General features: G+C 63.8%; 111 protein-coding genes and 1 tRNA gene (2 of these 112 only partly in view). 54 read left to right on the forward strand and 58 right to left on the reverse strand.

The annotated features are described in order from the left end of the window. The 3 genes in view from EOC83_RS09550 to EOC83_RS09560 are tightly spaced (at most 28 nt apart) and all read right to left on the reverse strand, a layout consistent with a single transcriptional unit that may run on beyond the window. Positions 1 to 145, reverse strand: the 5' portion of a protein-coding gene (locus tag EOC83_RS09550; protein WP_027161066.1) for a DUF1272 domain-containing protein. 110 nt of this gene lie to the left of the window's left edge; the window shows 145 of its 255 coding nt (coding positions 1-145); it begins with the start codon at positions 143 to 145; its stop codon lies beyond the left edge, outside the window. 10 nt (positions 146 to 155) lie between these two features. Then, a complete protein-coding gene (locus tag EOC83_RS09555) occupies positions 156 to 458 on the reverse strand; it encodes an urease subunit gamma (protein ID WP_013528395.1) in 303 nt (100 codons plus the stop codon). Between the two features lie 28 nt (positions 459 to 486). Then, positions 487 to 1,314: an urease accessory protein UreD gene (locus EOC83_RS09560; RefSeq protein WP_082826622.1), complete on the reverse strand. Its 828-nt coding sequence runs from the start codon at positions 1,312 to 1,314 to the stop codon at positions 487 to 489. Between the two features lie 221 nt (positions 1,315 to 1,535). Here EOC83_RS09560 and EOC83_RS09565 point away from each other — a divergent pair, with 221 nt between their 5' ends. The 3 genes from EOC83_RS09565 (at position 1,536) to EOC83_RS09575 (ending at position 3,872) form a co-directional block, all read left to right on the forward strand. Then, on the forward strand, positions 1,536 to 1,790 hold the full coding sequence (locus EOC83_RS09565) for an acyl carrier protein (RefSeq protein ID WP_013528393.1): 255 nt from the start codon (positions 1,536 to 1,538) through the stop codon (positions 1,788 to 1,790). A gap of 5 nt (positions 1,791 to 1,795) precedes the next feature. After that, entirely contained in the window at positions 1,796 to 3,004 is a 1,209-nt protein-coding gene (locus EOC83_RS09570; protein ID WP_063169759.1) for a beta-ketoacyl-[acyl-carrier-protein] synthase family protein, read from the forward strand. Positions 3,005 to 3,167: 163 nt separating this feature from the next. Next, positions 3,168 to 3,872: a glutathione S-transferase N-terminal domain-containing protein gene (locus EOC83_RS09575; RefSeq protein ID WP_063169760.1), complete on the forward strand. Its 705-nt coding sequence runs from the start codon at positions 3,168 to 3,170 to the stop codon at positions 3,870 to 3,872. A 23-nt stretch (positions 3,873 to 3,895) separates the two neighbouring features. Here EOC83_RS09575 and EOC83_RS09580 read toward each other — a convergent pair whose 3' ends face one another. The 4 genes from EOC83_RS09580 to EOC83_RS09595 form a co-directional block, all read right to left on the reverse strand. Further along, positions 3,896 to 4,243 carry a hypothetical protein gene (locus tag EOC83_RS09580; protein WP_013528390.1) on the reverse strand — a complete coding sequence of 116 codons (348 nt, stop codon included), beginning with the start codon at positions 4,241 to 4,243 and terminating at the stop codon, positions 3,896 to 3,898. An 85-nt stretch (positions 4,244 to 4,328) separates the two neighbouring features. After that, positions 4,329 to 4,949 (reverse strand): nucleoside triphosphate hydrolase, encoded by a 621-nt coding sequence (locus EOC83_RS09585; RefSeq protein ID WP_063169761.1) that lies wholly within the window; start codon positions 4,947 to 4,949, stop codon positions 4,329 to 4,331. 110 nt (positions 4,950 to 5,059) lie between these two features. Further along, positions 5,060 to 6,160: a hypothetical protein gene (locus EOC83_RS09590; protein WP_063170433.1), complete on the reverse strand. Its 1,101-nt coding sequence runs from the start codon at positions 6,158 to 6,160 to the stop codon at positions 5,060 to 5,062. Between the two features lie 115 nt (positions 6,161 to 6,275). Further along, positions 6,276 to 8,090, reverse strand: coding sequence for a hypothetical protein (locus tag EOC83_RS09595; RefSeq protein WP_063169762.1), 1,815 nt, complete (start codon positions 8,088 to 8,090; stop codon positions 6,276 to 6,278). Positions 8,091 to 8,306: 216 nt separating this feature from the next. Between EOC83_RS09595 and EOC83_RS09600 the strand changes: the two genes are divergently transcribed. The 3 genes from EOC83_RS09600 (at position 8,307) to EOC83_RS09615 (ending at position 11,022) form a co-directional block, all read left to right on the forward strand. Continuing rightward, entirely contained in the window at positions 8,307 to 9,194 is an 888-nt protein-coding gene (locus EOC83_RS09600; protein WP_063169763.1) for a D-alanyl-D-alanine carboxypeptidase family protein, read from the forward strand. Between the two features lie 692 nt (positions 9,195 to 9,886). Continuing rightward, positions 9,887 to 10,813, forward strand: coding sequence for a DUF1003 domain-containing protein (locus tag EOC83_RS09610; protein ID WP_063169764.1), 927 nt, complete (start codon positions 9,887 to 9,889; stop codon positions 10,811 to 10,813). 132 nt (positions 10,814 to 10,945) lie between these two features. Continuing rightward, positions 10,946 to 11,022, forward strand: a tRNA-Arg gene (locus tag EOC83_RS09615). Positions 11,023 to 11,386: 364 nt separating this feature from the next. Here EOC83_RS09615 and EOC83_RS09625 read toward each other — a convergent pair. Then, a complete protein-coding gene (locus EOC83_RS09625) occupies positions 11,387 to 11,779 on the reverse strand; it encodes an MAPEG family protein (RefSeq protein WP_013528384.1) in 393 nt (130 codons plus the stop codon). Positions 11,780 to 12,749: 970 nt separating this feature from the next. Beyond that, positions 12,750 to 13,868 (reverse strand): LacI family DNA-binding transcriptional regulator, encoded by a 1,119-nt coding sequence (locus EOC83_RS09635; protein WP_063169765.1) that lies wholly within the window; start codon positions 13,866 to 13,868, stop codon positions 12,750 to 12,752. Positions 13,869 to 14,426: 558 nt separating this feature from the next. On the opposite strand from EOC83_RS09635, the gene EOC83_RS09645 reads away from it, so the two are divergent. The 3 genes from EOC83_RS09645 (at position 14,427) to EOC83_RS09655 (ending at position 18,155) form a co-directional block, all read left to right on the forward strand. Next, on the forward strand, positions 14,427 to 15,389 hold the full coding sequence (locus EOC83_RS09645; RefSeq protein WP_013528381.1) for a sugar-binding protein: 963 nt from the start codon (positions 14,427 to 14,429) through the stop codon (positions 15,387 to 15,389). Between the two features lie 172 nt (positions 15,390 to 15,561). Continuing rightward, a complete protein-coding gene (locus EOC83_RS09650; RefSeq protein WP_082826719.1) occupies positions 15,562 to 17,106 on the forward strand; it encodes a sugar ABC transporter ATP-binding protein in 1,545 nt (514 codons plus the stop codon). A 53-nt stretch (positions 17,107 to 17,159) separates the two neighbouring features. Then, positions 17,160 to 18,155 (forward strand): ABC transporter permease, encoded by a 996-nt coding sequence (locus EOC83_RS09655; RefSeq protein WP_027161057.1) that lies wholly within the window; start codon positions 17,160 to 17,162, stop codon positions 18,153 to 18,155. 5 nt (positions 18,156 to 18,160) lie between these two features. On the opposite strand, the gene phnN is transcribed toward EOC83_RS09655, so the two are convergent. From phnN to EOC83_RS09700, 9 genes are all read right to left on the reverse strand, one after another. Beyond that, entirely contained in the window at positions 18,161 to 18,790 is a 630-nt protein-coding gene (phnN, locus tag EOC83_RS09660; RefSeq protein WP_024502021.1) for a phosphonate metabolism protein/1,5-bisphosphokinase (PRPP-forming) PhnN, read from the reverse strand. Then, positions 18,787 to 19,938 carry an alpha-D-ribose 1-methylphosphonate 5-triphosphate diphosphatase gene (locus EOC83_RS09665; protein ID WP_063169766.1) on the reverse strand — a complete coding sequence of 384 codons (1,152 nt, stop codon included), beginning with the start codon at positions 19,936 to 19,938 and terminating at the stop codon, positions 18,787 to 18,789. The genes phnN and EOC83_RS09665 overlap by 4 nt, the downstream gene beginning before the upstream one ends. Positions 19,939 to 19,951: 13 nt before the next feature. Continuing rightward, positions 19,952 to 20,659: a DUF1045 domain-containing protein gene (locus EOC83_RS09670; RefSeq protein ID WP_027161055.1), complete on the reverse strand. Its 708-nt coding sequence runs from the start codon at positions 20,657 to 20,659 to the stop codon at positions 19,952 to 19,954. 153 nt (positions 20,660 to 20,812) lie between these two features. Beyond that, positions 20,813 to 21,625, reverse strand: coding sequence for a 5-deoxy-glucuronate isomerase (gene iolB, locus EOC83_RS09675; RefSeq protein ID WP_063169767.1), 813 nt, complete (start codon positions 21,623 to 21,625; stop codon positions 20,813 to 20,815). 150 nt (positions 21,626 to 21,775) lie between these two features. After that, on the reverse strand, positions 21,776 to 21,994 hold the full coding sequence (locus tag EOC83_RS09680; protein WP_027161053.1) for a hypothetical protein: 219 nt from the start codon (positions 21,992 to 21,994) through the stop codon (positions 21,776 to 21,778). A 58-nt stretch (positions 21,995 to 22,052) separates the two neighbouring features. Continuing rightward, the gene (gene iolE, locus EOC83_RS09685) at positions 22,053 to 22,970 is read right to left on the reverse strand and encodes a myo-inosose-2 dehydratase (RefSeq protein ID WP_063169768.1); all 918 of its coding nucleotides are present in this window, start codon (positions 22,968 to 22,970) and stop codon (positions 22,053 to 22,055) included. 114 nt (positions 22,971 to 23,084) lie between these two features. Further along, positions 23,085 to 24,935: a 3D-(3,5/4)-trihydroxycyclohexane-1,2-dione acylhydrolase (decyclizing) gene (gene iolD / locus EOC83_RS09690; protein ID WP_063169769.1), complete on the reverse strand. Its 1,851-nt coding sequence runs from the start codon at positions 24,933 to 24,935 to the stop codon at positions 23,085 to 23,087. A 34-nt stretch (positions 24,936 to 24,969) separates the two neighbouring features. Further along, positions 24,970 to 26,904 (reverse strand): 5-dehydro-2-deoxygluconokinase, encoded by a 1,935-nt coding sequence (gene iolC / locus EOC83_RS09695; protein WP_063169770.1) that lies wholly within the window; start codon positions 26,902 to 26,904, stop codon positions 24,970 to 24,972. Between the two features lie 141 nt (positions 26,905 to 27,045). Continuing rightward, positions 27,046 to 27,891 carry a MurR/RpiR family transcriptional regulator gene (locus EOC83_RS09700; RefSeq protein WP_024502014.1) on the reverse strand — a complete coding sequence of 282 codons (846 nt, stop codon included), beginning with the start codon at positions 27,889 to 27,891 and terminating at the stop codon, positions 27,046 to 27,048. Between the two features lie 155 nt (positions 27,892 to 28,046). Between EOC83_RS09700 and EOC83_RS09705 the strand changes: the two genes are divergently transcribed. Further along, entirely contained in the window at positions 28,047 to 29,156 is a 1,110-nt protein-coding gene (locus tag EOC83_RS09705; RefSeq protein ID WP_013528369.1) for a Gfo/Idh/MocA family oxidoreductase, read from the forward strand. Between the two features lie 11 nt (positions 29,157 to 29,167). Here EOC83_RS09705 and EOC83_RS09710 read toward each other — a convergent pair whose 3' ends face one another. Then, entirely contained in the window at positions 29,168 to 29,869 is a 702-nt protein-coding gene (locus EOC83_RS09710) for a YafY family protein (RefSeq protein WP_063169771.1), read from the reverse strand. Between the two features lie 129 nt (positions 29,870 to 29,998). Between EOC83_RS09710 and EOC83_RS09715 the strand changes: the two genes are divergently transcribed. After that, the gene (locus EOC83_RS09715; protein WP_027161048.1) at positions 29,999 to 30,634 is read left to right on the forward strand and encodes a LysE family translocator; all 636 of its coding nucleotides are present in this window, start codon (positions 29,999 to 30,001) and stop codon (positions 30,632 to 30,634) included. Positions 30,635 to 30,668: 34 nt separating this feature from the next. Here EOC83_RS09715 and EOC83_RS09720 read toward each other — a convergent pair whose 3' ends face one another. The 7 genes from EOC83_RS09720 to EOC83_RS09750 all read right to left on the reverse strand — a co-directional run bounded on the left by EOC83_RS09720 (position 30,669) and on the right by EOC83_RS09750 (position 38,443). Further along, complete coding sequence (locus tag EOC83_RS09720; RefSeq protein WP_063169772.1) at positions 30,669 to 31,760, reverse strand: 3-deoxy-7-phosphoheptulonate synthase; 1,092 nt, start codon at positions 31,758 to 31,760, stop codon at positions 30,669 to 30,671. A 517-nt stretch (positions 31,761 to 32,277) separates the two neighbouring features. Further along, the gene (locus EOC83_RS09725) at positions 32,278 to 33,072 is read right to left on the reverse strand and encodes an SDR family oxidoreductase (protein WP_013528365.1); all 795 of its coding nucleotides are present in this window, start codon (positions 33,070 to 33,072) and stop codon (positions 32,278 to 32,280) included. Positions 33,073 to 33,101: 29 nt separating this feature from the next. Further along, positions 33,102 to 34,097: an inositol 2-dehydrogenase gene (iolG, locus tag EOC83_RS09730; RefSeq protein ID WP_063169773.1), complete on the reverse strand. Its 996-nt coding sequence runs from the start codon at positions 34,095 to 34,097 to the stop codon at positions 33,102 to 33,104. A 112-nt stretch (positions 34,098 to 34,209) separates the two neighbouring features. Further along, positions 34,210 to 34,977 carry an ATP-binding cassette domain-containing protein gene (locus EOC83_RS09735; protein WP_023810655.1) on the reverse strand — a complete coding sequence of 256 codons (768 nt, stop codon included), beginning with the start codon at positions 34,975 to 34,977 and terminating at the stop codon, positions 34,210 to 34,212. A gap of 2 nt (positions 34,978 to 34,979) precedes the next feature. Continuing rightward, on the reverse strand, positions 34,980 to 36,056 hold the full coding sequence (locus EOC83_RS09740) for an ABC transporter permease (RefSeq protein ID WP_013528362.1): 1,077 nt from the start codon (positions 36,054 to 36,056) through the stop codon (positions 34,980 to 34,982). 113 nt (positions 36,057 to 36,169) lie between these two features. Beyond that, positions 36,170 to 37,111 carry a sugar ABC transporter substrate-binding protein gene (locus EOC83_RS09745; protein ID WP_024502009.1) on the reverse strand — a complete coding sequence of 314 codons (942 nt, stop codon included), beginning with the start codon at positions 37,109 to 37,111 and terminating at the stop codon, positions 36,170 to 36,172. 300 nt (positions 37,112 to 37,411) lie between these two features. Continuing rightward, on the reverse strand, positions 37,412 to 38,443 hold the full coding sequence (locus EOC83_RS09750; RefSeq protein WP_027161043.1) for a LacI family DNA-binding transcriptional regulator: 1,032 nt from the start codon (positions 38,441 to 38,443) through the stop codon (positions 37,412 to 37,414). Between the two features lie 170 nt (positions 38,444 to 38,613). Here EOC83_RS09750 and EOC83_RS09755 point away from each other — a divergent pair, with 170 nt between their 5' ends. From EOC83_RS09755 to EOC83_RS09765, 3 genes are all read left to right on the forward strand, one after another. Beyond that, on the forward strand, positions 38,614 to 39,705 hold the full coding sequence (locus EOC83_RS09755) for a fatty acid desaturase family protein (protein WP_063169774.1): 1,092 nt from the start codon (positions 38,614 to 38,616) through the stop codon (positions 39,703 to 39,705). A gap of 88 nt (positions 39,706 to 39,793) precedes the next feature. Next, complete coding sequence (locus EOC83_RS09760) at positions 39,794 to 40,108, forward strand: MocE family 2Fe-2S type ferredoxin (protein ID WP_027161041.1); 315 nt, start codon at positions 39,794 to 39,796, stop codon at positions 40,106 to 40,108. Further along, positions 40,105 to 41,343, forward strand: a complete 1,239-nt coding sequence (locus EOC83_RS09765; RefSeq protein WP_063169775.1) for an FAD-dependent oxidoreductase — start codon at positions 40,105 to 40,107, stop codon at positions 41,341 to 41,343. The genes EOC83_RS09760 and EOC83_RS09765 overlap by 4 nt, the downstream gene beginning before the upstream one ends. Before the next feature lie 119 nt (positions 41,344 to 41,462). Here EOC83_RS09765 and EOC83_RS09770 read toward each other — a convergent pair whose 3' ends face one another. From EOC83_RS09770 to hslV, 6 genes are all read right to left on the reverse strand, one after another. Next, the gene (locus tag EOC83_RS09770) at positions 41,463 to 42,422 is read right to left on the reverse strand and encodes a DUF1402 family protein (RefSeq protein ID WP_127325931.1); all 960 of its coding nucleotides are present in this window, start codon (positions 42,420 to 42,422) and stop codon (positions 41,463 to 41,465) included. A gap of 231 nt (positions 42,423 to 42,653) precedes the next feature. Beyond that, entirely contained in the window at positions 42,654 to 43,964 is a 1,311-nt protein-coding gene (gene hslU / locus EOC83_RS09775; RefSeq protein WP_013528355.1) for an ATP-dependent protease ATPase subunit HslU, read from the reverse strand. Positions 43,965 to 43,968: 4 nt separating this feature from the next. Further along, positions 43,969 to 44,514, reverse strand: a complete 546-nt coding sequence (locus EOC83_RS09780; RefSeq protein ID WP_224618702.1) for a DUF2585 domain-containing protein — start codon at positions 44,512 to 44,514, stop codon at positions 43,969 to 43,971. A 106-nt stretch (positions 44,515 to 44,620) separates the two neighbouring features. Continuing rightward, on the reverse strand, positions 44,621 to 45,790 hold the full coding sequence (locus EOC83_RS09785; protein ID WP_063169776.1) for a hypothetical protein: 1,170 nt from the start codon (positions 45,788 to 45,790) through the stop codon (positions 44,621 to 44,623). Next, the gene (locus tag EOC83_RS09790; RefSeq protein WP_024502003.1) at positions 45,787 to 46,302 is read right to left on the reverse strand and encodes a GNAT family N-acetyltransferase; all 516 of its coding nucleotides are present in this window, start codon (positions 46,300 to 46,302) and stop codon (positions 45,787 to 45,789) included. Before EOC83_RS09790 ends, EOC83_RS09785 begins: the two co-directional genes overlap by 4 nt. After that, positions 46,292 to 46,843 carry an ATP-dependent protease subunit HslV gene (gene hslV / locus EOC83_RS09795; protein ID WP_013528351.1) on the reverse strand — a complete coding sequence of 184 codons (552 nt, stop codon included), beginning with the start codon at positions 46,841 to 46,843 and terminating at the stop codon, positions 46,292 to 46,294. The genes EOC83_RS09790 and hslV overlap by 11 nt, the downstream gene beginning before the upstream one ends. A 242-nt stretch (positions 46,844 to 47,085) precedes the next feature. On the opposite strand from hslV, the gene hisB reads away from it, so the two are divergent. The 9 genes from hisB (at position 47,086) to coaA (ending at position 52,967) form a co-directional block, all read left to right on the forward strand. Further along, positions 47,086 to 47,685 carry an imidazoleglycerol-phosphate dehydratase HisB gene (gene hisB, locus EOC83_RS09800; RefSeq protein WP_063169777.1) on the forward strand — a complete coding sequence of 200 codons (600 nt, stop codon included), beginning with the start codon at positions 47,086 to 47,088 and terminating at the stop codon, positions 47,683 to 47,685. 4 nt (positions 47,686 to 47,689) lie between these two features. Continuing rightward, entirely contained in the window at positions 47,690 to 48,166 is a 477-nt protein-coding gene (locus tag EOC83_RS09805) for a DUF2628 domain-containing protein (protein WP_063169778.1), read from the forward strand. A 23-nt stretch (positions 48,167 to 48,189) separates the two neighbouring features. Next, on the forward strand, positions 48,190 to 48,840 hold the full coding sequence (gene hisH / locus EOC83_RS09810) for an imidazole glycerol phosphate synthase subunit HisH (protein ID WP_063169779.1): 651 nt from the start codon (positions 48,190 to 48,192) through the stop codon (positions 48,838 to 48,840). Between the two features lie 86 nt (positions 48,841 to 48,926). Beyond that, complete coding sequence (locus tag EOC83_RS09815; protein WP_013528347.1) at positions 48,927 to 49,217, forward strand: DUF1330 domain-containing protein; 291 nt, start codon at positions 48,927 to 48,929, stop codon at positions 49,215 to 49,217. Positions 49,218 to 49,221: 4 nt separating this feature from the next. Next, positions 49,222 to 49,965 (forward strand): 1-(5-phosphoribosyl)-5-[(5-phosphoribosylamino)methylideneamino]imidazole-4-carboxamide isomerase, encoded by a 744-nt coding sequence (hisA, locus tag EOC83_RS09820; protein WP_063169780.1) that lies wholly within the window; start codon positions 49,222 to 49,224, stop codon positions 49,963 to 49,965. Next, positions 49,962 to 50,798, forward strand: a complete 837-nt coding sequence (locus EOC83_RS09825; RefSeq protein WP_063169781.1) for an arginase family protein — start codon at positions 49,962 to 49,964, stop codon at positions 50,796 to 50,798. The genes hisA and EOC83_RS09825 overlap by 4 nt, the downstream gene beginning before the upstream one ends. Further along, positions 50,795 to 51,589, forward strand: a complete 795-nt coding sequence (gene hisF / locus EOC83_RS09830) for an imidazole glycerol phosphate synthase subunit HisF (protein ID WP_024501998.1) — start codon at positions 50,795 to 50,797, stop codon at positions 51,587 to 51,589. The genes EOC83_RS09825 and hisF overlap by 4 nt, the downstream gene beginning before the upstream one ends. A 70-nt stretch (positions 51,590 to 51,659) precedes the next feature. Next, positions 51,660 to 51,983 (forward strand): phosphoribosyl-ATP diphosphatase, encoded by a 324-nt coding sequence (locus tag EOC83_RS09835; protein WP_013528343.1) that lies wholly within the window; start codon positions 51,660 to 51,662, stop codon positions 51,981 to 51,983. Between the two features lie 24 nt (positions 51,984 to 52,007). Next, positions 52,008 to 52,967 (forward strand): type I pantothenate kinase, encoded by a 960-nt coding sequence (gene coaA, locus EOC83_RS09840; protein ID WP_013528342.1) that lies wholly within the window; start codon positions 52,008 to 52,010, stop codon positions 52,965 to 52,967. On the opposite strand, the gene EOC83_RS09845 is transcribed toward coaA, so the two are convergent. The 4 genes from EOC83_RS09845 to EOC83_RS09860 all read right to left on the reverse strand — a co-directional run bounded on the left by EOC83_RS09845 (position 52,954) and on the right by EOC83_RS09860 (position 56,381). Then, positions 52,954 to 53,583: an alpha-ketoglutarate-dependent dioxygenase AlkB gene (locus EOC83_RS09845; RefSeq protein ID WP_013528341.1), complete on the reverse strand. Its 630-nt coding sequence runs from the start codon at positions 53,581 to 53,583 to the stop codon at positions 52,954 to 52,956. The two genes, coaA and EOC83_RS09845, sit on opposite strands and share 14 nt — an antisense overlap. A 102-nt stretch (positions 53,584 to 53,685) precedes the next feature. Continuing rightward, on the reverse strand, positions 53,686 to 54,159 hold the full coding sequence (lysM, locus tag EOC83_RS09850) for a peptidoglycan-binding protein LysM (protein ID WP_013528340.1): 474 nt from the start codon (positions 54,157 to 54,159) through the stop codon (positions 53,686 to 53,688). A gap of 90 nt (positions 54,160 to 54,249) precedes the next feature. Beyond that, the gene (gene arfB, locus EOC83_RS09855) at positions 54,250 to 54,687 is read right to left on the reverse strand and encodes an alternative ribosome rescue aminoacyl-tRNA hydrolase ArfB (RefSeq protein ID WP_063170436.1); all 438 of its coding nucleotides are present in this window, start codon (positions 54,685 to 54,687) and stop codon (positions 54,250 to 54,252) included. 83 nt (positions 54,688 to 54,770) lie between these two features. Next, positions 54,771 to 56,381 (reverse strand): phosphoenolpyruvate carboxykinase, encoded by a 1,611-nt coding sequence (locus EOC83_RS09860; RefSeq protein WP_063169782.1) that lies wholly within the window; start codon positions 56,379 to 56,381, stop codon positions 54,771 to 54,773. Positions 56,382 to 56,724: 343 nt separating this feature from the next. Here EOC83_RS09860 and EOC83_RS09865 point away from each other — a divergent pair, with 343 nt between their 5' ends. The 15 genes from EOC83_RS09865 to EOC83_RS09940 all read left to right on the forward strand — a co-directional run bounded on the left by EOC83_RS09865 (position 56,725) and on the right by EOC83_RS09940 (position 75,373). Next, positions 56,725 to 57,426: a response regulator transcription factor gene (locus tag EOC83_RS09865; RefSeq protein ID WP_013528337.1), complete on the forward strand. Its 702-nt coding sequence runs from the start codon at positions 56,725 to 56,727 to the stop codon at positions 57,424 to 57,426. Between the two features lie 20 nt (positions 57,427 to 57,446). Further along, the gene (locus EOC83_RS09870; RefSeq protein ID WP_013528336.1) at positions 57,447 to 59,231 is read left to right on the forward strand and encodes a sensor histidine kinase; all 1,785 of its coding nucleotides are present in this window, start codon (positions 57,447 to 57,449) and stop codon (positions 59,229 to 59,231) included. 17 nt (positions 59,232 to 59,248) lie between these two features. Further along, complete coding sequence (locus EOC83_RS09875; RefSeq protein WP_013528335.1) at positions 59,249 to 59,710, forward strand: hypothetical protein; 462 nt, start codon at positions 59,249 to 59,251, stop codon at positions 59,708 to 59,710. Positions 59,711 to 59,874: 164 nt separating this feature from the next. Continuing rightward, positions 59,875 to 60,276, forward strand: a complete 402-nt coding sequence (locus tag EOC83_RS09885) for a PTS sugar transporter subunit IIA (RefSeq protein ID WP_010912939.1) — start codon at positions 59,875 to 59,877, stop codon at positions 60,274 to 60,276. Continuing rightward, positions 60,273 to 60,569 carry an HPr family phosphocarrier protein gene (locus EOC83_RS09890; RefSeq protein WP_013528333.1) on the forward strand — a complete coding sequence of 99 codons (297 nt, stop codon included), beginning with the start codon at positions 60,273 to 60,275 and terminating at the stop codon, positions 60,567 to 60,569. Before EOC83_RS09885 ends, EOC83_RS09890 begins: the two co-directional genes overlap by 4 nt. Positions 60,570 to 60,749: 180 nt before the next feature. Next, positions 60,750 to 62,150 carry an adenosylhomocysteinase gene (gene ahcY, locus EOC83_RS09895; RefSeq protein ID WP_013528332.1) on the forward strand — a complete coding sequence of 467 codons (1,401 nt, stop codon included), beginning with the start codon at positions 60,750 to 60,752 and terminating at the stop codon, positions 62,148 to 62,150. A 199-nt stretch (positions 62,151 to 62,349) separates the two neighbouring features. Further along, positions 62,350 to 64,905 carry a PAS domain-containing sensor histidine kinase gene (locus EOC83_RS09900; RefSeq protein WP_013528331.1) on the forward strand — a complete coding sequence of 852 codons (2,556 nt, stop codon included), beginning with the start codon at positions 62,350 to 62,352 and terminating at the stop codon, positions 64,903 to 64,905. An 8-nt stretch (positions 64,906 to 64,913) separates the two neighbouring features. Continuing rightward, on the forward strand, positions 64,914 to 66,425 hold the full coding sequence (locus tag EOC83_RS09905; protein WP_013528330.1) for a bifunctional tRNA (adenosine(37)-N6)-threonylcarbamoyltransferase complex ATPase subunit type 1 TsaE/phosphotransferase: 1,512 nt from the start codon (positions 64,914 to 64,916) through the stop codon (positions 66,423 to 66,425). After that, positions 66,422 to 67,150 carry a nucleotidyltransferase family protein gene (locus EOC83_RS09910; protein WP_013528329.1) on the forward strand — a complete coding sequence of 243 codons (729 nt, stop codon included), beginning with the start codon at positions 66,422 to 66,424 and terminating at the stop codon, positions 67,148 to 67,150. The genes EOC83_RS09905 and EOC83_RS09910 overlap by 4 nt, the downstream gene beginning before the upstream one ends. Beyond that, positions 67,147 to 70,281: a double-strand break repair protein AddB gene (addB, locus tag EOC83_RS09915; RefSeq protein WP_013528328.1), complete on the forward strand. Its 3,135-nt coding sequence runs from the start codon at positions 67,147 to 67,149 to the stop codon at positions 70,279 to 70,281. The genes EOC83_RS09910 and addB overlap by 4 nt, the downstream gene beginning before the upstream one ends. Beyond that, positions 70,278 to 73,796, forward strand: coding sequence for a double-strand break repair helicase AddA (gene addA / locus EOC83_RS09920; protein ID WP_063169783.1), 3,519 nt, complete (start codon positions 70,278 to 70,280; stop codon positions 73,794 to 73,796). Before addB ends, addA begins: the two co-directional genes overlap by 4 nt. Positions 73,797 to 73,872: 76 nt before the next feature. Next, on the forward strand, positions 73,873 to 74,196 hold the full coding sequence (gene trxA, locus EOC83_RS09925; RefSeq protein ID WP_013528326.1) for a thioredoxin: 324 nt from the start codon (positions 73,873 to 73,875) through the stop codon (positions 74,194 to 74,196). A 128-nt stretch (positions 74,197 to 74,324) separates the two neighbouring features. Further along, positions 74,325 to 74,606: a cupin domain-containing protein gene (locus EOC83_RS09930; RefSeq protein WP_013528325.1), complete on the forward strand. Its 282-nt coding sequence runs from the start codon at positions 74,325 to 74,327 to the stop codon at positions 74,604 to 74,606. Between the two features lie 108 nt (positions 74,607 to 74,714). Next, positions 74,715 to 74,963, forward strand: coding sequence for a type II toxin-antitoxin system VapB family antitoxin (locus EOC83_RS09935; protein ID WP_013528324.1), 249 nt, complete (start codon positions 74,715 to 74,717; stop codon positions 74,961 to 74,963). After that, the gene (locus EOC83_RS09940; RefSeq protein WP_063169784.1) at positions 74,960 to 75,373 is read left to right on the forward strand and encodes a type II toxin-antitoxin system VapC family toxin; all 414 of its coding nucleotides are present in this window, start codon (positions 74,960 to 74,962) and stop codon (positions 75,371 to 75,373) included. The genes EOC83_RS09935 and EOC83_RS09940 overlap by 4 nt, the downstream gene beginning before the upstream one ends. Before the next feature lie 64 nt (positions 75,374 to 75,437). On the opposite strand, the gene EOC83_RS09945 is transcribed toward EOC83_RS09940, so the two are convergent. The 5 genes from EOC83_RS09945 to EOC83_RS09965 all read right to left on the reverse strand — a co-directional run bounded on the left by EOC83_RS09945 (position 75,438) and on the right by EOC83_RS09965 (position 80,753). Beyond that, a complete protein-coding gene (locus tag EOC83_RS09945; protein WP_063169785.1) occupies positions 75,438 to 76,763 on the reverse strand; it encodes a folylpolyglutamate synthase/dihydrofolate synthase family protein in 1,326 nt (441 codons plus the stop codon). Positions 76,764 to 76,881: 118 nt separating this feature from the next. Further along, positions 76,882 to 77,808 carry an acetyl-CoA carboxylase, carboxyltransferase subunit beta gene (accD, locus tag EOC83_RS09950; protein ID WP_013528321.1) on the reverse strand — a complete coding sequence of 309 codons (927 nt, stop codon included), beginning with the start codon at positions 77,806 to 77,808 and terminating at the stop codon, positions 76,882 to 76,884. Positions 77,809 to 77,909: 101 nt separating this feature from the next. Then, entirely contained in the window at positions 77,910 to 78,749 is an 840-nt protein-coding gene (trpA, locus tag EOC83_RS09955; RefSeq protein WP_027161022.1) for a tryptophan synthase subunit alpha, read from the reverse strand. A 2-nt stretch (positions 78,750 to 78,751) separates the two neighbouring features. Then, on the reverse strand, positions 78,752 to 80,002 hold the full coding sequence (gene trpB, locus EOC83_RS09960) for a tryptophan synthase subunit beta (protein WP_013528319.1): 1,251 nt from the start codon (positions 80,000 to 80,002) through the stop codon (positions 78,752 to 78,754). 91 nt (positions 80,003 to 80,093) lie between these two features. Beyond that, positions 80,094 to 80,753, reverse strand: a complete 660-nt coding sequence (locus tag EOC83_RS09965; RefSeq protein ID WP_024501981.1) for a phosphoribosylanthranilate isomerase — start codon at positions 80,751 to 80,753, stop codon at positions 80,094 to 80,096. Between the two features lie 112 nt (positions 80,754 to 80,865). Here EOC83_RS09965 and EOC83_RS09970 point away from each other — a divergent pair, with 112 nt between their 5' ends. Further along, positions 80,866 to 81,084, forward strand: coding sequence for a hypothetical protein (locus tag EOC83_RS09970; protein WP_013528317.1), 219 nt, complete (start codon positions 80,866 to 80,868; stop codon positions 81,082 to 81,084). Between the two features lie 5 nt (positions 81,085 to 81,089). Here the strand turns inward: EOC83_RS09970 and EOC83_RS09975 are convergent, their stop codons facing one another. The 4 genes from EOC83_RS09975 to EOC83_RS09990 all read right to left on the reverse strand — a co-directional run bounded on the left by EOC83_RS09975 (position 81,090) and on the right by EOC83_RS09990 (position 84,461). Then, on the reverse strand, positions 81,090 to 81,848 hold the full coding sequence (locus EOC83_RS09975; RefSeq protein ID WP_063169786.1) for a M48 family metallopeptidase: 759 nt from the start codon (positions 81,846 to 81,848) through the stop codon (positions 81,090 to 81,092). A 100-nt stretch (positions 81,849 to 81,948) separates the two neighbouring features. Further along, on the reverse strand, positions 81,949 to 82,431 hold the full coding sequence (locus EOC83_RS09980; protein WP_063169787.1) for a DUF2852 domain-containing protein: 483 nt from the start codon (positions 82,429 to 82,431) through the stop codon (positions 81,949 to 81,951). A 117-nt stretch (positions 82,432 to 82,548) separates the two neighbouring features. Next, the gene (locus EOC83_RS09985) at positions 82,549 to 83,691 is read right to left on the reverse strand and encodes a benzoate/H(+) symporter BenE family transporter (protein WP_013528314.1); all 1,143 of its coding nucleotides are present in this window, start codon (positions 83,689 to 83,691) and stop codon (positions 82,549 to 82,551) included. Further along, a complete protein-coding gene (locus EOC83_RS09990) occupies positions 83,691 to 84,461 on the reverse strand; it encodes an alpha/beta hydrolase (protein ID WP_063169788.1) in 771 nt (256 codons plus the stop codon). Before EOC83_RS09990 ends, EOC83_RS09985 begins: the two co-directional genes overlap by 1 nt. 220 nt (positions 84,462 to 84,681) lie before the next feature. Between EOC83_RS09990 and infC the strand changes: the two genes are divergently transcribed. From infC to EOC83_RS10030, 8 genes are all read left to right on the forward strand, one after another. Then, positions 84,682 to 85,218, forward strand: a complete 537-nt coding sequence (gene infC, locus EOC83_RS09995) for a translation initiation factor IF-3 (RefSeq protein WP_013528312.1) — start codon at positions 84,682 to 84,684, stop codon at positions 85,216 to 85,218. A 163-nt stretch (positions 85,219 to 85,381) separates the two neighbouring features. Beyond that, positions 85,382 to 86,029, forward strand: coding sequence for an isoprenylcysteine carboxylmethyltransferase family protein (locus tag EOC83_RS10000; protein WP_063169789.1), 648 nt, complete (start codon positions 85,382 to 85,384; stop codon positions 86,027 to 86,029). Between the two features lie 181 nt (positions 86,030 to 86,210). Next, positions 86,211 to 86,414, forward strand: a complete 204-nt coding sequence (gene rpmI / locus EOC83_RS10005; RefSeq protein ID WP_006201248.1) for a 50S ribosomal protein L35 — start codon at positions 86,211 to 86,213, stop codon at positions 86,412 to 86,414. Between the two features lie 93 nt (positions 86,415 to 86,507). Then, positions 86,508 to 86,909 carry a 50S ribosomal protein L20 gene (gene rplT / locus EOC83_RS10010; RefSeq protein ID WP_013528310.1) on the forward strand — a complete coding sequence of 134 codons (402 nt, stop codon included), beginning with the start codon at positions 86,508 to 86,510 and terminating at the stop codon, positions 86,907 to 86,909. Positions 86,910 to 87,062: 153 nt separating this feature from the next. Next, on the forward strand, positions 87,063 to 88,160 hold the full coding sequence (gene pheS / locus EOC83_RS10015; protein WP_013528309.1) for a phenylalanine--tRNA ligase subunit alpha: 1,098 nt from the start codon (positions 87,063 to 87,065) through the stop codon (positions 88,158 to 88,160). Further along, on the forward strand, positions 88,157 to 88,579 hold the full coding sequence (locus EOC83_RS10020; protein WP_013528308.1) for a GFA family protein: 423 nt from the start codon (positions 88,157 to 88,159) through the stop codon (positions 88,577 to 88,579). The genes pheS and EOC83_RS10020 overlap by 4 nt, the downstream gene beginning before the upstream one ends. Beyond that, complete coding sequence (pheT, locus tag EOC83_RS10025) at positions 88,576 to 90,984, forward strand: phenylalanine--tRNA ligase subunit beta (RefSeq protein ID WP_063169790.1); 2,409 nt, start codon at positions 88,576 to 88,578, stop codon at positions 90,982 to 90,984. Before EOC83_RS10020 ends, pheT begins: the two co-directional genes overlap by 4 nt. Before the next feature lie 40 nt (positions 90,985 to 91,024). Beyond that, entirely contained in the window at positions 91,025 to 91,627 is a 603-nt protein-coding gene (locus EOC83_RS10030) for a nucleotidyltransferase family protein (protein ID WP_063169791.1), read from the forward strand. A gap of 110 nt (positions 91,628 to 91,737) precedes the next feature. Here the strand turns inward: EOC83_RS10030 and EOC83_RS10035 are convergent, their stop codons facing one another. Next, a complete protein-coding gene (locus EOC83_RS10035) occupies positions 91,738 to 92,733 on the reverse strand; it encodes an aldo/keto reductase (protein ID WP_063169792.1) in 996 nt (331 codons plus the stop codon). Between the two features lie 96 nt (positions 92,734 to 92,829). Here EOC83_RS10035 and EOC83_RS10040 point away from each other — a divergent pair, with 96 nt between their 5' ends. The 5 genes from EOC83_RS10040 (at position 92,830) to EOC83_RS10060 (ending at position 97,986) form a co-directional block, all read left to right on the forward strand. Then, a complete protein-coding gene (locus tag EOC83_RS10040; protein WP_013528304.1) occupies positions 92,830 to 93,720 on the forward strand; it encodes a LysR family transcriptional regulator in 891 nt (296 codons plus the stop codon). A gap of 291 nt (positions 93,721 to 94,011) precedes the next feature. Next, on the forward strand, positions 94,012 to 94,584 hold the full coding sequence (locus EOC83_RS10045; RefSeq protein WP_063169793.1) for a cytochrome b: 573 nt from the start codon (positions 94,012 to 94,014) through the stop codon (positions 94,582 to 94,584). A 71-nt stretch (positions 94,585 to 94,655) separates the two neighbouring features. Beyond that, entirely contained in the window at positions 94,656 to 95,231 is a 576-nt protein-coding gene (locus EOC83_RS10050; protein WP_013528302.1) for a YceI family protein, read from the forward strand. A 68-nt stretch (positions 95,232 to 95,299) separates the two neighbouring features. After that, positions 95,300 to 96,286 carry a Gfo/Idh/MocA family oxidoreductase gene (locus tag EOC83_RS10055; RefSeq protein ID WP_063169794.1) on the forward strand — a complete coding sequence of 329 codons (987 nt, stop codon included), beginning with the start codon at positions 95,300 to 95,302 and terminating at the stop codon, positions 96,284 to 96,286. Positions 96,287 to 96,327: 41 nt separating this feature from the next. Next, entirely contained in the window at positions 96,328 to 97,986 is a 1,659-nt protein-coding gene (locus tag EOC83_RS10060; protein ID WP_063169795.1) for an FAD-binding dehydrogenase, read from the forward strand. Positions 97,987 to 98,021: 35 nt separating this feature from the next. Here EOC83_RS10060 and EOC83_RS10065 read toward each other — a convergent pair whose 3' ends face one another. From EOC83_RS10065 to EOC83_RS10100, 7 genes are all read right to left on the reverse strand, one after another. Beyond that, on the reverse strand, positions 98,022 to 98,960 hold the full coding sequence (locus EOC83_RS10065; protein WP_063169796.1) for an alpha/beta hydrolase: 939 nt from the start codon (positions 98,958 to 98,960) through the stop codon (positions 98,022 to 98,024). A gap of 217 nt (positions 98,961 to 99,177) precedes the next feature. Continuing rightward, positions 99,178 to 99,960: a carnitinyl-CoA dehydratase gene (locus EOC83_RS10075; RefSeq protein ID WP_013528298.1), complete on the reverse strand. Its 783-nt coding sequence runs from the start codon at positions 99,958 to 99,960 to the stop codon at positions 99,178 to 99,180. Then, positions 99,953 to 102,031 carry an acetate--CoA ligase family protein gene (locus EOC83_RS10080; protein WP_063169797.1) on the reverse strand — a complete coding sequence of 693 codons (2,079 nt, stop codon included), beginning with the start codon at positions 102,029 to 102,031 and terminating at the stop codon, positions 99,953 to 99,955. The genes EOC83_RS10075 and EOC83_RS10080 overlap by 8 nt, the downstream gene beginning before the upstream one ends. Before the next feature lie 3 nt (positions 102,032 to 102,034). Then, a complete protein-coding gene (locus EOC83_RS10085) occupies positions 102,035 to 103,198 on the reverse strand; it encodes an acyl-CoA dehydrogenase (protein ID WP_063169798.1) in 1,164 nt (387 codons plus the stop codon). Positions 103,199 to 103,202: 4 nt separating this feature from the next. Beyond that, positions 103,203 to 104,306 (reverse strand): carnitine 3-dehydrogenase, encoded by a 1,104-nt coding sequence (locus EOC83_RS10090; RefSeq protein WP_024501970.1) that lies wholly within the window; start codon positions 104,304 to 104,306, stop codon positions 103,203 to 103,205. Continuing rightward, a complete protein-coding gene (locus tag EOC83_RS10095) occupies positions 104,303 to 104,932 on the reverse strand; it encodes an HD domain-containing protein (RefSeq protein ID WP_063169799.1) in 630 nt (209 codons plus the stop codon). The genes EOC83_RS10090 and EOC83_RS10095 overlap by 4 nt, the downstream gene beginning before the upstream one ends. 21 nt (positions 104,933 to 104,953) lie before the next feature. After that, complete coding sequence (locus EOC83_RS10100) at positions 104,954 to 105,871, reverse strand: 3-keto-5-aminohexanoate cleavage protein (RefSeq protein WP_127325933.1); 918 nt, start codon at positions 105,869 to 105,871, stop codon at positions 104,954 to 104,956. A gap of 77 nt (positions 105,872 to 105,948) precedes the next feature. On the opposite strand from EOC83_RS10100, the gene EOC83_RS10105 reads away from it, so the two are divergent. Next, a complete protein-coding gene (locus EOC83_RS10105) occupies positions 105,949 to 106,929 on the forward strand; it encodes a GlxA family transcriptional regulator (protein WP_024501969.1) in 981 nt (326 codons plus the stop codon). An 11-nt stretch (positions 106,930 to 106,940) separates the two neighbouring features. Here EOC83_RS10105 and EOC83_RS10110 read toward each other — a convergent pair whose 3' ends face one another. From EOC83_RS10110 to xylA, 3 genes are all read right to left on the reverse strand, one after another. Then, on the reverse strand, positions 106,941 to 107,150 hold the full coding sequence (locus EOC83_RS10110) for a hypothetical protein (protein ID WP_013528291.1): 210 nt from the start codon (positions 107,148 to 107,150) through the stop codon (positions 106,941 to 106,943). A 260-nt stretch (positions 107,151 to 107,410) separates the two neighbouring features. Then, positions 107,411 to 107,887, reverse strand: coding sequence for an N-acetyltransferase (locus EOC83_RS10115; RefSeq protein ID WP_063169800.1), 477 nt, complete (start codon positions 107,885 to 107,887; stop codon positions 107,411 to 107,413). Between the two features lie 236 nt (positions 107,888 to 108,123). Next, on the reverse strand, positions 108,124 to 109,449 hold the full coding sequence (xylA, locus tag EOC83_RS10120) for a xylose isomerase (protein ID WP_027161006.1): 1,326 nt from the start codon (positions 109,447 to 109,449) through the stop codon (positions 108,124 to 108,126). 112 nt (positions 109,450 to 109,561) lie between these two features. Here xylA and EOC83_RS10125 point away from each other — a divergent pair, with 112 nt between their 5' ends. Beyond that, the gene (locus EOC83_RS10125; protein WP_063169801.1) at positions 109,562 to 109,924 is read left to right on the forward strand and encodes a nuclear transport factor 2 family protein; all 363 of its coding nucleotides are present in this window, start codon (positions 109,562 to 109,564) and stop codon (positions 109,922 to 109,924) included. Between the two features lie 32 nt (positions 109,925 to 109,956). On the opposite strand, the gene xylB is transcribed toward EOC83_RS10125, so the two are convergent. Next, positions 109,957 to 111,411, reverse strand: a complete 1,455-nt coding sequence (gene xylB / locus EOC83_RS10130; protein WP_063169802.1) for a xylulokinase — start codon at positions 111,409 to 111,411, stop codon at positions 109,957 to 109,959. Between the two features lie 82 nt (positions 111,412 to 111,493). Further along, positions 111,494 to 111,792 carry the end of a tetratricopeptide repeat protein gene (locus EOC83_RS10135; RefSeq protein ID WP_063169803.1) on the reverse strand. It continues 1,024 nt past the right edge of the window, so 299 of the gene's 1,323 nt are visible here — the last part of the coding sequence; its start codon lies beyond the right edge, outside the window — the gene reads right to left on this strand; its stop codon occupies positions 111,494 to 111,496.

The following is a 111,792-nucleotide window of genomic DNA, read 5'->3' on the forward strand; positions in this document are numbered from 1 at the left end:
CACCGCAATTGGGGCAGATGCCGCCCAACACCTGTTCCACGCATCCGGCGCAAAAGGTGCACTCGAAGGTGCAGATCAGCGCATCCGTCGCCTCGGGCGGCAGGTCCTTGTCGCAGCATTCGCAGTTGGGACGCAGCTCCAGCATCCTGTCCTCCTCAACGGATCGGTTCGTGCACGGTCACCAGCTTGGTGCCGTCGGGAAACGTCGCCTCGACCTGCACGTCATGGATCATCTCGGCGATGCCTTCCATGACTTGCGCGCGGCTGACGACATGAGCGCCGGCTTCCATCAGTTCGGCGACCGGACGGCCGTCGCGGGCGCCTTCGACGACGAAATCGGTGATCAGCGCAATCGCTTCCGGATGGTTGAGCTTGACGCCGCGTTCGAGCCGCTTGCGCGCCACCATCGCCGCCATGGCGATCAGCAGCTTGTCCTTTTCCCTCGGCGTCAGGTTCATGCGTTTCCCTGGATTGGTAGAGGCAGGCCTATAGTGACCATAATTTGGGCAACCCCGCCCTTCCGTTGAGCAATTCGACGAGTGGAACCAGCCGCTGGCGCAGTCGGTAGCCATCCCCGGCGTAGAGCCTCGCAAGAAGCTTGCCAGATTTCTTCACGCACCAGGCGCTGGCGCTGCCCTGGTCGCCGACGATCTCCAGAACCGGATCGAGCAGGGCTTCGGCGCGCGGCGACACCAGAAGCAATGTCGCCACCGCGATCGCGCCGCCGGCAACCGCCGGGCGATCGAGCGTTGCGGCGATATCGGGCCCGATGCGGAAATCCTCGGCATGAACGAGGGCGCCATCCTGACGCACACGCCAGCGGTCATGGAAGTTGCCCTGCGTGGCGCGTTCGCCCATCGCCAGGCGGCCGAAGACGGCGGCTTCCAGCACCAGCGCCTCGGCGCCGACGGCAAGCTCGACGTTGAGCGTACGGGCAAAGGCCGCCCTGTCGAAGACGATGGTTTCCTGCGGCAGCCAGGCGATGCGGCCGTTTTCGCCTACCGACAAATTGACCCGCACTTCGGCATGGTCGGATGCCGCCCGGTAGATCTTCTCGCAGGCCTGCGTGGTGATCGATGCCGAAGCGGCCGCGCCGACATCCACGTCCCAGGCGATACGGTCGCCGCCCGTCATTCCGCCGGCGGTGTTGATCAGCACCGCTTCGAGCGGATCGGCCGAGACGGCCGGCATTCTTATCTTGGCGGCGCCGTCCTGATAGAGGCGCCGCAGGCGCGTGCGGCCCTCGCCAAGCGCGCAGGAAAGCCGCGCCACGCCCGCAACGCGCTGCGTCGAAATCCCGCCATGTTCGCCCATATCCATGCCTGCACGTTAAGCACTCCGGCGGCTTTGTCGATATGGAGTTCGATATAGCTTGTTGCTTGACAACGTTTCGGTTTCTATAGAGGGAACCACCTTGGTACGGTCATGCTGCGCTTGGCGGGGGTATTAAACGACGACGGCGGCTTGATACCAGGAGAAAAAGGGGCGCTGCTCAGTCGGCGTCGGGAAACGCGAGATAGTGGGGAAGGAACCGAATGGCCGACCAGCTGGCAACGGATATCATCGCGAAGATCAAGGCTCATGCCGAGCCGGGCGGCGAAGAAATCACCACCACCACCGAATTGACCTCGCTTGGCATCCATTCGCTCGAGCTGACGGAGATTATCTTCGATCTTGAGGAAGAGTATGGCATCGAGATCGAGATGAACACGGTCGACGCCTGGAGCAATCTGAAGAACGTCGGCGACATGGTCGAAGCTGTGCGCGCGCTGATCGCGAAAAAAGCCTGAACTGAATGCGGCAGCGCGTTGTCATCACCGGCATGGGCGGCATTTGCGGGCTCGGCACCAGCGCGCCCGCGATCTGGAACGAGATGCGCGCCGGCCGCTCGGCCATCGGCCAGATCACAAGTCCCCAACTGCATGATCTGAAGGTCAAGGTCGGCTGCGAAATCAAGACGCTTCCCGATCACGGCATCGACCGCAAGCAGACCGTGTCGATGGACCGCTTCAGCCTGCTGGCGACGATCGCAGCCAGGGAAGCCATGCAGCACGCCGGCCTGGTCTCGACTGAAGCCACCACCTATCGGATGGGCACCGTCGTCGGCGTCGGCGTCTGCGGCTGGGAGGCGATCGAAGAGAGCTATCGCGCCATACTGGTCGAGGGCAAGAACCGCGCTGGCATCTTCACCGTGCCAAAGGTCATGCCAAGCGCGGCCTCTGGCCATGTCAGCATGAATCTGGGCCTGCGCGGCCCGGTCTTCGGCGTCACCTCGGCCTGTTCGTCGTCCAACCACGCCATCGCCTCGGCTGTCGACCAGATCAGACTTGGCCGCGCCGATGTGATGGTCGCCGGCGGCACCGATGCGCCGCTGGTCTGGGGCATCCTGAAGGGCTGGGAAGCACTGCGCGTGCTGGCGCCCGACACCTGCCGGCCATTCTCGGCCGACCGCCAGGGACTGTCACTCGGCGAGGGCGCCGGCATGGCGGTCCTGGAGACGTATGAGCACGCCATGGCGCGCGGCGCCACCATCCTTGCCGAGGTCGCCGGCGCCGGCCTCTCCGCCGACGCCTCCGACATTGTCGCGCCGACCGTCGAAGGGCCGACGGCGGCCATGCGCGCCTGCCTGGCCGATGCCGGCTTCAATCCCGAGGATGTCGACTACCTCAATGCCCATGGCACCGGCACCAAGGCCAACGACCAGATCGAGACGGCAGCGATCAAGCGCGTCTTCGGCGACCATGCCTACAAGCTTTCGGTGTCGTCGACCAAGTCGATGCACGCCCATTGCCTCGGCGCATCGGGTGCGCTGGAGATGATCGCCTGCGTGATGGCGATCCGCGAAGGCATCGTGCCGCCGACGGCCAATTTTCGTGAGGCCGATCCCGATTGCGACCTCGACGTCACGCCGAATGTGCCGCGCGAGCGCAAGGTGCGCGCCGCGATCAGCAACGGCTTCGCGTTCGGCGGCACCAATGCCGTGCTGGCCTTCAAGGCTGCCTGATCTAAGGGGCGGGCGGATCTGCCCCAGGCAGGCCATTCCGTTGACTGTCCGTGCACGATGAAACCCTTCGCCGCCATATTGATCGTGCCGTGCGCCGCGTCTAATCCTTGGCCGACCCGCCAAAACCGCGCCGCTCGGCGCGAATCCTCATCCAGGAGTTTCCATGGCAGACCTGTCCGCCTTTCCGATCGCAACGCGTTGGCCGGCCAAGCATCCGGACCAGCTCCAGCTCTATTCGGCGACAACGCCGAACGGGGTGAAGATATCGATCGCCCTGGAGGAACTCGGCCTTCCTTACGAGCCGCATTGGGTCAACATCGGCCAGAACGAAAGCTGGACACCGGAATTCCTGTCGCTCAATCCCAACGGCAAGATACCGGCGATCATCGATCCCAACGGCCCGGACGGCCAGCCGATCGGCCTGTTCGAATCCGGCGCCATCCTGCTCTACCTTGCTGAAAAGACCGGCCTGCTCATGCCCATTGATGGCGCGCGCCGCTACGAGACCATCCAGTGGGTGTTCTTCCAGATGGCCTCGGTCGGGCCAATGTTCGGCCAGGTCGGCTTCTTCCACAAATTCGCCGGCCGCGAAATCGCCGACAAACGCCCTCTGGAGCGCTATCGCGACGAGTCAAAGCGACTGCTCGGCGTGCTCGACGGCCGGCTGAAGGGGCGCAAGTGGATCATGGGCAATGACTACACCATCGCCGACATCTCGCTGCTCGGTTGGGTGCGCAACCTGATCGGATTCTACGAAGCACGCGAACTCGTCGGCTTTGACGATTTCGCCCATCTGGGAACATGGCTGGAGCGCGGCCTGGCGCGGCCGGCGGTGCAAAAAGGCCTGACCATCCCGGCCAAGGGATAGAAAAACCAGCCTCCGAAGCGCGGCTATTTCGCCTTCGCTTTGGCTTTCGAACCGCCTTTGCCCATGACGGAAGCGGCGAGCGACGCAGCACCTCGGGCGGCGACCATGACCGCGCCGGCAGCGACGTTGGCTGTGGCCTTGGCCGTGCGCATCGCACTGCCGCCCAAGGAGTCGCTGGAACTCGCGGGCTTCTTCGGCTTTGCGGCTTTTGGCGCGGCTTTCGCTGCGGCCGGCACCACTTTCTTCGGCGCTGCCTTGCCGAAAGCCGGCTTGGCGTCCTTCGAACGGCCTGTCATTGCCGGGCCGGCGCCGGTTTTGGATTGGGTCGCCTTGCCCTTGGCGGGCGCAGGCTTTTTTGCCTTGGTTGCCATTGGACCGAATCCCTCTTTTGGCACAATTGTCGTGTCGGGATAACGGCCTGAAAGTCTTAAAGTTCCCCTTGCACAATCCGTCGAATCAAGCGGAAAGGCCGATCACCAGATCGGCGGCACTGCGCCGCGCGAGCACGCGCTCGATGTTGGGCAGGTCGTTGGAAGCGATCCAGGCGCGCGCATCTTCATCGGAGCGGCCATGCTCGTGCCAGCGCTCCATCAGGCGGCGCTCGAGCTCGTTGCGCGGCACGTCGACGAAGATCGAGAAATCGAACAGCGGCGCCAGCCGCGACCACGGCTCTTCGTCGAGCAGCAGGTAATTGCCTTCGACCAGGATGAACTTGGTTTCTGTGGCGACGATCGAGGCTGCGGCGCGCGACAGTTCCATGTTGCGGTCGAAGACCGGAATGGCGATGTCGGGTTCACCGGCACGGATACGCTTCAGCAAGGCCTCAAAACCGGCAAAGTCGAAGGTTTCCGGCGCGCCCTTGCGCGCGCGCAGACCGCGCCGCTCGAGCACGGCGTCGTCATAGTGGAAGCCGTCCATCGGTACGACCTCCGCTGCCCCTTCGGGCAGCAGTTCATGCAGCCTTGCCGACAGCGTCGACTTGCCGGCGCCCGGTGGACCGGCAATGGCGACGATGAAGCGGTTTGCCTTGCCGGCGCGTTTGAAGATGGTGGCGGCGAGATGGGCGATTTCGGACATGAGAGCCTCTCTGGCAGAGCTTCAGATCCACCATGTTCCGCATGATGATTTCGGCCACATCTTGGCGACAGTTCACGGAAATTTCAAACCCTGCGGCCGCGCAATCACACCTACGAGGCCAGCGGCTGGCCGATGCGCAGGAAATCGCTGTCGAAGGGAACCTCCCGCGTCGAACCGCCGGCATGCAGCCGCATGCGGCCATCCGCCGTCGTGACGTCCCGCGGCGGCTCGCCGCCCGACAGCGGCAGGACGCCGATGACGTGGCGAAAAGACACGCTTTGGCCTTCGCCCAGCGCAAAAGCGGTCGCCACCCCTTCGCGCTTCAGCCAGTTGTCGCCGATCGAGGCGGCATGGCCGACGGCAGCGCGGCCATCCTCGATGCCGAGCACGCCAAGGTGGCGGCCGCTCCATGGGGCGTAGTCGCGCCCGCCATTGCTGAACCACAGCATGGTGATTGGCAGTTCGGCCGGGTTCTTCAGCACCAGCACCAGATCGTCCTCGGCCTGTCGTGCAAGCGCGGTCCATCCCGGCCCGCCATGGTCGGCTTCGACCAGCGTGATGAAATCCTCGCGGCGGTCATCCATGCGGTATTCCGTCAGGTCGAGCGTGCCGCCGCCGGCGGCGGGAAAATGGCCGAGATCGGCGGAGCGCGCCGGATAGGCGAGCATGAAGCGGCCGCGTGCGGGATCGGGCTCCAGCGGATCGTCCAGCGTCGCGGCAAAACGCTTCGGCGAAAAGGCCAGCCTGCCGCCGCCGGTCATGGCCGTCATCGGGTGATGGGCGACCGAGATCGCACCATTGCCGCCGGAAAATACATGCTCCTGGTAGAGGAAGGGATGGCCGTCGCGCAGCGTCAGGATCTTGTCGACCGAAGCGCCCATCACCTCGTGCCGCAGGCGATAGACGGCGCGCCAGCCATCGTCGGTCGCGACACTTTCGACGACATCCCAGGCGCTGTTGGCCGTCCAGCCATGCAGCGGCGCTTCCTCGACATCGCTGCGCGAAAACGGCGCGCAGAGGAAATCGCCGGACAGCCGAACCGTGCCTTCCGGCAGGTCTTTCGGCAGCGTCTCGTTCGCATCGACCCAGGGCGCGCGATGCAGCGGCTTCAGCTGCCGCCCGCCAGCCTCGACGACCATGTCGGCGATGTGGCCGACCGTGAGGTCGAGCGAAACCGAAATGCCTCTGGCCTTGATGGTGTGGATGGTCATTGCGCTGTCACCGATTCTGAAGGCGCAAACTGAACCGTTCGGCGGCGGTTGCGCAAGCGCCGCGACAGGCATTTTGCATCGCGCACCTTCACCTTCCCCACAAGGGGAGGGTGAGCTACTGTCGCTTGTATTCCCGCACCGGCGACTTGGTGTCGTCGGTGTAGGTAACCTGCACCGACATCGATTTCACGCTGTCGGCGACCTTGAAATAGGGCTGGTAATCGTAGGGGATGGCGTAGGGGTCCTTCTTGTCGCAAGGCGGCATCTTGATCTCCTTGTCGAGGGCCGCGCCGTTCAGGCTGTAATGCACCTGTTTGATGGCGCAGCGGTAGGACAGCATCTGGGTGAAATAGACCAGGCCGTGGTTGCCGCTGGCATCGAAGGCGATCCACGAGGTCCAGAACTGGTCGAGGATCTGCTTGTTGCCTTGCTGAAGCGCTGTCTCGGGGTCGAAGCGGATGTCGAACGGGCCGGTCTCGCGGCCCCTGATGTCGAGATATTTGATCGCAATGATCCCCGCCACGGTGCTGTCGGGTATCTCGAAGCTCGGATTGGCCATCGGCTTGCCGGTGGTCTGGTCGTTCATGGCCAGGAAACCGGTGTCGGTGAAAGGACCGCTGTCGCCCATGCGCCAGGAGATGGCGGTCGCCGGCTCGGGCAGCGAGATGGTCATCGACCAGCCCTGGTTGGAGCGCATCGGCGTCAGCGAAGGCACGAAGCGGGCGGGGTCGAGCACGTCGCCAAGCGCCGCCAGCCGGCTGCGGCTGCGGTCCAGCCAGTCGGCCAACTGCGTCTGGTCGACGAAATATTTGAGCAACCCGCCATCCTTTTCGTAGGACGTGAACTTGGTCAGCGCCTTGGCCTCGTTGCGCTTGTCGGCCAGCGTCTGGGCGCCGAGGCGGTCTTCGGAAAACTCCTGCGCCAACAGGAAATAGGCCGGCGCGAAATCTGGATTGGCTGATATGAAGACGTTGAGCTTGTCGAGGCGCTGGGCGTCGTCGAACTGCTGGATATGCACCAGCTTGATCGACAGCGCCTTGCCCTTGTCGGCAAGCGCGCCGAACACCTCGCGCGCGCCGGCCTTGCCGTCCTGCACCCGAAGCAGCGCGGCAAAGCGCGTGTAGGGATCGATGGCGTCGACGTCGAAGCCGGCAAAGGCGAGGTAGGAGCGCCGCGCATTCAGCATGTCGCCGGACAACTCGTAGACGCGGGCATTGTGGTAGAACTCGTCCGGCCGCTTCGGCTCGGCGATCGCCCCGCCCTGCGCGGCAAGGGCGGCAAAGCCCTTGGCGATGATGTCGATCGAGGCGGCGATCTGCTGCGTCGTCGCCTGCAGCTTCTCGGTCTGGGCCTGCTGCTGCGCCTGGCCGGCGACCAGCGTCTCGGTCTCCTTCTTCACCTCGTCGGTGGTCTTCTGCACTTCCGCCGTCTGCTCAGTCTGCTGCTGCTGGACGGACGCGATCTCGTCGGTCTTTTTCGCCGCCGTGTCGGTCGACTGCTTGACCGCGTCGACCGTCTTTTGCGTCTGCGTGACGGTCTGCTCGATCTTCGCAACTTTCTCGGTAACGATGCCCATCGACTGCTGCAGCCCGGCAATGGCCGGCACCAGGCTGGCGATCACCCCATGCTGGGCGTTGGTCTGCTGCTGCAGGCCGTAGACGCCGCCGGCGACGGCCGCCGCACTGGTGGCGAAGATCAAGGCCGGCAGCGCCTTGGCCGCCAGCACCAGCCGGAGCACGATGGCAATGGCGATGATGATTGCGGCCACCGCGGCGACCAGCGCGATATAGGCGGCGAACGGCGCCAGCGGATTGAGGATGTCGGATACGGCACCCCCGACAAAGGCGACGCTGCCAGCCCATTTGCCGGTGCGGCTGAGTGATGCCCTGATAAGCGAGGGCGCAGCGCCCCCGGCCCCGATGTTCGTCATGCCAAGCCCCCAAGCCCTCGATACCACGCCCCTTCCCACGGGAAACGCGGCCTTGGCAAGCAAAGACACGGGAAAACCGGCGTTTTCGGGGCGGATGCCAAGCTTGCGAGGCTCGACAATCCTGGGGCTAACCGGCATTAACCAAATGGACGCAACAGCCGCGTTACGTTAGCGTCGTCTCATCTCAGCAACAGCCGACCCAGAACAGTCCAGCCCTTGTCCTACCTGCGTCCCTTTCCGCTCATCCAGAGAGTTTTTGCGGCACTAGCCCTGCTGGTGCTGCTGGCCGGCTGCGCCACGACGCCGCCCGACAGCGTGCTGGCCGTGCCCGCGCCGGCGCAGAAATATGCGGCCATCGTGGTTGACGCCAGGACCGGCAAGCAGCTGTTCGAGGTCAGCTCGACGGCGCAGCGCTACCCCGCCTCGCTGACCAAGATGATGACGCTGTATCTTTTGTTCGAGGCGCTGGAGTCCGGCCGCGTCAGCAAGCAGACGCAGATCCCGGTGTCGGACCATGCCGCCTCGCAGCCGCCGACCAAGATGCGCTTCCGGCGCGGCGAGAGCATCGACGTCGATTCCGCGATCCGCGCCATCGTCGTCAAATCGGCCAATGACGTGGCGGTGGCGGTCGGCGAATATCTCGGCGGCTCGGAGGATCAGTTCGCCGCCATGATGACATCCAAGGCGCGCCAGCTCGGCATGACCAGCACGACCTTCCGCAACGCGTCGGGCCTGCCCGACGATGGCCAGATGACGACGGCGCGCGACATGGCGGTGCTCGGCATGGCGCTGCATCAGCGCTTTCCCCAGCAGTTCCACTATTTCTCCGAAAGCGACTTCATGTTCCGCGGCCGGCTGGTGCGCGGCCACAACGACATGCTCGGCCGCGTGCGCGGCGTCGACGGCATCAAGACCGGCTACATCAGGGCGTCCGGCTTCAACATCGTCACCTCCTACAATGCCGACGGCCGCAATTTGATCGTCGTGGTGATGGGCGCCGACTCAGCCCGCCAGCGCAACGACCATGTCGAAGCGCTGATCCAGCGCAGCCTGTCGCCGACCACGGACGGCGCCAAGACCAGGCTGATGTTCGCGGAACAGTGAGGAGTGGTCCGCGTAGCGGACAAAAAGCCAATTGCTTGGCTTTTTGAACGACGAACGCCCTGAGCCTGCGAAGGGCGAGCTGCCGGTAGCAAGCATCGCGCTTGGCTGCGCGGGGATGGATATCGATAGGAATTTTTTCTTGACCCTGAGGGCAGCTATGCTACTATTTTCGGTATGGTGCTGAGTCGCGCCAATTGATCGACTGGAAACGTGACCCGCCCGCAAGGCGGGTTTTTTGTTGCCCGCCGCCCTGCAGAACCTTGTGCACGTTGGCGGGACAGCGCCCTCCTCTGTCCTGCCGGATGTTCGTCGCTCGGAAAGCCAAGCAATTGGCTTTCCGCCCGCTGCGCGGACCGCTCCTCAACCCCCGCAAGGGGGGAGATTGGCAGCTTCGGCGCTCCGCTCACTCCTGTGACGGTGGAAATTGGCGAAAGCCGGGACAACAGCCAATCTCCCCCCTTGAGGGGGAGATGTCCGGCAGGACAGAGGGGGGTGATTGGCGCAAACATCGGGCAAGTTCTTCCCGCTCCGGCCAATTTCGAACGTCTCCACCCTCCCTGAGGGGCGAGCCGCCGTCAGCCACATCGCCTCTCCGATCAAAAACACTTGTCCGGCCTGCGAAATCCGTGCCCGGCGCTGGCTATGCGCCGCCACCTCTGTCTATCGTCGCCCAGCACCCTCAGGAGCCCACCATGAGCACCGTCCCCAAAACGTCCGAACAGGCGGCAGACAATCAGAACGATGACGGCGGCGAGTATTTCGAGGCGCCGATCGTCGGTGAGCTGGAGGCCGATCCGGTATCGGACGAACACTTCGACACGCCCGAAGTGCCGGACTCCGAACCGGCAGGCCCCGGCGCCCACCGTGGCAAGCCGAAGAAAAAGCCGTCGGCGATATCGGGCCGCAAATTCCGCAAGCGCGATCTGGTGCGCATCGACACGCTGCGCCCGAGCCTCGCCGACCGCATCCGCTCGGACCATCCCGACCTGCCGGCCGGCGCCCGCATCAGCCGCGCCGAGCTCGGCCGCTACCGCATGCGCTATATGGAGGAGCTGCTGCAGCAGGAGCACGGCGAATTCTCCGAGCTCGACCGTCAGGTGGTCGAATCGATCGCCAGGCAGGACACGATTTCCGAAAACTCGGAAGAAGAATTCGAGGAGCACCGCACCTTCGCCGACCGCGTCTCCGACAACATGGCGGCCTTCGGCGGCAGTTGGTGGTTCCTGATCTCGTTTGGTAGCGTGCTGCTGGTGTGGATCGGCATCAATCTGGTCGCCGGCATGTCGAGCGCCTTCGATCCCTACCCCTTCATCCTGCTCAACCTGCTGCTCTCCTGCATTGCCGCCATCCAGGCGCCGATCATCATGATGAGCCAGCGGCGGCAGGAGTCCAAGGACCGCCTGCGCTCCTTCAACGACTACCGCGTCAACCTCAAGGCCGAGCTCGAAGTGCGCCATCTGCACGAAAAGCTCGACTACCTCATCTCGCGCCAATGGACGCGGCTCGCCGAAATGCAGCAGATGCAGCTGGACGCGATGCACGAACTGGCGGGCGCCAAGAAGCCGAAGCGGGCGGTGCGTGGAAGGCGGACGGTGAAGGCGGGGGCGGGAACCTCGTAGGCCGCAGCCTGGACGCACCCGGCCCAAGTCGCTACGCCAATCGCCAATTGCCCGTTGAAGCCCGCGCCCGCTTCCGCTAAGAAGCCGTGACTTGCCGGTTCACCGGCTGGTTCGTTTTCCGGATTCCGGAAAGCACCCGTAGCTCAGCTGGATAGAGCGCTGCCCTCCGAAGGCAGAGGTCACAGGTTCGAATCCTGTCGGGTGCGCCAGTTCCATGTAGGTCCGTTTCGGGGCACTGCGTTTGTCGTTGGCAGCTTTGCGGTCGAGCAGGCTCACGCGGCCCTTCAGCCCTTCAAAGGCATAATTCTTCTCAACCGCCAGCCAGGGCAACCGCCAGCGTTCGGCGGCGAGGGTGTCGCGAGCCCGCGAATGGGCCACCTGCGTCGTGAAGAAGGTACACCCCTCATTGCTCGGCTGCCGGCCGGCCGTCGAACCACATGTAATAGGAGGCGATGAGCATTTGGCGCCCCTCGAACGCGTCCAGCAATATTACCGACCCGACACCGATCGGAGGGAGTGCGCCCTATCTCCGCTTATGAGGTACCGTGCCGTTCTCCCGCGGCTGGGGAGCGCCTAGAGCATCAGATAGATGATCCGGCCCAGAGCGCCAAAAAGCAGCGCGAAGGCTGCAATCGACTGGACGAAGAAGCCGGGATAGCGCTTCAAGGGCGCGGTGCGATACCCTACGAAATATGCAATCCGACCTATCATCCAGAGCAGCCCAAGGCCGGAAGCCCACGCGGCATTCCAGTAGATCGCGAACAGCCACATCGACGGCATAAAGATAGGAAACCATTCCACCGCGTTGGCATGTGCCCGGATGGTTCGTTCAAGGAGCGGGTCGCCGGTCATTGCGGGCGCCAGTATGCCAGTCTTCTTGTGGGTTCTCGCGACCGTCACCGCCATTCCGAATATCATCAAGCTACAAAACAGCGTCACGAGAGCTACCGGGTAAAGCCGTTCCATGTTTGCCTCCTCTCATGGTCGGGACAGTAGGCAAGCAAAGGTTATCGGCAAGGGCAAGGCGCAGGCAGATCTTTCCTGACAACCAGCGCCAATAAGAGCGGGGTTGTCAGTTATATAATTGCCCTTTTTGTTAATCACCCGAAAACGATGGGCAAGTTATGCCATCAGCGTCCCTTCCGTGGAGGCGGTGATGGCCATCGGCATACCGCCGTGCGCGATTGACACGCTGCCCGGCGGAAGGCAAAGAGTGACACATTATTGGCAAAGGGGAATGTCGATGAAGAAAATCTATCAGAAGCCCGTTTTCACGAAGCGTGAGCGACTGTCGTCAGTGACGGCTTCGCCCAGCTCATCCGGGATTATCGATTAACCAAGAGAGTTACAGTTTTGGAAAGCCCGCTGCCGAAAGGTGGCGGGCTTTTTGCTTTCTCCAGGAAACGACAGCCGATTCCGCAAGTCGGCACCGTCAACCTCAATTTCAAGTTCGGCAGACGCAACTGCCTGTGGGACCGCGTGCAGGGCAAGGTTAGCGGACCAGTGCCGAAGGCCTGAAGAAAGACAAAGCGGAATGGTTCAAGCCCGCCTTGTCGGACGGGTGCGAAGAAATGCATCGCCATGCGAAGCTGCTGGACTGCCCGGAGGAGAAGTAATGCCCGTGGTAAAAGGGCTCCCTGAAGCGCGAGAACAGGCTCTGCACTCGCGATCTAGACCATCAGGCTTAATTGCTGGATTCCTGTTGTGCCGGTAGCGTAATCGGGCTGGGGTGTCCAGCACTGGCCGGCACGGCGTGTCCAACCCCAAATTCGCAACCGTGCCGGTCTGTTGCACCAATGGGAATGAATGTCTCAGACTTCGACCTTGACCCCCTTCCGCGCAAGAATCGTCTGCATTGCAGCCATCAGCTCTTCGTCCCACTGGTCAGGTTTCCCTAACGGTCGAAGGTAAGCCAGCGCGGGCCCGCCGAGTCGCGTTACCCTACCACCCCCCGTACACTCTCCCGCTCCACCAGCGGACACTCCAGCTTCGTGATCGGATACCGCCCCCGTCCAGGCGCCGCCGGCGCTTCCAGCTGTTCGATCGCCCATTGGCCCATCGCCATGTGCGGCAGGATCGAGGTCGTCAGCGGCGGGAACAGATGCCTGGCGATTTCCTCGTCGTCGTAGCCGACCACGGAGATGTCCTGCGGAATGTGCAGGCCGGCTTCCTTCAGCGCTTCGTAGCAGCCGATCGCGGTGCGGTCGTTCTGGCAGAAGATGGCGGTGGGCTTATCCCTGAGCGCCAGCAGCTTGACGGTGGCGGCATAGCCGGCGCTGGCCGACCAGTCGCCCTCGACCACCAGCTCGGGATCGAACGGGATGTCGGCCGTGGCGAGCGCGCGGCGGTAGCCCTTCAGCCGGTCCTGTGCCGCCTGCATCCACGGCTCGCCGGTGATGGTGGCGATGCGGCGGTGGCCGTGGCTGATCAAATGGCGGGTCGAGCTCTGGCCGCCGGCGATCTCGCTCGGCACCACGGACGGGAAGGCGTAGTCCGCCGTGTAGCAGTTGAGCAGGATCACCGGGATGTCGAGGCCGTAGAGATAGTCGGGCGCTGTGATCTCGCGGGTGAAGATGGTCATGTAGATCAGCGCCGAAATGCCCCGCTTGGTCAGCGCTGAAATAGCGCGCGGCTCCATGACGGAATCGCCCAGCGTCTGCGCCACCAGAAGCACGTTGCCGGCATTCCACGAGGCCTGGCGCGCGCCCTCGATGGCGACCACGGCTTCGGGGCTGGTGGCGAGCTGGTCGACGGCAAAGCCGATCACCCCGTCCAGCCCTTCGAAGGCGGGCCCCTCGAAGGCAGGCAATGCCGGGTGAAGCGCCTCGAAAGCGGGCGCGGTGTAGCCAAGCGTCCGTGCGGCCTCGATCACCCGTTCGCGGGTCTGCTGCGACAGCTTGATCCCTGGCGAATTGTTGAGCACGAAGGACACGGTCGCCTGCGAGCAGCCGGCGGCCCTGGCGATATCGATCATGGTGACGCGGCCCTTGGCGCCCTTGGCCGGCGCCTTGCGCCGCCTCGCTGTGTCGCTGGCCCGATCCGTCGTCTCGCTCATGGCAAATCCCAGTCTGGCTGGCCGGTCAGGCCGGCAAGGTGGCGTGACGCCGTCGATTTATCGGAATAACGTCAAGCTCGTTTATAACTATTAGTATGCCGGAGGTCCATCCGCCACGCATCTCCATACAAGCGAAAGCTCAATTAACAAAAGGCCTGGGCGGCTGCCCAGCGGTGAGGGCGGCACGCCGGCGGGCACACCGCGAAACCGCTGGCATTGGCTCGGAACTAATACTGTTTACTAATACAAAAATGCGCTGTACCGTCAATCGTCGCATCCGGCCGGTCACGTCCGGGGCGACGGGAGAGTACGAAAAATGGCCCGGTGGCGAGCGGATCCTATCTCCGCAAGCCTTGTCTCGGATATGTGATATGTCAGACAAATCGGACTATTTACGAATGAAGGATGAGTCTCTAAGGTCGCTGTCGTGGCTGGAACGACGCCATTCTTTCGGTGCCGGGAACCCCTTTGAGGAGGAGGGCGTCCACGCTGCAAACGGCAAATCAGGTCAGTGCAAGATCGGCCGGTCCAACGACTGAGCCAAACGGGAGGTTGAACATGAAATCCTTGATACGCAATGCATCCGTAGCCGCGACCGCGCTGCTGCTTGGCCTGTCGGCCACGGCAATCGCGCGCGCCGACGACAAGCCGACGCTGGCCTTCGTGGTCAACGGCGCTTCCGATTTCTGGAAGGCCGCCGAAGCCGGCGTCAAGAAGGCGCAGGGCGAACTGCCCGACTATACGCTCGAGCTCAAATATCCCGAGCAGTCCTCGGTCGCCATCCAGCAGCGGCTGATGGACGATCTGGTGACCGCCGGCGTCAAGGGCATCATGGTCTCGGCCGTCGATCCCAAGACCTCGACCGATGGCCTCAACAAGATCGCTTCGGAAACGGCGCTGTTCACCACCGACTCGGACGCCCCGCAGACCAAGCGCGTCGCCTATATCGGCTCGTCCAACGTCGATGCCGGCAAGCAGGCGGCCGAAATCGCCAAGAAGGCGATGCCCAATGGCGGCAAATGCCTCGGCTTCGTCGGCCTGCTCGGCGCAGACAATGCCAAGGAGCGCATCCAAGGCATGAAGGACGGCCTGGCCGGCACCAAGATCGAGTTGATCGACGTGCGCGGCGACGACATCGACCAGGCGCGCGCCAAGAAGAATGTCGAGGACGCGCTGGTCGCCAGCCCCGACGTCACCTGCATGGTCGGCTTCTACTCCTACAACACGCCGCGCATCTATGAAGCGCTGCGCGACGCCGGCAAGCTCGGCTCGATCACCGTCGTCGGCTTCGATGACGATCCGATCACGCTCGGCGGCGTCAAGGAAGGCACCATTGCCGCCACCGTCGTGCAGCAGCCCTTCGAATGGGCCTATCAGGGCATGAAGCTGATGGCTGCCTATCTCAAGGGCGACAAGTCGGGCATCCCGGAAGGCAACCTCATCATCATCCCGACCAAGATCATCGGCAAGGATGACGTCGACGCCTACGCCGCCAATCTGAAGGCGATGGCCGGAAACTAAGACTTGAAGCAGTTCAGCCGGCTCAACGTCGCTTGGGCCGGCTGCTCGCATTGACGAACACCGCGAGGATCGTCAGTCTGCCAAAAGCCAAGAGCATGATCCCGAAAAGTGGAAGCCGGTTCTCGGAAAAGATCATGCTCAGAAATTGGCCCGCCAATCGCTGTCAGGCATGATGAATTATTCCGACACATCCATTGCTGCATCCGTGACCGCCCCGTTCCTCAGCCTTGAGAACGTGCGCAAGACCTATCCGGGCGTCGTCGCGCTCGACGGCTTCTCCATGGAGGTCAGGCCGGGCGAGGTCATCGGCCTTGTCGGCGAAAACGGCGCCGGCAAATCGACGTTGATGAAGATCCTCGGCGGCGTCACCAGGCCCGACAGCGGCACGATCACCGTCGACGGCACCGCGCATGACAGGCTCTCCGTCGAAGCCAGCCTGGGATCGGGCATCGCCTTCGTCCACCAGGAACTCAATTTGTTCGAAAATCTGGACGTCGCCGCCAACATCTTCTTCGGCCGCGAACCTTTGCGCGCCGGGCCGCTCAAGCTCGTCGACCGCGCCAAGCTGCGCACCATGGTGGCGCCGCTTTTGAAGCGCGTCGGCGCCAATTTTTCCGCCGACACGCCGGTCGCGACCCTGTCGCTGGCGCAGCAGCAGATGGTCGAGATCGCCAAGGCGCTGTCGATCGAGGCGCGGCTGGTCATCCTCGACGAGCCGACATCCAGCCTGCCGCTCGCCGAGACCGACAAATTGCTCGACGTCATCAAGGCGCTGAAGGCCGACGGCATCAGCGTCATCTTCATCTCGCACCGCCTGCACGAGGTCGAACGCGTAGCCGACCGCGTCGTGGTGCTGCGCGACGGCATGCTGGCCGGCACCTTGCCGAAGAGCGATATCGGCCACGACCAGATGGTCAAGCTGATGATCGGCCGCATGCTGAAGGAGCGCGAGAAGGCCTCGGAAGCGGCGCGTGCGCCCGGCGCCGTAGCACTTGCGGCCAAGGCCATCCGCACCCCTGCCTATCCCGGCCGCCCGGTCGATCTCGACGTCAGGCGCGGCGAAATCCTCGGCCTCGCCGGTCTTGTCGGTTCCGGCCGCACCGAGCTGGCGCGGGTGTTCTTCGGCATCGATTCGAAGCTCGGCGGCGCGCTGGAACTCGACGGCAAGCCGCTTGCGCTGGCTTCCGCGGCCGACGCCGTCGCGCACGGCATCTTCCTGGTTCCGGAAGACCGCAAGCTGACCGGTATCCTGCTCGACCTGTCGATCGCTCAGAACATTTCGCTGCCCAATCTGCCCGCGCATGCGCGCCGCTCCCTGGTGTCCTCAAGCGCCGAGACCTCCACCGCCGAGAAGCAGAAGAAAGACCTCGGCATCAAGGCGCCTTCGGTGCAGACGCGCACCGGCACGCTGTCGGGCGGCAATCAGCAGAAGGTCGTGCTCGGCAAGTGGCTGGCCATGAACCCCAATGTGATGATCCTCGACGAGCCGACGCGCGGCATCGACATCGGCGCCAAGGCGGAAATCTACGGCCTGATGCGCGCATTGGCCGATGCCGGCGTCGCCGTGCTGATGATCTCGTCGGACATGGAAGAGGTGATCGGCGTGTCCGACCGCATCGCCGTCATGCATGAGGGCCAAATCTCCGGCATTCTCGACAAGGACCGGTTCAGCCAGGAAAACGTGCTGCTGCTGGCGGTGGGCAAGCAGCCGAAGTAGTTTTGCCGGGGTCTCGCGCAAGCGCGATCTGCTCAGGCATTGGGGAGAAGACGATGAGCAAGAAAGATCTCGGCCTGCTGATCCTGATCCTGGTGGTCGGGGCGATCGTTGCGATCATCAATCCGCGCTTCCTGCTGCCGATCAACCTCGCCAACACCTCGAACCTGATCGGTCTGTTCGGCATCCTGTCGATCGGCCAGGCCTTCGTCATCATCACCGGCGGCATCGAATTGTCGGTCGGCTCGGTGGTCGCGCTGCTTGGAACGCTGTTCATCGACTTCATCGCCGTGCGCGAGGTGGGCTGGCCGCTGGCCTTCGTGCTGATCCTGTTCCTCGGCGCCATCATAGGCCTGGTGCATGGCTGGCTGATCACAAGGCTCAAGCTGCAGCCTTTCGTCGTCACTTTGTGCGGCCTGTTGATCTACCGCGGTGTCGCCCGCTTCTACACCGCCGACGGCACGGCGGGTTTTGCGTTCGGCCAGAATTTTCCCGAGCTCGAATTCCTGACGGCCGGACGCTCCTATGGCGTGCCGAACAGTTTCATCGCGCTGATCGTTATTTCGATCGTCATGTGGGTGGTGCTGCATCGCTCGGTGTTCGGCCGCTATCTCTACGCCATCGGCAAGAACGAGGAGGCGGCGAAATATTCGGGCATCCGCACCGGCCGTGTCGTCATCGCCGCCTATGTCATCTGCGGTGTGCTGACGGCGCTGTCGGCGATCTATTTCGCCATGTACACGCGCTCGATCTCGCCGGCCAGCCACGGCCAGTTCTACGAACTCTACGCCATCGCCGCCGCCGTGCTCGGCGGCTTCTCGCTGCGCGGCGGCGAAGGCTCGCTGATCGGCGTCATCCTCGGCACGGTGCTGCTGCAGGAGCTGCAGAATCTCGTCAACCTGCTCGGCATCCCGTCCTCGCTCAACTTCGCGGTGATGGGCGGCGTCATCCTCATCGGCGTGCTGGTCGACCAGCAATGGGGCGTGTTCCGGGAACGGCGGCTGATGGTCGACGCCACCCGCAAGGGCGTGGCGGGCCAGGCTGCGGAATAGCTAGCCTAGATCAGGCCCGACATGTCGGAAAAGGCCATCGCCTTGCGCAGCACCTCGGCGAAGCGTTCGCCGGCGGCTTCGCGCGGGCCGCTGTTGTCGATCGAGGTGACGCCGGGCCCGGACAGAGTGACATTGGCGCTGCGTGCCAGCCGCGCCAGCACTTCGCCGCGGGACTCCCGGCCGCGCATCGCCAGACGCTCGGCCAGCACTTCAGGCGAGGCAGTGATCTCGACGACGGCCAGGTTGGCATAGCGTTCGCGCAAGGAGGGGATGATCGCGCGCGACACATTGGCGACAGCGACACGGCCATTGGCGACAGACCAGTCGACATCGGCGGGGATGCCGTAGCGCAAGCCGTGTGCTTCCCAGGAAATGGCGAAGGCGCCATCGGCTTCGGCTTCGGCGAAGGCAGCGTCGGCCAGCGTGTCGTGATCCTCGCTTGCGGCATCGCTCGGCCTGGTGATGACCCGGCGGACGAACTCCAGCCGCGTTTCGTCGGCAAAATGGTTGCGGGCGTAGCCGATCACCGTGTCCTTGCCGGCGCCGCTTGGGCCGACGACGGCGACGAAAACGCCATCGCGGATCGGAAACGTCTCGGCCGAAAGTTCCCGCTCGATCAGTGCCGACACCATCATGCCACCCGGCGTCCCTGCCGCCACACGGTGCGCACGACCGGAACATGGTCGTCGACGCGCACCCGCACCAGATCGGCGCGGCGGCCCTGCTCGATGACGCCGCGGTCGGTCAGTCCAACCGCATCGGCCGGGTTTTTCGAGACCATGGCGACGGCCTGCGGCAGGGAAATGCCTTCGACGACATCGCCGAGGAAGAACGCCGACTGGATCAGGCTGAAGGGAATGTAGTCGGACGACAAGATGTCGAGCAGGCCGTCGCTGGCCAGCGTACGGGCCGAGACATTGCCCGAATGCGAGGCGCCGCGCATGACGTTTGGCGCGCCCATCAGCACACCCATCCCGGCCTCTTTCGAGGCCCTTGCGGCCTCTTCCGTGGTCGGGAATTCGGCAACCCGCACGCCCTGCTCGATCGCTTCGTCGACATGGCCCGATGTGGCGTCGTCGTGGCTGGCCAGCACGATGCCGCGCTCCTGGCAGGCGGCGGCGATCACCGCCCGGTTCGGCGCCGAATTGCGCGCCGATTCGGCCATCCGTTTTTCGCAGAACACCTTGAAGTCGCGATCGGTCAGCTTCAGCTTGCGCTGGTAATAGTAGGCATAGGTTTCGAGATTGACGAACTGGCGCTGGCCTGGCGCATGATCCATCAGCGATGCCAGCTTAACCCGCTCGTCGCCGTCGAAATTGGCGAAAGCCCTGAGGCAGTCGGGTGCCGAAACCTCGCAGCGCAGGTGGATGAAATGGTCGGCGCGCAGACGGTCCTGCTTCACACTGTCCTCGATCGCGTCGGCCAGCTTGCGGATGTCGGCCGATGTCAGGTCGGCGTCTTCGTCCATGCCGACGCGCAAGGCGTCCAGCACGGTGGTGATGCCGGCGGTTGCCACCTGCGCGTCATGGGCGAGCACGGCGGCGATCGGATTCCAGCGCACCTTGGGCCGCGGCGCGTAATGGCCTTCGAGATGGTCGGTGTGCAACTCGACCAGCCCGGGAATAATATAGTCGCCGCCCATATCCTCGCCGATGCGGCCAGAGCCAAGGCTTGCGCCGGCTTCGATGCCGGCGATAAAGCCGTCGCGCAGCACCAGCGAACCTTCGACGATCTCGTCGGCAAGCACGATGCGGGCATTGTGGAGAACAGTCTCGGCGGTCATTTCAGGCAGTCCTTCAGGCGGTTTTTCTGGCCGGGCGGCGCCCGAGCGCGTGATGCGAGAGCACCATGAACGGCGCACCCGGTTCGGTTTCGACAAACAAGGTCAGCGCATCCACCAGCACCTTCTGTTGCAGCACTTCCGCGAACAGGCTGTCGATCGCTGCGCGCAAACGCGGGCTCTCCTGTGACCCCGCCCGGCCGGAGAGCGTCATGTGGAAGCGAAAGGTTTCGAAGACATAGGGGTAGCCCCATTGGCAGAGATTGCGGAACTCGGCCGGCTTCAGCGAATCCGGGCTGCGCCGCTCGATTTCCGCCTCGCTCAGCGGTGCGCGAAACCGGTCGAAGTCGCGCACCACGTCATCGGCGAACCGGTTGAGCGCAGGCACTGGCCCTTCCGGCACCAGTGCGAAGAAGCCGTCGATCTGGCTGACCACGAGACGGGGAATGGTCACCACCGGCGTCACCTCGGCAAAAAGGTCGAGTGCGGCGCGCAGCGAGACTTCCGTCTCGTTGGCAGCCAGGCGGAACGGTGCTTTCAGCGTCGCATGGAAACCATAGCGGCGCGCCGAAGCGGTGTGGAAAGCCACTTCCGCCGCCGACAGGTCGGCCACCGCTTCGACCGGCCTCGTGGCGGCGCCAAACGGGTCGCGGCCCAGCCAGTCGGCGGCGATCCGCGCCAGTGGCTCGTCCTGCCGGGGAGTGAAATAGAGGGCGTAGCGCATGGAAAGTCCTTGTCAGCTTCGCTGCCATAGGTGATTTCCATGACGAATTGACGAAGCCTTGCTGGCTTTCAGGTAACAAAACGCTGCGGCGGGGTCATTAGCCGACGATTTTTTCGTGCTGGACCAGGGGGCGAGTGCTCACGCAGCGACCGATCAGGCCTTCATCAGCCATTCATGCTCGGGCGCATTGTGGAACTTCCACGTCCGCTTCGGTCCTGCCATGACGTTGAGATAATAGAGGTCGTAGCCATGGCAGGCGGCGCAGGGGTGATAACCCCTGGGTACCAGCACGACATCGCCATCCTCGATCGCCATTGCTTCGTCGAGCGCGCGATGGCCGTTCTTGTCGGCGTCGGTGTAGACGCGCTGGAAGGCAAAGCCCTGCGGCGGGTTGAGGCGGTGATAGTAAGTTTCCTCGAGGTAGGATTCAGCGGGCAGATTGTCCTGGTCGTGCTTGTGCGGCGGATAGCTCGACGTATGCCCCCCGGGCGTGATGACCTCGACCACCAGCAGCGAATCGGCCGGCTTGCCCTCCGGCAGGATGTTGGTGACATAGCGCGTGTTGGTGCCCTTGCCGCGCACCTCCTGGCCGAGATCGTCCGGTCCGATGACGCGAACCGGCAGGCCGCCGCCAAGGCCCGGCGCCGAGCAGACCGCGACTTCCAGTTCGGTGTCCGCGGTCACCGACCAGTCCGAACCCTCAGGCACGTAGACCGACCACGGCTTGCCCTCGAAGGGCGACATGCGCTCGCCGAGCAGGCCGAGCTCCTTGCCGCCGGCTGAAGCCTTGCCCTTGCCGGTGACGAACACCAGGCAGACTTCGCGATCCTCCGTCTTGCCGAAGGCGCTCTCGCCCGGCTTCAGCCGATGCAGGTCGAAACCGACATAGGTCCAGCCCGCGCTTTTCGGCGTCACATGGGCGACGCGACCGTGGCCCTTGTCGGCTTTGACGAGCAGCTTCGACATTTTTGTCTCTCCTATCGAAATCTTCGAGATCGGCCGAAGCCTCTCTAACTTCGTCATCCTAGGGCCTAGCAGGAGCGAAGCTCCGTCGCGGAGACCCTCGGATGACGAAGTTAGAAGCACTGGAAGCTAACCGCCGACGCATGCGATCAGTCACTCCTTCGGCTCGGGCCCGACCGGAGGCCTCGCCTCGTCAGCAGGCTTGTAGAGATAAAAAAACTGCCAGACGGCGTAGCCGGCGAAGCCGAGCGCGATCATGCCCCAGAACGGCGTGCCGGTGGCGAACTCGATGATCGACCAGATGACGCAGACCGCGACGACGGCGACACGCCGCCACAAAGGCCGGAAGAAGGGGTGTTCGGAATCTTTCATCGGGCCAATCTACAGCAATCGGCCTCGCCGGGAACCCGTCGCACCAGCCATTGGGAAACTAGACATTTGGAAAGCCTTGCGTCTCGACCGTGTATCCGGCCGCCGTCATGACGCGCATCAATTCCTTGTAGCCCACTTGCGCCATCCTGAGCGGCGGGTTCTTCTTCGGGTCCTGCTCGGCCTCGACCACGAACCAGCCCTCATAGCCATGGTCGGCGAAGCGCTGCACGATGGCGCCGAAGTCCAGCGAACCGTCGCCCGGCACGGTGAAGGCGCCGAGCGCCACCGCGTCGAGGAAGGACTGCTTCGTGCGGTCGAGCTTTTCGATCACCCCCATGCGGACGTCCTTCACATGCACATGGCTGATCCGGGTATGGTGGTTGTCGATGGCGCGCAGCACGTCGCCGCCGGCGAATGCCAGATGGCCTGCATCGAGCAGCAGCGGAATGCCGGCTCCGGAATAGCGCATGAAGGCATCGAGTTCCGGCTCGGTCTCGACCACCGCCGCCATATGGTGGTGGTAGGACAGCGGCATGCCTTGTTCGGCGCACCATTCGCCAAATTCGGTCAGGCGCTTCGCATAGGCTTTCATCTCGTCGTCCGACAGCTTCGGCTTGGTCGCCAGCGGCTTCGAGCGGTCGCCCTGGATCGAACGGCCAACCTCGCCATAGACGATGCAAGGCGCGTTCACCGCCTTGAACAGGTCGATCATCGGCTGGATGCGATCCTTGTTGTCGGCCATCTCCCCATCGACCAGCGTGCCCGAGAACCAGCCGCCGCACAGCGTGACGTCGGCGGCCTTCAGGATCGGCAGCATGATTTCGGGGTCATTGGGAAAACGCCGGCCCATCTCCATGCCGGTGAAGCCGGCCGAGCGCGACTGGCGCAGACATTCTTCCAGCGACACGTCATCGCTGAGCTCCGCAAGATCGTCGTTCCACCACGCAATGGGGGACATGCCCAGTTTGGCTTTCAAGTCGTCACTCCGGTCCTAAAACAGTTTCTTGCTCGTTGGCGCCGCCCCTCATCTGCCTGCCGGCATCTTCTCCCCGTGTAGAGACGGGGAGAAGGAGGAGCTTCGGCGCCTATATCAATCGCCGATGGTCTGCATCTGCCGCTTTTCATCATACGCCTTGCGCGCCGCGTTGACCTGCGGCCGCACTGACACTTCCGGCACCGCCACATCCCACCAGTGACCGCCGGCATCGGTGGAAACCAGGGGGCCGGTGTCGATGACGAGCACCGTGGTGCGCGTATTCTTCCTGGCTTGTGCCAGCGCGTTTTCCAGCCCGGCGATCGACGGCACTTTCTCGGCAATCGCCCCCATGCTCGCCGCATGCGCGGCGAAGTCGATGTCGGGCAGAACCTCGTGGCGCGAGTCCTTCAGCAGATTGTTGAAGTTGGCGCCGCCGGTCGCCATCTGCAGCCGGTTGATGCAGCCGTAACCGCGGTTGTCGAGCAGCACGATGGTCAGCTTGAGGCCGAGCATCACCGAGGTGGCGATCTCCGAATTCATCATCAGGTAGGAGCCGTCGCCGATCATGACGACGATCTCCTCGCCGGGCTTCGCCATCTTGGCGCCGAGCCCGCCGGCAATCTCATAGCCCATGGTCGAGAAGCCGTATTCGCCATGGTACGAGCCGGGCGCGCCCGCCTGCCAAAGCTTGTGCAATTCGCCCGGCAACCCGCCGGAGGCATTCAGCAGCGTCACACCGGAGCCCATGGCGCGCTGCACCGCGCCGATCACCTGCGCATCGGACGGATAGGCGGCATTGGTCGACGCCGTCACCTTGGCCGCCTCGACCGCCCAGGCCTTCTTGCCGGACGACGCATTGTCGGTCCAGCTTGCCGGCGCCTTCCAGTCCTTCAGCGCAGCACCGAGTTCCGCCAGGCCCTCGGCCGCATCGGCCACCAGCGGCAGGGCGCGGTGCTTGCCGGCATCGAAGGGCTGCACGTTGAGTCCGATGATGGTCTTGCCCGAATTCTTGAACAGCGCCCACGAACCGGTGGTGAAATCCTGCAGGCGCGTGCCGATGGCCAGCACGACATCGGCTTCCTCAGCCAGCCGGTTGGCGGCAGAAGTGCCGGTGACGCCGACCGCCGCCATGTTGAGCGGGTGGTTGTCCGGCAGCGAGGATTTGCCGCCTTGCGTCTCACAGACCGGGATGCCGCCGCTCTCGGCGAATTTCGCCAGTTCGTCCGACGCCTGCGAATAGAGGACGCCACCGCCGGCGATCACCAACGGCTTTTTTGCACCCTTGAGCGCGGCGACCGCGGCCGCCAGTTCCTGGCGATCCGGGCGCGGCCGGCGCTGGTGCCAGACCCGCTCCGCGAAAAAACTCTCGGGATAGTCATAGGCCTCGGCCTGGACGTCCTGGCAGAGCGACAGCGTCACCGGGCCGCATTCGGCCGGATCGGTCAGCACGGCCATGGCACGGCTCAGCGCAGGAATGATCTGCTCCGGCCGGGTGATGCGGTCGAAATAGCGCGAAACCGGACGGAAGCAGTCGTTGACCGTCGCCGTGCCGTCGGAAAAATCCTCGGCCTGCTGCAGCACCGGGTCGGGGATGCGGTTGGCGAAGACATCGCCTGGCAAAAACAGGACGGGCAACCTGTTTACATGGGCGAGCGCCGCCGCCGTCACCATGTTGAGCGCGCCGGGGCCGATCGAAGAGGTCGCGGCCATGAAGCGGCGGCGGAAATTGGCCTTGGCGTAGGCGATTGCCGCATGCGCCATCGCCTGTTCGTTGTGGGCGCGAAAGGTCGGCAGTTCGTCGCGCACCTGATAGAGCGCCTCGCCGATGCCGGCGACATTGCCGTGGCCGAAGATCGCCCAGACGCCGCCGAAGATCGGGACTTTGCTACCGTCGATCTCAGTCATCTGGCGCGACAGGAAGCGGGTCAGCGCCTGCGCCATCGTCAGGCGGATTGTCTTGCTCATGGTGTTTTCCTCCGCAGTCCTATTCCGCGCCTTCTTATGCCGCCTTGCGGCCGCGCGCGGCAAGCCACGCATCCGTCAACTGTTCGAAGCGCTGCGCCATGTCGGCGATCGCCTCGTCATCCGACATCCTGCCGGCCAGCCATTGTTCGGCCGCATGGACGAAGATGGTGCGGCCGACGGCAAAACCCTTGACGATGGGTGCCTTGGCGGTGGCGGCGAACGCCGCTTCCAGCTCGTCCTGCGGCGCTTCCAGGCCCAGCAGCACGACGCCGCGGCACCAGGGGTCGTGCTTCAGGATCACGGCCTCGATCTTCGCCCAGGCGCCGCTCGACGCCTGCGGCTCGAGCTTCCACCAGTCCGGCTTGATGCCGAGCGCATAGAGTTCCTCCAGCGCGCGCGGGATCGTCGTGTCGTCGAGCTTGCCATGCTTGCCGGCAATGATCTCGATGAGAAGTTCCCTGCCGACCTTCCGCGCCGCTTCGAACAGCGCGCGCAACTTCTGCTGCTGTTCGTCCTTGAGCGCCGCCGGATCGTCGGGATGATAGAAGCACAGGCATTTGATGCAATGGTCGACCGGCCACTCGGTGAGCTGCGAGCCGATGTCCTGCGAGAATTCGAAGCGCAGCGGCCGCGAACCCGGCAGCTCCACCGGCCGCCCGAGCCAGGCGAAGGAATGCCTGGCGAATTCGAACATCGCCTTGCGGCCGTGTTTCTCGTCGATCAGCATGCCGTAGCCGTCGCGGCCGGCGGCAACCTTCGCCGCCGCCTTGACCGCCAGCACCTTGAAATCCTGGATGCGTGCGGGATCGGCACCGGCCTTCGCCGCCACATCCTCGAGCTGCACGCGGTGGTCGCAGGCGAGCGCCATCATCGAGGGAATGTCGCGCCGGCGCGTCGTTGCCCAATGGATGTGGTTGATCGCCTCGTCCTTGCGCAACGCTAGATGCCTGCTGCCGTTCTTGAGGAAGAACCGCAGCTCCTCGAAGGTCGGATATTCCGGCGCGCAGAGCAGCCGCGACACGGCGAAGGCGCCGCAGGCATTGGCCCAGGTCGCCGCCGTCGCATGGTCTTCGCCGCCCAGCCAGCCGCGCAGAAAGCCCGACATGAAGGCGTCGCCGGCGCCGAGCACATTGTAGATCTCAATCGGAAACCCCTTGCCGACGACGCCGTCCTCGAGATCGTCGCTGATCGGTCCGTCATAGACGATGCAGCCCATCGCGCCGCGCTTCAGGACGATGGTGGCGGACGACAGCGAGCGGATCGTCTTCAAGGCGCTCAGGCAATCATCGGCGCCCGACGCGATCATGATCTCTTCCTCGGTGCCGACGATGAGGTCGCAGTCGGGCAGCACCGTCTTCAGCTGCGCCGAGACCCGGTCCGATTTTACATAGCGCTCGAACCCTTCGGCATGGCCGGCGAGACCCCACAGGTTCGGCCGGTAGTCGATGTCGAACACCACCTTGCCGCCCTTGGCCTTCATGATGCGGATCGCCTTGCGCTGCGCGGCATCGCTGTTAGGCCTGGAAAAATGCGTGCCGGTGACGACGATCGAGCGCGCCGAGGCGATGAAGGCCTCATCGATGTCTTCCGGCGCCAGCGCCATGTCGGCGCAGTCCGAGCGATAGAAGATCATCGGCGAGACGCCTTCGTCCTCGACCGACAGCAGCACCAGTGCGGTTAGCCGCTCCTTGTCGGTCTTGAGCCCGTCGACATTGACGCCTTCACGCGTCAGCTGCTCGCGGATGAAGCGGCCCATCTGCTCGTCGCCGACGCGGGTGAGCAGCGCCGAGCGCAGGCCGAGCCTGGCGGTGCCGACCGAGATGTTGGCCGGGCAGCCGCCGACCGACTTGGCGAAGGAGGTGATGTCCTCCAGCCGCGAGCCGATCTGCTGGCCGTAAAGGTCGACGGAAGCGCGACCGATGGTGATGACGTCGAGCGGCGCGTATTCAGCGTCCACGGCTTCGCTCATTGGAACCTCCCGTCGGCCTTGTTGTGTTGGGGTACACGCGCGAGCGGCAGCGTGGCGCCGGGAATATGAAATAATAATTCCAATCCATAGTCAATATGGAATGAGCATTCCTTCGGTGAAAAGTACCTTTTCGGCGGTGGATCAGGCCTTGCGCTTCCTGCCCGTGTCGCGCCGCTTCTCGCCGACGCCGACGGTCAGTGCCATGGCCAGCGCCATTGTCGCCGACAGTGAGCGGAAGCCGGCGAAATCGGCCTCGGCAACCTCGAACCAGACCTTGGCGAACTGGGCGAGCGGCGAAAACGAGCTGTCGGTGATGGCGACGATCGGCACGCCCTGTTCCGAAATGCTGCGCGCCTCCTCGATCGTGGCGGGCGCGTAGGGCGAGAAGGAGATGGCGATGACGGCATCCGCCGGCGTGGCGAAGCCGATCATCTCGGCATTCAGCCCGGCCGCCGATTCGATCAGCTGGTTGCGGATCTTCAGCTTGCCCAGTGCATAGGCGATGTAGGACGCCACCGGATAGGAGCGCCGCTTGGCCAGCACATAGATGGTTTCCGCCTTTGCCAGCAGGGAAATAGCGTCTTCCAGATGCGCTTCGTCCAGCGTGCGCGAGATGTCGTTGAGCGAGGTTGAGGCGGCGGCGACGAAGCCGTCGAAGATCGCCCGGTGGCCGGCGCCTCCCTCAGCCTTGACGCGCAGCGCCTGCAGCCTTTCGTCATAGGATGAGTTGCGCTCGCGCAGCCGCTCGCGAAACACCTGCTGCAGGCTGGTGAAACCATCGAAGCCAAGCTGCTGGGCAAATCGGATCAGGGTCGAAGGCTGCACGCCCGCCGAAGCGGCGATGCTGGCGGCGGTGCCGAAGGCGATATCGTCGGGATTGTCGAGCGCATGGGCAGCGATCTGGGCGATGCGTTTCGGCAGGCTTTCGCGTCGCTCCAGGATGGTGGTGCGCAGCGTCTCGAAATCGCGAGGTACCCGTTCGTCCATCGTCGCTCTGTCCAGGCTCATGCGTGAAGCGTCCTCTGTGCCTCATCATAGCGAGCCTGCGCAAGAACACCATAAAAAATGAGGCAGACATTCCATTTCAGGAGAAAATGGACTAATTCATCCACGCAGCGCTTCAAGCAGTGGAGAAACGGAAAATGGTCGGCGTCGGTCTCATCGGTACGGGTTTCATGGGCAAGTGTCACGCCATCGCATGGAGTGCCGTCAGCGCTGTCTTTCCCGACGTGGCCAAGCCACGGCTGGTCCATCTCGGCGAGGTCAATGAAGAGCTTGCCCGGCGCAAGGCGGGCGAGTTCGGTTTCGCCAAGGCGTCGGGCGACTGGCGCGCCGTCGTCAACGATCCCGAAGTCGACATCGTCTCGCTGACCACGCCCAACCAGTTCCACCCGGAAATGGCCGTCGCCATCCTCGAAGCAGGCAAGCATCTGTGGTGCGAAAAGCCGATGGCGCCGAGCTTTGCCGAGGCCGAGGCGATGGCGGCCGCGGCGAAAAAGTCCGGCAAGGTCGCGGCCCTCGGCTACAACTACATCCAGAGCCCGGCCATCCGCCATATCGGCGCGCTGCTGGAAGAGAAGATCATCGGCGAGGTCAACCATCTGCGCATCGAGATGGACGAGGACTTCATGGCCGACCCCGAAGCGCTGTTCTTCTGGAAGCACGAAGCAGCTTCCGGCTATGGCGCGCTCGACGATTTCGCCGTGCATCCGCTGTCTCTGGTCTCGGCCCTGTTCGGCCGCGTCGCCAGTGTCATCTGCGACATGGCTAAACCCTATGCCGATCGCAAGCTGGCCAGCGGCGGTCGTCGCGCGGTGGAGACCTACGACATCGCCAGCGTGCTGATGCATCTGGAAAACGGCATTGCCGGCACGCTGCTGGTCAACCGCTCAGCCTGGGGCCGCAAGGGCCGCATCGCCGTCCAGATCTTCGGCTCTAAAGGGTCGATCCTGTTCGACCAGGAACGATCGAACGAATTCCAGCTCTATCTCACATCAGACCGGCCGACCGAACAGGGCTACCGCACCATCCTGGTGGCGCCGCACCACAAGCCCTATGACCTCTTCGTGCCGGCGCCGGGCCATGGCCTCGGCTTCAACGATCTCAAGATCATCGAGTGCCACGAATTGCTGACGCGGCTTGAAGGCAAGCCGGCGCGGCTCATCGAGTTTGCCGAAGGGCTGGAGATCGAGCGCACGGTGCACGCGATGGCGCGCTCGTTCGAGGAAAAGCGCTGGGTGGACGTACGGTGATATAAGCCCGCTCAGACGGCCGTGGCAGCGACGTTCGTCTCCCATCCATTCACCCAGACCTGCCGCAAGCGGTCGCCTTCGCCCTTGAAGCGTAACCCGGTCGCCTGGCAATCCGCGATCCGGTCGCTGCGGAAATTGCGGATCGCCTGGCGCAGCTCGCACCAGGCGACGATGTTGGCGGTTTCGGCGTAGTAGATCAGCGCGATCGGGCGGATGAGGCGCTCGGAGGCGCGGCCCATTTCGTCTCGATAGGAGAGGTCGAGCTTCTCCTCGTCGCGGATGGCGCGTCGCACCAGCGCAAGGTCGATCGCGCCGGTCGAAGGCGCGGCGAACCCCCACGCGTGCAGCGCATTGGCGTCGAATACCTGGCGCAAGGGCGGCGGCACCGCGCCGGCGATCTTGGCGCTGACGCGCTTGGCCGCCTGCTTGAGCTCGCTGTCGCCGGTGCGCTCCAGCAGCGCCAGCGACAGGACGATCGCCTCCATCTCCTCGATCGAGAACATCAGCGGCGGCAGGTCGAAGCCGGGACGCAGGATGTAGCCGATGCCGCGCCCGCCCTCGATCGGCACGCGCATCGCCTGCAGGGCGGCAATGTCGCGATAGATCGAGCGCACCGTCACCTCCAGCCGCTCGGCGATCGTCGCTGCCGTCACCGGCTGCCGCGCCAGCCGCACGATCTGGATGATCTCGAACAGGCGCGACGCCTTGCGCATTTTTCTCGCCCGGTTTCCATCACAACTGACACACCATCGTCAGTTGGGCTGACCTATAGGAGCGCCTATCGAATTGAAAATCAACAGGTTCCGCTGCGGTTTGGCGGATCGAGGCGGCAGGCAACTGACATGGGCTATGCGGAAAATCTCTGGCTTTTCTTTATCCTGCTGTTCGGCATCATCGCCGTTCCGGGCATGGATATGCTCTTCGTGCTTGCCAATGCACTGACCGGCGGCCGCGACCGAGGCCTTGCCGCGACCGGCGGCATCATGGTCGGCGGCATGGTGCACACGCTGAACGGCGCCATCGGCGTCGGCCTGCTGATGCATTTCGTGCCGATCCTGTTCAAGCCGCTGCTGCTTGCCGGCGCCGCCTACATGGCCTTCATAGGCATCACGCTGATGCGCAGTTCCATCATCGTCGGCCAGGAGGGGCCTGCCGGCAGCCGTTCCGCATGGAAGGCGTTTCGCCAGGGATTTGTGACCTGCCTGATCAACCCGAAGGCATACCTGTTCGTGCTTGCCGTCTACCCGCAGTTCCTGAAACCGGACTACGGTCCGATCTGGATGCAGGCGACGGTCATGGGGCTGCTGACCGTGGTGACGCAGGCTGCGATCTATGGCGGGCTGGCTATCACGGCCGGCCGCAGCCGCAACCTTCTGATCGCCAATCCGCGGGCGACCATTTTTGCCGGCCGCGCGGCCGGACTGCTGCTCTTTGCCGTATCGGTGTTCACGGCATGGGAAGGATTAAGGGCGGCGTAATCCCGGTCACCGCCGCCCACTTCCCTATGCCCTGTCAGGCAGCTCCCTGCCGGTTGTCGATCATGGCGCGGCGTGCCGAGCGGCGCCACTCGACGGCGCCGGCAAGGCCGTGCAGCACGGTCTCGGTGGTCGCCCAGTCGATGCAGCCATCGGTGATGCTCTGGCCATAGACCAGCGGCTTGCCCGGCACCACGTCCTGCCGGCCGGCGACGAGATTGCTCTCGATCATCAGGCCGATGATGCGCTCGTCGCCTGCCGCGACCTGGCCGGCGACATCTGCCGCCACCTTGGGCTGGTTCTCGGGCTTCTTGGCCGAGTTGGCGTGGCTGACATCGATCATCAGACGGGGCGCAACGCCGATGCGGGCGAGTTCCACAGCGGCGGCTTCGACGCTCGCCGTGTCATAGTTCGGCTGAACGCCGCCGCGCAGGATAACGTGGCAGTCCTCATTGCCCGTGGTCGTGGCGATGCCGCTGCGCCCGCCCTTGGTCACCGCCATGAAATGATGCGGCTGCGCGGCGGATTTCACCGCCTCGGCGGCTATGCGCAGATTGCCGTCGGTGCCGTTCTTGAAGCCGACCGGGCAGGAGAGGCCCGAGGCCAGTTCGCGGTGGATCTGGCTCTCGGTCGTGCGCGCGCCGATCGCGCCCCAGGCGACGAGGTCGGCAATGTATTGCGGGGTGGTCATGTCGAGGAATTCGGTCGCAGCCGGCAGGCCGAGATTGTTGACGGCCGACAGCACATTGCGTGCCATCCGCAGCCCCTTGTCGATGTTGAAGCTGCCGTCGAGGTGGGGATCGTTGATCAGGCCTTTCCAGCCGACCGTCGTGCGCGGCTTTTCGAAATAGACCCGCATCACGATCTCCAGCCGGTCCGACAGGCTCTCGCGCAGCGCCGCGAGACGGCTGGCGTAATCGACGGCCGCGACCGGATCGTGGATCGAACACGGGCCGACGATGACGAGCAGCCGGTCGTCGGTCCCGTTCAAGATGGCATGGGTTGCATTGCGCGATGCGCTGACGGTGCGCGTCGCCGTCAAAGTGCGCGGTATCTCCCGCATCACCTCGTCCGGTGTGCTCAGTTCTCGGATTTCCTTGACCCGGAGGTCGTCTGTGGTGGTCAACACGGCTTTCTGCTCCTGTCGAGAGCATGATGCCGAAAAGTGTGAAGCGGTTTTCGGACGACATCATGCTCCCCTTTGATTTAGAGGAAACCTGCCGGCTGAAAACAAAAAAGCCGCCAGGTATGGCGGCTGTTCGGATCTTGTTGCTGCAATCTTCAGATCGAGCGCAATCCTCCCGCCGCCAGCGAGCTCCTAAAGTACCAATATGTGACGGTCAGGTTGATCATGAGGCTCATATAGTCGATGCGGAGGCACTTGTCACGTGCCCTGATGCGGAGACAATTCGGGATGGCCGAAGCACCCAAATTTCGTCATCCCTGGGCGGAGCAGGAGCGAAGCTCCGTCGCGGAGACCCTGGGATCCATTCCGTGACTTTGGCCGAATGGTGCAGCGGAGCAGAATTCCGCACCGCAGCAACGCTCAGAAGTCGCGGCATGGATCCTCGGGTCTGCGCCGCGTCGCTACGCTCCTTGCACCGCCCGTGGATGACGAAGTGATGGGCGTTTGAGACTCGCCGGCGTTACTCCGGTGACGCCCCCGCAATGCTTTGATCGTAGTCGACCAGCGACCCGGTCATGACACCGGACTGCGGGCTGACCATGTAGCTGATCAGACGGGCAAGCTGGTCCGGCTTGACCAACTGGCCCATCGGCTGCGTCGCTTCGGCCTTCGCCAGCCAGTCGTCCGGCGCGTCGTGCCACTTCTTCTGCACGATGTCCTCGCCTTCCGTATCCATCCAGCCGGGCAGCACCGCATTGCAGCGGATGCGGTTGTAGCGATAGGCATTGGCGACATTCTTGGTCAGCGTCATCAGCGCGCCCTTGCTGGTCGAATAGGGCGTCAGGAACGACTGGCCGGTATGCGCCGACATCGACAGCACGTTGACGATCGAGCCGGGTGCCTTCTTTTCCAGGAGATGCGCCACCACGCCCTGCATCAGGAAGAACGGGCCGCGCACATTGGTATCGAAAATCGTATCGAACAACTCTTCGGAGGTTTCGACCAGCGAACCGCGCGCCGAAGTGGCGGCGGCGTTGACCAGCGCGTTGACGGTGCCGAAATGCGAGATCGCGGTGGCGACCGCGCGCTTGCAGTCCGCCACTTTTGACACATCGGCGCTGATGAAAATCGCATCGACGCCGGCTTTCTTGAAATGGGCGACAGCCTTGTCGCCCTTCTCCTGCGAGCGGCCGATGAGCGCCAGCGCCCGGCAGCCCTCGTCGGCCAACGCTTCGGCAACGGCAAAGCCGATGCCTTGCGCGCCGCCGGTGACGATGGCGCGTGTCTGTGAATTGCGATCGGCGGATGCGCTCATCGCTTTGCTCCTGGATTGAGTTCCGGTTCTTACTTGTCGAGGCGGACGGTCTTGCCGGTGGTTGCCGACTTTAGCGCGGCGTCCGCCAATCGAAGCGCGATAAGCCCATCGGCGCCGCTGGGTGATGCCTTCTTGCCCGAGGTCGCGGCGGCGATGAAAGAGGCAATCTCGATGGCATAGGCGTCGAGATAGCGGGTCATGAAGAAGTCGTGCAGCGGCGGGCGCGTATAGCCCTTCTCATTGGCCAGTTCGATCGACACCGGCCGCTGGTTCTCGGCAGCCACCATGCCTTTCGAGCCATGCACCTCGATGCGCTGGTCGTAGCCATAGGTGGCGCGGCGCGAGTTGGAGATGACGGCCTGCTTGCCGGACGCGGTCTCGAGAATGACGCTGACCGAGTCGAAATCGCCGGCCTCGCCGATCTTCTTGTCCACAAGCACCGAGGCATGCGCGCTCACGGCAACTGGTTCCTCGCCGAGCAGGAAGCGCGCCATGTCGAAATCATGGATGGTCATGTCGCGGAAAATGCCGCCCGAGCGCTTGATGTAATCGATCGGCGGCGCGCCCGGATCGCGCGAGGTGATGGTGACCATCTCGACGGTGCCGATGGCGCCGTCGTCGATCGCCTTGCGCACAGCGGCGAAATGCGGGTCGAAACGCCGGTTGAAACCGACCATCAGCGTCGCCTTGGCCTTGTCGACCACGGCCAGGCATTTCTCGACGCGCTTGACGTCGAGGTCGATCGGCTTCTCGCAGAAGATCGCCTTGCCGGCCTTGGCGAAGCGCTCGATCAGATCGGCATGGGTGTCGGTCGGCGTGCAGATGATGACGGCGTCAATATCTCCGGCTTTCTCGATGTCCTCGATGCTGCGCACCTCGGCGCCATAGGCGCTGGCCAGTTCGGTGGCCGCCTTCTCGAACGCATCGGCAACCGCAACCAGTTTGGCCTGCGGATTGGAGCCGACGGCACGGGCGTGGACCTTGCCGATGCGGCCGGCACCGAGGAGAGCGAAGCGAACGGTCATGGGTATTTCCTCTGGGGGAATGGGTTGGAGAGAGTTGTCCGCACCTTGCTTTTGGGGAAAGGTGGCAAGGCTATTTTTCGAGCGCGCCAGAAAACAGGATGACCATCCTGTTTTAGGCCGCGAGTTCCGCCTCCCCGGTCTTGGCGCCGGTGATGTAGGAGACGATATCGTTTCCGTCGGTGTTCTCCTTGCGCAGATTGGCGACGATGCGGCCGCGCCGGAACACGACGATGCGGTCGCAGAGATCGAACACCTGGCGCATATTGTGGCTGATCAGGATCAGCGGCTCGCCATTGTCCTTCAGCGTACGCACGATGTTTTCGACCTGCGCGGTCTCCTGCACGCCAAGGGCGGCGGTGGGCTCGTCCATGATGATCAGCTTGGAGGCGAAGGTCGCCGTCCGGGCGATCGCCACGCACTGGCGCTGGCCGCCCGACATGTGGCGGATGGTGTTGGACAGATTGGGGATCTTCACCGCCGTGCGGACCAGCGCCGCCTCGGTTGCCTTGCGCATGTATTTGCGGTCGAGGATCGAGAACGGGCCGAGGTTGAACAAAACCTTCTCGCGGCCGAGGAACAGGTTCGACGGCACGTCGAGATCGTCGGCCAGCGCCAGATTCTGGAACACGGTCTCGATGCCCGCCGTGCGGGCCTCGATCGGCCCGGCAAAGTTCACTTCCTTGCCGTCGAACCAGATCTGGCCGCTGGTGCGCTGCTCGACGCCGGTGATCTGGCGCACGAAGGTCGATTTGCCGGCGCCGTTGTCGCCCATGATGGCGACATGCTCGCCCTTGCGCAGCTCGAAGTTCGCGCCTTCCAGCGCATGCACGCCGCCATAGCGCTTGGTCAGGTTTTCGGTCTTCAGGACGATGTCTGACATGGTCATGCCCTCATTGCCCGCAGGCGTTGGCGCCACTGGTCGAGAACCACCGCACCGACGATGATCACGCCCTTGACCATCTCCTGGTAGTAGGCGTCGAGGCGCAGGAAGGTGAAGCCGGAGATGATGACGCCGAAGATCAGCGAGCCGATCACCGTGCCGATGATCGAGCCGCGGCCGCCCGACAGCGAGACCCCGCCGATGACCGCCATGGCGATGGCGTCGAGTTCGTACATCACGCCCATGCCGGACTGCGCGGTCAGGTTCTTGGAGCTCAGCACCACGGCGGCGAGCGCGGCGAGAATGCCGGCGATGACGTAGACCAGGATCTTGTGATTGGCGATCTTGATGCCGGACATGCGCGCGGCGTCCTCGTTGGAGCCGATCGCGTAACAGTGCTTGCCGTACCTCGTATAGGTCATGATCAGCTGGAACAGGATGGCCAGCGACAGGAAGATGACGACCGGCATCAGGCCTTTGCCGATGCTGGCGAAACTCTCGGTGGGAAACGAGATCGGCTGGCCCTTGGACCACCATTTGGCGATGCCGCGCGCGGTCACCATCATGCCGAGCGTGGCGATGAATGGCGGAATGCGCGTGTAGGCGATCAGCGCGCCATTGACCAGGCCGGCGAAGAGGCCGCAGGCGATCGCCACCAGCAGCGGCACGATGACAGGCAGGTCGGTCCAGCCCTGCGCCAGGAACATCGCCTTGGGATTGGGGTTGCCGTTGACCGTCGCCACCTGGGCGAAGCTCATGGCGATCATGGCGGTCGCGCCGACGATCGAGCCCGAGGACAGGTCGATGCCGCCGGTGATGATGACCTGTGTCACGCCGATGGCGATGATGCCGACGATCGACACCTGCAGGATGATGATCTGCAGGCGCGCTTCGTTGAAGATGCCGCCGACATCGCTGCGTGTGTTGAACAGGAAGCTGTCGCCGAGAAAGATGCGGCCGATCAGTTCGAAGATGACGACGAGAATGACCAGGGCCAGGAAAACATTGAACTCGGCCGGCCATGTGCGCTTCTTCGCATCATAACCGACGCCGCCGACGCCATGAGATGTCTGTGCCACGTATTCTGTCCTCCATCAGCCGCGGTCGCCCTCGCGCCGTGCCGGCGCTGAGGGAGAGAGGGAGCGGCGCTGTCTTGATCGAGAGCGCCGCTCCGTATCGAACCGCTGGCGGCTCAGTTCTTCTTCAGGAACTTGTCGATGTTGGCTGGCGTCACCAGCTGGAAGGGCACGTAGACCTTGTGCTCGACCTTCTCGCCCTTGGAGAGCTTGAGCGCCGCATCGAGAGCGCCGGCGCCCTGGCCGGCCGCGTCCTGGAACACAGTTACGTCGAGGTCGCCCGCCTGCATGGCCGCCAGCGCGTCCTGGGTGGCATCGACGCCGCCGACGACAACCGCCTTCATGTCGATGTTGCCGGCCTTCATCGCCTGGATGGCGCCGATGGCGCTTTCGTCATTGTTGGCGATGACGCCATCGAACGGCTTGCCGGTCGAAAGCCAGTTGGTCATCAGGTTCTGCGCCTCGTCGCGGTTCCAGTTCGACGTCTGCTTGTCGATGATCTTGATGAAGCTGCAATCCGGCGTCGCGATCACATCGTCGATGTCCTTGGTGCGCTGCACGGCGGCCTGGTTGGAAAGCTCGCCCATGATCACATAGACATTGGCTTCCTTCTTGCCGGCTTCCTTGAACAGGCGGCAGACTTCCTTGGTCTCGAGCGTGCCGGAATCGGCTTCGTTCGAGGCGACGAAGGCCTGGTTGTCGGGCAGCGTGTCGACGTTGACCGGCTCGCGGTTGACATAGACCAGCGGGATCTTGGCTGCGGCGGCGGCATCCGACATCGCCTGCGTGGCCGAAGTGTCGACCGGGTTGACGATGATGGCGTCGACGCCCGAAGCGGCGAAGTTCTTGATCTGGTCAAGCTGCTTGGCAACGTCGTTCTGCGCGTCCTCGACCTGCAGCTCGACGCCGCTCATACCCTTGGCCTGCTCGATCATGCCGTTGCGCAGCACGGTCAGGAAGTTGTCGTCGAACTTGGCCATCGACACGCCAACCTTGGCGGCCAGGGCGGATGAACTCATCAGCGCCGCGAAGGCGACGCCTAAAATCAATTTCTTCATTGTGTTTCTCCTCCACATATTGGTGTCCGGTTTCACCGATTTATCCGGAATCCCCGATCTCCCCGGGGAATCTCTCCCTGATGTCGTTTCTATTCCGGGTGACGCTTGCCGTTGGCTGGAACGTCAAACCCTCTGTTTGAAACAGATATTCCGGAACGAAAGAACCAAAATATACAGATGATGAAATATTTATTCCATTTCACATCGGGGCGTCAAGGGCGATTCCGCGGCCTGCGGGCCGATTTACGCATCGCTCTGATGGATTCTATCATTTGCCTCGGCACCTTGCGCGGCGGCTGGCTAGATGTTTTCCGGCAGATAGATGTCGAAGGGCAGAAAGGTCTGGCCCGGAGCGTTGGCGGCGCCGGTTTCGATGGCATGCGCCATCAGGTCGACGAGCTCACGGCATAAAGCGGCGAGCGGGGTCGAGATCACCATGGTGAGGATGTTGTCGGCGAGCGCCGCGCGCGACTCGGCGTTGATCTCGTTGCAGACGACCACCGGCATGGTCGCGGGCTTCGCTGCCCGCAGCGCCGAGACCGCGCCTTCCATGCCACCGCCGGCGACGTAGCAGCCGGCAAGATCCGGATAGCGCGCCAGAAGATCGATCATCGCGTCATGGGTCACCTGGTTGGCTTCCAGATTGACCAGCGTTTCAAGCACGCTGAACTCCGGCGCATGCTCGCGGAAGAAGGAGCGAAAGCCGATCTCGCGCAGCTCATGGCCGTGGAAGCGGTGGCTGCCGACGAAGAGGGCGACCTTGCCGGGCCGCTTGGCTGCCTTGGAGATCATCCATGCGGCGGTGCGCCCGACCTTGCGGTTGTCGAGGCCGATATAGCCCTCCCGGATGCCGGCGGCAAAATCGGACAGCACCGAAAAGACCGGCTGCCCTCTCGCCTTCAAGGTTTCCACGACCGCTGTCAGGGTCGGATGGTCCGGACCGACCACGGCGATGGCCCTCGATTTCGCCGCCAGCCTGCGCATCTGGGAGGCGATCTCGTCGGGAGCCAGGGAGCTGGCGAAATCGATGCTCGCAACGCCGCGGAAGCGCTGCGATTGAGAGATGGCCAGTTCGAGTTCCCGCGCGAAGTCACCGTAGAAGGCATCGTTGCCCCGCAGCAGCAGGAAGCCCAGGCGGTACTCCGGCAACTCCTGGCGCATGCGCTGCTTGATAAGGCCGGCGGCGTGGTAGCCGATGTCGGTAGCGGTCTCGTAGACGCGGCGCGCTGTCTCTTCGCGCACCGGCAGCCGGTTGTTCAGCACGCGGTCGACGGTGGCGACACTGACGCCCGAGATGCGCGCCAGATCGGATATTGTCGGCCGCTTCACCATGCTTGCCTCGTCGGGTTTGCTCGAGCCCTTCGTACATCATCCTGATGGGAAATGATAGAAACTATCTTTATGATGTTGAGTCTATCATCAGTCGGCGTTACTTTGACGCCCGAAGCCAAGGGATTTCATGGCATTCGCTCTGGCGGATGCCTTTGCCGAGGGAGGCAATCATGTCCACTGCGCCGTCCCGGCGTGACTACAGCCTGATCGGCCGCGACGCCAAGCTCGCCGTCGAGACCGGCCTGTCGGCGGCCGAGTGGTATCACACCGACATACCGCGCAAGCAGATGAAGGAGCTGATGCAGCGCTCCGACGGGCCGGCGATCCGCGATACGGCGATCTGGTTCGCCGCCCTGACCGTCAGTGGCGCCGGCGGCGCCTGGCTCTGGGGCACATGGTGGTGCGTGCCGTTCTTCTTCGTCTATGGCGTGCTCTACGGCTCCTCGACGGATTCACGCTGGCACGAATGCGGTCACGGCACCGCCTTCCGCACGCAATGGATGAACGATGCGGTCTATCAGATCGCCTGCTTCATGATCATGCGCAATCCGGTGACCTGGCGCTGGAGCCACACGCGCCACCACACCGACACCATCATCGTCGGCCGCGACCCGGAAATCTCGGTGATGCGGCCGCCGGATCTGGTTCGCGCCATGCTGGGCTTCGTCGGCGTGCTCGACGCCTGGCATGCGATGAGCGATATGCTGCGCAACGCCGCCGGCACCGTCAGCGCCGCCGAAAAGACCTTCATTCCAGAACAGGAACAGCCCAAGGCGATCCGCGTCGCCCGCATCTGGACGGCGATCTATGCCGCCACCGTCGGGCTGGCGCTCTACACCGGTTCGTTCCTGCCGCTGATGCTGGTCGGCCTGCCCAGGCTCTACGGCGCCTGGCACCATGTCATGGTCGGGCTGCTGCAGCATGGCGGCCTGGCCGACAATGTCACCGACCACAGGCTGAACAGCCGCACCGTCTACATGAACCCGATCAGCCGCTTCATCTACTGGAACATGAACTACCATGTCGAGCATCACATGTTTCCGATGGTGCCCTATCATGCGCTGCCGAGGCTGCACGAACTGATCAAGCACGATCTGCCGGAAGCGACACCGTCGATCCTGGCCGGCTACCGCGAGATGATCCCGGTCTTCCTGCGCCAGCTGCGCAACGAGGACTATTTCCTCAAGCGCGAGCTGCCGCCGACCGCACGGCCATATCGCGAGGAATTCCACAACGACACTATCGCCGCCGCGGCGGAATGATCGTGCTTCCATCCGATCCAGACTGTTTATTTAACGCAATTCCGGACGGAAAACCGCTGCGCACTTTTTTGCTTTTGGGAGGACTTGAATGAGCGACTGGGTCGAGGCCTGCGCCACCGGCGACATAGACGAGGAGGATGTGATGCGCTTCGACCATGGCGGCCGCACCTTCGCCATCTATCGCAGCCCCGACGACGAGTTCTTCGCCACCGACGGCCTTTGTACGCATGAAAAGGTGCACCTGGCCGACGGGCTGGTGATGGATGACATCATCGAATGCCCCAAGCACAATGGCCGCTTCAACTACAAGACGGGTGACGCCCGCGGCGCCCCGGTCTGCGTCAACCTGAAAACCTATCCGGTCAAGGTCGATGCCGGCAAAGTCCTGATCCAGATCGGATGACCGATATGGCGGGGGGGATGCTCATCATCGGCGCCGGCGAATGCGGCGGGCGGGCGGCATTGGCGCTGCGCGACCTCGATTATCAGGGGCCGGTGACGCTGGTCGGCGACGAGCCGCATCTGCCCTATGAGCGCCCGCCTCTGTCCAAGGAGGCGATGGCCAGCGATGCGCCCGGGATCAAGGCGATCGCCAGCGACGCAATTCTGGCCGAGAAGTCGATCCGGCATATCCATTCCGTCCAGGCCGTCGCGATCGACCGCGCGGCGCATACTGTGCGCCTGTCGGACGGATCGGTCCTGCCTTACGACAAGCTCCTGCTGGCAACCGGTTCGACGCCGCGCAAGCTGCCGATGCCGGGCCTGGGTCCGCGCTGCGTCTATCTCAGAACCTTCGCTGATGCGCTCGCCATTCGCGCGCATCTCACCCTCGGCAACCGTATCGCCATCATCGGCGGCGGCTTTATCGGCCTCGAACTCGCCGCCGCGGCCCGCAAGCTCGGTGCCGCGGTCACCGTCATCGAGGCGCAGCCTCGCATCCTGATTCGCGGCGTGCCGGCGGAGATCGCGGAAATCATCCATGAGGCGCATGTCGCCGAGGGCGTCGACATCCTGTGCGGCGACGGCATCGCGTCCATCGCCGACGATGGCAACGAGGTGCGCACCACACTTGCCGGCGGCCGGGAAATCGTCGCCGACCTCGCGATCATCGGCATCGGCGCCGTGCCGGTGGCCGGGCTTGCGGCCGAAGCGGGGCTGACGATCGACAATGGAATTGCAGTCGATGCCGAGCTGCGCAGCTGCGATCCCGACATCTTTGCCGCCGGCGATTGCTGCTCGTTTCCGCTCGCCGTCTATGGCGGCCGCCGGGTGCGGCTGGAAGCCTGGCGCAACGCCCAGGAACAGGGCGCGCTGGCGGCCAGGAACATGCTCGGCGCCGGCGAGGCGCATGCGGCGGTGCCGTGGTTCTGGTCGGATCAATATGGTCTGTCGCTGCAGATCGCCGGGCTCTCCGACGAGGGCAAAAACACCGTGCGCCGCGATCTCGGCGACGGCGCCTTCATCCTCTTCCATCTGGCTGAAGACGGCAGGCTGGTCGCGGCCAGCGGCATCGGCCCCGGCAACGCGGTCGCCCGCGACATCAGGCTGGCCGAAATGCTGATCGCCAAGCGGGCCAAGCCGGCGCCGGAAGCGCTGGGATCACCGGATGTGAAGCTGAAGTCGTTGTTGGCCGCCTGAGCCTACGCTCCCCCTTTTTGGGGGCCGCTGCGCAGCTGCGGGATGGGAGTGCGGCACCGCCCCTGACCTTCGGTCCGACCTGCCCTACAAGGGGCAGGTAAAGGCTCTGAACCCCAGCCCTAAAACAGCGCCTTCAGCTCCGGCAGTTTGTCGTTCACCAGCCAACCATAATAATTCTCTTCCGGCAGCTTTTCGGGCTCACCGGCGGCGCGGCGCCTGTCGTTCTCCGCCTTCAACGCATAAGCGCGCTGCTCCGGATTGCCGACATTGTAGAGCGTGGCGGTCAGCCCGGGATTGCCCGAAATGTCGAAGCCGGCAATGCTTTTATAGGCATCGATCGATTTCCTGATCGTCGCGGCGACGTAGGGCAGCGTCAGGTCGGGATCCATGATGGTCTTGTAGACCGAATTGGGATCGCCGACGTCGAGCTTGGGCAGGCCCGAAACCTTGTGCACCAGATCGCTCATCTGCAGGGCGGTCAGCGGATTGAGCTGGCCGAGGCCGAAGGTCTGGCCGGCATAATAAGGCTGGAAGAAGGTGGCGCCGAAGCGGTCGTCGGGAAAGCTGGCCCCGCCGACCGACTTGCCGCGAAACGAACGGTTCCACACCTGTTCGCGGCATTCCCACAGATCGTAGCTGTCGGACATCCCCGCGCATTTCTTGAATTCCGGCCGCTGCACGAAGTCGGTGATGTCCTCGCCGTCATAGGCGAAGGACAGCTTGCTGGAGAGATAGGAGATCGCCTTGACATAGTAGGTCTGCAGCCGGTCATAAGCATCGACATTGTAGGTGTGCTCGCCGACGATGGCGCCGACAATGTGCAGGGGATCGATGCCGTAGGCGGCCGCCGCCTTCCTGATCTTGGCGCGCAGATCGGCGTCGTTCTGCAGCAGGGCATAGACCTTGCGGTACTTCGCCTGGAAGCTGGTGTTGGTCGCCTGCGTGCGCCGGCTGGAGGCGCCGGGAATGTCGGGCTGCACGGCATTGCGATTTCCCGGCGGCACCAATGTCGCTGCCTCGGCGGCGAACAGCGTCGCCGCCAGCGTCAAGCCGAGAATGACCAGGATCAGTTTTTTCATGCACCCGCCGCCCAAGCAATTCCAGGAAAAGTGTGAAACGGTTTTCCGGAATTGCGTCAACCTAGAGATCGAGAATTGCCGCGCAAACTAGGTAAAGCTCTTGGTCGAGTCGAGAGCGCCCCTTCACCCGGCAGGACGAAAGGTGGCCAGATGGTACCATCTGGCCACACATGATTTTGCTTGCCGGAAAATGTTGCCTGGACCGGCGCCGGAACGTTTCGGCGCCGTCGTTTAAAGGATGAACCGCGACAGGTCGGTATTCCTGGACAGATCGCCGACATGCTTTTCGACATAGGCGGCGTCGATAGTGACGCTCGTTCCGTTGCGGTCGGGCGCATCGTAGGAGATTTCGTCCAGCACCCGCTCCATCACCGTCTGCAGGCGCCTGGCGCCTATGTTCTCGACGCTGGCGTTGAGATCGACGGCGATGCCGGCGAGCGAATCGATGGCGTCGTCGGTGAAGGTCAACTCGACGCCCTCGGTCTTCATCAGCGCGATATACTGCTTGATCAGGCTGGCCTCGGTCTCGGTCAGGATGCGCACGAAATCGTCCTTCTCCAGCGCCCGCAGTTCGACGCGGATCGGCAGGCGGCCCTGCAATTCCGGCAACAGGTCGGACGGCTTCGAGACGTGGAAGGCGCCGGAGGCGATGAACAGGATGTGATCCGTCTTCAACGGTCCGTATTTGGTCGCCACCGTGGTGCCTTCGACCAGCGGCAGCAGGTCGCGCTGCACGCCTTCGCGCGAGGGCCCGCCGGAAATGTCCGATCTCGCCGCGATCTTGTCGATCTCGTCGAGGAAGACGATGCCGTCGTTTTCCGCGGCATCGAGCGCCCGGCGCACCACCTCGTCCTGATCGAGCAGCTTGTCGGACTCGTCATTGACCAGCAGGTCGTAGGACTCCTTCACCGTCGTCTTGCGCATCTTGGTTTTCTTGCCGCCCATCGCCTTCGACAGCATGTCGTTGATGTTCAGCACGCCGATATTGGCGCCCGGCATGCCGGGGATTTCAAATCCGGGCATGCCGCCGCTGCCGGTGTCGGCAACCTCGACCTCGATTTCCTTGTCGTCGAGCTCGCCGTCGCGCAGCTTCTTGCGGAAACTGTCGCGGGTGGCCGGGCTCGCCGTCTTGCCGACCAGTGCTTCCAGCACACGTTCCTCGGCGTTGACGTGGGCGCGCGCCTTGACGTCCTCACGCATCTTCTCGCGCACCAGGCCGATGGCGATCTCGACCAGGTCGCGGATGATCTGCTCGACATCGCGGCCGACATAGCCGACTTCGGTGAACTTGGTCGCCTCGACCTTGACGAAGGGCGCACCGGCCAGCCGCGCCAGGCGGCGCGAGATTTCCGTCTTGCCGACGCCGGTCGGCCCGATCATCAGGATGTTCTTGGGCATCACCTCTTCGCGCATCTGGCCTTCCAGCTGCTGGCGGCGCCAGCGGTTGCGCAAGGCAATGGCCACGGCGCGCTTGGCGTCCTTCTGGCCGATGATGAAGCGGTCGAGTTCCGAAACGATTTCGCGGGGAGAAAATGTGCTCATATCACTAAATTCCACTTTGCCACTGCTTGATGGCCTCGAACGGATGCAGCAGCATGATCACGTTGAGTGTCAGATTGTCCCGGATGAGGTAGCCGGTGCCGAGTTCGAAGATGATGGCGAGGCTGACGATCACCCATATAGGTAGCCTTCGCGCCATCACAAATCCCAGCACCATGGCCAGTGTGTCCGACACCGAATTGATGATGCTGTCGCCATAGTAATCGAGCGAAATGGTGCCGGCGCGGTAGCGGTCGATGATGAACGGGCTGTTTTCCAGCAGCTCCCAGCCGCCCTCGATGAAGACGGCGAACGCCAGCCTCAGGCCGATCGGCGAACGCGGGAACAGGAACCGCGCCAGCGCATAGAACAGGAAGCCGTGGATGATGTGTGAGAAGGTGTACCAGTCCGAAATGTGCTGGGAATTCTCCGAACTGTTCACCACGCCATGCCAGAGCTTGACGTAGCCGCAGGTGCAGATCGGCGTCCGCCCCATGCCGTAGAGCGCCCCGGCCTGGAAGATGACCAGGGCAAGCACCAGCAGAAGCCCCATCCGCCAGCTGTCTTCGTAGGCCGAATAGCTGTTTTCCGTGGCCGGTGTCGTCATCGATTCATTCCCCCTCGTTTCGCGTCGCCGTCTCGACCATCACAAAGCCCTGTCACGCCTTCAGCGGCGGCAGCCGGCGGATCACGGCCGCCGGCAAGGTGAGGTTGACCACAATCCGCCGGATACGCTGCCAGCCGGCCCCGAACAGAATAATCAGCGCGCCAACAACGACCAGGATCAAGGCAAAAGGCGGGATGCCCGTCGAATCGGAGGCGGAATTCACCAGATAATAGATGCCCAGCGAGCCGAAGTAAGCCAATGTAGGAACCAGAAGCGAACGGCGGTCTATGGCCAGCGCGACATAGAGGAAGCCAAGGATCAGAATCGTCAGCATGATGGTTGCATTGGCATCCGGCGCGATATGTCCGAATACGACGTTTTGGCCGGTTGCCATGATAAAGAGCGGATGCACCAGCATCGGCGCCGAGACGACATGCAGCCAGAAAGCGCAATCGGACCAGATCTTGCGTCGATCCCTGTCGTAAATGTCAAAAGCGACACCCGTTGCGAACACGATCAGGCCGCAGATCAGCGGCATGTAAAGGGCCGCGCGAAGCAATTCGGGAACGTCCTCGAGGCGCGGCGGCGCAATCGCGCCGGTTGTCACACTGTCATACAGGATTATCGCCGTTTGCAGGAAGGCAAGCAGTGTGAAGGCGATGGCGATAGTCCCGGCAATGATGGGGACGCGAAAGCGCCAGAAATAGATCGCCGCCGCGATTATTCCTCCGCCCAGGAACAGATATCCGGCCCGGGACGCCGTCTGGCGCAACGCCAATAGCTGCCAGATGGTTTCCGGCTTGCGTATGCCGAAGCTGGCCTCCACTTGCAGCGCCAGAGCGGCCAGAATGGCGGCCATGAAAATCAGGGCAAGCACGGACGACGATAGCTTCATCCGGTGCTGACGCGTGACGATTTCGGCGAGCCCCCAGGCGAAAACCGCGAAGATGCCGGCGATCCAGAATGTCTGGCCTGGAAGCAAGGTGGTGAGGACAAAGAAGAAGCCGGCGCTGAGCAGAACGGTTCCCACGGTGACGAACAGATCGTTGCCGCCGCCGACCAGCCGCAGGTTTTCCTCGTCACCCTCGTCACTCTCATCATCGGCGCGCCTGGCCTCGGGGGCGAGAGCGACCGCGCGTTCCATGGCCTCCAACTGATCGCGCAAGGTCTGCGAGATCAAACCTTTCGCGACTGCCTTGTCGAGGGTTTCGGCGCTGATCAATTGGGCTCCTGCGTCGCGTCGCGCGCCATCATCAGGGCTGGCCCGTACTCCGATGTTCTGGTGTCAAAGGCAACAAAGCCGGCCTTTTCGTAGGCGCGGATCGCCCTGACATTGGCGGGATCCGGGTCGATGATGACGCGCGGAACACCTTCCTCGAAAAGCTGTTCGACGAATTGGCGCACGATCGCCGAGCCATGGCCACGCCCGACCAGCTCCGGCACGCCGATCGACACGTCGATGCCGAGCGTGCCGAACGGCTGGTCGGCGTAGGGGTGGTCGTCTTCCAGATGCGGGTCGTAGCTCTGCAGATAGGCGATCGGCTTGCCGTCGAGCTCGACGATCAGCGGCTCGACGGAAATCGAGTCGATATGATCGCTAATCCCGGCGATTTCCGTCTCCGGATCGTCCCACCACTCTGCAACATGCGGCTGGGCAAGCCAGCCGGCGATCATCGGCAGGTCTTTCTCCGTCACCGGCCGAAAATCATAGGTCACCACCTCTTCAGGCGGCATCGAGCGTTTCGACGACGAAATTGTTGTTGGTGTAGACGCAGATGTCGGATGCGATCTGCATCGCCTTGCGGGCGATCTCCTCGGCATCCTTGTCGCTGTCCATCAGCGCGCGGGCCGCGGCCAGCGCGTAATTGCCGCCCGAACCGATGGCCATGACGCCGAATTCGGGTTCGAGCACGTCGCCGGTGCCGGTCAGCGCCAGCGAGACTGACTTGTCTGCCACCAGCATCATCGCTTCCAGCCGGCGCAGATAGCGGTCGGTGCGCCAGTCCTTGGCGAGCTCGACGCAGGCGCGCGTCAGCTGGTCGGGATATTGTTCGAGCTTGGCCTCGAGCCGCTCCAAAAGCGTGAAGGCGTCGGCGGTGGCGCCGGCGAAACCGGCAATCACATTGCCGCCCTTGCCGATGCGGCGCACCTTCTTGGCGTTGCCCTTCATGATGGTCTGGCCAAGGCTGACCTGGCCGTCGCCGGCGATCACCACCTTGTTGCCCTTGCGCACCGTCACGATGGTCGTGGCGTGCATGGTCAGTTCATTGGACATTTCTTGGGCTCCGAGCAGCGCCATCCCGATAAGGCGATTGGCGCGGTACGAGTAACTTTGATCGGCCATATGTATGCATGGGGCCGGTGATTGCAAATCGCTCTCTGGCAAGGCCGATACCGATGCCGGAGGCAACTGGCAATCGCCGGATCATGCTGCTAGAAGGCTTTCGTTTTCAAGCCTGCGAGCGCTTGAAGCCTCTGAGCCGGTCACGATGTGAACCTCTGGACAAGGATAGAGTGATGCCGCCCCGTTCCGCCGAAGCGAGCCGTAAGACCAAGGAAACCGACATCTCCGTGTCGGTCCATGTCGACGGGTCCGGCAAGTCGGATATCGCTACGGGCGTCGGCTTCTTCGATCATATGCTGGACCAGCTGTCGCGCCATTCCCTGATCGACATGACGGTCAGGGCCAAGGGCGACCTGCATATCGACGATCACCACACGGTCGAGGACACCGGCATCGCGCTCGGCCAGGCCTTGACCAAGGCGCTCGGCGAGCGGCGCGGCATCATGCGCTATGCCTCGATCGACCTTGCCATGGACGAGACGCTGACGCGCGCCGCGATCGATGTGTCCGGCCGTCCCTTCCTGGTCTGGAACGTTTCCTTCTCGTCGCCGAAGATCGGCACCTTCGACACCGAACTGGTGCGCGAGTTCTTCCAGGCGCTGGCGCAGAATGCCGGCATTACGCTGCATGTCACCAACCACTATGGCGCCAACAACCATCACATCGCCGAGACCTGCTTCAAGGCGGTGGCGCGCGCGCTGCGCGCTGCTCTCGAACGCGATCCGCGCCAGCCGGATGCGGTTCCCTCCACCAAGGGATCGTTGAAGGGATAAGGCCATGGCCACCTACGTCGTGATGGAACCGCCAGGCCGCAGCGAAAAGGCTGATGCGACGGCCTTTGTCCGCGATGGCTTCACCTGGCTGGGCCTCCTGGTGCCGCCGCTATGGTTCGCCTGGCATCGGCTGTGGATCGAAGCAGCACTTGCCTTCGTCGTCATGGGCCTGCTTTCGATGCTGGGCCAGAAGCTCGGCCTTGGTGTGGCCGGGTCGCTGCTGTCGTTGTTGGTTTCGCTCTATGTCGGCCTGGAAGGGCAAGGCCTGCGCATCGCGGCACTTCGCCGGCGTGGTTGGCACGAGTGGGGCGCGGTCGAAGCCGGTTGGCTCGACGATGCCGACACACGCTATGCACTGGAGGCGGAAGCGCTTGCCGATGAGGTTGTGCCGGCGCCGCGCATGGTCCCCGATGCTGCCCTCGCGCGGCCAGCGCAGCCGGGCATTGCGCTGGGGCTGACCCACATACCGGGAAGAAACTGACATGATTCCGGGAAGAAGCTGAGATGCGGGTTGCGATCATCGACTACGGCTCGGGCAATCTGCGCTCGGCCACCAAGGCTTTCGAGCGCGCCGCGCGCGAAGCCGGCATCGCGGCGCAGATCGACCTGACGGCCGATGCCGAGCGGGTGCGCACGGCCGATCGCATCGTCCTGCCCGGCGTCGGCGCCTATGCCGATTGCGCGGCCGGCCTGCAGGCCGTCGAAGGCATGTGGGAAGCCGTCGAAGATGTCGCGATCGTCAAGGGCCGGCCTTTCCTCGGCATCTGCGTCGGCATGCAACTGATGTCGCAGCGCGGCCTTGAAAAGACAATTACCGAGGGCTTCGGCTGGATATCGGGCGACGTCAAGGAGATCATGCCTTCCGATCCGGCGCTGAAGATCCCGCAGATCGGCTGGAACACCATCGAACTCAAACGCCAGCATCCACTGTTTGCCGGCATTCCCACCGGGACCAACGGGCTGCACGCCTATTTCGTGCACTCCTACCACCTCGATGCGCGCAAGCCGGACGAAGTGCTGGCGGTCGCCGATTATGGCGGCCCGGTGACGGCGGCCGTCGCCCGCGACAATCTCGTCGGCACGCAATTCCACCCGGAAAAGAGCCAGGCGCTGGGCCTCGCCCTGATCACCAATTTCCTGCGCTGGAGGCCCTAGAGCATGATCCCGAAAAGTGGACCCCGGTTTTCTCGGACAAACGGTCCCGTTTGTCCCGAGATCATGCTCAAGCAAAGGGGAAACCGATGAGCAAGAAGGGTTACTGGATGGCGATGGTCGAGGTGACCGATCCGGAAAACTATCCGCTATACATTGCCGCCAACAAAGCGGCTTTCGACAAATATGGCGCAAAATTCCTGACCCGCGGCGGTCAGTCGTCGAGCCCGGAAGGGTCGTCGGGCAATCGCCATGTCATCATCGAGTTCGAGAGCTACGCGGTCGCACTCGCCTGCTTCCATTCGCCCGAATACCAGGCGGCGCTGAAGTTCCGACGTCTCTATTCGACATCGCATTTCGCCATTGTGGAAGGCGCCTGAACGGATGATCCTTTTCCCCGCCATCGATCTCAAGGACGGCCAGTGCGTGCGCCTGAAGCACGGCGACATGGCCACCGCGACCATCTACAACGATGATCCTGCAGCGCAGGCGCGGGCCTTCGAGCAACAGGGCTTCGAATGGCTGCATGTCGTCGACCTCAACGGCGCTTTCCAGGGCCAGAGCGTCAACAGCGCGGCGGTCGGCGCCATCCTCAAGGCGACGAAGAACCCTGTGCAGCTCGGCGGCGGCATCCGCACGCTGGCGCAGATCGAGGACTGGCTCGATCGCGGGCTGGCCCGTGTCATCCTCGGCACGGTGGCGGTGCGTGACCCGGACCTGGTCAGACAGGCCTGCAAGGCGTTTCCGGGCAAGGTCGCCGTCGGCATCGACGCCAAGGGCGGCAAGGTCGCCGTCGAGGGCTGGGCCGAGGCGTCGAGCCTCGGCGTCGTCGAACTGGCGAGGAAATTCGAGGGCGCCGGAGTCGCCGCCATCATCTACACCGATATCGATCGCGACGGCGTTTTGACAGGCATCAACTGGGACGCCACCATCGATCTCGCCGATGCCGTATCGATCCCGGTCATCGCGTCGGGCGGCCTCGCCTCGATCGCCGACATCATGCGCATGACCATGCCCGATGCGCAAAAGCTCGAAGGGGCGATCTCCGGGCGCGCGCTCTATGACGGCCGCATCGATCCGGCCGAGGCCCTGGCGATCCTGCAGGGCAGGGCGGAGACGCGGACGTGAAAATCTCCATCATCCTGGCCTCCTACGACAGCGGTCATTACCATGGCGGCATGGGCCAGGGCCCGGACGCACTGATATCAGGCGGGCTCGTCGACGCGCTGACCATGGCCGGCCATGACGTTACGGTGGAAGACATCGGCAGGGTCGGAGACATCCAGGAGCGCGAGATCGCCACCGGCTTTGCTGTCTGCAACGCGGTTGCGACCGAGGTTCGCCTTGCCCGTGACGCCGGTCGGTTTCCCATCGTCCTTGCGGGAAATTGCCTGACATCAGCCGGTGCGGTCGCCGGCGAGGACGCCGATGCGATCATCTGGGCCGACCAGCATGGCGACCTCAACACGCCCGAGACATCGGCATACGGCTTTCTCGACGGCATGGCGCTGGCGACGGTGCTTGGCCTGTGCTGGAGGCCGATGGCGTCGGCCATTCCCGGCTTCAAGCCGATCGATCCGTCGCGTTGCGTGCTCGTCAACGCGCGCGATCTCGATCCGGACGAGAAGCGGCTGCTGGAGACGCTGCCGATCGTGCGGACGGAATGCGCCGGGGTGGCCCAGGCGACCGAAAGACTGAAGATCGCCGGCGCCAAACGCGTGCACATGCACCTCGATATGGACGTGCATGATCCCCGCGAGTTGCAGGCCAACCGCTATATCACTTCGGGCGGCCCGAGCCCGGAGCAGTTGCGCGACGCCACTTGCGCCATGGCGCTTGCGGTGCCGGTCGTCGGCATCACCGTCTCCGCCTACGATCCGGCTTTCGACGCGCAGGCCGATGTTCCGCCGCTGGTCGGCCAGTTGCTGAACGATCTCATCGCCACGATAGAGGGCCGCTGATGCTGAAAGCCCGTGTCATCCCCTGTCTCGACGTCAAGAACGGCCGTGTCGTCAAGGGCGTCAACTTCGTCGATCTCGTCGACGCCGGCGATCCGGTCGAGGCGGCCAAGGCCTATGACGCGGCCGGCGCCGACGAGCTTTGCTTCCTCGACATCACTGCTTCGTCGGACAATCGCGAGACCATCTTCGACGTCATCGCACGCACCGCCGAACAATGTTTCATGCCGCTGACCGTCGGCGGCGGCGTGCGCCAGGTCGCCGACATCAGGAAGCTGCTCTTGGCCGGCGCGGACAAGGTGTCGATCAACACGGCGGCGGTGAAGAACCCGGACTTCGTTGCCGAGGCTGCCGACAAGTTCGGCAACCAGTGCATTGTCGTCGCCATCGACGCCAAGAAAGTGTCCGCCACCGGTGAGGCCGACCGCTGGGAGATCTTCACCCATGGTGGGCGCGAAAAGACCGGCATCGACGCGGTCGAGTTCGCGCGGAAAATGGTCGATCGCGGCGCCGGCGAGATCCTGCTGACCTCGATGGATCGCGACGGCACCAAGGCCGGCTACGACATCGCGCTGACCCGCGCGATATCAGACGCCGTGCGCGCGCCGGTCATCGCTTCCGGCGGCGTCGGCACGCTCGACCACATGGTCGAAGGCATTCGCGACGGCCATGCCGGTGCGGTGCTGGCCGCGTCCATCTTCCATTTCGGTACCTACACGATAGCGCAGGCCAAGGCGCATATGGCCGCCGCAGGGCTGCCGATGCGGCTGGACTCTGTGAATAATCGGCCCTAAAGCATGATCCCGAAAAGTGGGAACCGGTTTTCGGAAAAGATCATGCCTAAACAAGCAGATAGATGGCGCCATGGCTGAGTTTTCGCTGTCAGGTCTTGAAGAAACCATCAGGGAACGCGCCCATTCCGGCGACCCGGACTCGTGGACGGCAAAACTGTTCGCGCGCGGCATCGACAAGGCGGCGCAGAAACTCGGCGAGGAAGCAGTCGAGACGGTGATTGCCGCCGTCAAGGGCGACAAACAGGCCCTCGTTTCGGAAAGTGCCGATCTTATATATCATTGGCTCGTCGTTCTCGGCCTCTCGGGGGTTTTGCTGAGCGACGTGCTCAAGGAGCTCGAAGGCCGCACCCGGCGTTCGGGCATCGCCGAGAAGGCGTCACGGCCCAAGGGCTGACCGCGAGGAAGGGCAGGTATCTCGATGGATCAGCTCGCGCCGACCGAGAAGTATTCCCCGTTTCGCTTCTTCTCCGCCGAGCAATGGTCGCAATTCCGCGCCGACACGCCGCTGACGCTGAGTGCGGACGAATTCCGCCGCCTGCGGTCGCTCAACGATCCGGTCGATCTCGAAGAGGTCACGCGCATCTATCTGTCGCTGTCGCGGCTGTTGTCGGCTCATGTCGAAGCGAGCCAGCTGCTGTTTCGGCAACGCCAGGCCTTCTTCAACGCGGTCGACGTGGTCAAGACGCCCTTCATCATCGGCATCGCCGGTTCCGTCGCGGTCGGCAAATCGACCACCGCACGCGTGCTGAAGGAGCTTTTGGCGCGCTGGCCGTCGAGCCCCAAGGTCGATCTCATCACCACCGACGGCTTCCTGCTGCCCAACGAGGTCCTGCGCCGCGAGAACCTGATGGAGCGCAAGGGTTTTCCAGACAGTTACGATGTCGGCGCGCTGCTGCGCTTCCTGTCGGGCATCAAGTCGGCGCTGCCCGATGTCCGCGCGCCGGTCTATTCGCACCTCACCTATGACGTCATTCCCGGCGAGTTCGTCACCATCGACCGGCCCGACATATTGATCTTCGAAGGCATCAATGTCCTGCAGCCCGGCAAGCTGCCGCAGGACGGCAAGATCGTGCCTTTCCTGTCGGACTTCTTCGATTTCGCCATCTACATCGATGCCGACGAGAAGCTGATCCACAACTGGTACATTTCCCGCTTCATGCGGCTGCGTGAGACCGCCTTCCGCAATCCGGACTCCTTCTTTCACCGCTACTCGCAGCTGTCGGAGGGTTCGGCGCGCGCCATCGCCGAAGGCCTGTGGACCAACATCAATTTGAAGAATCTGCGCGAGAACATCCTGCCGACGCGGGCCCGCGCCGACTTGATCCTGCGCAAGGGCGCCGACCACCTGATCGAGGAAGTGGCGCTCAGGAAGCTGTGACGGCCGGCTTCGTCACCCGTCGCAATGTCAGATTGATCCGCCCACCGTTTTTCAGCAGCGCCGAGGTCGAGGGATAGATCCGATCGACGCCGTGAAAGCACAGCCGCCCCTCGCCGCCGAGCACCACGACATCACCGCTTTGCAGCCTGAACGACTTGGTGGCGCCATCACGCGTGGTCTGGCCAACCCGGAACAGGCAGTCGTCGCCGAGCGAGACGGAGACGACCGGCGCCGAAAAGTCGGCCTCGTCGCGGTCCTGATGCAGGCCCATCTTCGCATCCGCCGTGTAGAAATTGATCAGGCACGCTTCCGGCGGATGCGGATAGCCCGAGACCTCGCGCCACAGGTCGAGCAGCGCATCCGGAATTGGCGGCCAAGGCGCCCCGGTTAGCGGATGCGCCGGCTGGTAACGATAGCCGTGCTCCTTGTCGGTGACCCAGCCCAGCGGCCCGCAATTGGTCATGCGCACGCTCATCTCCTTGCCGGTGCGCGGCATGGCCGGCACGAACAGCGGCGCCTGCTGCACGATCCGTCTCACCTCGTCGACCAGTTCTTCCTGCACGGTGCGTGACAGGTAGGCCGGCATGTGGCGGACGCCTTTGGGCAGAACGAGCACGGATTCGATCGCCTCTTGGATGGTTCGGAACCGTAAAATGTCACGATCAAATGAAAACGGCGACCCGAAAGCCGCCGCTCTTGTCGAATTGGCAGTCGCCGATCAGGCGAGGTCGGGGATGCGCAGCACCTGGCCCGGATAGATCTTGTCGGGATGGGTCAGCATCGGCTTGTTGGCCTCGAATATGACCGTGTTCTTGACGCCTTGGCCCTTGCCGTAGCTTTTCTCGGCGATCTTCCAGAGATTGTCGCCCTTCTTCACGGTGTAAAAGGTGGGCTCCTTGGCCGGGGCGGCGGCCGTGCCAGGTGCTGGCGCGACCTGTAATTCGTCCGCCTGCACCTTGGAGACGCCGAGCGTGTTGCCGACGGCGATGACCGCCTTCTCGAAGATCGACTGGTCCTTGACCACACCCTTCAGCACCGCCGTATCGCCGTTGACGACGACCTCGACGCCATCGGTGCCGAGCTTGTGCGAATCGAGCTCCTTCTTGAGTGTGTCGGCCGTGGGTGCGGCTTCGTCGTCACCGCCGATGCCCAGTTTCTTGCCGACACTCTTGACGAAATCGAACATGCCCATCGTTGGTCTCCATTGCTGTGGTGGGTGATCGCAGCTTGCCATCTGCAACCCAGAATTGGAAGCCACCCGCGCGTTGCAGCTTCGCGGTGCTTAATCGTTCTCCACCCGGCCGCGCAGCTTCTTGATCGTGCCTCGCCCGGCCTTGCTCTTCAGCCGCCGTTCCACGGCACCCTTTGACGGCCGCGTCTTCTTGCGCGGTGGCGGCGGCGGTTCGGCGGCCTTGGCGACCAGTGCCGTCAGCCGTGCCCGCGCATCCGCCCGGTTCTGTTCCTGGGTGCGGAAGCGGCCCGCTTCGATGACAACGACGCCGTCCTTGGTGGCACGCTGGCCGGCAAGCTTGATCGTCCGCTCGCGCACGCGCTCCGACAGACCCGCTGCGTTGGCGGCGTCGAAGCGCAGTTGCACCGCCGTCGCCACCTTGTTGACGTTCTGGCCGCCGGGACCGGACGAGCGGATGAAATCCTCGTGCAGGTCGCCCGGATGGATCACCGCATCGCCTGATATGATGATGTTGTCGTCGCTCGCCATGCCGCAGTCATGGCGCGGCGGATCGAAAAAGAAAAGGCCCGATCGAACCGGGCCTTTCAACGAAGCTGAACCCCGTAGCGCGATTACTCCGCCGCTTCCTGCATGCGCGGCGCCGCACCCAGCACCACGGCATCGACATGGCTTTCGAATTTCTCGAAATTGACGGCGAACATGCCGACCAGCCTTGCCGCCTGCCGGTCATAGCCGGCCTTGTCGGCCCAGGTGGAGCGCGGGTCGAGAATGGCGCTGTCGACGCCTCGAACCGCCACCGGCACCTCGAAACCGAAATGAGGGTCGGTGCGGAACTCGGCCGTCTTGAGCGAGCCGTCGAGTGCGGCGGCAAGCAAGGCCCGCGTCGCCTTGATCGGCATGCGCTTGCCGGTGCCGTAGGCGCCGCCGGTCCAGCCGGTGTTGACCAGCCAGCAATCGGCGCCGTGGCGGGCAATCAGCTCGCGCAGCAGATTGCCGTATTCCGATGGATGGCGCGGCATGAACGGGGCGCCGAAACAGGTCGAAAACGTCGCTTCGGGCTCGGTCACGCCCTTTTCGGTTCCGGCCACCTTGGCGGTGTAGCCGGAGAGGAAATGATACATCGCCTGCGCCGGGGTCAGCCGCGCGATCGGCGGCATCACGCCGAACGCATCGGCGGTCAGCATGATGATGTTCTTCGGATGGTTGGCGCGGCCGGTCTTGCTGGCGTTGGGGATGAAATCCAGCGGGTAGGCGCAGCGTGTGTTTTCGGTCAGCCTTCCGTCGTTGAAATCCGGCACGCCATCAGCGTCGAGCACGACATTTTCCAGCACCGTGCCGAAGCGCTGCGTGGTGGCGAAGATTTCCGGCTCGGCTTCCGCCGACAGCTTGATCGTCTTGGCGTAGCAGCCGCCTTCGAAATTGAAGATGCCGTGGGGTCCCCAGCCATGCTCGTCGTCGCCGATCAGCGTGCGCGAGGGATCGGCCGAGAGTGTCGTCTTGCCGGTGCCCGACAGGCCGAAGAAGATGGCGGCGTCGCCGGCCATACCCTCGTTGGCCGAGCAATGCATCGGCATCACGCCTTTCGCCGGCAGCAGATAGTTGAGCATGGTGAACACCGACTTCTTCATCTCGCCGGCATAGGAGGTGCCGCCGATCAGCACGACCTTGCGCGTGAGATCCACGGCGATCACCGTTTCGGTGCGGCTGCCGTGGCGGGCGGGATCGGCGCGGAAGGACGGCAGGTCGATGATCGTCATGGCAGGCACGAAATGCTCGAGCTCGGCGGCATCGGGACGAATGAGCAGATTGCGGATGAACAGCGAGTGCCAGGCAAATTCGGTGATCACCCTGGTCGGCAGCTTCAGCTCCGCATCGGCGCCGCCGATCAGGTCCTGGACGTATAGATCCTTGTCCCAGGCATGCGTCTGGAAATCGGCGAGCAGCGTGTCGAACTGGGCTTGTGAAATTGCCTTGTTGTTGTCCCACCAGACATGCGGTTCGGTGTCACTGTTGCGGACGACAAACTTGTCCTTGGGCGAGCGGCCGGTATGCTGGCCTGTCTCGGCGACCAACGCGCCATGTGCGGTCAAGCGGGCCTCGCCGCGCCGGATCGAGTCCTCATAAAGAGCAGCCGCACCGAAATTATAGCGCACCACGCCGGTGGTTTTCAGGCCGATATGATCGATCGCGCAGGCGGAATTGCGTTTGCCGACTTCCGACATCGAGTGTCCCTCTTGGATTTGCCGCATCTTTGCCGGCACCTTCCCGGCACGCCCACTACGCGGGCTGAGATGGTCAGAACCAGAAAAGTCAAATGATATCAAATCATTAATCGATTTAAATATTTTGAAAGTTGTTTAAATCGTTTATATGTGCAAAAAGTTTCGCGGTTGCCCAAAGGATTGGCGATGTACGTTCGTCCAATCCATGTCGAGGTAGGATTGTGGCCGCCGGCATGCCGCGCGTGACAGCGGACAAGGCCTATGCCACATTTTGTACCTAATTTGTCCTGCAAAAGCCCCTTCTCTACGACAGAAGGGACAGCTCATGAGGGAGCCGCTTGAAATGGCAACAATCGCGCTTGTCGATGACGACCGCAACATTCTGACATCGGTGTCGATCGCCCTGGAATCCGAGGGGTATCGCGTCGAGACCTACACGGATGGTGCGTCGGCGCTGGAAGGCCTGGCGGCACGCCCGCCGAACCTTGCCATTCTCGACATCAAGATGCCGCGCATGGACGGCATGGAACTGCTGCGCCGGATGCGCCAGAAGTCCGACCTGCCGGTGATCTTCCTGACCTCCAAGGACGACGAGATCGACGAATTGTTCGGTCTCAAGATGGGCGCCGACGATTTCATCCGCAAACCCTTCTCACAGCGCCTGCTGGTCGAGCGCGTGCGCGCCGTGCTGCGCCGCGCCAGTGCCCGCGAGGCTGCAGCCAAGACGCCAAGCCAGCAGGCCCGCTCTCTCGAGCGCGGCCAGCTCGTCATGGACCAGGAGCGCCACACCTGCACCTGGAAAGGCGAGCCGGTGACGCTCACCGTCACCGAGTTCCTGATCCTGCATTCGCTGGCGCAGCGTCCCGGTGTCGTAAAAAGCCGTGATGCGCTGATGGATTCGGCTTATGATGAACAGGTCTATGTCGACGACCGCACCATCGACAGCCACATCAAGCGGCTGCGCAAGAAGTTCAAGGCCGTCGACGACGACTTCGAGATGATCGAAACCCTTTACGGAGTCGGATACCGGTTCCGCGAAGCATAAGTAGCAGGGCCTGCTATTCGATGGCAGTGGAAGCACAGCGAACAAGACCGGCGGGCGCCTCCAGGCGGCCGTCGCGGATCATGCCGTCCTTCGTCTCGAAGATCACGGTGCCGATGCGCCGCTTCCTTGGCCATCACATCTTTTCCAGCCTGACGCGGCGTATCCTGTTCCTCAACCTTGCCGGCCTCGCCGTGCTGGTGACCGGCATCCTCTATCTCAACACCTTCCGCGACGGGCTGATCGACGCCCGCGTCGAAAGCCTGATGACCCAGGGCGAGATCATCGCCGGCGCCATCGCCGCTTCGGCGACGGTCGAGACGGATTCGATCAGCATCGACCCGGAAAAGCTGCTTGAACTGCAGGCCGGCGAAAGCCTTGGGCCGGGCTCGGACCAGCTCGACAATCTCGACTTTCCGATCAACCCGGAGCGTGTCGCACCGGTGCTTAGAAGGCTGATCTCGCCGACCAGGACCCGCGCCCGCATCTATGACCGCGACGCCAATCTGCTGCTCGATTCGCGCCACCTCTATTCGCGTGGCCAGATCCTGCGCTACGACCTGCCGCCGGTCGAGGAAGAAGAGCCCGATCTGGTCGAGCGCATCCAGAAATTCGTCTTCGACTTCTTCCGCAACACCGAGCTGCCGGTCTATCACGAGCAGCCGGGCGGCAATGGCGCCGCTTTCCCGGAAGTGGTCAAGGCGCTCACCGGCAGCCCTTCGACCATCGTGCGCGTCAGCGAGCAGGGCGAGCAGATCGTTTCGGTGGCGGTGCCGATCCAGCGCTTTCGTGCCGTCCTGGGCGTGCTGATGCTGTCGACCGAAGGCGGCGACATCGACAAGATCGTCGCCGCCGAGCGCAAGGCGATCCTGCGCGTCTTCGGCATCGCGGCCCTTGTCACCGCCATCCTGTCGATGCTGCTCGCCTCGACCATCGCCAATCCGCTGCGCCGGCTGTCGGCGGCGGCGGTGCGAGTGCGGCGCGGCGTCAAGAGCCGTGAGGAGATCCCCGACTTTTCCGACCGCCAGGACGAGATCGGCAATCTGTCGATCGCCATACGCGACATGACCAACGCGCTCTACGCCCGGATCGAGGCGATCGAAAGCTTCGCGGCCGATGTCTCGCACGAGCTGAAAAACCCGCTGACGTCGCTGCGCAGCGCGGTGGAGACCTTGCCGCTGGCCAAGAACGACGATTCGCGCGGCCGGCTGATGGATATCATCCAGCACGATGTCAGGCGGCTGGACCGGCTCATCACCGATATTTCCGACGCATCGCGCCTGGACGCGGAACTCGCGCGTGAAGATGCGGGAACGGTCGATTTGAAGAAATTCATCACCGATCTGGTCGCCGTTTCGCGCGAAGCGACGCGCAACAAGAAGGCGGTCGAGATCGAGTTCAAGGCCGCCAAACTGCCGCAGGGCGTCAAAGGCTATGTCGTCGTCGGCCATGATCTGCGCATCGGCCAGGTCATCACCAATTTGATCGAGAACGCCCGTTCCTTCGTTCCCGAGGATCATGGCCACATCAGCCTGTCGCTGGCGCGTGCCGGCAAGTTCAACATCGTCACCGTCGACGACAATGGCCCCGGCATCCGCGCCGACAACATCGACCGCATCTTCGAACGCTTCTACACGGACCGGCCGGCCGGCGAGGCGTTCGGCCAGAATTCGGGCCTTGGCCTGTCGATATCCAGGCAGATCGTCGAGGCCCATGGCGGCACGCTCACCGCCGAGAACATCCCCGGCACCAAACCCGGCGAGATCAAGGGCGCGCGTTTTGTGGTGACGTTGCCGGCCGAAGGCTGAGAGCATGAATTCCAACCATGCCTGGTCCAGCCGTGCAGCCTGAAAACATTCACGCGACAATGGTTTTGATCGGCGAGCGCGGCATTCTCATCACCGGAGCCTCCGGCTCGGGCAAGACGGCGCTGGCGCTGGCGCTCATAGATCATTGTCGCCAGCGCGGATCGTTCGCGCGGCTCGTCGGTGACGATCAGCTCTTTGTCGAGGCGCATGCCGGGCGGCTTCTGTGCCGCGCTCCCGCCGCCATAGAAGGCCTCGTCGAGGTGCCTGGGCTCGGCCCCCGGCCTCTGCCATTCGAGCCGGCAGGCCTCGTCGACCTGCATGTCCACCTGGTGCCGGCCGATGAAGCGCCGCGCTTCCAGGAGGATGCCGCTAGCAGCATCGTGGGTTGTCTGGTGCCACAGGTCGATGTGGTCGAACGCAATATCCCGGCGGCCTTACCGGTCGTGATGGCGCGGCTGTCGATCGCGCCTTTTCTATGATCCGCTCCGGGTTTTTTGCTGCAATGCGTCAAAATGGCATGCGCCTGCGCAATTTTGGGCTTGTCAACGGGCCGCGCGTCGACAAGATAGCGCTCCCGCCGCCTGGATTGGCTGGCGAGCATAAAATGCGCCTGTGAAGCGGCGATGACGGGAGCCACCAAAGAATGATCGGACTCGTGCTTGTAACGCACGGTCAACTGGCCACCGAGTTCCGACATGCCGTCGAACATGTCGTCGGGCCACAAGACAATTTCGAAACCGTGGCGATCGGTGCCGACGACGATATGGAGCAGCGTCGGCGCGACATTGTCGACGCGGTTGCCCGTGTCGACACCGGGGCGGGCGTCATCGTGCTGACCGACATGTTCGGCGGCACGCCCTCCAATCTTGCCATCTCGGTGATGGAGTCCGGCCGCACCGAGGTGATCGCCGGCATGAATCTGCCGATGCTGATCAAGCTCTCCTCGATCCGCAAGGGCGACAACATGGCGGCCGCCCTTGATGAGGCCCAGGCCGCCGGTCGCAAATACATCAATGTTGCCAGCCAGCTCCTGAGCAGCAAATGACCGCGCTGTCCCCGGAAAAAGATCAGATAGTCCGGGATTTTCCCATCATCAACCAGCGCGGCCTTCATGCGCGCGCTTCGGCGAAGTTCGTCCAGCTGGCCAGCGGCTTCGATGCCTCGGTGCATGTCGAGAAGGATGGCGTCAAGGTTGGCGGCACCTCGATCATGGGCCTGATGATGCTGGCGGCAAGCCCCGGCTATTCGATCCGCGTCACCGCCAGCGGGCCGGAGGCCCAGCAGGTCATCGACGCCCTGGAGCAACTGGTGGCGTCCCGCTTCGGCGAGGAATGCTGATCTGGTAGAGCGCGATATGCGTCCGAGAGACATGCAGGGATAAAGATTTCTTTATATCCCATTGTCGTCCTTGCTCCGATCTGCTAGTCAGGCCGGCAATTCGCGCCCTTGGACGCGCCGACCGGCGCGGGCGTGTCCGCAACAAATTCGCAAGCACAACATTCGCATCGGAGTACTGCCATGACGGGTAGCAAGGACTATGTGGTCGCCGACATCTCGCTTGCCGGCTGGGGCCGCAAGGAACTCGAGATCGCCGAAACCGAAATGCCGGGCCTGATGGCCTGCCGTGAGGAATTCGGCCCCAAGCAGCCGCTCAAGGGTGCGCGCATCACCGGCTCGCTGCACATGACCATCCAGACGGCGGTGCTGATCGAGACGCTGAAGGCGCTTGGCGCCGATATCCGCTGGGCCTCCTGCAACATCTTCTCGACCCAGGACCATGCGGCCGCGGCCATCGCCGAGGCCGGCATCCCGGTGTTTGCCGTCAAGGGCGAGTCGCTGGAGGAGTATTGGGACTACACCGACAAGATCTTCCAGTGGGCCGATGGCGGCCTCTCCAACATGATCCTCGATGATGGCGGCGACGCCACCATGTACATCCTGATCGGCGCCCGCGCCGAGGCCGGCGAGGACGTGCTGTCCAACCCGCAGAGCGAGGAAGAGGAATATTTCTACGCCCAGGTCAAGAAGCGCCTGAAGGCTTCGCCCGGCTTCTTCACCAAGCAGAAGGCGGCGATCCGCGGCGTCACCGAAGAGACGACCACCGGCGTCAACCGCCTCTACCAGCTGCAGAAGAAGGGCCTGCTGCCCTTCCCCGCAATCAACGTCAACGACTCGGTCACCAAGTCGAAGTTCGACAACAAGTATGGCTGCAAGGAATCGCTGGTCGACGGCATCCGCCGCGGCACCGACACGATGATGGCCGGCAAGGTCGCTGTCGTGTGCGGTTATGGCGACGTCGGCAAGGGCTCGTCGGCCTCGCTCAAGGGCGCCGGTGCCCGCGTCAAGGTCACCGAGGTCGATCCGATCTGCGCCCTGCAGGCTGCGATGGACGGTTTTGAAGTCGTCACGCTGGAAGATGCAGCCCCCACCGCCGACATCGTCATCACCACCACCGGCAACAAGGATGTCGTCACCCTCGACCATATGCGCTCGATGAAGGACATGGTCATCGTCGGCAACATCGGCCACTTCGACAATGAGATCCAGGTCGCCGCGCTGCGCAATTTGAAATGGACCAACGTCAAGCCGCAGGTCGATATGATCACCTTCGCGGACGGCAAGCGGATGATCCTTTTGTCGGAAGGACGGCTGCTCAATCTCGGCAACGCCACCGGCCACCCGAGCTTCGTCATGTCGGCATCCTTCACCAACCAGGTGCTGGCGCAGATCGAGCTCTACACCAAGCCCGGCCAGTACGAGAACCAGGTCTATGTCCTGCCCAAGCATCTCGACGAAAAGGTCGCCCGCCTGCATCTCGACAAGCTCGGCGCCCGCCTGACCGAACTGTCGGGTGAACAGGCCGCCTATATCGGCGTCACGCCGCAGGGTCCGTTCAAGCCGGAACACTACCGCTATTAACCAAAGCTAAAATTACTACCAGATATTGAGGCCGGGCGATTGACTTTTCGCCCGGCCTTATTTTTGCGCGCCATCAGCCTTCACGCCGATTCGGCGAGGGGTTATTGTCAGGTGATTCGGCGATGCTTCCAGCCCGAGAGGGTCAAGAGAGGCACGCATCAGGGCGGTCTTGCATTCAGGCGGCGGAGAGGACCAAGACATGCCGGGGCAACACCCGCACAGAGCGGGACGGGCCGTTTCCGGCGGCCATGACGATTCGGGGATTGCTGGCTCCGCCCTGGAAGGGGGGAGCCTGTCCTGGCGCGCCCGCGCGTCGACATTCCTTGCCACCTCCGCGCTCGCGGGGCCCTTGGCCGGCGCCGCCGCGCATGCCGAGACCGCTGTTGCCAGCGTCGCCGGACTGTCGGTGAGTGCCATTGATGTCATGCAGCTTGCAGTGTTCGTCGGCGTGACGGGTGCCGCACTGATATCGGCCATCGTTCTCATCCGCGAAAGAGCCCGCACCTCGGCGGAGAATGTCGAACTCAGGAGCCGCCTCGCCGACATCAACGCGGCGCTCCGCCGTTCCGAGGCGCTGCTCAATCTGCGCGACCAGCGCGTCGTCGTCTGGGCTGCGGAAAACAAGAAGCCCGAGCTCATCGGCACATTGCCCGTCGAAAGCGGCGCTCCCGAGGATAGGGCCGCTTTTCTTGCTTTCGGCCGCTGGCTGATGCCGCGTTCGGCGGCGGCACTCGAACATGCCGTCGCGGGATTGCGCGAAAAGGCCAAACCCTTCGACCTGGTCATCGAATCGCAGGCCGGTGCGCCGCTCGAAGTGCATGGCCGCAAGAGTGCCGCGCATGTGCTCGTGCGTTTCCTCTCGCTCTCGGAGACGCAGCGCAGCCAGGCCAGACTGAAGATCGAGAACCAGCGGCTGGCCGCCGACCACGACACGATGATCGGCCTGCTCGACGCGCTGAACATGCCGGCGTGGCTCCGCGGCGAGGATGGCGGGCTGAAGTGGGTCAACCGCGCCTATGCCGATGCCGTCGAAGCCGAAAATGCCGAAGCCGCGGTTCGGGAGAAGAAAGAGTTCCTCGGCGGCCAGGCGCGCGATGCGATTGCCGCCCAGCACAGGACGCATCCGGTTTTCGAGCAGTCGCTGTCCACCGTGATCGAAGGCGACCGCCGTGTGTTCGCGGTCACCGATTTCGCCGGCAGCGATGGCTCGGCCGGCCTTGCCTGCGACACCAGTGCCATCGAAGCCGTTCGCGGCGAATACGAACGGACGGTGCGAAGCCACGCCGACACGCTCGACCAGCTCAACACGGCGGTCGCCATTTTCGACACCGACGAGAAGCTGCGGTTCTTCAACCAGGCCTTCCAGAAGCTTTGGGGCCTGGAGGCAGGCTTCCTGCACAGCGCTCCAGACAATGCCTTGCTGCTCGACCGGCTGCGCAGCGAAGGCAAGATCGCCGAACAGCCTGAATGGCGCCGCTGGAAGGAAGGCCTGCTCGGTGCCTATCGCGCTGTGGAATCCCAGGAACATTGGTGGCATCTGCCGGATGGCAAGACCATCCGCGTCGTCGCCAATCCGCAGCCCAAGGGCGGCGTCACCTGGGTGTTCGAGAACCTGACCGAGAAGATGGACCTCGAGAGCCGCTACCAGACAGCGGTGCGGGTCCAGGGCGAGACGCTCGACAATCTTGCCGAAGGCGTAGCGGTGTTCGGACCCGACGGCAGGCTCCGGCTGTCGAATCCTGCCTTTGCCACGCTCTGGGGATTGAGCGGCGAAGCGGCCAAGCCCAGCGTCCATGTTTCCACCATCCGCGACCTTTGCGACCGGCAGGCGGCGGACAGCCCCTGGCCCGGCTTTGTTGCCGCCGTCACCGGCTTCGACGACGAGCGCCGCGACCGCCACGGACAGACCGAGCTCAACAACGGCAACGTGTTGAGTTACGCCATGATCCCGCTGCCCAACGGGCAGGTGATGATGACCTTCGTCGACGTCACCGACAGCGTCCATGTCGAGCGGGCGCTGAAGGACAAGAACGAGGCGCTGCAAAAATCCGACCAGCTCAAGAACGAATTCGTCCAGCATGTTTCCTATGAACTGCGCTCGCCGCTGACCAACATCATCGGCTTCACCGAACTCCTGTCACAGCCCACGACCGGTCCGCTGACGCAGAAGCAGCGGGAATATGTCGAGCATGTCAGCTCCTCCTCCGCGGTCCTGCTCACCATCGTCAACGACATACTCGACCTGGCGACGGTGGACGCCGGCATCATGCAGCTCGATATTTCCGAGGTGCAGGTCGATCGCACCATCGCCGCTGCGGCCGAACTGGTGGCCGACCGGCTGGAAGAGCATTCGATCAGGCTCGAGGTTGAAGCAGCCTCGGCGCCGAAGACGTTTCACGGCGATGAGGTCCGCGTCCGCCAGATCCTCTACAATCTGCTCAGCAACGCCGCCAATTACGCCCCGGAAGCCAGCACCATCCGGCTCACTTGCCGCCATCTGGCGGACGGGGTGGAATTCTCGGTCCATGACGACGGTCCCGGTATGCCGCCCGATGTGCTCGATTCGGTGTTCCGCCGTTTCGAGCCGCGCGCCAATGGCGGCCGCCGGCGCGGCGCCGGCCTCGGCCTGTCGATCGTCAAGAGCTTCGTCGAGCTGCATGGCGGCAGCGTTCGCATCGAAACCGGCAAGGACAAGGGCACGACCGTCATCTGCACCTTTCCAGACATGCCGGGCATCCGTGCCGCGGCCGAGTAGCGCGTTCGATGACCGGACTGGTGCTGGAGCGATTACTCGCCGACGAGACCCAGACAGCGCGGCTGGGCGAAGATCTGGCGCTGTCGCTGCGCCCAGGCGACGTGCTTGCCCTGAAGGGCGATCTGGGCGCCGGCAAGTCGACGCTGGCGCGGGCCTTGATCAGGACCTTGGCCGACGATGCCGGCCTCGACGTTCCGAGCCCGACCTTCACGCTGGTGCAGAGCTACGACACCCGCATTCCGGTGCATCATTTCGATCTCTACCGCCTGTCCTCGGCCGACGAGATCGATGAGCTTGGTTTCGACGAAGCCTTGGCGCAAGGTGCTGCTTTGGTCGAATGGCCGGAGCGGGCGGAAGCCCATCTGCCGAAAACCACGGTCCTGATCGAGCTCGTCCAGCATGGCAACGGCCGGCTGGCACGATTGTCGGGGCAGGGACCTGCCTTCGATCGGGCCGCAAGGTCGCTGGCCATGCGCGACTTTCTCGTGAGCGCCGGCTGGGCGCAAGCGCAGCGCCGCCATTTCATTGGCGATGCTTCTGCCCGCTCTTACGAGATCGTTTCGCTGCCGGGCCAAAAGCCGCAAGTGCTGATGAACTCGCCACGGCTGGTGCTCGGCCCGCCGGTCCGCGACGGCAAGCCCTATGCCGAGATCGCCCACACCGCCCAGTCGGTTTCCGCTTTCGTCGCCATCGACCGCGCCTTAAGGGCAGGCGGCGTCAGCGTTCCGGAAATCCATGCCGAGGACCAGGAGCAGGGATTCCTGCTACTCGAGCATCTTGGCTCGGAAGGGTTCCTCGGCAGCGATGGCCAGCCGCTGCCCGAGCGCTGCGCGGCGGCGGCCGAGCTGCTGGCCATGATGCATGGCAGGACCTGGCCGCAGCGCCTGGAAACAGGGCATGGCGGCTTCCACGATGTCCCGCCTTTCGACCGCGAGGCCATGATGATCGAGGCCGATCTGCTGGTCGACTGGTACGTGCCGGCAATAACGGGCAGCCCGGCAAGCGGTGCCTTGCGCGCCGGCTACCACAAGCAATGGGGCGCGCTCCTCGACCGGCTGCACGGCCGCGAATATACGCTGATGCTGCGCGACTTCCATTCGCCCAACATCATCTGGCGCGGCGACCGTTCAGGGCATGATCGGCTGGGCATCGTCGATTTCCAGGATGCGCTGATCGGCCCGTCCGCCTATGACGTCGCCTCGCTGGCCATGGACGCGCGTGTTACGATGTCGCCCGAGATCGAGAGAAAGACGCTGGATGCCTATGTCGCGGCGCGCCACGCAGCCGGTGCTTTCGACGAGGCAAGCTTCCTGGAATCCTACGCCATCATGGCGGCGCAACGAAATTCCAAGATCCTCGGCATCTTCGTCCGCCTCGAAAAGCGCGACGGCAAGCCCTATTATCTAAAACACCTGCCGCGCATTCGCGATTATCTGCGCCGGGCCTTGTCTCATCCGGCGCTGGCAAGCCTGCGCGAGTTCTACGACGCCCACGGTTTGCTGGAGGAGCGAGCGCTGTGACAGCAGGACCGGACACCGCCATCGTACTTGCCGCCGGCCTTGGCAAACGCATGCGGCCGATTACCGACACCATTCCCAAGCCGCTGGTCAGGATTGCCGGCAAGACGTTGCTCGACTGGAGCCTCGACAGCCTGGCTGCCGCCGGTGTCGCGAAGGCCGTGGTCAACGTCCACTATTTTCCCGAACAGATCCTCGCCCATGTCGCCGCGCGCCGCGCGCCAAAAATCGTCATTTCCGATGAGAGCGAACAACTGCTCGATTCCGCCGGCGGCATCGTCAAGGCGCTGCCGGAACTGGGCGAGCGACCCTTCTACATCCTCAATGCCGACACCTTCTGGATCGATGACGGTCCTCTCAATCTCCAGCGCCTCGCCCTTGCATGGGACGCGGCGAAAATGGATATTCTGCTGATGCTGGCGGATCTCCAACAGGCGACCGGACACTGCGGCAGCACCGATTTCCTGGTGGCGCCGGATGGCGGCTTGCGGCGTTCAAAGGGGGATCCGGCGGGGCTGATCTATGCCGGCGCGGCGATCGTCGATCCGCGCCTGTTCAAGGGCGCACCGGCCGGGCCGCACTCGCTCAACGCCTATTTCGATTCCGCCATCGCCGCAGGGCGCCTGTTCGGCATGCCCATGCATGGCCACTGGATCACCGTCGGCACGCCCGATGCCGTACCGCTCGCGGAAGCGGCGGTCGCCGGTGCGCTCATCGAGTCGCAATGAGCGGCTCCAGCCGCGTTTTCTCGATCCCGCCCGGAGCGCCGTTTCTGCCGACGCTTGCCGAGGCGCTGCTTGCCGGCCGTCTTGTTCCGGGGTTTCGATTCGACGGCGACCCGCTCGCTTTGGCCGATGCCACCATCTATGTGCCGACACGCCGTGCCGCGCGTGCCTTGCGGGGTGTCTTCGTCGACAGCCTGGCGGCACGCGGCGGCGGCGGCTCGGCGATCCTGCCGGTCATCCGGCCACTCGGCGAATTCGACGAGGATGAGGCTGCGTTCGAGACCGAGGCAGCGGCGGCCATCGATCTGGCGCCGCCGATTTCGGCAACCGAACGCCTGTTGCTGCTGACGCCGCTGGTGCGCGCCTGGAAACGCCGGCTGCCGGCGCATGTCGCCGCCCTTTTCGCCGAGGAGATCGTCATCCCGGCTTCCACCGCCGACGCGATCTGGCTGGCGCGCGATCTCGCCCGGCTGATGGACGAGATCGAGACGGAAGGCACCGACTGGGCCAAGCTCACCGATCTGGTGACCGGCAATCTTGCCGGATGGTGGCAGGTGACGCTCGAATTCCTCGGCATCGTCACCGAAGCCTGGCCGAAATTCCTCGCGGAAAGCGACCGCTCCAATCCGGCCGCGCATCGCAGCGCGCTGATCCGCGCCGAGGCGGCGCGGCTGCAGCGCAATCCGCCCGCCGGCCCGGTCATCGCCGCAGGCTCGACCGGCTCGATACCAGCGACGGCCGAATTGCTTGCCGCGATCGCGCGCCTGCCCGGCGGCGCCATCGTGCTGCCGGGTCTCGACCGGACGCTGGACGAAGCGTCGTTCCAGGCGATTGCCGCGCCTGGCGCGCGTCCAGCCGTACTCGGCCACCCGCAATATGGCTTGGCCAGGCTGATCGGCAAGATCGGCGTATTGCGCGGCGACGTCGAGGAGATTGGCGTGGCCGAACCGCGACGTGCGCTTCGCGCTGCCCTTGTCGGCGAAGCGCTGCGGCCGGCCGAAACCACCGAACTCTGGGCCGAGACACGTGCCGGTTTCCCGGCGTCCGACATTGCCGGCGCCTTCGCCGAGGTGACCTTGCTCGAAGCCGCCAGCGAACGTGATGAGGCCGTCGCCATCGCCGTCGCGCTCAAGCGCGCGGTCGAACAGCCCGGCCAAAGGGCGGCTCTCGTCACCGGCGACCGCGCGCTGGCGCGGCGCGTCTCGATCGAGCTCCAGCGCTTCGGCGTCGTTGCCGACGATTCCGGTGGCACACCGCTCGCCAACACTCCGGCGGCCAGCCTGCTCAGGCTGGCGCTCGAGGCACTGTTCCGGCCAGGCGATCCGGTTGGCCTGCTGTCGCTGCTCAAGCATCCGCTGCTCGGCCTCGGCCTCGAACGGGCCGATGTGCGCCACGCGGCGGAGCTGATCGAACTGGTGGCGTTGCGCGGCGGCACAGGCCGCCCCGACATCGTTTCGCTACCGGAACTGTTCGAAGCCCGCCTCACCGGCTTGGGCGGCGGCAGCCGGCAGCCCTTCTGGTTTTCCCGGCTGACCGTGCGCTCTATCGAAACTGCGCGGAATTTGCTCGAACGTCTCAAGCAGGCGCTGGCGCCGCTCGCAGCCTTCCGAGGCCGGGATGACGCCGACCTTGCCGCGCTTGTCAGGGCCAGTGTCGTGACACTCGAAAATCTCGGCCGCATCGCCGACGGCGGCCTTGGCGAACTCTATGCCGGTGACGCCGGCGAGAAGCTTGCCGAACTGCTGCGCGGGCTGGTCGCGGCTTCGGCTTCGCTGTCCTTCGCGGCGACCGAGTGGCCCGACATCATGGCGGCGCTGATCGCGCCTGAAACGGTCAAGCCGGCACAAGGCACCGACCGGAACATCGCCATCTGGGGCGCGCTGGAAGCCCGGTTGCAGACGGTCGACACGCTGGTCATCGGCGGGCTCAACGAGGGCGTATGGCCGCGCAAGCCAGAGAGCGACCGCTTCATGTCGCGGCTGATGAAGACCGGCATCGACCTCGAACCGCCCGAGCGGCGTATCGGCCTTGCCGCGCATGATTTCCAGATGGCCATGGGCGCCGGGAAGGTGGTGCTGTCCCGCTCGGCACGTGCCGGCGATGCACCCGCCGTGCCGTCGCGCTGGCTTCAGCGGCTGCTGACCTTCATCGGCAGCGACCAGGCAGCGGAGCTGCGCCGGCGTGGCGACGAGCTGCTCGCCTGGGCGCGCGCGCTGGATGCCGGCCCAAGGCAGGATTTCGCGCCACGGCCGCAGCCGAAGCCGCCGCTGTCGGTGCGCCCGACGCATTTCTCGGTCACCGAGATCGAGACCCTGCGCCGTGACCCCTACGCCGTCTATGCAAGACGCATCCTCGGCCTGATGCCGCTCGATCCGGTTATTCGCGACCCTGGTGCGGCCGAGCGCGGCACGCTGTTTCACGCCATCCTGCACCTGTTCTCAGGCAGCGTCGCCGATCCGCGCGCTCCCGATGCGCTTGCCGGCCTCATCGCCGCCGGCCGCGCCTGCTTTGCCGAAGCCGCCCTTCCGGCCGACGTCGAGGCGGTGTGGTGGCCGCGCTTCGAGAAACTCGCCGCCAACATCATCGAGTGGGAGCGCACGCGCGCTGATGCTGTGACAAGGCGCCATGCCGAGGAGCGCGCCGGAAAGACCGTTGTCGGCCAGTCCGGCGTGACGCTGTCCGGCTACGCCGACCGCGTCGACCTTCTGGCCGGCGGCATGGCCGACATACTGGACTACAAGACCGGCTCCTCGCCGTCCAAGGCGCAGGCGCACACACTGCTTGCGCCGCAACTGGCGCTCGAGGGCGCGCTGCTCAGGCGCGGCGCCTTCAAGGATTTGGGCGTGCGTGAGCCCTCTCAACTGGCTTTCATCAGGCTGAAGCCGAATGGCGAGGTGTTCGAGGAATCCATCCTCGAACACAACCGCCAGCCGCGGACCGCGACCGATCTTGCCGAAGAGGCCTGGGCACGGCTGGAAAAGCTATTGATCCACTATGCGGACCCTGCGACCGGGTATCTGTCGCGCGCGCTGCCGTTCCGCGAAGGCGAGACGGATGGCGACTACGACCATCTTGCCCGCGTGCTCGAATGGTCGGCAGGCGGCGATGCCGGCGACGAGGGAGGGGAGGCATGAAGAAGGCCTATCCCATTCCCAGCGACACCGCGACCAGCCAGGCCCGCGCCGCCGACCCCGGCAATTCCGCCTGGGTGTCGGCCAATGCCGGCTCCGGCAAGACCCATGTGCTGGCGCAGCGCGTAATCCGGCTGCTGCTGCGCGGCACCGATCCGTCGAAGATCCTGTGCCTGACCTATACGCGCGCCGCCGCCGCCAACATGTCGAACCGGGTCTTTTCGACACTGTCGGAGTGGACGACGCTTGGTGACGTGGATCTGGCGGCAAAGGTCGAGGCGCTGGAGGGGCGCCGGCCCGATCTCGAGACCATGCGCCGGGCGCGGCGCCTGTTCGCCGAGGCGCTGGAAACGCCCGGCGGGCTGAAGATCCAGACCATTCACGCCTTCTGCGAATCGGTGCTGCACCAGTTCCCGCTGGAGGCCAACATCCCGGCCCATTTCGAGATGCTCGACGGCCAGATGGAGGCATCGCTGTTTGCCGCGGCGCGCCGCGAGATGATTTCGGGCACGTCCGCCGGTGACAGGGATCTGGCCGAGGCTTTTGCCTCCATTCTCGATCGGGGCGGCGAAGCCGGGCTCGACGCCTTGCTGGGTGAGATTGTGCGCAAGCGCGACGGCTTGCGCCATTTCATCGAGGCGGTCGGGCGCGATGGCACGCATTTCCAGGCCCTGTTCGACGAATTCCATTTCCATCCAGGCCAGACGGCCGAGGGCATAGCCGCTTCGGTATGGCCGTTGCCGGGCTTCCTGCCCGACTATTTTGCCGGCTTCGCCCACGCCGCCGAGGCCACCGACGCCAGATCGGTACTGAACAACATCCTGCCCTATGCGCGGCAGGCTTTTGCCGAGGGCGATCCCATTCGCCGCCTGCAACTGCTCGCGCGAGCCTTCCTCAAGACCGATGGCGACGCTTACGACCCGGCAAAGGCCTTCAAGAAGGCCCTGGTCGACCGGTTGCCGGATCTGGCGGAGCGTTATCTCTCGGCCGCCAACGCCATAGTCGAAACCACCGATCGGCTGGCCCTGTTCCGGATGCTTGAAGGCACGGCTGCCGCGCTGACCATCGCCGACTGGCTGATCGCCCGCTACGAAATGCTCAAGCGCAGCCGCGGCTTCCTCGATTTCAACGACCTGATCACCCGCACCGTCAACCTGCTGGCGCGGCCGGACGCCGGCCCCTGGGTGCAGTACAAGCTCGACCAGGGCATCGACCACATCCTGCTCGACGAGGCGCAGGACACCAGTCCGGACCAATGGGAAGTGGTGAAACGGCTGGCGGAGGAATTCTTTGCCGGCTTTGGCGCACGCGACAGGGTCCATCGCACGGTGTTCGCCGTCGGCGACGAGAAGCAGTCGATCTATTCGTTCCAGGGTGCGGCCCCGGACTCCTTCGCCGACAGCCGGCTGTTGTTTGCCGGACGAGTGCGTGACGCCGAGGCGTCCTTCGCCGACCTCAAGCTGACCTGGTCGTTCCGCTCGACCGACGATGTTCTGACCGCGGTCGACCGCGTCTTCGCCGATCCAGCCGTGCGGCGCGGCATCAGTCATGATCCCGATCCGCTTCGCCACCAGGCGATCCGCACCGACGCGCCGGGCTATGTCGAGGTGTGGCCGTCGGTCGGCGCCGATGTTGTCGATGAGCCCGACGACTGGACGCAAGCCATCGACCATGCCCACGCGCCGGCGGTGCGCGTGGCCGAGAACGTCGCCGCCACCATCGCCGGCTGGATCGGCAGTGGCGAAATCATCGAAGGCCGCGGCAAGCGGCTGCGGCCGGGCGATGTGCTGGTGCTGGTGCGCAAGCGCGATCGCTTCGTCCATGCCCTGACCCGCGCACTCAAACGCCGCGACATTCCGGTTGCCGGCGCCGACCGGTTGAGCCTGCCCGGGCACATCGCGGTCAAGGACCTGATCGCGCTCGGTCACCTCCTCATCCAGCCGCAGGACGATTTGTCGCTTGCCGCCGTGTTGCGCAGCCCGATCTTCGATCTGCCGGAAGAGGCGCTTTTCACGCTCGCCGCGCAGAGGCCGGCCGGCCTGTCATTGATCGCATCGCTGCGACAGCACGCCGGCGAAAGCGAGAGACTGGCGAAGATCGTCGCCCAGGTCGACATCTGGACGAACGAAGCCGCGTTTAAGCCAGTGTTCGAATTCTACGCCGCCCTGCTGGCGCGCGATGGCGTGCGCCGCAAGATGATCGCGCGGCTCGGGCCCGAAGCTGGCGATATTCTCGACGAGTTCCTCAGCTTCTGCCTTGCCGAGGAGCGAACCGGCCTGCCGGGGCTGGAAGCCTTCCTGTCGACACTGGAAAACGCCGGTCCCGAGATCAAGCGCGAGATGGACCAGACCCGCGACGAGGTCCGGGTCATGACCGTGCACGCCGCCAAGGGCTTGGAAGCGCCCGTCGTGTTCCTGGTCGATGGCGGTTCCGCGCCGTTCAGCGACCAGCATTTGCCGCGCCTGATGCCCTTCGATGGCTCCGGCGCGAACTGGGACGGCAAGGGCTATCTCTGGCGCTCGGCCAGCGAGGTCGCCAACGGTTTTTCGAAAGCGGCGGCCTCAAGGGCACGGGAACTCGCCGACGACGAATACCGCCGGCTGCTCTATGTCGGCATGACCCGTGCCGAGGACCGGCTGATCGTCTGCGGCTATCATGGCAAGCGGGCGCCGAACGCCGGCACCTGGCACTCGATCGTCAGCCGCGCGCTGATCGGCGCGTCGGAGAGCGAGCAGCGTGCGCATCCCGCCGGCGGCGAGCCGGTGCACCGTTTCCATGTCACCAAGCTGCCCCCCGTCGCGCCAAGTTCCGCCGATCAGCTACGGCAGGCCGACGCTTTCGCGCCTTTGCCGGCGACGCTGTTCCGGCCCTTGCTGCCCTTCGAGGATCTGCCGCGTCCGTTGTCGCCATCGGGCGCCTCGGCGCTGATCGACGAAGGCAAGCAAGCCGTTGTCGACAAGGCGTCGCCGGTGCTCGACGCCGACGCCGAGCCCGGCTTTGCCGTGCTGCGTGGGCTCGCCCTCCACAAACTGCTGCAGATGCTGCCCGGTATTGCCGAGCCCGAACGTGCGGGAGCGGCAGAACGCTATCTCTTGCGAACCGGTGCGGACTGGCCGCCATCAGAGCGTGAAAAGGCCCTGGCGTCGGTCACATCGATCCTTGCCGATCCCGGCTTCGGTCAGCTGTTTGCGCCATCGTCGCGTGCCGAGGTTGCGATCATGGGCAGCCTGGAGGTCAAGGGCAAGAAGCGCTCGATTTCCGGCAAGATCGACCGGCTGGCGGTAACGCCGGACACGGTATCGATTGTCGACTACAAGACCAACCGGCCGGCGCCCGCCAGTCTGGCCGAGGTGCCGCCGGCCTATGTCCTGCAGTTGGCGCTCTACCGCGCGCTGTTGCAGCCGCTCTATCCCGGCCGCACGGTCAAGGCGGCCTTGCTGTTCACCGAGGCGCCGCGGCTGATCGAACTGCCTGCCAGCGCCTTGGACGACGCCCTTGCTCGACTCACGGGAGCGTGACACAACACCTGCTTGAAGAAGGGCGCGATCACCACCACATTTGGTGGGACAAAAACTTTCAAAAGGATTTTTCCATATGGCAACCGTGAAGGTCGACAAGAGCAACTTCCAGGCTGACGTGCTTGACGCCAACGTACCGGTCGTCGTCGATTTCTGGGCGGAATGGTGCGGTCCCTGCAAGATGATTGCGCCGGCGCTCGAAGATATCGCCACCGAACTTGGCGCCAAGGTCAAGATCGCCAAGCTCAACATCGACGAGAATCCGGAGCTTGCCGCCCAGTTCGGCGTGCGCTCGATCCCGACGCTGATGATCTTCAAGGGCGGCGAAATGGCCGACATGAAGGTCGGTGCCGCGCCGAAGACCGCGCTGTCGCACTGGATCAATGGCAACCTCGCCTGACCCATCTGAAATTCCTGATATCAAGCCCGGCCTCGCGCCGGGCTTTTTGTTGGCGTCATCGGTGCGTGGCTCTGGCCCTCGCGTCCGGGCACTCCATGTCATCTGCTCGAGGCAGACAGGAGAACCCCATGACCGGATCCGCCAAGGCCACCGTCTTCATCGACAACGAGCGTGTCATCGTCACCGAATACCGCTTCGCGCCGGGCGAGAACACCGGCTGGCATCGCCACGGCCACGACTATGTCGTCGTGCCGCTGATGGACGGCAAGGTGAAGCTGTTGACCAAGGACGGCGAATCCTTTGCCGAGATGAAGAAGGGCGCGCCCTATTTCCGCAAGGAGGGCGTAGAGCACGACGTCATCAACGCCAATGAAGGCGAATACGCCTTTATCGAGATAGAGCTGAAGTAACGTCGCCTATCAATGCGCTGGAAATCCACCGCGTGATGGCACGCCATCAACTGCCACCTTGATGGCAGCAGTGGATCGGCCTATATCCGTTCTAAAAGGGAGTTCGAAATGGCCGAACCACAACTCTCAGTCCGAAGCGCAAAAGCACGCGACCTGGCTCATAGACTTGCTCGTCGTGAAAATCGTTCGATAGCCGATGTGGTCGAACGTGCGCTCGAATCCTACGAAATTCGTGAAGCTGGCCGTGAACCTGCTTCCACCTTCTATGCCAGCTTGACTGCAAACCATGGCGCCGACATCGATCTGGAAAAGATCATTCGCGAAGGCCGCCAGGTTCATTCGGGACTTGAGCTTTGATTTTCGTCGATACCAACGTGATTTCGGAGAGTCTGAAGAAGGCGCCGGACCAAGCTGTCCTGGCATGGCTTGTCCGCAATGACGCTGAACTGGCCCTTCCCACAGTGACGATTGCTGAAATCGCCTTCGGCATCCAAAAAATACGGCCTGATGAGCGTGCCGATCGGCTGGAGCAGGGACTTTCCCGGTGGCGCCATCGATTTGCCGGCCGGATTTTTGGACTGACTGAAGATGCTGCCTTGGCTTACGGCGAGATCATGGGTGCCGCGACACGCCAAGGTGCCGGCATGTCAGCCCCCGATGGCATGATTGCGGCGATAGCGCGCGTGAACGGTGGCCGGCTGGCAACGCGCAATCTCAGCGACTTTGGCACCACCAGCCTTGATCTGATCTCACCGTGGGATTTCTGAAGGTCGAAAGCCAAGGTTCGGCCTCAGCCGCCGCAGCCACCCAAGGCATGAATAGTCGCCTGCTTCAGGTCGGCGGGGTGCCGTTCTCGGCCAGCACCGCTCCGGTCAGATACAACGAACCGCTGATCAGGATGCGTGGCGACGGGCCGTCCCAGGTGTCGCGCAGCAGCATCAGCGCGCTGGCGACGGAACTCACCGGCTCGGCGGTCAGCCCGGCTTCCGTTGCGCGGATCGCCAGTTCGTCGTTCGGCACGCCGGCCTCGCTGAGGCTCACCGGCACCGTGTAGACATGCCGGGCGAGGCCCTTGAAGGCACGGAAATAGCCGCTCTGGTCCTTGGTGTTGATCATGCCCGAGATGAGGAACAGCGGACGCGGGTTCTTCTCTTCCTGCTCGGCCAGCGCTTCGGCAACCACCACGCCGGCACCGGGATTGTGGCCGCCGTCGAGCCAGATATCGGCGCCCTTGGGTGCCAGTTCGGCCAGCCGGCCCTGCACGAGCTTCTGCATGCGGCCGGGCCAGGCGACATTGATCATCGCCTTTTCGGCGGCGCGATGGCTGATCTCGAAACCGGCCGCTTTGACCGCGGCGATCGCCGCCGCCGCATTGGCGAACTGGTGGCGGCCGGGCAGCCTGGGCGGCGGCAGGTCCATCAAGCCGTCTTCGTCCTGGTAGACCATGCGGCCGTTTTCCTCGAAGGCAAGGAAGTCCTGGCCGTAGACGAAGGTGGGGCATTCAAGCCGCTCGGCGGTTTCGATCAGCACCTGCAGAGCCGTCTCGCTTTCCTGCGCGCCGATGACCACCGGACAGCCGGGCTTGATGATGCCGGCCTTTTCGGCTGCGATCAGTTCGACACGGTCGCCGAGATAGGCCTCGTGGTCGAGCGACACCGGCATGATCACCGACACGGCCGGCTCCTTGATGACATTGGTCGCGTCGAAGCGGCCGCCGAGCCCGACTTCGATGATCGCAGCGTCGGCCTGGTGTTCGGAAAACAACAGGAAGGTGACGGCGGTGAGGATCTCGAAGACGGTGATCTTCTCGCCTTCATTGGCCCTGGCGGCACGGGCAATGGCATCGGCGAAAACCCTGTCCTCGACCAGCCTGCCGCCGCCATCGGCGGCCAGCCGGTAACGCTCATGCCAGTTGACCAGATGCGGCGAGGTGTGGACATGGACGCGGTAGTCCGCAGCCTCGAGCAGGGCGCGTGAAAAGGCTGCGCACGAACCTTTGCCGTTGGTGCCGGCGATGTGGATGACCGGGGGCAGCCGGTCCTGCGGATTGTCAAGCCGCTCCAGCAGCCGCGAAATGCGGTCGAGCGAAAGGTCGAAGCCTTTCGGATGAAGCGCCATCAGGGCTTCGATTTCGCGGTCGGCGGCAAGCGTCGTCATGGTGGAATCCTAGCGCATGAGCCTGAAAACCAGAATCGGTTTCGGATGGCCATGGCAATCAAAGGCTACAGCGCGCCGAAGCCCTCGTGCAATCGCGGTCGCGGCGCTTCGTGTCGCTTCAGGCTTGCGGCCGAGCTTCCGCGGCAACCACCGCCGGCGGCAGGATTTCCGGCTCCAGCGTTTTTTGCTCTTCCGGCAGCTTGAGCAGCATCTTGAGCAGGCGCGCGATCGTTTCACGCATTTCCAGCCTGGATACGACCATGTCGACCATGCCGTGCTCCATCAGATATTCGGAGCGCTGGAAGCCATCGGGCAGTTTCTCGCGGATCGTCTGTTCGATGACGCGCGGTCCGGCAAAGCCGATCAGCGCGCCGGGCTCGGCGATGTGCACGTCGCCCAGCATGGCGTAGGAGGCGGTCACGCCGCCCGTGGTCGGGTTGGTCAAAACGACGATGTAGGGCAGGCCGGCTTCCTTCAGCCGGTCGACACCGACCGTTGTCCGAGGCAATTGCATCAGGGACAAAATACCTTCCTGCATGCGGGCGCCGCCGGAAGCAGCAAACAGGATCAGCGGCCGCTTGCGCTGCAGGGCCACTTCGAAACCGTGCACGATGGCGTCGCCGGCGGCCATGCCGAGCGAACCGCCCATGAAGGCGAAGTCCTGCACCGTGACCACAACCGGAAGACCCTCGACGGTGCCCAGCGCATTGATGATCGCGTCCTCAAGGCCGGTCTTGGCCTTGGCGTCCTTCAACCGGTCGACATAGCGCTTCTCGTCGCGGAATTTCAGCGGATCCTGCATGACCTTGGGGTTGTCCAGGGTCTCGTATTTGCCGCCATCGAAGAAGAATTTCAGCCGCTCCTTGGCCGAGATCTTCATGTGATGACCGGACGAGGGAATGACGAACTGGTTCGATTCCAGGTCCTTGTGGAACACCATCTCGCCGGTCTCCGGATCCTTGATCCAGAGATTCTCGGGCATGTCGGTGCGCCGGCCGAGCATCGAATTGATCTTCGGGCGAACGTAATTGGTGATCCAGTTCATCGCTTCGGCTCCTGTCCTGACGAAGAGTTGCTAATGCATGTCGCCCAAAAGTGGGAACCGGTTCTGGGATAACGGCATGCACAAGACCTGACGTAGGGAAACTATTCGGCAGCAGCAAGGCGGGCCGAGCGCACGCCTTGCGCTAGGCCGCTGACCAGCGTGGCGACGGCCTCGGCCGGATCGGCGGTCTTCTCGCCCTTCGGCCCCAGCACATTGGCCACCGCATTGACGATCGCGGTGCCGACGACGACGCCGTCGGCATTGGCGCCGATCACCCGGGCCTGCTCGGCGGTCTTGACGCCGAAGCCGACGCAGACCGGCAGGTCGGTGTGGCCCTTGATGCGCTTGACCGCCGCCGCCACCTTGCCGGTGTCGGCCAGTGCCGAGCCGGTGATGCCGGTCATCGACACGTAATAGACGAAGCCCGACGTGTTCTGCAGCACCTTGGGCAGGCGTTTGTCGTCGGTGGTCGGCGTCGCCAGCCGGATGAAGTTGATGCCGGCTTTCAATGCCGGAATGCACAGTTCCTCATCCATCTCCGGGGGCAGGTCGACGACGATCAGCCCGTCGATGCCGCTGGCGATCGCGTCCTTGAGGAAGCGGTCGACGCCATAGATGTAGATCGGATTGTAGTAGCCCATCAGCACGATCGGCGTTTCATTGTCGCCAGCGCGGAAGTCGGCCGCCATCTTCAGCGTCTTGGCCAGCGTCTGGCCGCCTTTCAGCGCCCGCAAGCCCGCCGCCTGGATCGCCGGGCCGTCGGCCATCGGATCGGAGAACGGCATGCCGAGCTCGATAATATCGGAACCTGCGCCCGGCAACGCCTTCATGATCGACAAAGAGGTATCGTAGTCGGGGTCGCCGCCCATGAAATAGGTGACGAGCGCCGGGCGGCCTTCGGTCCTGAGCTTCGCCATGCGGCGGTCGATGCGGGTGGCCATGATCAGATCTCCATGCCCAGCATGCTGGCCACCGTGTGCACGTCCTTGTCGCCACGGCCGGACAGGTTGACGATGACGATCTGATCCTTGTCCATGGCAGGCACGATCTTCACCGCATGCGCGATGGCGTGCGCCGATTCCAGCGCCGGGATGATGCCTTCGACGCGCGTCGTCAGCTTGAAAGCCTCCAGCGCCTCGTCATCGAGGATCGGCACGTATTCGACCCGGCCTGAATCGCGCAGCCAGGAATGCTCCGGCCCAACGCCGGGATAGTCGAGGCCGGCCGAGATCGAATGGCCGTCCATGATCTGGCCGTCGGAATTCTGCAGGAGATAGGTGCGGTTGCCATGCAGCACGCCCGGCGCGCCGGCATTCATCGAGGCGCAATGCTCGATGCCGTCGAGACCGCGACCGCCGGCTTCGATGCCGATGATGCGGACCTCCTTGTCGTCGAGGAAGGGATGGAACAGGCCGATGGCGTTCGAACCACCGCCGACAGCGGCGATGATGGTGTCGGGCAGCCGGCCTTCCTGCTCGAGGATCTGTGCCCGCGCCTCGATGCCGATCACCGACTGGAAGTCGCGCACCAGCTCCGGATAGGGATGCGGGCCGGCGGCGGTGCCGATCAGGTAATAGGTGTCCTCGACATTGGTGACCCAGTCGCGCAACGCCTCGTTCATGGCGTCCTTCAGCGTGCCGTGGCCGGCGGTCACCGGGCGCACTTCGGCGCCGAGCAGCTTCATGCGGAAGACGTTCGGGCTTTGCCGGGCAACGTCTGTGGCGCCCATGTAGACGACGCAGGGAAAGCCGAAGCGGGCCGCAACCGTGGCCGAGGCCACGCCGTGCTGGCCGGCGCCGGTCTCGGCGATGATGCGCTTCTTGCCCATGCGCTTGGCCAGCAGGATCTGGCCGAGGCAGTTGTTGATCTTGTGCGAACCGGTGTGGTTCAAATCCTCCCGCTTGAAGTAGACCTTCGCGCCGCCCGCGAGGCCCCTGGCCGAGGAAACCTCACGAAGATGCTTCGTGAGGCCTTCGGCGAAATAAAGCTTCGACGGCCGTCCGGCATAGTGGGTCGACAGGTCAGTCAGCTCAGCCCTGAAATCCGCATCGTTCTTGACCTCGTTCCAGTGCCGCTCCAGATCGAGGATCAGCGGCATCAGCGTTTCGGCAACGAAACGACCGCCGAAAATGCCGAACATGCCCTGTTCGTCGGGCCCGGTGCGGAAGGAATTGGGTGTCGCCGGCTTGTTCATCGCCGATCTCCTGGCATCTTGACTATGAGGCATGTCCTTGTCGGAAAACCGGTTCCCACTTTTCCGGGACATGCTCTGGTTTGAGGCACCACTAGGCTGCGCGGGTGTTCCGCGCGGCCCTGACGGCCCGGAAAAACTGTTCGATCAGCGCCGGATCCTTGACGCCCGGCGCGCTTTCCACGCCTGAAGAAATGTCGATCCCAGGCGGGTTGGCAAGCCGAAGGGCATCGCCGATATTGGCGGCGTTGAGCCCACCGGAAAGCATGTAATCGACGCCGCCGTCAAGGCCGGCGAGAATGCGCCAGTCGAAGGCAACACCATTGCCGCCCGGCAGTTCGGAGCCTTTCGGCGGCTTGGCGTCGAACAGGAACCGGTCGGCTATGCCGATGAATGGCTTCATTCGTTCGAGATCGGCGGCCTCGCTGAGCGGCAGCGCCTTCATCACCGGCAGGCCATAGCGGGCTTTGACCTCGGCGACGCGCTCGGGCGTTTCCGCGCCGTGCAGCTGCAGCATGTCGGGCTGCATTTTGGCAACGATTTCATCCAGGAAGGCGTCGCCGGCATCGACGGTGACGGCAACCGCCATCGCCTTGCCGCGCGCGGCCTCGCGCAGACGGCCAGCCTCGGCAGGTTCGACATAGCGCGGGCTTTTGGCGAAGAAGATAAACCCGACATGGCTGGCGCCGCCGGCCAGCGCCGCGGCCATTGCCGCGTCGGTCTTCAAGCCGCAGATTTTGATGTCGAGTGCCATGGCGCGGGAATTGGCATGAAAAGCGATAAGAGTCGAGAAAAAGCATGCTGTTTGCCGGCACGGCCAAAGGCGCTACCTATGGATGGACAGGACGCAAGGCGGGAGCACGATCATGGCCGACAGAACCGTAGCCGAACTCAGGCAGAAGATTGCGCAGGCGCGCGAGGTCATCGCGCACCTGATCGACAAGGCCGCCTTCAATGGCGCCGAGGCGCACCGCGCGCTCGACTATTTCGGCGGCGATGAGTTCGACGGCAATTTCCTGCCGTGGCCGCATCATGGCGATGAGGGGTTGCGGCCCGAAGACTTGAACGCCGCCAACGACGATTGAGCGATCTACTCGAACATGATCGCTTGCAGCGCACCGCCATTGCGCTTCAGCCAGTCCTTGCAGCGATCGGTGTCGGGGCAGAGCTTTTCGCACAGTTTCCAGAATTTCGGGCCGTGGTTCATCTCCTTGAGATGCGCCACTTCATGCGCGACGAGATAGTTGATGACCGGCGACGGCGCCATCATGATGCGCCAGGAAAAGGACAGATTGCCTTCGGAGGTGCATGACCCCCAGCGGCTTGACGTGTCCTTGAAGCGGATCGCCTTGGCGCGCTTGCCAAGCGCCTCGGTGTGCTTGGCCACCAGCTTCTCGATTTCCTTCTTGGCCTCGCGCTTGAGGAAATCGGCGAGGCGGCGCGGCAGATGTATGCGGTCGCCATGCACGATCAAGAGCGGACCACGTTCGTCGCGCGACACGGTGACGGTGCCGCGCTTTGACGGTTCATGGACGATGCGGTGCGGCACGCCGCGCACCGGGATCCTGATGCCGGGCCGCACCTGCGGCCGCGTCGGCACCTTGGCCAGTCGCTGCTCCAGCCAGTCCTGATGCCGCTCGAGGAACCTGTCCACTTCGCCGCGGCGCAGGCCTGGCGGCACGGTGATGCGCAGACCCTGGCCGCCTGAATCGATACGCAGCGTCATTCGGCGCGCCCTGGCGCTCTCGACGATCTTGAGCGGCAGCGTGCGGCCGGCGACGCAATATTCGCGCTCCACGACAGGCGTGGGCTTGGGCTTTGCCAGATTGCGAAAGAAGCCGAGAGTCATGGGGGGACGATACGCGATTCGAGAAAAACGACTAGAACAAAAAAGAAACGGCGCCGCTCGCGCGACGCCGTTTTTTCACGATGTGACCAGTCGCCGGATCTCAGTCGTCAAGCAGGTTCGAACCCTTGCCACGCTTGGTGGTCGTCGTTCCGGTGCTCGGATCGGTCTTCGTCGGCGCCGTCGACTTGTTGCGGTTGGCCATGAAGCGGTCGAACTCGTCCTGGTCCTTGGCGCGGCGCAATTCGCGGGCGTATTCGTCGAACTGGGTCAGCATCTCGTCGAGCTTGCGGCGCTCTTCGTTCAGCCGCTCAAGTTCCTTTTCGCGCCAGTCGTCGAAAGCGACGTTGCCGGTGCGGGCGGAACCATTGCCCCAGCGCGCGGCCTTGTCGGAACCGCGGCGGCAACCGGCGAAGATGCCGTCGGTCGCGCGGTTGACGTCACGCTTGAAGCCATCGAGGCGGTCGCCCCAGATGATGTAGGCGAGCATGGCGAAGCCGAGTGGCCAGAACACCATGAAACCCACAACCATCAACGCGATGGTTGCCGGCGTCCAGGCCGGACGGATCAATGCGGATGTGTTCATTTTCTCCCATTCCTTCGGTTGGAGACAGCCAAACCCGGCTGCGTGGAATCGAAATGGGAAGAGAAAAACGGCGATTCAAGACAATGTCCGCCAAATCCGGACAAGCATCTGAAATGTTTATCGCTTTTTGATCATATCGAGGAAAAGCACGACCAGCCCGGCAATCAGGCCCCAGAATGCGGCGCCAACGCCGAACAGCGTCAGACCCGACGCGGTGACGACAAAGGTGACGGTGGCAGCCATGCGATCCGCCTCTTCCTTCAGCGCGATAGAAAGCGCGTTGGCGAGCGACGCCATCAGCGCCAGGCCCGCCACCAGTACGATCAGGCTCTGTGGCAGCACCGCGAAGATCGCCACCAGCGAAGCGCCGAAAATCGCAAAGATGAGATAGGCGAGCGCATAGAACGGCCCGGTCTTCCAGCGCTCGGCGGGGTCGGGGTGGACGTCCGGCCCGGTGCAGATCGCCGCCGAGATCGCCGCCAGATTGGTGGTCGAGCCGCCGAACGGCGCCGACAGCAGCGAAAACAGGCCGGTGACGCCGATCAGCGGGCCGGGCTCCGGATGGTAGCCGGCGGCGCGCAGCACGGCGAGGCCGGACAGGTTCTGCGAAGCCATGGTGACGAGATAGAGCGGCAGTGCCAGCCCGATCACCGCCTTGGCGGTGAAATCAGGCGCAATCAGCGTCAGCGTCGACAGTTCCGGTGTCGGCAGGCCGCCGACACGGCCGGTGAGGAAAGCGGCGAGGCCACCGCCGATCAGCACCGCCAGCACCGACAGCGCCGGGTTGAACAGGCGGATGACGAAGAAGGCTGCAATCAGCGGCAGGATCAGCCACGGGTCGATGGGAATGGTCTTCACCGCATTGAGCGCGAAGGTGACGACGATACCGGCCAGCATGCCCGAGGCGACGGAAGGCGGTATTCTCGAGATCAGCTTCGTCAGGGGCCGAAACAGCCCGGTGGCGATCAGAAGGACGCCGGTGACGATGAAGGCGGCGACGGCCTCACCCATCGAAAAGCCGCTCGATGCCGCGATCAGCGCCAGGCCCGGCGTCGACCAGGCGGTGATGACTGGCATTTTCGTGCGCCATGACAGCCACAGGCTCTCGATCGCCATGGCCAGGCAGATCGTCGTCACCCAGCTTGCCGTCTCGATCTGCGTCGCGCCGACTGCGTTGGCGGCGGCGATGACGATGGCCAGCGTGCCGCCGAAGCCGACGATCGCCGCGACGAAGGCGGATATCGGAATGGAAAGGCGCATCAGTTTCCCCTCTGCGCCATCGCATCGACGGCCCGCACCAGCATGTCGAGATCCTGCGGTCGCGACAGGCGATGGTCGCCGTCAGGGATCAGCGACAGGGTCACGTCGTCGGCGGGCAGCAGGCTGACCAGCTTCAGTGCATGGCTTGCCGGCACATCCGCATCGGCCAGGCCCTGCAGGATATGCACCGGGCAATGGGTGTCGATCGGGCCTGTCATTGTCAGGTTGTCGCGCCCGTCCTCGATCAGGGCGCGGGTGTAGATGTAGGGTTCCGTGGAATAGTCCGACGGCTCTTCGAAGAAACCTTTTTTGGCGAGATCGCGCTTCTGCGCCTTGGTCAGCACCGGTTCGATCAGTTCAGCGGTAAAATCCGGTGCCGGCGCCAGCAGCACCAGGCCGGCGACGTTGCTGTCATCAGCCTCGCGCAATTCCTGCACCATGCGCAGCGCGATCCAGGCGCCCATCGAGGAGCCGACCAGGATCTGTTTGCCCTTGGTGAAATGCCGGAACACGGCAAGGCTTTGTGCAAGCCATGTCGAAATCGTGCCGTCGGCAAAGGCGCCGCCGGATTCGCCATGGCCGGAATAATCGTGGCGCAGAAAGGCGCGGCCTTCTTTTGCCGCCCAGTCCGACAGCGTCTGCGCCTTCGCGCCCAGCATGTCCGACTTGTAGCCGCCGAGCCAGACGATGCCGGGCGCAGAGCCAGCAGTATGGCGCACCGCGATGCGCGATCCATCGACATCCATAAAGACGGGGGGCGTTGCGGTCATGGCTTTTTCCTCAGGCCCTCTTCTGGCGCGGGATTCTTGTGGCACGGTCGGTGGCGTGGCGAAAAGTGCTCACTATGTTCTTTGTTTGGTGCAGGACAGCGATCAGGGTGATTTTCTGTCAATGCTGTGCTATTGACTCCGCCCGCGCGCTCACCACATTGGCGCGTCCATGCATCAACACTGACAAATCCTGAACGAAACGGCCAAGGAGACCACGACCATTCGCAGACCTTTCAAAGCAGCGGCGCCGACCAAGGATGGCCCGCGCTCCAACCGTGACATCCGGGTTCCCCGGGTCCAGCTTATCGACGCCGAAGGCCAGAACCGCGGCGATGTTTCCATCAACGACGCATTGCTGCTGGCCGAAGAGGCCGGGCTCGATCTCGTCGAGATATCGCCCAACGCGGTGCCCCCCGTCGTCAAGATCCTTGATCTCGGCAAGTTGAAATACGCCAACCAGAAGAAGGCGGCCGAGGCGCGCAAGAACCAGAAGGTCATCGAGATCAAGGAGATCAAGATGCGCCCGAACATCGACAGCCATGACTACGAGACCAAGATGAAGGCGGTTCGCCGCTTCTTCGAGGAAGGCGACAAGGTCAAGCTGACGCTGCGCTTCCGTGGCCGCGAGATGGCGCATATGGAACTCGGCATGCAGCTTCTGAACAAGGTCCGCGAGGAAGTGGCGACGATTGCCAAGGTCGAAGCGGAACCGAAGCTCGAAGGCCGCCAGATGATGATGGTGCTGTCGCCGCGCTAAGATCTGCATCGGCGCGTATCTAGGATCACGATGACGTCAGGCTTGGCCATCGCGCTTAAATCCGCCTGAATCACATCGCAAGGCGTCCCGGCGATCGGCGGGACGCCTTCTTCTTGTTCAGACGCTGCGATCGCCGGCAAAATTCCTGACGATCGGATTCACTATGGTCGATGAAGTCAAGGTTTCGGACGTGGACTTCAAACGCGGGCTGGGCAATTACCAGCATATGCGCCGCATAGTGCTTGCCGTTCTCGTGGTCGTGCTGTTTGCAGCATTGCTATTTGGCCAATCGACGTTTCCGCCCGACACAGCCGTGCACGAGACGATCGAAATGTTCGGCGTGCTGCTGATTTTCCTCGGCATCGTGGGCCGCCTTTGGGCGACACTCTACATAGGCGGGCGCAAATCGTCCGAGGTGGTGACTGGCGGGCCTTACTCGATCACCCGCAACCCGCTCTATGTGTTCTCGACCGTAGCCGCAGCCGGTGTCGGCGCGCAGATCGGTTCGTTCTCCGGTATCATCCTCTTCGGGCTTTTGTGCGCGGGGGCGTTCCATATCGTCATCCTGCGCGAGGAGAAGTTCCTCAAGGAAGCGCTCGGCGCGCCGTATCAGGCCTATCTGGCGCGGGTGCCGCGCTTCTTCCCGAAACTGTCGCTCTACCAGGAGGGCGATACCGGAAACTTCAAGCCGCGCCTGCTGTTGACCACGCTGCTCGACGGCCTGGTGTTTCTGATCGCGCTGCCGGCCTTCGAATTGATCGACGGCGCCCAGCTGTCAGGCATGTTGCCGGTCTGGTTCACGCTGCCCTGACGAGGACACAGCGCCGCATCTCCACAGGTGTTGCGCGCGGGCCGTCTTTGACGTATAGCACCGCCGTTCAAGAAAACCGCCCGGCAGGGCATGCCGTGGCGGTTTCATTTGCTTTTCGGGCTTTGGTCGGCCTGAAGCGAACAAGAAGCGCGATAGTGCGCCAACAATACGGAGTAGCAAAATGCCCAAGATGAAGACCAAATCGGCCGCCAAGAAGCGGTTCAAGATCACAGGTACGGGTAAAGTCCTGTCGGCTGCGGCCGGCAAGCGTCACGGCATGATCAAGCGTTCCAACAAGTTCATTCGAAATGCCCGCGGCACGATGGTTCTGGCTGAACCGGATGGCAAGAAGGTCATCAAGAATTTTCTGCCGAACGGCCTCTAAGGCATTCGGTCCGGACACGCATTTGTTTTACGCAATTCCGAACGGAAAACCGCAAGGCACTTTTCCTGGAATTGCTTTTAAGGAGATCATGACATGGCACGCGTAAAAAGAGGCGTCACTTCGCACGCCAAGCACAAGAAGGTCCTGAAAGCCGCGAAAGGCTTCTACGGCCGCCGCAAGAACACCATCCGCATCGCCAAGCAGGCGGTGGAAAAGTCGCTGCAATACGCTTACCGCGACCGCAAGAACCGCAAGCGCTCCTTCCGCGCGCTGTGGATCCAGCGCATCAACGCCGCGACCCACGAGCATGGCCTGACCTATGGCCGCTTCATCGACGGCCTCAACAAGTCGGGCATCGAGATCGATCGCAAGATCCTGTCGGACATGGCCATCCACGAGCCGCAGGCTTTCGCGGCCCTGGTCGCCAAGGCCAAGGTGGCGCTCGAATATCTGAAGAACACCACGCCGAACGCTTTTGAAAGCGCTGTCGCCTAAGACCAGCGCTTCCCAAGCATTCGCAATTCTGATTTGGGGAACCCGCGCTGGCACGGCTGGCGCGGGTTTTTCTTTTGCCTGATCCTTGGAGTGATTTCACTTTAGGAGTGACTTTCACTTTGAGGCCGACCTCCCAACGCAGCGAGTTTGACCGTGAACGACGCAACCACTGGCCTGGATACGCTTGAAAACTCACTTCTGGCCGAGATCGCCTCGGCCGCCGATGAGCCGGCCATCGAGGCCGTGCGCATCGCTGCTTTCGGTAAGAAGGGCAGCGTGTCCGAGATGCTGAAGACACTTGGCGCCATGACCGCCGAGGAGCGCCAGATCAAAGGCCCGGCCATCAACGGCCTCAAGAACCGCGTCACCGACGCGCTGACTGCCCGCAAGGCTGAGCTCAAGGATGTGGCGATCACCGCCCGCCTCGCCGCCGAAAAGGTCGACGTGACGTTGCCGGTGCGGCAGTCGCCGGCCGAGCGCGGCCGTATCCATCCGATCAGCCAAGTCATCGACGAGATTGCCGCGATCTTCGGCGATCTCGGTTTCTCCATCGCGGAAGGTCCCGATATCGAGACCGACTATTACAATTTCACCGCGCTGAATTTTCCCGAAGGCCACCCGGCGCGCGAGATGCACGACACCTTCTTCTTCCAGCCGGACGAGAAGGGCGAGCGCAAGCTTTTGCGCACGCACACTTCGCCGGTGCAGATCCGCACCATGGAAACGAAGAAGCCGCCGATCCGCATCGTCATTCCTGGCAAGACGTACCGGCAGGATTCGGACGCCACCCACTCGCCGATGTTCCATCAGGTCGAGGGGCTGGTGATCGACAAGACAGCCAACGTCGCCAACATGAAGTGGGTGCTGGAGGAGTTCTGCAAGGCCTTCTTCGAGGTGCCGCAGGTTAAGATGCGCTTCCGGCCGTCCTTCTTCCCGTTCACCGAGCCAAGCCTCGAGGTGGACATCCAGTGCGATCGCTCGCGGCCCGGCGAGGTGCGCTTCGGCGAAGGCTCCGACTGGATGGAGATCCTCGGCTGCGGCATGGTGCATCCCAATGTGCTGCGCCATGGCGGTCTCGATCCGGACGAATATCAGGGCTTTGCCTGGGGCATGGGCATAGACCGCATCGCCATGCTGAAATACGGCATGCCGGACCTGCGCGCCTTCTTCGATGCAGACGTGCGCTGGCTGTCGCACTACGGCTTCCGGCCGCTCGACATGCCGACTTTGTTCGGAGGCCTGAGCGCATGACAGCGCCCTATGCCGGCGGCTGCCGCTGCGGCGCCGTGCGGTTCGAGGCCTCTGCCGAACCGCATCACGTCAGCTACTGCCATTGCGGCGATTGCCGGCGGGCCAGCGGCGCGCCGGTGTCGGCCTTTGTCGGCTTCCTGGTCGATCAGGTCGCGTTCACCGGCAAGGCGCTGAAGATGTATGAGAACGGCCCGGTGACGCGCTCTTTCTGCGGCACCTGCGGCTCACCCATCGCCTATGTCGACGAGCGGCTGGAAGAAGACATCTACTTCATGCTCGGCGCCATGGACATGCCGGCCGATTTCCAGCCGACGCTGCATGCCTATATCGGCGAGCAGCTTGCCTTCCTGCATATGTCCGACGACCTGCCGAGACATCTGAAATCAAGCGTCAAAAGACCAGACGGAACAGTCCCATGAAATTCACCCTCTCCTGGCTCAAGGACCACCTCGAGACCGACGCCACGCTCGACGAGATCGTCGAGCGGCTGACTTCGATCGGTCTCGAAGTCGAGCATGTCGACGACAAGTCGAGCCTGAAACCATTCGTCATCGCCAGGGTGCTGACGGCGGTTCAGCATCCCGATGCCGACCGGCTGCGCGTGCTGACCGTCGACACCGGCGACGGCAAGCCTCCGGTGCAGGTCGTTTGCGGCGCGCCAAACGCTCGCGCGGGCCTGATCGGCGCCTTTGCCGCGCCCGGCACCTATGTGCCCGGCATCGACGTAACGCTGACGGTCGGCAAGATCAGGGGCGTCGAAAGCCACGGCATGATGTGTTCCGAGCGCGAGCTGGAGCTGTCCGACGAACACAATGGCATCATCGACCTGCCTGAGGATGCGCCGGTCGGCACCAGCTTCGCCGCCTATGCGCACATCGACGATCCGGTCATCGAGATCAACTTGACGCCGAACCGGCCGGATGCCACCAGCGTCTACGGCATCGCCAGGGATCTGGCGGCGAGCGGGCTTGGCCGCCTCGTCGGCGGCGCCATCATGCCGCATGTCGGCAATGGCATGTGTCCGATCAAGGTGACGATCGAAGCGCCGGAGCTTTGCCCCGGCTTCGCGCTCAACTTGGTCAAGGGCGTCAAGAATGGACCCTCGCCAAAATGGCTGCAGCAGCGGCTGATCGCCATTGGGCTGAGACCCATCAGCGCACTGGTCGACATCACCAACTACGTCACCTTCGACCGCGGCCGCCCGCTGCATGTGTTCGACGCCAGCAAGGTTGCCGGCAATCTCGTCGTGCGCCGCGCGCGCGATGGTGAAAAGGTGCAGGCGCTCGACGGCCGCGAATACACGCTGACGCCGGAAATGTGCGTCATCGCAGATGACAACGGCGTCGAGTCGATCGCCGGCGTCATGGGCGGCGAGCATTCGGGCTGCGACGAGAACACCTCAGATGTGCTGATCGAATCCGCCCTTTGGGATCCGATCACCACGGCGCGCACCGGCCGCACGCTCGGCATCATTACCGACGCGCGCTACCGTTTCGAGCGCGGCGTCGACCCCGAATTCATGGTTCCGGGCGTCGAACTGGCGACGAAACTGGTGCTCGATTTCTGCGGCGGCACGCCGACCGAAATGGAGGTCGTCGGTTATGCCGGTCACACGCCGAAGATCGTTTCCTTCCCGCTTTCGGAAGTGAAGCGGCTGACCGGCATCGAGGTTCCCAGCGCGGAAAGCCTCGACATCCTGTCGCGCCTCGGCTTCAAGCCGGAGGGCTCGGGCGATGTCGTCGATGTCGCCGTGCCGTCCTGGCGCCCCGACGTCGATGGCAAGGCAGACCTGGTCGAGGAGGTCATGCGCATCCACGGTGTCGACAACATCGCGCCGCAGCCGCTCGGTGCGCATGACGCGGTCAATGCAAAGATCCTCACCACGCTGCAGGTCCGTACCCGCACGGCCAAGCGCGCGCTTGCCGTGCGCGGCATGATGGAAGCCGTTACCTGGTCGTTCATTCCGGCCAAGCATGCCGAGCTGTTCGGCGGCGGCCAGACCGCGCTGAAGCTTGCCAACCCGATCGCCGCCGATATGTCCGACATGCGGCCCTCGCTGCTGCCGGGGCTGATCGCGGCTGCCCAGCGCAATGCCGACAAGGGTATTGGCGACGTGGCGCTGTTCGAAGTGTCGGGTACCTATGAGGGCGACGGCGCCGACCAGCAGCGGCGCGTCGCCGCCGGCGTGCGCCGCGGCACCGCCAAGCTCGACGGTTCCGGCCGCAACTGGGCCGGCAATTCCGGTCCAGTCGGCGTGTTCGACGCCAAGGCCGATGCGATCGCCGCACTTGAAGCCTGCGGTGCGCCTGTCGACCGGCTGCAGATCGAGGCCCGCGGCCCGGCCTGGTATCATCCCGGCCGTTCCGGCACGATCAAGCTCGGCCCGAAAACCGTACTCGGCACTTTCGGTGAATTCCATCCGAAGACGCTGGAGGGCCTCGATGTTTCCGGCCCGCTGTGCGGCTTCGAGGTCTTCGTCGATGGCGTGCCTGAACCGAAGGCCAAGCCGACGAAAACCAAGCCGAAACTGGAACTGTCGCCCTTCCAGGCGGTCAAGCGCGATTTCGCTTTCGTCGTCGACAAGTCGGTCGAGGCCGGCACGCTGGTGCGCGCAGCGCTCGCCGCCGACAAGAAGCTCATCACCGCCGTCTCGGTCTTCGATATTTTCGAAGGCGCTTCGCTGGGCGAGGGCAAAAAATCGATTGCCATCGAAGTGTCGATCCAGCCGGTCGAAAAGACGCTCACCGACGAGGATTTCGAGGCACTGGCCAAGCGCATCATCGAGAATGTCGGCAAGCAGACCGGGGGCGTTCTGCGGGGCTAAAAAACTTGCGAGCAGATGGCGAATCGCCCTCCAAAGGGCGATGGACCATCTGCGGTATTCCGGCCTTCCCCTTGAAGAACAGCGCGCGGCGTTTCTCGCCATCGTGTCTGCCGACCCGCTGTTATGCGACGCGGTGGCGCGGGCTCGCACGCTCGACCTGCCGGACTGGCTGGTGGTATCCGGCGCTCTCTACAACAGCATCTGGAACCACCTGACCGGCAAACCGTCGGGCTACGGCATCAGGGATGTTGATCTTTTCTACTTCGATGACAGCGACCTGTCCTATGAGGCCGAGGACGCGGTGATCCGCCGGGCGGAGAAGCATTTCGAGGGGCTGGCGTTGCCGGTCGAGGTGCGCAACCAGGCGCGGGTGCATCTGTGGTATCCGCAGAAGTTCGGACGGCCGTGCCCGCGCTATTCGAGCGCCAGCGAATCCGTCAGCCATTTTGCCTCGAAGACGCACGCCGTCGGGGTTCGATACGACGCTGACGGGCAGCTCGAGATCGTGGCACCGTTTGGTCTTGACGACATTTTCTCGTTTCGCATCACGCCGAACCGGGTGATGGACAATCAGCGCACGCATGAGGCGAAGGGTAAGCGTGCAAGGGAGAACTGGCCGGAGATTAGTGTCGAGCCTTGGTAAAAATGTCGGCAGGGCAGAGGGGGGCGCTTCACGTCAGCGTCCCCATCTTCTGCACCGCGCTGCGTACGAAAAAGGGGCGCGCGGCGCCCCTTCCGATTACTCACCAGTTTTCAACCATTCACCAGCGTCAGCTCCTTCTCCGCATAGCGCCTACCGACCACCTTGTCGGGCGACAGCGCGTCACCAATCGCCTGCACCTCGACCGCGCTCAGCGCGATCCCGGCAGCCGCCGCATTCTGCTCCAGATGGCGTATCCTTCTTGCGCCGGGGATCGGCACGATGAAATCGCCCTGGTGCAGCACCCAGGCCAGCGCCAGTTGGGCCGAAGTTACCCCCTTTTCAGCTGCCAGCTTTTCCAGCGTCGCGATGACAGCGGCGTTGGCGGCCATGGCATCGGCCTGGAAGCGCGGCAGGCCGCGGCGCCAGTCGTCATCGCTCAAGGCCTCTGGCTTGGCGATCGTGCCGGTCAGCAAGCCCCGGCCGAGCGGGCTGTAGGGAACAAAACCGATGCCGAGCTCGCGGCAGACGGCGAACACCTCGTCTTCCGGGTCGCGGCTCCACAGCGAATATTCGCTCTGCACGGCGGCAATTGGATGCACGGCATGGGCCCGGCGGATGGTCGCCGCACTCGCCTCCGACAGGCCGAGCGCGCGCACCTTGCCCTCGCGCACCAGCTCGGCCATGGCACCGACCGTGTCCTCGATCGGCACGTTGGGGTCGACACGGTGCTGGTAGTAGAGGTCGATCACATCCGTGCCGAGCCGCTTCAGCGACGCCTCGGCGACCGCCTTGACGTGCTCGGGGCGGCTGTCGACGCCGGCCATGCGGTCGAGGCCTGTACCTTCCTCCAAAATCCTGAAGCCGAATTTTGTCGCGATCGTCACCTTGTCACGCGCGGACTTCAGCGCTTTGCCGAGCAGGATCTCGTTCTCGAACGGGCCATAGACCTCCGCCGTGTCGAAGAAATTGACGCCGATATCGATGGCGCGGTGCAGCGTGGCGATTGCGTCGGCTTCCGCCTGGCCGCCATAGGCGAAGCTCATGCCCATGCAGCCGAGGCCGACGGGATAGACGTTCAATTCAGTTCCTAGCTTGCGGGTTTGCATAACGCGTCTCCTTGTTGCGATGCGGCAGAAATAGCGCCTTGCCTTGTGTTCGATAATCGGCTCTCATTTGCACGGGCTGTTCTAAAAGATAGATCAATGAATCGCGCGCATCTTTCCCAACTGGCCGTGCTGGCAACCGTTGCCCAATGCGGCAGCTTTCGCGGCGCGGCCAGGGAATTGGCCATCGCGCCTTCGGCGGTCAGCCATGCGGTGTCCAGCCTAGAGGCGCGGCTTGGCGTTCGGCTGCTGGCGCGCAGCACACGCAGCGTCGCGCCGACCGAAGAAGGTGCGCAGTTGCTGGAACGGCTGCGACCGGCGCTGTCGGAGATCGATCTGGCGCTGGAGACGGCAATCGAGACACGCGACCGGCCGGCCGGCAATCTGCGCCTGACCGTGCCGCGCACCGCAGCCCATTTGGCGCTGACGCCACGGCTGGGCGCCTTTGCGTCGGCCTATCCCGATATCGTGCTGGAGATCGTCATCGAGGACCGTTTCACCGACGTGGTGGAAGGGGGCTTCGATGCTGGCGTCAGGCTAGGCGAGAGCCTGCAGCGCGACATGATCGCGGTGCGCATCGGGCCGGACCTTCGCGGCGCGGTGGTCGGCGCCCCGGTCTATTTCGAGGTCAACCCCAAGCCGCGTCACCCGCGCGACCTGGCTGACCACCGCTGCATCCGCTTCCGCTTCTCCAGCGGCATCCTCTACCGCTGGGAGTTCGAGAGAGGCCGCGAGGCGATCGAGATGGCGGTGGAGGGACCGCTGATCCTCGACGAGGACCATTTGATCGCCCAGGCGGCGGTCGACGGCGCTGGGCTCGCCTTCGTCTTTGAGGATTATGTCCGCGCGCCGCTCGCCGACGGCAGGCTGATCCGTGTGCTGGAGGACTGGTGCCCCTCCTTCGACGGCTTCTTCGTCTACTATCCGAGCCGCCGGCAGATGCGCCCGGCGCTCCGGGCGTTTGTCGATTTCTTCAAGGTGAGTGGATAGAGCGGGCTCGCCCCTCCCCTTGTGGCCCTCCGGAGGGAGAGGAAGGGAGCCAGGCTCGGCGAACTCGCGCCTTTCATCACCCTCCGGAGGGCCCTGATGGGAGTCCGAAGGACGGGCGAGATCGGCGGCTCGCCCCGGTAGGTCGGCTGAGGGACGGGGTGGGTAGCGCCCTACGAGACCCCCACCCCGCTTCGCAAAATCCGCTTCGCGGCATTTGCTGCGCGACCCTCCCCACAAGGGGGAGGGTGAAGCGCGCTGGAAGAAAGCCGAACCAACATTCGTTCACTCCCCATGCAAACATCGATCACCAACAGCGCCACCCGCTATGGCTGGGGCGCGATCCTTCTCCACTGGCTGATTGCGCTCATTTTCATCGGCCAGTTCGGGCTCGGCTTCGTCATGGTGCGGTTGACCAGCCAGCGCACCGCCTTCGAGCTGATCCAACTGCACAAATCTTTCGGCTTCCTGCTGCTCGGGCTTGTGTTGCTGCGCATCGCCTGGCGCCTTGGCAATGCAACGCCGGCGCTGCCGCGCTCGGTCGGAACCCTGGAGCGTCGGGCAGCACCGTTGGCCCATCTTGCGCTCTACGCGTTTCAGCTTGCCTTGCCCTTGTCCGGCTGGGCGCTGGTGTCGGTCTCGATGCTGGAGATCCCCAGCCTGCCGTTCAACCTGTTCGTCATGCCCAACCTGCCGTTGGCCGAATCGGATGGTGCCGAGAGCTTCTGGGCGGCGGCACATTGGTATCTCGCCTATGCCGGCATGACGCTTGTGACTCTCCACGTCGCGGCGGCGCTGCGGCATCATTTCCAGCTCAGGGATGGCGTGCTCACACGCATGGTCACGCCTTCGTCAGATTCGGAATAGAGCGAGCGGTTCATTCGTTCATGGAGTGAGGGCGCGCAAGAAATGCGCTGCCTCCAACAAGGAACATCCCCATGTACACGCGCATCCTCGGATTTGCGGCGGTCGCCGCTTGCCTTGCCATGCCTGTTTCTGCGGCCGTCGCGCTGGGTGACGCCGCCGGCAGCTATTCGATCAGCCCGGCCAGCTCCAGCATCCGCTTCTCCATCGGCAAGGTCGGCGGCGGCGGCCTCAATGGCACCTTCGCCCGCTTCAAGGGCTCGATCCGCATCGACAACAGCGATGTCGGGCGCTCAGCTGTCAATTTCACCATTTTTCCCGAAAGCGTCGGCACCGGCCAGGGCCGTATCGATGCCTTCCTGCGCTCCGACGCGGTGTTTGATGCCGCCAACAGCCCGGAAATCCAGTTCCGCTCTACCAGCGTGACCCGAACCAGCGACACCACGGCTCTCGTCAGCGGCCGGCTGACGGCGCGCGGCAAGACGTTCCCGGAAAAATTCACGGCCGAGCTCGGCGGTCTCAAGGCCGGCATGATCAAATTCCATGTCACCGGCAAGGTGCTGAGGTCGCGCTACGGCATGGATGTCGGCACGCCGATCTATTCCAACATCGTCGACTTCGACATGACGCTGACCGGCAAAAGGGGCTGACCTCGTCATTGGCTTTTCCGGCGATTTCGGGCAAACCTCGTCGCCTGTAATCGTGATGGAGAAACCTGATGTTCCGATGGGGTGTGTTGTCGACGGCCAAGATCGGCCGCGAGCATTTGTTGCCGGCGATGGTCGAGGCGGAGAATGGCGTGCTGTCGGCGATCGCCAGCCGCGACCTGTCGAAGGCCAAGGCGCTGGCCGACCGCTTCGGTGCACGCCATGCCTTCGGCTCCTATGAGGAACTGCTCGCCTCGAAAGAAGTAGACGGCGTCTACATCCCGCTGCCGACCTCGCAGCATGTCGAGTGGTCGGCCAAGGCCATCGAAGCCGGCAAGCATGTGCTGGTCGAAAAGCCGCTGGCGCTCGACGCCAAGGACATCCTGCCGCTGATCAAGCTGCGCGACCAGAAAAAGGTGCTGGTCTGCGAAGCCTTCATGGTCATCTACCACCCGCAATGGATCAAGGTGCGCGAGCTCATCGCCAGCGGCGCCATCGGCCGGCTGCGCCATGTGCAGGGCGCGTTCTCCTACTACAACGTCGACCCCAGCAACATGCGCAACCAGCTCGACCTCGGCGGCGGCGCGCTGCCCGACATCGGCGTTTACCCGACCGTGTCGACGCGCTTTTCCACCGGCAAGGAGCCGCTGCGCGTGCAGGCGACGATCGAGCGCGACAAGACATTCGGCACCGACATCTACTCCTCGATCCGTGCCGATTTCGGTGACTTCGAGCTGTCGTTCTATCTGTCGACGCAGATGGCGGCGCGCCAGGTGATGGTGTTCCACGGCGAGAAGGGTTTCATCGAGTTGTTCTCGCCTTTCAATGCCGGGCTCTACGACCACCACCGCGTCGAACTGCACAACCAGAACCACACCGAGGCGCAGGTTTTCCGCTTTCCCGGCACGCAGCAGTACCGGCTGGAGGTCGAGACCTTCGCGCGTGCAGCACAGGGCGGCAAGGAGCGCGTCTTCACGCTGGAGGAATCGGTGCTCAACCAGAAAGTCATCGACGCCATCTTCCGCGCCGGCGGCAAAGAAGGCTGGGAGACCGTCTGAATTCCTTGCATTGAAATAGCCGGCTAATTCTGGGAGGAAAAATGGCTGACGATGCGGACGTGATCATTGTCGGCGCCGGCCTTGCAGGGCTGGTTGCCGCCGCCGAGCTTGCCGAGGCCGGCAAGAAAATCATCATCGTCGACCAGGAGCCGGAGCAGTCGCTCGGCGGCCAGGCATTCTGGTCGTTCGGCGGCCTTTTCCTCGTCGATTCGCCCGAGCAGCGGCGCATGCGCATCCGCGATTCGCATGACCTGGCGCTGGAAGACTGGCTGGGCACCGCGGCTTTCGATCGGCCCGAGGATTTCTGGCCGCGCAAATGGGCGGAAGCCTATGTCGGCTTTGCCGCCGGCGAAAAACGCTCCTGGCTGATACAGCGCGGCCTGAAATTCTTTCCCGTGGTCGGCTGGGCCGAGCGAGGCGGCGGCAATGCCATCGGCCACGGCAATTCGGTGCCGCGCTTCCACATCACCTGGGGCACGGGCCCCGGCGTTCTCGAACCTTTCGTACAGCGCGTGCGCGAGGCGCAGAAGCGCGGACTGATCAGTTTCAAATTCCGCCATCGGGTCGATGAATTGACCCGCACGGGTGCGACTGTCGACGGGGTGCGCGGCGACATCCTGCAACCGAGCACCGCCGAGCGCGGCCACAAGAGTTCGCGCGAAATATCAGGAGATTTCGAGCTTCGCGCGCAAGCCGTGATCGTCGCTTCCGGCGGCATCGGCGCCAACCATCAGCTTGTACGGGAAAACTGGCCGCAGCGGCTGGGCGCGGCGCCCAAGCGCATGATCACCGGCGTGCCCGACCACGTCGACGGCCGCATGCTGGCGATCACGGAACGGGCCGGCGGCTCGATCATCAACCGCGACCGCATGTGGCACTATGTCGAGGGCATCAAGAACTGGGCGCCGATCTGGACCGACCATGCGATACGCATCCTGCCCGGCCCATCATCGCTGTGGCTCGATGCGCGCGGCAAGCGCCTGCCGGTGCCGCTCTATCCCGGCTTCGACACTCTGGGCACGCTCTCCCACATCATGAGCACCGGCTTCGACTACTCCTGGTTCATCCTGACCAAGAAGATCATCCAGAAGGAGTTCGCGCTGTCGGGCTCCGAGCAGAACCCCGATCTGACCGGCAAGAGCTGGCGCCAGGTGCTCGGCCGCGCCACATCGGGCATTCCGGGCCCCGTCAAGGCGTTCATGGAAAAGGGCGAGGACTTCATCGTCGAGGCCGATTTGCCGGCGCTGGTCGCGCGCATGAACGCGCTGGCCGGCGGCGAGGCGCTGCTTGAGGTGGCTCAAGTCGAGCGCGAGATCCACGCCCGCGATAGGCAGCTCGACAACCTGTTCTCCAAGGATATGCAGATCACCGCTCTGCGCGGCGCGCGCGCCTATCTCGGCGACCGGCTGATCCGCACGGCCAAGCCGCACAAGATGCTCGATCCGGCAAATGGCCCGCTGATCGCGGTGCGGCTTAACATCCTGACCCGCAAGACGCTGGGCGGCCTGCAGACCGATCTCGACAGCCGCGTGCTGGGGGCAGATGGCCAGCCGGTAGCCGGGCTCTATGCCGTCGGCGAAGCCGCCGGTTTCGGCGGCGGCGGCGTGCATGGCTATGCGGCGCTCGAAGGCACCTTCCTCGGCGGCTGCATCTTTTCCGGCCGCAGCGCCGGCCGGGCAGCGGCTGCCTCGGTGGCGTGAAGGGGCGTCACTTGGTCCTCAGAGTTTGGCCGCGATCACCAGCGCCAGTCGCCCTGTCCAAGCGCGGTCACCGCACCGACGATCCGGGTGAAGCTGGTGCGGGCGCGGCCAACCGTGTGCCGGGCTCTGAGATAGCCGTGCACCAATCCCGGCTCCTCGAACCACGTCGCGTGGCCACCTGCCGTGATGATCAGGTCGCGATAGGTCTCGCCATCCGATGACAGCGGGTCGCATTCGGCGGTGATCAGCACTGTCTCCGGCAAGTTGGAGAAATCGGTGTCGGCAAGCGGGGCCAGCGTCGCATCGCCGCTACGGTCTTGCCCTCCAGTGCGAATGTGCTTGTAGAATTCGAGATCGCGCACGGTCAGCATCGGCGCTTCGGCGTGCTTGACATAGGAGCCTTTCGAGCGGTTTCCGCCGAGGCCGGGATAGATCAGCACCTGGCCGACCGGCCTTTTCGAATGGCCGCGCGTGGCGTGACTGACGGCGGCGCAGAGATTGCCGCCGGCGCTGTCGCCGCAGAGCACGATAGGATGATCGCGATTGGCGGCGGCCCATTCGAAGGCGCTCATGGCATCGTCAAAGGCGGCTGGATGCAAATGTTCCGGCGCCAGCCGGTAATCTACGGAGACCACCTCATAGCCTGTGCGCGAGCACAGCTCCGCGCAAACATCGTCATGGCTGTCCAGCCCACCAAGGATGAAGCCACCGCCATGGACATAGAGCACCGTCACGCCTGCCTGAAGTGGGCTTCGGTAGATACGGATCGGGATATCGTGCGTCGGCGTTGCAATGGCGGAGGTTTCGACAGCGACGCCCTCGGGGTAGCCGGCAAAGAATTCCCGGCACATGCGGTCGTAAATCTCGCGCTGCTGCACGATCGTGTAGTCGATCGTATCGGGCGGGTAATAGGAATTGGTGCGCTCGATGAAGGCCCAGGTCTCGGCGTCGATGAGCTTGATGTAGTCGGTCATGGGTGCTGGAGAGGCGGCCAAGGCTGAGCCTGGGCGCCCCCCTCTGTCCTGCCGGACATCTCCCCCTCAAGGGGGGAGATCGGATGTTGCGAAGGCTTTCGCCAACCTTCGGCGTCGCAAGAAGAGTGCAGAGATCGAAGCTGCCAATCTCCCCCCTTGAGGGGGAGATGTCCGGCAGGACAGAGGGGGATAAGCGCCGTCATTTCGGCAACAATCCTCACTTCCCCTTCCACACCGGCTCCCGCTTCTCCGCAAAAGCGCGAAAACCCTCCATATTGTCCTCGGAGCCATAGAGCGCATCGACCGTCGGCAATTGCCGGCGGGTCACCTTGTTCATGGCGTCCTGGAAGGTCAGCGCCTCGGCCACGCGCGCCGTCTCCTTGATCGCGGCAAACACCAGCGGTGGGCCGCCTGCGAGCAGCCGGGCGATCTCCCAGACGCGATCTTCCAGCTTTTCCTTGGGCAGCACTTCGTTGACCAAGCCCCAGCGATGCGCTTCAGCGACATCCATCCAGCGGCCGGTGAGCAGAAGGTCCATGGCGACATGGTAGGGGATGCGCTTCGGCAGCTTGATCGTCGCCGCGTCGGCCAGCGTGCCGGCTCGGATCTCGGGCAGCGCGAAGGAGGAATGATCGGAGGCGTAGATGAGGTCGCAGGACAGCGCCAGCTCGAAGCCGCCGCCGACCGCCATGCCGTTGACGCACGCGATGATCGGCTTGTTGAGGTCGCGCAGCTCCTGCAGGCCGGCAAAGCCGCCGACGCCATAGTCGCCGTCGACCGCATCGCCGCCGGCAGCTGCTTTGAGGTCCCAGCCCGCGCAGAAGAACTTGTCGCCAGCGGTCTTGACGATGGCGACGCGCAATTCCGGATCGTCTCGGAACGCCTTGAAGGTCTCGCCCATCAGCCGCGAGGTCTTCAGGTCGATGGCGTTGGCCTTGGGCCGGTCGAGGGTGACTTCGAGGATGGTGCCCTCGCGGCGGGTCGAAATGACGTCAGACATTCTTGTTCTCTCCCAGCACCAGCAGCGCGTCGGCGATCCAGGCGCCCTTGCCCTCTGCACAGACGATCAGCGGGTTGATGTCGAGTTCTTCGATCTCACCGGCATTCTGCTGCACGAAGGCGGCAATGCCAGAGATAGCATCGATGGCAGCCGCGACATCGGCCTTCGGCCGGCCGCGATAGCCTTCGAGCAACGGGAACAGTTTCAGGCCGCGCAGCGCCGCCTCGATATCGTCGCGGGTCGCCGGCAGCATCAGCGTGACGCTGTCGCGCAACAGCTCGACCAGCACGCCACCAGTGCCGAGCGTCATCACCGCGCCGAACATCGGATCGCGGGTGAAGCCGACGATGAGTTCGGCAACACCGTCGCGCACCATGCGCTCGACATAGAGCCCGGTGCCGAGCGGCAACAGGTTATGCGCTGCGGTGCTGACGGATTCGGCATCCCTGAGATTGAGCCTGACAGCGCCAACTTCGGATTTGTGGGTGACGCCGAGCGCCTTCAACGCGACGGGAAAGCCGAGCGCCATGGACGAAATCACCGCTTCGACGGCATTGGCGGCGCGCTCGCCCTTCGGCACCGGCAGGCCGGCTTTGATCAGCCGTGACTTCGCCTCGGCTTCGTCGGGCGTGACGTGGTCCCCGCCAGAGGCGCCGGAGGCCGACGTGTCGATCGGCTGCGCCTGCGGTTCAGCCCAAGCCCAGCCGATGAAGGCTGCTGCGCCGGCTGCATCCATCGCTTCCGAAATGCCGAACAACGGCACCATGCCGCGCGCCATCAGTTCGGCGGTGTATTCCTCCGGCAGGTTCTCCGGCAGCGAGGAGACGATCGCACCATGCGCCTTGTTGGTCTTGAGCGCCGATTCGAAAGCGCGCAACGTCGCCCACCAGTCGGTGACCGAGCAGCGGTCGGGTCGCGGAAAATCGAGCACCAGCATGTTGAGGTCGAAACCGCCCGACACCATGGCGGTGAAGGTGGCGGTCATCGCCGGCTCGTTGTTCCAGATGAAGGTGTGATAGTCCAAGGGATTGGCGACCGCGACCAGCGGCCCGAGCGTCGATTTGACATGGGCGCGGTGGCTGTCGGTCAGCACAGGGAAATTGACCCAGCGGCCTTCGGCGCTGTCGGCCATGACGGAGGCCTCGCCGCCGGAGCAGCTCATCGACGACAGCCTATAGCCGGGCAAAGGTCCGGTGATGTGCAGCAGCTTCAGCGCCTCGATGAAGGCAGGGATCGAATCGACGCGCGCAATGCCGAGCCGCCGCAGGAACGCACCCGAGGCCGCGTCCGAGCCGGCGAGCGACGCGGTATGCGAGACAGTCGCTTGCCTGGCCTGTTCGGAACGGCCGACCTTCATGGCGATGATCGGCTTCTTCAGCTCGCGGGCTCGTGCCGCCAGCCGTTCGAAGCCGGCTACCGAATCGAAGGCCTCGATGTGCAGGCCGAGCGACGTGACCCGCTCATCCTCGATCAGGCCGAGCGCCATTTCGGACAGGCCGGTCTGCGCCTGGTTGCCGGCGGTCATCAGGAAGGCGATCGGCAGGCCGCGCTTCTGCATGGTCATGTTGATGGCGATGTTGGAGGACTGGGTGATGATGGCGACGCCCTTGCCGCCCTCGGCCAGTCTTATGCCGCCATGCTGGTCGGGCCACAGCAGCGCGCCGTCGGCATAATTGATCAGGCCGTAGCAATTCGGCCCGATGATCGGCATCTGGCCCGCCGCCGCGACCAGCTCGGCCTGCAGCCGCTCGCCATCATCGTCATAGGCCTCGGTTTCGAGGAAGCCGGCGGCAAAGCAGACGGCGCCGCCGGCGCCGCGTTCGGCCAGCGCCTTGATCACCTCGATGGTCAAATGCCGGTTGACGCCGACAAAGGCAGCATCCGGCGCGCCGGGCAGGTCAGCCACCGAACGATAGGCCTTGCGACCGGCAACCTCGTCCTTGGTCGGATGCACCGGCCAGATCTCGCCGGCAAAACCCATCTTGATCGATTGCGCGACGACGGCTGCAGCCTGCGCACCGCCGAAGACGGCGATCGATTTAGGCCGCAGGAGACGCTCCAGTTTATGCATATGTTATGCCCCGAACGGGCGCAGCAGCGCCCTTGAAATGATGTGGCGCTGGATCTCGGATGTGCCTTCCCAGATGCGCTCGACGCGCGCGTCGCGCCAGATGCGCTCCAGCGGCAGATCGTCCATCAGCCCCATGCCGCCATGGATCTGGATCGCTTCATCGGCAACGTATGCGAGCATTTCGGTGGCCTTCAGCTTGGCCATGGCCATGTCCTGGTCGGTGACGGTGCCCTGATCGTACTTCCAGCCGGCTTCGAACACCATCAGGTCGGCGGCCTTGAGTTCGGTCGCCATGTCGGCAAGCTTGAACGATACGCCCTGGAACTTGCCGATCTGCTGGCCGAACTGCTGGCGTTGCGCGGCGTATTCGACGGCATGGCCAAGCGCACGCTCGGCGCGGCCGAGGCAGGTGGCGCCGACCTGCAGCCGGGTGGCGCCGAGCCAGGAATTGGCGACGTCGAACCCCTTATGGACTTCGCCCAACACCTGGGCGGCGGGAAGCCGGCAATCGTCGAATTCGAGGATGGCGTTGGTGTAGCCGCGATGCGAGACGTTGCGGTAGCCGTCACGGACGGTGAAGCCTTTGGTGCCCTTATCGACGAAGAAGGCGGTGATCTTCTTGCGTTTGCCGCGCGGCGAATCCTCTTCGCCTGAGGCCATGAAAACGATGGCAAAGTCGGCGAGGTCGGCGTGGGAGATAAAATGCTTGGTGCCGTTCAGCACCCAGTCGTCACCGTCCTGCACGGCGGTTGCCTTCATGCCACGCAAATCGGAGCCGGCGCCCGGCTCGGTCATGGCCAGGCAGTCCCATTTCTCACCACGGATGCAGGGGAACAGATATTTCTCGCGCTGCTCGGGCGTGCCGGCCAGGAGGATGTTGGAGGGGCGCGACACGCAGGTCCAGTGCAGCGCGTAATTGGCGCGGCCGAGTTCCTTCTCGTAGAGCAGCCAGGTCACCGTATCGAGGCCCGCTCCGCCGACATCGGCCGGCATGTTGGCGGCATAGAGCCCGGCCTCGATCGCCTTTACCTTGATCTCCTCGATCAGGTCGCGGCGCAGCACGCCGGTGCGCTCGACCTCGCGCTCATGCGGGTAAAGCTCGTTCTCGACGAACGCGCGCGTCGTCTCGACGATGAGCTTCTGTTCCTCCGACAGCCCGAAATCCATGCTCTCAGCCTTTCTTCTTGCCGGTCTTTTTCTTCGGCTTTTCGGCTTTCTTGACCGGTTTCAAGGCTTTGGCCTTCTCGGCCGCCTTGGAGGCCATGGGCTTCTTCGCCGCCAGCTTGGCCAGCTGCCTGGTATAGTCCTTATGCAGCGCGCCGGCGCCCCAGCCCTTGCCTTTGTTTTGTTTCGACAGCGCATCCATGATGGCGACCAGATTGTCGTCGCGGATCTTTTCCAGCTCGCGGATCGACAGCCCATGCGCCTGTTCGTCCGACTGCGTGGCGATCAGGTCGACCAGTTCGTCGTTGAACTCAGGCACGTCCATCAGCTTGGTCCATGGCCATTTCAGGCACGGCCCGAACTGCGCCATGAAGTGGCGCATGCCGGCCTCGCCGCCGGCGACGCGATAGACCTGGAACATGCCCATCTGCGCCCAGCGCAGGCCGAAGCCGTAGCGCATGATGTCGTCGAGTTCCTCGACCGTGCAGATGCCGTCCTTGATCAGCCACAGCGCCTCGCGCCATGCCGCTTCGAGCAGGCGGTCACCGACGAAGGCCTCGATCTCCTTGCGGATGACGACAGGCTTCATGCCGATCGAGGCATACATCTCCTTGGCGACCTCGATCGCCTCGGGGAAGGTCTGCTCGCCACCGACGATCTCCACCAGCGGCAGGAGATAGACCGGGTTGAACGGATGGCCGACGACCAGCCGCTCCGGATGCTTCTTCATCGCCACCTGCATGTCGGTCGGCTTGATACCGGAAGTCGAGGAGCCGACAATCGCGTTGGCCGGCGCGTGAGCGTCGATCTCGGCCAGCACGCGGTGTTTCAGGTCGAGCCGCTCCGGCACGCTCTCCTGGATGAAATCGGCATCGGCGACCGCTTCGGCGATGGTCTTGGCGAAGGTCAGCTTGCCCTCTTTCGGCAGGCCGCCGGGCACCATCTGCTTGTAGGCGCGGCGCGCGCCCTTCATCACTTCGCCGACCTTGCGCGACGCCTCGGGATCGGGATCGAAGATCGACACGTCGATGCCGTTGAGCAGCAGGCGCGCCACCCAGCCGGCGCCGATCACACCGCCACCGATGGCGGCTGCCTTGTTGATGATGCTCATGCTGAAGCTCCGGTTCTTGTCGCGGCGGTTGCGGGATCGATGAGGGGCACGCGCTCGCCGGCTCGGATCACCGAGGGATCGTAGGCCTTGCGGGCAAAGACTTCGAGCACGAAGGGCCGGAAGAATTCCATCGACAGCGTGTCATAGTCGGGGTCGAAGCTGGGCTGGTCCCAGCGTTCGCAAAACTGGTCGCAATCGTCGAAATAAGCATGGCCGGCAAAGCGGTCGCGGGCGTGGCGGTTGCCGCCGAGATGATGGGCATAATAGAGCCGCTGGAAGTCGCCATGCTTTTCCACCACCCAAGTGCATTGCTCGCGCACGAAAGGTTTCAGGATCGAAGCGGCATATTCGTCGTGATTGTAAGGCGCATAGATGTCGCCGATGTCGTGCAGCAGCGCGCAAGCGATCCAGTCGGTGTCTGCGCCGTCGCGCCAGGCACGTGTCGCTGCCTGCAGCGAATGGCCGAGCCGGGTGATCTTGTAGCCGGAAAGACCCGCGTCGAGCTGCACCAGCGCGTCGAGCAGCCGCTCGCCGGTCCTGGCCGCATAGTCGATTTCATGCGCGGTCAGGAACTCGTAGTCGTCCCGGTCGCCATCCTTCATCGCGGTGAATTTTACGGTAGTCATGCCGACCCTCCCGACGAATAATTATGCCGCGATCGGCGCCCGCTTGGTGAGGTTGAGCTTCTGCCGTACCTCTTCCGGTCCAAGGATTCTGGCGCCGAGATTGGTGACGATGCTGGCGGCGCGCTCGACCAGCTGTGCATTGGTGGCCAGCACGCCCTTGTCGAGCCACAGATTGTCCTCCAGCCCGACGCGGACATTGCCGCCGGCCAGCACCGCCGCCGCGGCATAAGCCATCTGGTTGCGGCCGATGGCGAAGGCCGACCAGTTCCAGGTCGACGGCACATTGTTGACCATGGCCATGAAGGTGTTGAGATCATCAGGCGCACCCCACGGCACGCCCATGCAAAGCTGCACCAGCGCATCCGGGTTGAGCACCTTTTCCTCGACCAGTTGCTTGGCGAACCACAGATGGCCGGTGTCGAAAGCCTCGATCTCCGGCTTGACGCCGAGCGCCGTCATCATGCCGCCCATGGCGCGCAGCATGCCGGGCGTGTTGGTCATGACATAGTCGGCCTCGGCGAAATTCATGGTGCCGCAGTCGAGTGTGCAGATTTCCGGCAGGCATTGGCGCACATGTTCCATGCGGTTGGTGGCACCGCCCATGTCGGTGCCTTTTTCGTTGAGCGGCAGCGGCGCTTCCGGCGATCCGAACACCATGTCGCCGCCCATGCCGGCGGTCAGGTTCAGGATGACGTCGACTTCTGCCGCGCGGATGCGCTCGGTCACTTCGCGGTAGAGATGTACGTCGCGCCTCGGCCTACCGGTCTCGGGATCGCGCACATGGAAATGCACGATGGCGGCGCCCGCCTTGGCCGCATCGATGGCGGAATCCGCGATCTGCTTGGGCGAGCGCGGCACATGCGGGCTGCGGTCCTGCGACCCGCCGGACCCGGTCACGGCACAGGTAATGAAGACCTCACGGTTCATCGCAAGCGGCATGGAACTCTCCTCCGAAAGAAATAGACCTCAACAATGCCCGACTTGCCGGAAACTGTTTTGCGTTTTACGAAGCTTCCATGACGAAAAGCGAAAAACCAACGATCTTTCGCGCCGAGCGCTCGCCGCTTAGGGTGACGCTGCTGGTATTTTCCGGTTCGTCGATCATGTGCGTCGCATCCGCCGTCGATCCACTGCGCGCGGCCAACCGCATCTCCGGCGAGACCCTGTTCGATTTCAAGCTGGTCTCGGTGACCGGCGAGGCTCCAGTCACCACTTGCGGCCTGCCGGTGGCGGTCGGCGGCCGCTTCGATGCGGGCGAGTCGACCGACGTTCTTGTCGTCGTCGCCGGCTTCGGCACCCAGAACTATGCAACCTCGGCTCTGTTGTCCGGCCTGCGCCGGGCCGCACGGACAGCACGCGCTTGCGGCGGTGTCGAAGCCGGCACCTGGCTGGTGGCGCGCGCCGGCCTGCTGGAAGGACGCAGCGCCACCACCCACTGGGAGGACATGGAGGATTTTTCCTCGGCATTCCCCGGCGTCGATGTCCGCCCTGACCGCTATGTTATCGACGGGCCGGTGTTCACCTCGGGCGGCGCGTCGCCGACCTTCGACCTGATGCTGCATCTCATCCGCACGAGGCTCGGCATGGCCGTCGCGCTCGATGTCGCCAGCGTCTTCATCTACGACCAGGCGCGCGCCGCCACCGACGCACAGCCGCTGGTCTCGCTCGGCCGGCTCGATGGCTATGATCCGCGGCTGGCGCAAGCGATCCGGCTGATGGAAGCGCATGTCGACCAGCCGCTGACCATTGAAGCGGTGGCCAAGCGCGCCGGCGTGACGGCACGGACGCTGGAGAGCATCTTTCGCAAATCGATCGGCGAGACACCGGGCGCCTATTATCTCAGGCTGCGCCTGGGCGCCGCGCGCCGGCTGGTGGTCGATACAAGGATCGCCATGGCCGATATTGCCGGGCGGACCGGATTCTCATCCGCCGCGGCGTTTTCAAGAGCGTTTTCAAGGGCTTTCGGCGAAGCGCCGGTCAGGCTGCGCCGGGGCTGACTATGATAGAATCAGGCAGCGTTCTGACGGTCGCTGCCGCCGTCGATCTGCGAGCGCATTTGCTTGGCAAGATGGGTCTCGAAACGGCTGGCCACAGCGCGATCCCATTCGTTCGAGCGGCGCGTGCCGTCCTTCGGATGCGGCATTGCCATCAGCCGGTCGATGATCGATCCAGCCTCGCCAGGTGAGAGCAGGGCGTCGATTTCACGTTCGTTCTGCATATCGGTTCGCCTCCTTCTTCCTCTCCCGCCACGAGCCACTCTTATACGAGATTCGTGACGGCAGTTTGAAGGCAAGAGCGAGGTCATTGAAGGGCGTCGAAGGGCAAAACCATGTCGCTGGACCGGGCCATGCGCAAAGCTGTTCCTGCGCCCAGGCAGGTCAGGTCAACGAGAAATCTATTGTTGGATTGCGCAATTCCCAAGGCAAAGCGCTGTACGCTTTTCCCGGGGAAACCGGTACCCACTTTTCCTGGAATTGCTCAAAGCCGCTTTTCGAACAGCACCGTGGTGAAGCCACTGTCCCATTCGTCATCGGGATAGCGGCTTTTCTCGATATAGCCGACCGCTTTGTAGAGTGCTTGTGCGGGCAGGTTGAACGTGTCGGTCTCCAGCCGCGCCTGCGCCAATCCGGCCGCACTGACCGCCTGTTCGGCATGGGAAAGCAGCTTGCGGCCGACACCTTGGCCTTGACGGGATGCCATCACGTGCAGGGCCTCGATGAAATCCGCGCGCCAATGGATCAAGCCGGCGACCTCGCCATCGATCTCGGCAATGGCGAATTCAGGCCAGCTCTGGTCGACATAGCGCCCGCCAATATCCGTCTCGACATAGCGTTGCGCGGCTGCTTCGGTGATGTTCGGCAGCCAGGTGCCTTCGAAGGTTTCCTGCAGCACCTGCTTCAGCGCCGGAATATCGCTCGCCTGCGCAGGGCGCACGATGATTCGATCCTCTGCCATTTCCGTCTCCTGCCAATGCATGTCGCCCAAAGTGCACAGCGGTTTGGGACGACGACATGCCGCCGCACGGGCCCTCTTTCGGTGACACGTGTAGCGTCCTGGTCCCACGCAGGCTGCCGAAGATCTGTGCGATCCTCGGCAGCTTGTCGCGAAGTGGGCTGACTAGCAGATGGCGATGGCGGCGGCTTTCAGCCAGTGGCGCCGGATGTCGGTCCAAAGATGAAGCGGCGCTCGCCCTACACGTAGCGGTTGACGATGTTTTCCAGCAGTTCCTGGCGGCCGGACCTCGGCTGCGGCTCGATCTTCTTCTTGACGACACGCTCGGCGATATCCTCAAGCGTGCGCTTGCCGGCAAGCATCGCCTTGCCCTCGGCCGTGTTCCAGCCGGCATAGCGTTCGGCCAGCGGCGCCGACAGTGCCTTGTCCTCGACCATGCGCGCCGCGGCTTTCAGGCCGCGAGCGCAAGAGTCCATGCCGCCGATATGGCCGATCAGCAGGTCCTGCGGATCGAGCGACTGGCGGCGCAGCTTGGCGTCGAAATTGGTGCCGCCGGTCTTGAAGCCGCCAGCCTGCAGGACTTGGTAGTAGGCCAGTGCCATTTCCGGCACGTTGTTGGGGAACTGGTCGGTGTCCCAGCCCGACTGGTAGTCGTTGCGGTTCATATCGATCGAACCGAAAATGCCGAGCGCATTGGCCAGAGCCAGTTCGTGCTCGAAGGAATGGCCGGCCAGGATGGCGTGGCCCTGCTCGATATTGACCTTGACCTCCTTCTCCAGCCCGAAGCGCTTGAGGAAGCCGTAGACCGTGGCGACATCGTAATCGTACTGATGCTTGGTTGGCTCCTGCGGCTTCGGCTCGATCAGGATCGTGCCCTTGAAGCCGATCTTGTGCTTGTAGTCGACGACCATGCTGAGGAACCGGCCGGCCTGTTCCTGCTCGCGCGCAAGGTCGGTGTTGAGCAGGGTCTCATAGCCTTCGCGCCCGCCCCACAGCACGTAGTTTTCGCCCTTCAACCGCTTGGTGACGTCGATACAGCTTTTTACCGTCGCCGCCGCATAGGCAAAGACATCCGGATCGGGATTGGTGGCCGCGCCCGACATGAAGCGGCGGTTGGAGAACAGATTGGCGGTGCCCCAAAGCAGCTTGACGCCGGTCTGCTTCATCTTGCCCGCGAAGTAGTCGGCGATCTCATCGAGGCGCGCCGCACTCTCGGAAAAATCCTTGCCTTCCGGCCGTACATCGGCGTCGTGGAAGCAGAAGTAGGGCGCGCCGAGCAACGAGAACATCTCGAAGGCGACGTCTGCTTTCAGTTTTGCCAGCTCCATCGTGTCGACGCCGCCGGCCTTGGGAAACCACGGCCGGTCGAAAGTCTGGCCGCCGAACGGATCGCCACCCGGCCAGGCAAAGGAGTGCCAGTAGGCAACGGCGAAGCGCAGATGATCTTCCAGCCGCTTGCCGGCGACGACCTCATCGGGATTGTAGAACCTATAGGCCAGCGGATTGGTCGAATCCGGCCCTTCATATTTGATCTTCTGGATGTCGCCGAAAAATCCACTGCTCATGATTTCTGTCCTCTCACAAAGTTCTGACGCCATTACCTCAGGCGTAATTGGTTTCACGCCGGCGCTGGTTGAAAAGGGTCATGTCAAAGCCACCAAACGAAGGAGACAGACCATGACCGACCTCACCAAGATCGCTGAAAACTACATCACCGCCTGGAACGAAAGCGATGCCGGCCGCCGGGCCGAATTGCTCAAGGCGACCTTCACGGAAGACGTCAGCTACCGCGATCCGCTCATGCAGGGTGATGGCCATGAAGGCGTCGCGGCTCTGATCGACGGCGTGCAGCAGCGCTTTGCCGGTTTCCGGTTCTCGCTGAAGGGTACGCCGGACGGTTTTGCCGACAAGATCCGCTTCTCGTGGAATCTCGGACCTGAGGGGACGCCTTCGGTGATCGAAGGTACCGACATCGGAATCATCGAGAACGGCCGCCTCAAGAGCGTCACCGGTTTTCTCGACAAGGTGCCGGCGCAGTGAGCCGGACAGCCGCGGCGTGGGCGAAAGATCGCTCACGCCGTGGCGACCCTGATTGCCGGATAAAGCGCCCGGTAGCGCTGATAGGCATCGGCATAGGCGCCGCCGAGCGCCGCATCCGGTTCGATAGTTGCGTCCGTCCTCGGGGCCGTACAGATTTCGAGCGGATCGGCACCCGTCGCCGCGATCAGGCCGAGCCGCGCGGCACCAAAGGCGGCGCCGAAGTCGCCGTCGGCAGGAATGTCGACAGGCAGTTGAAGCGCGGTGGCAATCGCCTTCAACCAGTAGCGTGAGCGCGAACCGCCGCCGATCGCCGTCACCCGCGTCAAGGCTGTGCCGGCCGTGGCCAGCGCTTCGAGGCTGTCGCGAAAGGCAAAGGCTACACCCTCCAGCACGGCCTGGGTCAGCACGGCACGGCTCGATTGATGCGCCAGTCCGGTGAACGCGCCGCGAATGGCGGAATCATTGTAGGGCGTGCGCTCACCCGAGAGGTATGGCAGGAAGGACACGCCGCTCGGCGCCTTCAATGTGTCGCCGAGCTCAGTGGTCAACTCGCCGGCGCTCTTCCCGGTGATTTCCGACAGCCAGTTGAGCGAATCGGTTGCCGACAGGATGACCCCCATCTGGTGCCAGGTGTTCGGAAGCGCGTGGCAGAAGGTGTGAACCGCGCTAGCCGGGTTGGGCAGGTAGGAAGCGTTGGCGGCAAACAGCACACCCGACGTGCCGAGCGAAACAAAAGCGTGGCCGGCGCCAACCGTGCCCATGCCGCAGGCCGAGGCCGCGTTGTCGCCGGCGCCACCGGCGATCGGAATGCCGGCCTGGACGCCCCACTTCGATGCCAATTCGCTGCGCAATGCGCCTGCCTTCTGCGTACCCTCGACCAGCGACGGCATCTGCTTTTCATCGAGCGATGTCGCCGCGAGCAAATCCGCACTCCAGCGCCGCTTGCCGACATCGAGCCAGGACGTGCCGGCAGAATCCGACATTTCCGAAATGTGCTCGCCCGAAAGCCAGAGCCGCAGGAAATCCTTGGGCAGCAGCACTTTTGCGACCTTGGCGAAGACAGCGGGCTCGTTTTTCTTCACCCAGGCCAGTTTCGGCGCGGTGAAACCGGGAAAGACGATGTTGCCGGTCAGGGCGCGGAAACGCGGATCGGCATCGAGGACGGCGGCCTCGGCATGGCTGCGCGTGTCGTTCCACAGGATGCAGGGGCGCAGCACCTTGTCGGCGGCGTCAAGCAGCGTGGCGCCATGCATCTGGCCGGACAGGCCAATGCCCTTGACTGCCGCGAGTTCATGCGGATGGGAGGATTTGAGCTCGGCGATTGCGTCTTCGCAGGCCCGGATCCAGTGCTCGGGATTCTGTTCCGACCAGCCGGGGTGCGGCCGTGAAACATCAAGCGAACCATGGCCGGAACCGATGACGGTTTGCCCGGCATCGATCAGCAGCGCCTTGACGCCCGACGTCCCGAGATCGAGGCCCAGATACATGTCTTCCTCCCACGCCAGTTAATTTTTTCGGGTCTCGAAAAAATCTGGCTTGGCCAGTTTTTAAAACAAGATCCGCTTCGGGTCAATTCTCCGACAAATCGGCGGCGCGTCGCACAAACAGCGCTGACAGCGGACTGTCGGGCCGCGCCATCGAACGCTCCGCCGTGAGCGCCTTGGCCAGCGCACCCTCACCGGCGCGCAAGGCCGCCTCGATCAGCGTCAGGTCGATGACGTCGCGCTGGGCGTGGCTGCCACCGAAACGATGTGCGATCGCGCGGATCGGCCGGATCAGGCGCGCGGTCTCGGCGTAGCTGCCCTCACCGAATGCCTTGATGGCGAGCGTCAGCGGATGGCCGACATCCCGCGTGAAAGCCGCATTGT

The sequence above is a fragment of the Mesorhizobium sp. Primo-A genome, assembly GCF_003997175.1.
Lineage (GTDB): Bacteria > Pseudomonadota > Alphaproteobacteria > Rhizobiales > Rhizobiaceae > Mesorhizobium > Mesorhizobium ciceri.

Bases quoted from the DNA above. Each gene is read 5' to 3' on its own strand.
- EOC83_RS09555 (WP_013528395.1), bottom strand. From the start codon at position 458: ATGAACCTGACGCCGAGGGAAAAGGACAAGCTGCTGATCGCCATGGCG.
- EOC83_RS09560 (WP_082826622.1), bottom strand. From the start codon at position 1,314: ATGGGCGAACATGGCGGGATTTCGACGCAGCGCGTTGCGGGCGTGGCG.
- EOC83_RS09565 (WP_013528393.1), top strand. From the start codon at position 1,536: ATGGCCGACCAGCTGGCAACGGATATCATCGCGAAGATCAAGGCTCAT.
- EOC83_RS09570 (WP_063169759.1), top strand. From the start codon at position 1,796: ATGCGGCAGCGCGTTGTCATCACCGGCATGGGCGGCATTTGCGGGCTC.
- EOC83_RS09575 (WP_063169760.1), top strand. From the start codon at position 3,168: ATGGCAGACCTGTCCGCCTTTCCGATCGCAACGCGTTGGCCGGCCAAG.
- EOC83_RS09580 (WP_013528390.1), bottom strand. From the start codon at position 4,243: ATGGCAACCAAGGCAAAAAAGCCTGCGCCCGCCAAGGGCAAGGCGACC.
- EOC83_RS09585 (WP_063169761.1), bottom strand. From the start codon at position 4,949: ATGTCCGAAATCGCCCATCTCGCCGCCACCATCTTCAAACGCGCCGGC.
- EOC83_RS09590 (WP_063170433.1), bottom strand. From the start codon at position 6,160: ATGACCATCCACACCATCAAGGCCAGAGGCATTTCGGTTTCGCTCGAC.
- EOC83_RS09595 (WP_063169762.1), bottom strand. From the start codon at position 8,090: ATGACGAACATCGGGGCCGGGGGCGCTGCGCCCTCGCTTATCAGGGCA.
- EOC83_RS09610 (WP_063169764.1), top strand. From the start codon at position 9,887: ATGAGCACCGTCCCCAAAACGTCCGAACAGGCGGCAGACAATCAGAAC.
- EOC83_RS09625 (WP_013528384.1), bottom strand. From the start codon at position 11,779: ATGGAACGGCTTTACCCGGTAGCTCTCGTGACGCTGTTTTGTAGCTTG.
- EOC83_RS09635 (WP_063169765.1), bottom strand. From the start codon at position 13,868: ATGAGCGAGACGACGGATCGGGCCAGCGACACAGCGAGGCGGCGCAAG.
- EOC83_RS09645 (WP_013528381.1), top strand. From the start codon at position 14,427: ATGAAATCCTTGATACGCAATGCATCCGTAGCCGCGACCGCGCTGCTG.
- EOC83_RS09650 (WP_082826719.1), top strand. From the start codon at position 15,562: ATGAATTATTCCGACACATCCATTGCTGCATCCGTGACCGCCCCGTTC.
- EOC83_RS09655 (WP_027161057.1), top strand. From the start codon at position 17,160: ATGAGCAAGAAAGATCTCGGCCTGCTGATCCTGATCCTGGTGGTCGGG.
- phnN (WP_024502021.1), bottom strand. From the start codon at position 18,790: ATGATGGTGTCGGCACTGATCGAGCGGGAACTTTCGGCCGAGACGTTT.
- EOC83_RS09665 (WP_063169766.1), bottom strand. From the start codon at position 19,938: ATGACCGCCGAGACTGTTCTCCACAATGCCCGCATCGTGCTTGCCGAC.
- EOC83_RS09670 (WP_027161055.1), bottom strand. From the start codon at position 20,659: ATGCGCTACGCCCTCTATTTCACTCCCCGGCAGGACGAGCCACTGGCG.
- iolB (WP_063169767.1), bottom strand. From the start codon at position 21,625: ATGTCGAAGCTGCTCGTCAAAGCCGACAAGGGCCACGGTCGCGTCGCC.
- EOC83_RS09680 (WP_027161053.1), bottom strand. From the start codon at position 21,994: ATGAAAGATTCCGAACACCCCTTCTTCCGGCCTTTGTGGCGGCGTGTC.
- iolD (WP_063169769.1), bottom strand. From the start codon at position 24,935: ATGAGCAAGACAATCCGCCTGACGATGGCGCAGGCGCTGACCCGCTTC.
- iolC (WP_063169770.1), bottom strand. From the start codon at position 26,904: ATGAGCGAAGCCGTGGACGCTGAATACGCGCCGCTCGACGTCATCACC.
- EOC83_RS09700 (WP_024502014.1), bottom strand. From the start codon at position 27,891: ATGGACGAACGGGTACCTCGCGATTTCGAGACGCTGCGCACCACCATC.
- EOC83_RS09705 (WP_013528369.1), top strand. From the start codon at position 28,047: ATGGTCGGCGTCGGTCTCATCGGTACGGGTTTCATGGGCAAGTGTCAC.
- EOC83_RS09710 (WP_063169771.1), bottom strand. From the start codon at position 29,869: ATGCGCAAGGCGTCGCGCCTGTTCGAGATCATCCAGATCGTGCGGCTG.
- EOC83_RS09715 (WP_027161048.1), top strand. From the start codon at position 29,999: ATGGGCTATGCGGAAAATCTCTGGCTTTTCTTTATCCTGCTGTTCGGC.
- EOC83_RS09725 (WP_013528365.1), bottom strand. From the start codon at position 33,072: ATGAGCGCATCCGCCGATCGCAATTCACAGACACGCGCCATCGTCACC.
- iolG (WP_063169773.1), bottom strand. From the start codon at position 34,097: ATGACCGTTCGCTTCGCTCTCCTCGGTGCCGGCCGCATCGGCAAGGTC.
- EOC83_RS09735 (WP_023810655.1), bottom strand. From the start codon at position 34,977: ATGTCAGACATCGTCCTGAAGACCGAAAACCTGACCAAGCGCTATGGC.
- EOC83_RS09745 (WP_024502009.1), bottom strand. From the start codon at position 37,111: ATGAAGAAATTGATTTTAGGCGTCGCCTTCGCGGCGCTGATGAGTTCA.
- EOC83_RS09750 (WP_027161043.1), bottom strand. From the start codon at position 38,443: ATGGTGAAGCGGCCGACAATATCCGATCTGGCGCGCATCTCGGGCGTC.
- EOC83_RS09755 (WP_063169774.1), top strand. From the start codon at position 38,614: ATGTCCACTGCGCCGTCCCGGCGTGACTACAGCCTGATCGGCCGCGAC.
- EOC83_RS09760 (WP_027161041.1), top strand. From the start codon at position 39,794: ATGAGCGACTGGGTCGAGGCCTGCGCCACCGGCGACATAGACGAGGAG.
- EOC83_RS09765 (WP_063169775.1), top strand. From the start codon at position 40,105: ATGACCGATATGGCGGGGGGGATGCTCATCATCGGCGCCGGCGAATGC.
- EOC83_RS09770 (WP_127325931.1), bottom strand. From the start codon at position 42,422: ATGAAAAAACTGATCCTGGTCATTCTCGGCTTGACGCTGGCGGCGACG.
- hslU (WP_013528355.1), bottom strand. From the start codon at position 43,964: ATGAGCACATTTTCTCCCCGCGAAATCGTTTCGGAACTCGACCGCTTC.
- EOC83_RS09780 (WP_224618702.1), bottom strand. From the start codon at position 44,514: ATGGGGCTTCTGCTGGTGCTTGCCCTGGTCATCTTCCAGGCCGGGGCG.
- EOC83_RS09790 (WP_024502003.1), bottom strand. From the start codon at position 46,302: ATGCCGCCTGAAGAGGTGGTGACCTATGATTTTCGGCCGGTGACGGAG.
- hslV (WP_013528351.1), bottom strand. From the start codon at position 46,843: ATGTCCAATGAACTGACCATGCACGCCACGACCATCGTGACGGTGCGC.
- hisB (WP_063169777.1), top strand. From the start codon at position 47,086: ATGCCGCCCCGTTCCGCCGAAGCGAGCCGTAAGACCAAGGAAACCGAC.
- EOC83_RS09805 (WP_063169778.1), top strand. From the start codon at position 47,690: ATGGCCACCTACGTCGTGATGGAACCGCCAGGCCGCAGCGAAAAGGCT.
- hisH (WP_063169779.1), top strand. From the start codon at position 48,190: ATGCGGGTTGCGATCATCGACTACGGCTCGGGCAATCTGCGCTCGGCC.
- EOC83_RS09815 (WP_013528347.1), top strand. From the start codon at position 48,927: ATGAGCAAGAAGGGTTACTGGATGGCGATGGTCGAGGTGACCGATCCG.
- hisA (WP_063169780.1), top strand. From the start codon at position 49,222: ATGATCCTTTTCCCCGCCATCGATCTCAAGGACGGCCAGTGCGTGCGC.
- EOC83_RS09835 (WP_013528343.1), top strand. From the start codon at position 51,660: ATGGCTGAGTTTTCGCTGTCAGGTCTTGAAGAAACCATCAGGGAACGC.
- coaA (WP_013528342.1), top strand. From the start codon at position 52,008: ATGGATCAGCTCGCGCCGACCGAGAAGTATTCCCCGTTTCGCTTCTTC.
- lysM (WP_013528340.1), bottom strand. From the start codon at position 54,159: ATGGGCATGTTCGATTTCGTCAAGAGTGTCGGCAAGAAACTGGGCATC.
- arfB (WP_063170436.1), bottom strand. From the start codon at position 54,687: ATGGCGAGCGACGACAACATCATCATATCAGGCGATGCGGTGATCCAT.
- EOC83_RS09860 (WP_063169782.1), bottom strand. From the start codon at position 56,381: ATGTCGGAAGTCGGCAAACGCAATTCCGCCTGCGCGATCGATCATATC.
- EOC83_RS09865 (WP_013528337.1), top strand. From the start codon at position 56,725: ATGGCAACAATCGCGCTTGTCGATGACGACCGCAACATTCTGACATCG.
- EOC83_RS09870 (WP_013528336.1), top strand. From the start codon at position 57,447: ATGGCAGTGGAAGCACAGCGAACAAGACCGGCGGGCGCCTCCAGGCGG.
- EOC83_RS09875 (WP_013528335.1), top strand. From the start codon at position 59,249: ATGCCTGGTCCAGCCGTGCAGCCTGAAAACATTCACGCGACAATGGTT.
- EOC83_RS09885 (WP_010912939.1), top strand. From the start codon at position 59,875: ATGATCGGACTCGTGCTTGTAACGCACGGTCAACTGGCCACCGAGTTC.
- EOC83_RS09890 (WP_013528333.1), top strand. From the start codon at position 60,273: ATGACCGCGCTGTCCCCGGAAAAAGATCAGATAGTCCGGGATTTTCCC.
- ahcY (WP_013528332.1), top strand. From the start codon at position 60,750: ATGACGGGTAGCAAGGACTATGTGGTCGCCGACATCTCGCTTGCCGGC.
- EOC83_RS09900 (WP_013528331.1), top strand. From the start codon at position 62,350: ATGCCGGGGCAACACCCGCACAGAGCGGGACGGGCCGTTTCCGGCGGC.
- EOC83_RS09905 (WP_013528330.1), top strand. From the start codon at position 64,914: ATGACCGGACTGGTGCTGGAGCGATTACTCGCCGACGAGACCCAGACA.
- addB (WP_013528328.1), top strand. From the start codon at position 67,147: ATGAGCGGCTCCAGCCGCGTTTTCTCGATCCCGCCCGGAGCGCCGTTT.
- addA (WP_063169783.1), top strand. From the start codon at position 70,278: ATGAAGAAGGCCTATCCCATTCCCAGCGACACCGCGACCAGCCAGGCC.
- trxA (WP_013528326.1), top strand. From the start codon at position 73,873: ATGGCAACCGTGAAGGTCGACAAGAGCAACTTCCAGGCTGACGTGCTT.
- EOC83_RS09930 (WP_013528325.1), top strand. From the start codon at position 74,325: ATGACCGGATCCGCCAAGGCCACCGTCTTCATCGACAACGAGCGTGTC.
- EOC83_RS09935 (WP_013528324.1), top strand. From the start codon at position 74,715: ATGGCCGAACCACAACTCTCAGTCCGAAGCGCAAAAGCACGCGACCTG.
- EOC83_RS09945 (WP_063169785.1), bottom strand. From the start codon at position 76,763: ATGACGACGCTTGCCGCCGACCGCGAAATCGAAGCCCTGATGGCGCTT.
- accD (WP_013528321.1), bottom strand. From the start codon at position 77,808: ATGAACTGGATCACCAATTACGTTCGCCCGAAGATCAATTCGATGCTC.
- trpA (WP_027161022.1), bottom strand. From the start codon at position 78,749: ATGGCCACCCGCATCGACCGCCGCATGGCGAAGCTCAGGACCGAAGGC.
- trpB (WP_013528319.1), bottom strand. From the start codon at position 80,002: ATGAACAAGCCGGCGACACCCAATTCCTTCCGCACCGGGCCCGACGAA.
- EOC83_RS09965 (WP_024501981.1), bottom strand. From the start codon at position 80,753: ATGGCACTCGACATCAAAATCTGCGGCTTGAAGACCGACGCGGCAATG.
- EOC83_RS09970 (WP_013528317.1), top strand. From the start codon at position 80,866: ATGGCCGACAGAACCGTAGCCGAACTCAGGCAGAAGATTGCGCAGGCG.
- EOC83_RS09975 (WP_063169786.1), bottom strand. From the start codon at position 81,848: ATGACTCTCGGCTTCTTTCGCAATCTGGCAAAGCCCAAGCCCACGCCT.
- EOC83_RS09980 (WP_063169787.1), bottom strand. From the start codon at position 82,431: ATGAACACATCCGCATTGATCCGTCCGGCCTGGACGCCGGCAACCATC.
- EOC83_RS09985 (WP_013528314.1), bottom strand. From the start codon at position 83,691: ATGCGCCTTTCCATTCCGATATCCGCCTTCGTCGCGGCGATCGTCGGC.
- EOC83_RS09990 (WP_063169788.1), bottom strand. From the start codon at position 84,461: ATGACCGCAACGCCCCCCGTCTTTATGGATGTCGATGGATCGCGCATC.
- EOC83_RS10000 (WP_063169789.1), top strand. From the start codon at position 85,382: ATGGTCGATGAAGTCAAGGTTTCGGACGTGGACTTCAAACGCGGGCTG.
- rpmI (WP_006201248.1), top strand. From the start codon at position 86,211: ATGCCCAAGATGAAGACCAAATCGGCCGCCAAGAAGCGGTTCAAGATC.
- rplT (WP_013528310.1), top strand. From the start codon at position 86,508: ATGGCACGCGTAAAAAGAGGCGTCACTTCGCACGCCAAGCACAAGAAG.
- EOC83_RS10020 (WP_013528308.1), top strand. From the start codon at position 88,157: ATGACAGCGCCCTATGCCGGCGGCTGCCGCTGCGGCGCCGTGCGGTTC.
- pheT (WP_063169790.1), top strand. From the start codon at position 88,576: ATGAAATTCACCCTCTCCTGGCTCAAGGACCACCTCGAGACCGACGCC.
- EOC83_RS10030 (WP_063169791.1), top strand. From the start codon at position 91,025: ATGGACCATCTGCGGTATTCCGGCCTTCCCCTTGAAGAACAGCGCGCG.
- EOC83_RS10035 (WP_063169792.1), bottom strand. From the start codon at position 92,733: ATGCAAACCCGCAAGCTAGGAACTGAATTGAACGTCTATCCCGTCGGC.
- EOC83_RS10040 (WP_013528304.1), top strand. From the start codon at position 92,830: ATGAATCGCGCGCATCTTTCCCAACTGGCCGTGCTGGCAACCGTTGCC.
- EOC83_RS10045 (WP_063169793.1), top strand. From the start codon at position 94,012: ATGCAAACATCGATCACCAACAGCGCCACCCGCTATGGCTGGGGCGCG.
- EOC83_RS10050 (WP_013528302.1), top strand. From the start codon at position 94,656: ATGTACACGCGCATCCTCGGATTTGCGGCGGTCGCCGCTTGCCTTGCC.
- EOC83_RS10055 (WP_063169794.1), top strand. From the start codon at position 95,300: ATGTTCCGATGGGGTGTGTTGTCGACGGCCAAGATCGGCCGCGAGCAT.
- EOC83_RS10060 (WP_063169795.1), top strand. From the start codon at position 96,328: ATGGCTGACGATGCGGACGTGATCATTGTCGGCGCCGGCCTTGCAGGG.
- EOC83_RS10065 (WP_063169796.1), bottom strand. From the start codon at position 98,960: ATGACCGACTACATCAAGCTCATCGACGCCGAGACCTGGGCCTTCATC.
- EOC83_RS10075 (WP_013528298.1), bottom strand. From the start codon at position 99,960: ATGTCTGACGTCATTTCGACCCGCCGCGAGGGCACCATCCTCGAAGTC.
- EOC83_RS10080 (WP_063169797.1), bottom strand. From the start codon at position 102,031: ATGCATAAACTGGAGCGTCTCCTGCGGCCTAAATCGATCGCCGTCTTC.
- EOC83_RS10085 (WP_063169798.1), bottom strand. From the start codon at position 103,198: ATGGATTTCGGGCTGTCGGAGGAACAGAAGCTCATCGTCGAGACGACG.
- EOC83_RS10090 (WP_024501970.1), bottom strand. From the start codon at position 104,306: ATGAGCATCATCAACAAGGCAGCCGCCATCGGTGGCGGTGTGATCGGC.
- EOC83_RS10095 (WP_063169799.1), bottom strand. From the start codon at position 104,932: ATGACTACCGTAAAATTCACCGCGATGAAGGATGGCGACCGGGACGAC.
- EOC83_RS10100 (WP_127325933.1), bottom strand. From the start codon at position 105,871: ATGCCGCTTGCGATGAACCGTGAGGTCTTCATTACCTGTGCCGTGACC.
- EOC83_RS10105 (WP_024501969.1), top strand. From the start codon at position 105,949: ATGACGAAAAGCGAAAAACCAACGATCTTTCGCGCCGAGCGCTCGCCG.
- EOC83_RS10110 (WP_013528291.1), bottom strand. From the start codon at position 107,150: ATGCAGAACGAACGTGAAATCGACGCCCTGCTCTCACCTGGCGAGGCT.
- EOC83_RS10115 (WP_063169800.1), bottom strand. From the start codon at position 107,887: ATGGCAGAGGATCGAATCATCGTGCGCCCTGCGCAGGCGAGCGATATT.
- xylA (WP_027161006.1), bottom strand. From the start codon at position 109,449: ATGAGCAGTGGATTTTTCGGCGACATCCAGAAGATCAAATATGAAGGG.
- EOC83_RS10125 (WP_063169801.1), top strand. From the start codon at position 109,562: ATGACCGACCTCACCAAGATCGCTGAAAACTACATCACCGCCTGGAAC.
- xylB (WP_063169802.1), bottom strand. From the start codon at position 111,411: ATGTATCTGGGCCTCGATCTCGGGACGTCGGGCGTCAAGGCGCTGCTG.